Origin of the sequence: Paenibacillus sp. OAE614, from assembly GCF_040546645.1 — a bacterium.
GTDB lineage: Bacteria > Bacillota > Bacilli > Paenibacillales > Paenibacillaceae > Paenibacillus_AQ > Paenibacillus_AQ favisporus.
Genome location: NZ_JBEPOD010000001.1, coordinates 3,472,777 through 3,588,119, shown reverse-complemented (window position 1 = coordinate 3,588,119; position 115,343 = coordinate 3,472,777). Strand labels below are relative to the sequence as shown.

The 115,343-nt window shown below is 47.5% G+C and carries 99 protein-coding genes and 1 pseudogene (1 of these 100 running past the window's edge); 78 read left to right on the top strand and 22 right to left on the bottom strand.

What is annotated here, in order from left to right; genetic code table 11:
• From ABIE48_RS16425 to ABIE48_RS16410, 4 genes are all read left to right on the top strand, one after another.
• Positions 1-230, top strand: the 3' portion of a protein-coding gene (locus tag ABIE48_RS16425; RefSeq protein ID WP_116230210.1) for a carbohydrate ABC transporter permease. It extends 691 nt beyond the left edge of the window; the window shows 230 of its 921 coding nt (coding positions 692-921); its start codon lies beyond the left edge, outside the window; its stop codon occupies positions 228-230.
• 93 nt (positions 231-323) lie between these two features.
• Positions 324-1,982: an extracellular solute-binding protein gene (locus ABIE48_RS16420; RefSeq protein ID WP_145018548.1), complete on the top strand. Its 1,659-nt coding sequence runs from the start codon at positions 324-326 to the stop codon at positions 1,980-1,982.
• Between the two features lie 117 nt (positions 1,983-2,099).
• Entirely contained in the window at positions 2,100-3,083 is a 984-nt protein-coding gene (locus ABIE48_RS16415; RefSeq protein ID WP_192713893.1) for a Gfo/Idh/MocA family protein, read from the top strand.
• A gap of 18 nt (positions 3,084-3,101) precedes the next feature.
• A complete protein-coding gene (locus ABIE48_RS16410) occupies positions 3,102-4,184 on the top strand; it encodes a Gfo/Idh/MocA family protein (RefSeq protein ID WP_192713894.1) in 1,083 nt (360 codons plus the stop codon).
• Between the two features lie 103 nt (positions 4,185-4,287).
• On the opposite strand, the gene ABIE48_RS16405 is transcribed toward ABIE48_RS16410, so the two are convergent.
• On the bottom strand, positions 4,288-5,328 hold the full coding sequence (locus ABIE48_RS16405; RefSeq protein WP_192713895.1) for an NAD(P)-dependent alcohol dehydrogenase: 1,041 nt from the start codon (positions 5,326-5,328) through the stop codon (positions 4,288-4,290).
• A 147-nt stretch (positions 5,329-5,475) separates the two neighbouring features.
• On the opposite strand from ABIE48_RS16405, the gene ABIE48_RS16400 reads away from it, so the two are divergent.
• Positions 5,476-5,898, top strand: coding sequence for a MerR family transcriptional regulator (locus tag ABIE48_RS16400; RefSeq protein WP_192713896.1), 423 nt, complete (start codon positions 5,476-5,478; stop codon positions 5,896-5,898).
• Positions 5,899-5,961: 63 nt separating this feature from the next.
• Here ABIE48_RS16400 and ABIE48_RS16395 read toward each other — a convergent pair whose 3' ends face one another.
• Positions 5,962-6,507 carry a TetR/AcrR family transcriptional regulator gene (locus ABIE48_RS16395; RefSeq protein WP_192713897.1) on the bottom strand — a complete coding sequence of 182 codons (546 nt, stop codon included), beginning with the start codon at positions 6,505-6,507 and terminating at the stop codon, positions 5,962-5,964.
• 208 nt (positions 6,508-6,715) lie between these two features.
• Here ABIE48_RS16395 and ABIE48_RS16390 point away from each other — a divergent pair, with 208 nt between their 5' ends.
• The 4 genes from ABIE48_RS16390 (at position 6,716) to ABIE48_RS16375 (ending at position 9,320) form a co-directional block, all read left to right on the top strand.
• Positions 6,716-7,096 carry a DUF2255 family protein gene (locus tag ABIE48_RS16390; RefSeq protein ID WP_192713898.1) on the top strand — a complete coding sequence of 127 codons (381 nt, stop codon included), beginning with the start codon at positions 6,716-6,718 and terminating at the stop codon, positions 7,094-7,096.
• A 133-nt stretch (positions 7,097-7,229) separates the two neighbouring features.
• The gene (locus ABIE48_RS16385) at positions 7,230-7,982 is read left to right on the top strand and encodes a carboxymuconolactone decarboxylase family protein (protein WP_192713899.1); all 753 of its coding nucleotides are present in this window, start codon (positions 7,230-7,232) and stop codon (positions 7,980-7,982) included.
• Positions 7,983-7,999: 17 nt separating this feature from the next.
• On the top strand, positions 8,000-8,863 hold the full coding sequence (locus ABIE48_RS16380; RefSeq protein ID WP_192713900.1) for an aldo/keto reductase: 864 nt from the start codon (positions 8,000-8,002) through the stop codon (positions 8,861-8,863).
• 49 nt (positions 8,864-8,912) lie between these two features.
• Positions 8,913-9,320 (top strand): cupin domain-containing protein, encoded by a 408-nt coding sequence (locus tag ABIE48_RS16375; protein ID WP_145018575.1) that lies wholly within the window; start codon positions 8,913-8,915, stop codon positions 9,318-9,320.
• An 87-nt stretch (positions 9,321-9,407) separates the two neighbouring features.
• On the opposite strand, the gene ABIE48_RS16370 is transcribed toward ABIE48_RS16375, so the two are convergent.
• Positions 9,408-9,896 carry a DinB family protein gene (locus ABIE48_RS16370; RefSeq protein ID WP_145018578.1) on the bottom strand — a complete coding sequence of 163 codons (489 nt, stop codon included), beginning with the start codon at positions 9,894-9,896 and terminating at the stop codon, positions 9,408-9,410.
• Between the two features lie 284 nt (positions 9,897-10,180).
• Here ABIE48_RS16370 and ABIE48_RS16365 point away from each other — a divergent pair, with 284 nt between their 5' ends.
• Both ABIE48_RS16365 and ABIE48_RS16360 read left to right on the top strand, forming a co-directional pair.
• Positions 10,181-10,939 (top strand): cyclase family protein, encoded by a 759-nt coding sequence (locus ABIE48_RS16365; RefSeq protein WP_145018581.1) that lies wholly within the window; start codon positions 10,181-10,183, stop codon positions 10,937-10,939.
• 274 nt (positions 10,940-11,213) lie between these two features.
• A complete protein-coding gene (locus ABIE48_RS16360) occupies positions 11,214-11,462 on the top strand; it encodes a hypothetical protein (RefSeq protein ID WP_354520652.1) in 249 nt (82 codons plus the stop codon).
• Positions 11,463-11,492: 30 nt separating this feature from the next.
• On the opposite strand, the gene ABIE48_RS16355 is transcribed toward ABIE48_RS16360, so the two are convergent.
• Positions 11,493-11,909 carry a DUF4267 domain-containing protein gene (locus ABIE48_RS16355; RefSeq protein ID WP_192713901.1) on the bottom strand — a complete coding sequence of 139 codons (417 nt, stop codon included), beginning with the start codon at positions 11,907-11,909 and terminating at the stop codon, positions 11,493-11,495.
• 113 nt (positions 11,910-12,022) lie between these two features.
• A complete protein-coding gene (locus ABIE48_RS16350; protein ID WP_192713902.1) occupies positions 12,023-12,382 on the bottom strand; it encodes a DUF6220 domain-containing protein in 360 nt (119 codons plus the stop codon).
• A 233-nt stretch (positions 12,383-12,615) separates the two neighbouring features.
• Here ABIE48_RS16350 and ABIE48_RS16345 point away from each other — a divergent pair, with 233 nt between their 5' ends.
• Positions 12,616-13,707 carry a stalk domain-containing protein gene (locus ABIE48_RS16345; protein ID WP_192713903.1) on the top strand — a complete coding sequence of 364 codons (1,092 nt, stop codon included), beginning with the start codon at positions 12,616-12,618 and terminating at the stop codon, positions 13,705-13,707.
• Between the two features lie 181 nt (positions 13,708-13,888).
• Here ABIE48_RS16345 and ABIE48_RS16340 read toward each other — a convergent pair whose 3' ends face one another.
• Positions 13,889-16,174, bottom strand: a complete 2,286-nt coding sequence (locus tag ABIE48_RS16340) for a glycoside hydrolase family 127 protein (protein WP_354519294.1) — start codon at positions 16,172-16,174, stop codon at positions 13,889-13,891.
• A 223-nt stretch (positions 16,175-16,397) separates the two neighbouring features.
• On the opposite strand from ABIE48_RS16340, the gene ABIE48_RS16335 reads away from it, so the two are divergent.
• Positions 16,398-17,249 (top strand): AraC family transcriptional regulator, encoded by an 852-nt coding sequence (locus tag ABIE48_RS16335; RefSeq protein ID WP_145018597.1) that lies wholly within the window; start codon positions 16,398-16,400, stop codon positions 17,247-17,249.
• A gap of 175 nt (positions 17,250-17,424) precedes the next feature.
• On the opposite strand, the gene ABIE48_RS16330 is transcribed toward ABIE48_RS16335, so the two are convergent.
• On the bottom strand, positions 17,425-18,192 hold the full coding sequence (locus ABIE48_RS16330; RefSeq protein ID WP_192713905.1) for a MerR family transcriptional regulator: 768 nt from the start codon (positions 18,190-18,192) through the stop codon (positions 17,425-17,427).
• Positions 18,167-19,093 carry a DUF2268 domain-containing putative Zn-dependent protease gene (locus ABIE48_RS16325; RefSeq protein WP_192713906.1) on the bottom strand — a complete coding sequence of 309 codons (927 nt, stop codon included), beginning with the start codon at positions 19,091-19,093 and terminating at the stop codon, positions 18,167-18,169. The genes ABIE48_RS16330 and ABIE48_RS16325 overlap by 26 nt, the downstream gene beginning before the upstream one ends.
• Before the next feature lie 272 nt (positions 19,094-19,365).
• Between ABIE48_RS16325 and ABIE48_RS16320 the strand changes: the two genes are divergently transcribed.
• The 6 genes from ABIE48_RS16320 (at position 19,366) to ABIE48_RS16295 (ending at position 26,770) form a co-directional block, all read left to right on the top strand.
• A complete protein-coding gene (locus tag ABIE48_RS16320; protein WP_192713907.1) occupies positions 19,366-20,397 on the top strand; it encodes an aminoglycoside phosphotransferase family protein in 1,032 nt (343 codons plus the stop codon).
• A gap of 117 nt (positions 20,398-20,514) precedes the next feature.
• The gene (locus tag ABIE48_RS16315) at positions 20,515-22,386 is read left to right on the top strand and encodes a stalk domain-containing protein (RefSeq protein WP_354519291.1); all 1,872 of its coding nucleotides are present in this window, start codon (positions 20,515-20,517) and stop codon (positions 22,384-22,386) included.
• Between the two features lie 852 nt (positions 22,387-23,238).
• Entirely contained in the window at positions 23,239-23,682 is a 444-nt protein-coding gene (locus tag ABIE48_RS16310) for a MarR family winged helix-turn-helix transcriptional regulator (protein WP_076164873.1), read from the top strand.
• Positions 23,683-23,685: 3 nt separating this feature from the next.
• Positions 23,686-25,485 (top strand): DHA2 family efflux MFS transporter permease subunit, encoded by a 1,800-nt coding sequence (locus ABIE48_RS16305; RefSeq protein ID WP_145018610.1) that lies wholly within the window; start codon positions 23,686-23,688, stop codon positions 25,483-25,485.
• Between the two features lie 41 nt (positions 25,486-25,526).
• On the top strand, positions 25,527-26,090 hold the full coding sequence (locus tag ABIE48_RS16300) for an NAD(P)H-dependent oxidoreductase (protein ID WP_105442686.1): 564 nt from the start codon (positions 25,527-25,529) through the stop codon (positions 26,088-26,090).
• A 188-nt stretch (positions 26,091-26,278) separates the two neighbouring features.
• A complete protein-coding gene (locus ABIE48_RS16295) occupies positions 26,279-26,770 on the top strand; it encodes an NUDIX hydrolase (RefSeq protein WP_260869128.1) in 492 nt (163 codons plus the stop codon).
• 120 nt (positions 26,771-26,890) lie between these two features.
• On the opposite strand, the gene ABIE48_RS16290 is transcribed toward ABIE48_RS16295, so the two are convergent.
• Entirely contained in the window at positions 26,891-27,013 is a 123-nt protein-coding gene (locus tag ABIE48_RS16290) for a hypothetical protein (RefSeq protein ID WP_354519288.1), read from the bottom strand.
• Between the two features lie 122 nt (positions 27,014-27,135).
• On the opposite strand from ABIE48_RS16290, the gene ABIE48_RS16285 reads away from it, so the two are divergent.
• The 15 genes from ABIE48_RS16285 (at position 27,136) to ABIE48_RS16215 (ending at position 49,115) form a co-directional block, all read left to right on the top strand.
• A complete protein-coding gene (locus ABIE48_RS16285) occupies positions 27,136-29,445 on the top strand; it encodes a helix-turn-helix domain-containing protein (protein WP_192713909.1) in 2,310 nt (769 codons plus the stop codon).
• 156 nt (positions 29,446-29,601) lie between these two features.
• Positions 29,602-30,516: an ABC transporter permease gene (locus ABIE48_RS16280; RefSeq protein ID WP_163875335.1), complete on the top strand. Its 915-nt coding sequence runs from the start codon at positions 29,602-29,604 to the stop codon at positions 30,514-30,516.
• Positions 30,517-30,531: 15 nt separating this feature from the next.
• The gene (locus tag ABIE48_RS16275; RefSeq protein ID WP_192713910.1) at positions 30,532-31,428 is read left to right on the top strand and encodes a carbohydrate ABC transporter permease; all 897 of its coding nucleotides are present in this window, start codon (positions 30,532-30,534) and stop codon (positions 31,426-31,428) included.
• A 25-nt stretch (positions 31,429-31,453) separates the two neighbouring features.
• Positions 31,454-33,124 carry an ABC transporter substrate-binding protein gene (locus ABIE48_RS16270; RefSeq protein ID WP_192713911.1) on the top strand — a complete coding sequence of 557 codons (1,671 nt, stop codon included), beginning with the start codon at positions 31,454-31,456 and terminating at the stop codon, positions 33,122-33,124.
• Positions 33,125-33,389: 265 nt separating this feature from the next.
• Entirely contained in the window at positions 33,390-33,839 is a 450-nt protein-coding gene (locus tag ABIE48_RS16265; protein WP_145018623.1) for a DUF1569 domain-containing protein, read from the top strand.
• A 375-nt stretch (positions 33,840-34,214) separates the two neighbouring features.
• Positions 34,215-36,470 carry a glycosyl hydrolase family 95 catalytic domain-containing protein gene (locus ABIE48_RS16260; RefSeq protein WP_145018626.1) on the top strand — a complete coding sequence of 752 codons (2,256 nt, stop codon included), beginning with the start codon at positions 34,215-34,217 and terminating at the stop codon, positions 36,468-36,470.
• Positions 36,471-36,492: 22 nt separating this feature from the next.
• Positions 36,493-38,820, top strand: a complete 2,328-nt coding sequence (locus ABIE48_RS16255; RefSeq protein ID WP_186325792.1) for a helix-turn-helix domain-containing protein — start codon at positions 36,493-36,495, stop codon at positions 38,818-38,820.
• Between the two features lie 153 nt (positions 38,821-38,973).
• A complete protein-coding gene (locus ABIE48_RS16250; RefSeq protein ID WP_192713912.1) occupies positions 38,974-40,623 on the top strand; it encodes a type 2 periplasmic-binding domain-containing protein in 1,650 nt (549 codons plus the stop codon).
• A 78-nt stretch (positions 40,624-40,701) separates the two neighbouring features.
• Positions 40,702-41,673 carry an ABC transporter permease gene (locus ABIE48_RS16245; RefSeq protein ID WP_145018634.1) on the top strand — a complete coding sequence of 324 codons (972 nt, stop codon included), beginning with the start codon at positions 40,702-40,704 and terminating at the stop codon, positions 41,671-41,673.
• A 13-nt stretch (positions 41,674-41,686) separates the two neighbouring features.
• A complete protein-coding gene (locus tag ABIE48_RS16240) occupies positions 41,687-42,577 on the top strand; it encodes a carbohydrate ABC transporter permease (RefSeq protein WP_145018636.1) in 891 nt (296 codons plus the stop codon).
• Positions 42,578-42,606: 29 nt separating this feature from the next.
• Entirely contained in the window at positions 42,607-43,731 is a 1,125-nt protein-coding gene (locus ABIE48_RS16235) for a glycoside hydrolase family 88 protein (RefSeq protein WP_145018639.1), read from the top strand.
• A gap of 182 nt (positions 43,732-43,913) precedes the next feature.
• A complete protein-coding gene (locus tag ABIE48_RS16230; RefSeq protein ID WP_145018642.1) occupies positions 43,914-46,142 on the top strand; it encodes a chondroitinase-B domain-containing protein in 2,229 nt (742 codons plus the stop codon).
• A gap of 260 nt (positions 46,143-46,402) precedes the next feature.
• Positions 46,403-46,879: a GNAT family N-acetyltransferase gene (locus ABIE48_RS16225; protein ID WP_192713913.1), complete on the top strand. Its 477-nt coding sequence runs from the start codon at positions 46,403-46,405 to the stop codon at positions 46,877-46,879.
• Positions 46,880-47,035: 156 nt separating this feature from the next.
• Positions 47,036-48,295 (top strand): FAD-binding protein, encoded by a 1,260-nt coding sequence (locus ABIE48_RS16220; protein ID WP_192713914.1) that lies wholly within the window; start codon positions 47,036-47,038, stop codon positions 48,293-48,295.
• A 211-nt stretch (positions 48,296-48,506) separates the two neighbouring features.
• The gene (locus ABIE48_RS16215) at positions 48,507-49,115 is read left to right on the top strand and encodes a hypothetical protein (protein ID WP_192713915.1); all 609 of its coding nucleotides are present in this window, start codon (positions 48,507-48,509) and stop codon (positions 49,113-49,115) included.
• A 162-nt stretch (positions 49,116-49,277) separates the two neighbouring features.
• Here ABIE48_RS16215 and ABIE48_RS16210 read toward each other — a convergent pair whose 3' ends face one another.
• Positions 49,278-49,835, bottom strand: a complete 558-nt coding sequence (locus ABIE48_RS16210; protein WP_192713916.1) for a TetR/AcrR family transcriptional regulator — start codon at positions 49,833-49,835, stop codon at positions 49,278-49,280.
• Positions 49,836-49,977: 142 nt separating this feature from the next.
• Here ABIE48_RS16210 and ABIE48_RS16205 point away from each other — a divergent pair, with 142 nt between their 5' ends.
• Together ABIE48_RS16205 and ssuE are read left to right on the top strand one after the other, a co-directional pair.
• The gene (locus ABIE48_RS16205) at positions 49,978-51,246 is read left to right on the top strand and encodes an acyl-CoA dehydrogenase family protein (protein ID WP_192713917.1); all 1,269 of its coding nucleotides are present in this window, start codon (positions 49,978-49,980) and stop codon (positions 51,244-51,246) included.
• Positions 51,243-51,788: an NADPH-dependent FMN reductase gene (gene ssuE / locus ABIE48_RS16200; RefSeq protein ID WP_192713918.1), complete on the top strand. Its 546-nt coding sequence runs from the start codon at positions 51,243-51,245 to the stop codon at positions 51,786-51,788. The genes ABIE48_RS16205 and ssuE overlap by 4 nt, the downstream gene beginning before the upstream one ends.
• Positions 51,789-52,031: 243 nt before the next feature.
• Here ssuE and ABIE48_RS16195 read toward each other — a convergent pair whose 3' ends face one another.
• Positions 52,032-53,471: an ABC transporter substrate-binding protein gene (locus ABIE48_RS16195; protein WP_192713919.1), complete on the bottom strand. Its 1,440-nt coding sequence runs from the start codon at positions 53,469-53,471 to the stop codon at positions 52,032-52,034.
• Between the two features lie 884 nt (positions 53,472-54,355).
• On the opposite strand from ABIE48_RS16195, the gene ABIE48_RS16190 reads away from it, so the two are divergent.
• From ABIE48_RS16190 to ABIE48_RS16100, 19 genes are all read left to right on the top strand, one after another.
• The gene (locus ABIE48_RS16190; RefSeq protein WP_354519281.1) at positions 54,356-58,507 is read left to right on the top strand and encodes a carbohydrate-binding protein; all 4,152 of its coding nucleotides are present in this window, start codon (positions 54,356-54,358) and stop codon (positions 58,505-58,507) included.
• A gap of 654 nt (positions 58,508-59,161) precedes the next feature.
• Entirely contained in the window at positions 59,162-59,881 is a 720-nt protein-coding gene (locus ABIE48_RS16185) for an endonuclease/exonuclease/phosphatase family protein (RefSeq protein ID WP_192713920.1), read from the top strand.
• Positions 59,882-60,301: 420 nt separating this feature from the next.
• Complete coding sequence (locus ABIE48_RS16180; protein ID WP_192713921.1) at positions 60,302-61,789, top strand: Lsa family ABC-F type ribosomal protection protein; 1,488 nt, start codon at positions 60,302-60,304, stop codon at positions 61,787-61,789.
• Positions 61,790-62,145: 356 nt separating this feature from the next.
• On the top strand, positions 62,146-63,087 hold the full coding sequence (locus ABIE48_RS16175) for an aldo/keto reductase (RefSeq protein ID WP_192713922.1): 942 nt from the start codon (positions 62,146-62,148) through the stop codon (positions 63,085-63,087).
• 382 nt (positions 63,088-63,469) lie between these two features.
• Positions 63,470-64,192, top strand: coding sequence for a VOC family protein (locus ABIE48_RS16170; RefSeq protein WP_145018674.1), 723 nt, complete (start codon positions 63,470-63,472; stop codon positions 64,190-64,192).
• Positions 64,193-64,370: 178 nt separating this feature from the next.
• Positions 64,371-64,496: a DUF6220 domain-containing protein gene (locus ABIE48_RS16165; protein WP_354520649.1), complete on the top strand. Its 126-nt coding sequence runs from the start codon at positions 64,371-64,373 to the stop codon at positions 64,494-64,496.
• Positions 64,497-64,733: 237 nt separating this feature from the next.
• Positions 64,734-65,084 (top strand): VOC family protein, encoded by a 351-nt coding sequence (locus ABIE48_RS16160; RefSeq protein ID WP_192713923.1) that lies wholly within the window; start codon positions 64,734-64,736, stop codon positions 65,082-65,084.
• 283 nt (positions 65,085-65,367) lie between these two features.
• On the top strand, positions 65,368-65,580 hold the full coding sequence (locus ABIE48_RS16155) for a hypothetical protein (protein WP_192713924.1): 213 nt from the start codon (positions 65,368-65,370) through the stop codon (positions 65,578-65,580).
• 121 nt (positions 65,581-65,701) lie between these two features.
• Positions 65,702-67,162 (top strand): multicopper oxidase family protein, encoded by a 1,461-nt coding sequence (locus ABIE48_RS16150; protein ID WP_145018684.1) that lies wholly within the window; start codon positions 65,702-65,704, stop codon positions 67,160-67,162.
• A gap of 260 nt (positions 67,163-67,422) precedes the next feature.
• A complete protein-coding gene (locus ABIE48_RS16145) occupies positions 67,423-69,087 on the top strand; it encodes an extracellular solute-binding protein (protein ID WP_192713925.1) in 1,665 nt (554 codons plus the stop codon).
• A gap of 113 nt (positions 69,088-69,200) precedes the next feature.
• Entirely contained in the window at positions 69,201-70,106 is a 906-nt protein-coding gene (locus tag ABIE48_RS16140; RefSeq protein ID WP_192713926.1) for an ABC transporter permease, read from the top strand.
• A gap of 45 nt (positions 70,107-70,151) precedes the next feature.
• Entirely contained in the window at positions 70,152-71,030 is an 879-nt protein-coding gene (locus tag ABIE48_RS16135) for a carbohydrate ABC transporter permease (RefSeq protein ID WP_192713927.1), read from the top strand.
• Between the two features lie 39 nt (positions 71,031-71,069).
• Positions 71,070-72,800: a sensor histidine kinase gene (locus ABIE48_RS16130; protein ID WP_192713928.1), complete on the top strand. Its 1,731-nt coding sequence runs from the start codon at positions 71,070-71,072 to the stop codon at positions 72,798-72,800.
• 12 nt (positions 72,801-72,812) lie between these two features.
• On the top strand, positions 72,813-74,495 hold the full coding sequence (locus ABIE48_RS16125; RefSeq protein WP_192713929.1) for a response regulator: 1,683 nt from the start codon (positions 72,813-72,815) through the stop codon (positions 74,493-74,495).
• A 100-nt stretch (positions 74,496-74,595) separates the two neighbouring features.
• Entirely contained in the window at positions 74,596-75,870 is a 1,275-nt protein-coding gene (locus ABIE48_RS16120) for a Gfo/Idh/MocA family protein (RefSeq protein ID WP_192713930.1), read from the top strand.
• A gap of 284 nt (positions 75,871-76,154) precedes the next feature.
• The gene (locus tag ABIE48_RS16115) at positions 76,155-76,670 is read left to right on the top strand and encodes a discoidin domain-containing protein (RefSeq protein ID WP_354519275.1); all 516 of its coding nucleotides are present in this window, start codon (positions 76,155-76,157) and stop codon (positions 76,668-76,670) included.
• A complete protein-coding gene (locus tag ABIE48_RS16110) occupies positions 76,582-77,175 on the top strand; it encodes a discoidin domain-containing protein (protein WP_354519273.1) in 594 nt (197 codons plus the stop codon). Before ABIE48_RS16115 ends, ABIE48_RS16110 begins: the two co-directional genes overlap by 89 nt.
• A gap of 48 nt (positions 77,176-77,223) precedes the next feature.
• Positions 77,224-79,677 carry a family 20 glycosylhydrolase gene (locus tag ABIE48_RS16105; protein ID WP_354519271.1) on the top strand — a complete coding sequence of 818 codons (2,454 nt, stop codon included), beginning with the start codon at positions 77,224-77,226 and terminating at the stop codon, positions 79,675-79,677.
• 37 nt (positions 79,678-79,714) lie between these two features.
• Positions 79,715-79,999, top strand: coding sequence for a hypothetical protein (locus ABIE48_RS16100; protein WP_192713931.1), 285 nt, complete (start codon positions 79,715-79,717; stop codon positions 79,997-79,999).
• 123 nt (positions 80,000-80,122) lie between these two features.
• Here the strand turns inward: ABIE48_RS16100 and ABIE48_RS16095 are convergent, their stop codons facing one another.
• A complete protein-coding gene (locus ABIE48_RS16095) occupies positions 80,123-80,938 on the bottom strand; it encodes an alpha/beta fold hydrolase (RefSeq protein WP_145018705.1) in 816 nt (271 codons plus the stop codon).
• Positions 80,939-81,159: 221 nt separating this feature from the next.
• Positions 81,160-81,741 (bottom strand): DUF6241 domain-containing protein, encoded by a 582-nt coding sequence (locus ABIE48_RS16090; protein WP_145018708.1) that lies wholly within the window; start codon positions 81,739-81,741, stop codon positions 81,160-81,162.
• A 288-nt stretch (positions 81,742-82,029) separates the two neighbouring features.
• Between ABIE48_RS16090 and ABIE48_RS16085 the strand changes: the two genes are divergently transcribed.
• The 3 genes and pseudogenes from ABIE48_RS16085 to ABIE48_RS16075 all read left to right on the top strand — a co-directional run.
• Positions 82,030-82,509 (top strand): GyrI-like domain-containing protein, encoded by a 480-nt coding sequence (locus ABIE48_RS16085; protein WP_145022889.1) that lies wholly within the window; start codon positions 82,030-82,032, stop codon positions 82,507-82,509.
• A 28-nt stretch (positions 82,510-82,537) separates the two neighbouring features.
• Positions 82,538-82,960 carry a DoxX family protein gene (locus ABIE48_RS16080; RefSeq protein WP_145018712.1) on the top strand — a complete coding sequence of 141 codons (423 nt, stop codon included), beginning with the start codon at positions 82,538-82,540 and terminating at the stop codon, positions 82,958-82,960.
• 135 nt (positions 82,961-83,095) lie between these two features.
• Positions 83,096-83,323 (top strand): annotated as a pseudogene (locus ABIE48_RS16075) (effector binding domain-containing protein); the annotation flags it as partial.
• Positions 83,324-83,457: 134 nt separating this feature from the next.
• Here ABIE48_RS16075 and ABIE48_RS16070 read toward each other — a convergent pair.
• Positions 83,458-85,734 carry a penicillin-binding transpeptidase domain-containing protein gene (locus ABIE48_RS16070; protein WP_192713932.1) on the bottom strand — a complete coding sequence of 759 codons (2,277 nt, stop codon included), beginning with the start codon at positions 85,732-85,734 and terminating at the stop codon, positions 83,458-83,460.
• 421 nt (positions 85,735-86,155) lie between these two features.
• On the opposite strand from ABIE48_RS16070, the gene ABIE48_RS16065 reads away from it, so the two are divergent.
• Both ABIE48_RS16065 and ABIE48_RS16060 read left to right on the top strand, forming a co-directional pair.
• A complete protein-coding gene (locus ABIE48_RS16065) occupies positions 86,156-86,686 on the top strand; it encodes a DUF4362 domain-containing protein (protein WP_192713933.1) in 531 nt (176 codons plus the stop codon).
• A 339-nt stretch (positions 86,687-87,025) separates the two neighbouring features.
• Positions 87,026-88,123 carry a helix-turn-helix transcriptional regulator gene (locus ABIE48_RS16060; protein WP_145018721.1) on the top strand — a complete coding sequence of 366 codons (1,098 nt, stop codon included), beginning with the start codon at positions 87,026-87,028 and terminating at the stop codon, positions 88,121-88,123.
• Positions 88,124-88,430: 307 nt separating this feature from the next.
• On the opposite strand, the gene ABIE48_RS16055 is transcribed toward ABIE48_RS16060, so the two are convergent.
• Complete coding sequence (locus tag ABIE48_RS16055) at positions 88,431-88,754, bottom strand: hypothetical protein (protein ID WP_192713934.1); 324 nt, start codon at positions 88,752-88,754, stop codon at positions 88,431-88,433.
• Between the two features lie 349 nt (positions 88,755-89,103).
• Here ABIE48_RS16055 and ABIE48_RS16050 point away from each other — a divergent pair, with 349 nt between their 5' ends.
• From ABIE48_RS16050 to ABIE48_RS16025, 6 genes are all read left to right on the top strand, one after another.
• Positions 89,104-89,430 carry an ArsR/SmtB family transcription factor gene (locus ABIE48_RS16050; RefSeq protein ID WP_145018727.1) on the top strand — a complete coding sequence of 109 codons (327 nt, stop codon included), beginning with the start codon at positions 89,104-89,106 and terminating at the stop codon, positions 89,428-89,430.
• Positions 89,431-89,518: 88 nt separating this feature from the next.
• On the top strand, positions 89,519-90,520 hold the full coding sequence (locus ABIE48_RS16045) for an NADP-dependent oxidoreductase (RefSeq protein ID WP_145018730.1): 1,002 nt from the start codon (positions 89,519-89,521) through the stop codon (positions 90,518-90,520).
• 219 nt (positions 90,521-90,739) lie between these two features.
• The gene (locus tag ABIE48_RS16040) at positions 90,740-91,069 is read left to right on the top strand and encodes a helix-turn-helix domain-containing protein (protein WP_192713935.1); all 330 of its coding nucleotides are present in this window, start codon (positions 90,740-90,742) and stop codon (positions 91,067-91,069) included.
• Positions 91,070-91,362: 293 nt separating this feature from the next.
• Positions 91,363-91,686, top strand: coding sequence for a hypothetical protein (locus tag ABIE48_RS16035; protein WP_354519266.1), 324 nt, complete (start codon positions 91,363-91,365; stop codon positions 91,684-91,686).
• A gap of 182 nt (positions 91,687-91,868) precedes the next feature.
• A complete protein-coding gene (locus tag ABIE48_RS16030) occupies positions 91,869-92,084 on the top strand; it encodes an XRE family transcriptional regulator (protein ID WP_192713936.1) in 216 nt (71 codons plus the stop codon).
• Between the two features lie 30 nt (positions 92,085-92,114).
• Positions 92,115-92,603 (top strand): AAA family ATPase, encoded by a 489-nt coding sequence (locus ABIE48_RS16025; RefSeq protein ID WP_192713937.1) that lies wholly within the window; start codon positions 92,115-92,117, stop codon positions 92,601-92,603.
• 137 nt (positions 92,604-92,740) lie between these two features.
• On the opposite strand, the gene ABIE48_RS16020 is transcribed toward ABIE48_RS16025, so the two are convergent.
• A complete protein-coding gene (locus tag ABIE48_RS16020; protein ID WP_192713938.1) occupies positions 92,741-93,676 on the bottom strand; it encodes a S66 peptidase family protein in 936 nt (311 codons plus the stop codon).
• Between the two features lie 263 nt (positions 93,677-93,939).
• Between ABIE48_RS16020 and ABIE48_RS16015 the strand changes: the two genes are divergently transcribed.
• Positions 93,940-94,809, top strand: a complete 870-nt coding sequence (locus tag ABIE48_RS16015; RefSeq protein WP_192713939.1) for a chemotaxis protein — start codon at positions 93,940-93,942, stop codon at positions 94,807-94,809.
• 59 nt (positions 94,810-94,868) lie between these two features.
• On the opposite strand, the gene ABIE48_RS16010 is transcribed toward ABIE48_RS16015, so the two are convergent.
• Complete coding sequence (locus ABIE48_RS16010) at positions 94,869-95,261, bottom strand: helix-turn-helix transcriptional regulator (protein WP_354519264.1); 393 nt, start codon at positions 95,259-95,261, stop codon at positions 94,869-94,871.
• A 39-nt stretch (positions 95,262-95,300) separates the two neighbouring features.
• Entirely contained in the window at positions 95,301-95,744 is a 444-nt protein-coding gene (locus ABIE48_RS16005; protein ID WP_192713941.1) for a hypothetical protein, read from the bottom strand.
• A gap of 150 nt (positions 95,745-95,894) precedes the next feature.
• On the opposite strand from ABIE48_RS16005, the gene ABIE48_RS16000 reads away from it, so the two are divergent.
• The 5 genes from ABIE48_RS16000 (at position 95,895) to ABIE48_RS15980 (ending at position 100,183) form a co-directional block, all read left to right on the top strand.
• A complete protein-coding gene (locus ABIE48_RS16000; protein WP_145018755.1) occupies positions 95,895-96,731 on the top strand; it encodes a phytanoyl-CoA dioxygenase family protein in 837 nt (278 codons plus the stop codon).
• Positions 96,732-96,909: 178 nt separating this feature from the next.
• The gene (locus tag ABIE48_RS15995; protein WP_145018758.1) at positions 96,910-97,098 is read left to right on the top strand and encodes a hypothetical protein; all 189 of its coding nucleotides are present in this window, start codon (positions 96,910-96,912) and stop codon (positions 97,096-97,098) included.
• Positions 97,095-98,291 carry a winged helix-turn-helix domain-containing protein gene (locus tag ABIE48_RS15990; protein WP_192713942.1) on the top strand — a complete coding sequence of 399 codons (1,197 nt, stop codon included), beginning with the start codon at positions 97,095-97,097 and terminating at the stop codon, positions 98,289-98,291. The genes ABIE48_RS15995 and ABIE48_RS15990 overlap by 4 nt, the downstream gene beginning before the upstream one ends.
• A 51-nt stretch (positions 98,292-98,342) precedes the next feature.
• Entirely contained in the window at positions 98,343-98,831 is a 489-nt protein-coding gene (locus ABIE48_RS15985; RefSeq protein WP_145163770.1) for a GNAT family N-acetyltransferase, read from the top strand.
• Between the two features lie 254 nt (positions 98,832-99,085).
• Entirely contained in the window at positions 99,086-100,183 is a 1,098-nt protein-coding gene (locus ABIE48_RS15980; RefSeq protein ID WP_192713943.1) for an L-dopachrome tautomerase-related protein, read from the top strand.
• Between the two features lie 273 nt (positions 100,184-100,456).
• Here ABIE48_RS15980 and ABIE48_RS15975 read toward each other — a convergent pair whose 3' ends face one another.
• Together ABIE48_RS15975 and ABIE48_RS15970 are read right to left on the bottom strand one after the other, a co-directional pair.
• Positions 100,457-101,191: a DUF4241 domain-containing protein gene (locus ABIE48_RS15975; protein ID WP_192713944.1), complete on the bottom strand. Its 735-nt coding sequence runs from the start codon at positions 101,189-101,191 to the stop codon at positions 100,457-100,459.
• A 259-nt stretch (positions 101,192-101,450) separates the two neighbouring features.
• A complete protein-coding gene (locus ABIE48_RS15970; RefSeq protein WP_192713945.1) occupies positions 101,451-102,839 on the bottom strand; it encodes an MFS transporter in 1,389 nt (462 codons plus the stop codon).
• A 342-nt stretch (positions 102,840-103,181) separates the two neighbouring features.
• On the opposite strand from ABIE48_RS15970, the gene ABIE48_RS15965 reads away from it, so the two are divergent.
• Entirely contained in the window at positions 103,182-103,781 is a 600-nt protein-coding gene (locus ABIE48_RS15965; protein WP_192713946.1) for a TetR/AcrR family transcriptional regulator, read from the top strand.
• A 240-nt stretch (positions 103,782-104,021) separates the two neighbouring features.
• Here ABIE48_RS15965 and ABIE48_RS15960 read toward each other — a convergent pair whose 3' ends face one another.
• Positions 104,022-104,774 carry an SDR family oxidoreductase gene (locus tag ABIE48_RS15960; protein WP_192715250.1) on the bottom strand — a complete coding sequence of 251 codons (753 nt, stop codon included), beginning with the start codon at positions 104,772-104,774 and terminating at the stop codon, positions 104,022-104,024.
• 164 nt (positions 104,775-104,938) lie between these two features.
• Between ABIE48_RS15960 and ABIE48_RS15955 the strand changes: the two genes are divergently transcribed.
• The 5 genes from ABIE48_RS15955 (at position 104,939) to ABIE48_RS15935 (ending at position 114,838) form a co-directional block, all read left to right on the top strand.
• The gene (locus ABIE48_RS15955) at positions 104,939-105,823 is read left to right on the top strand and encodes an AraC family transcriptional regulator (protein WP_192713947.1); all 885 of its coding nucleotides are present in this window, start codon (positions 104,939-104,941) and stop codon (positions 105,821-105,823) included.
• Between the two features lie 287 nt (positions 105,824-106,110).
• Positions 106,111-108,717 carry a winged helix-turn-helix domain-containing protein gene (locus ABIE48_RS15950; protein WP_192715251.1) on the top strand — a complete coding sequence of 869 codons (2,607 nt, stop codon included), beginning with the start codon at positions 106,111-106,113 and terminating at the stop codon, positions 108,715-108,717.
• Positions 108,718-108,844: 127 nt separating this feature from the next.
• Positions 108,845-113,020: an S-layer homology domain-containing protein gene (locus ABIE48_RS15945; RefSeq protein WP_192713948.1), complete on the top strand. Its 4,176-nt coding sequence runs from the start codon at positions 108,845-108,847 to the stop codon at positions 113,018-113,020.
• A gap of 319 nt (positions 113,021-113,339) precedes the next feature.
• Positions 113,340-113,894, top strand: coding sequence for a DUF4362 domain-containing protein (locus tag ABIE48_RS15940; protein WP_192713949.1), 555 nt, complete (start codon positions 113,340-113,342; stop codon positions 113,892-113,894).
• Positions 113,895-113,953: 59 nt separating this feature from the next.
• Entirely contained in the window at positions 113,954-114,838 is an 885-nt protein-coding gene (locus ABIE48_RS15935; protein WP_354519258.1) for a copper amine oxidase N-terminal domain-containing protein, read from the top strand.
• 110 nt (positions 114,839-114,948) lie between these two features.
• On the opposite strand, the gene ABIE48_RS15930 is transcribed toward ABIE48_RS15935, so the two are convergent.
• Positions 114,949-115,296: a winged helix-turn-helix transcriptional regulator gene (locus ABIE48_RS15930; protein ID WP_192713950.1), complete on the bottom strand. Its 348-nt coding sequence runs from the start codon at positions 115,294-115,296 to the stop codon at positions 114,949-114,951.
• Positions 115,297-115,343: the final 47 nt, after the last annotated feature.

The window sequence follows — 115,343 nt, the reverse complement described above, 5'->3', positions numbered from 1 at the left end:
TGAACAAGATGATCAGCGAAGCGTCTTTCCAATCGATGACGTCGTCGTCGGGAAATAGCGGATCCGCGATTCAAAACATGACCCAGTCTCAGATGGAGCTGCGAGGTGTAACGCCGGAAGCCTTGCGGATGACCTTTGTCATTATTATCACGACCCCGATCATCTGTGTGTATCCATTCCTTCAGAAATATTTCGTCAAAGGCGTATTGGTAGGTTCGCTTAAGGAGTAGTTGGTATAAAAGGCTAAACCTTTTATATATAAACTTCCAATGGAAGGGGATTGTAGGATGAGGAAGAACAGGCGGCGTAGGAGCGTTCTTGCGATGACACTAATCGCTTTACTGCTGTTAGTGACCATGACGGCATGTACGGGAACAGGCAAAGAGGAGGGAGCAGGCACGGTTGACCCGGGTCCGAATAAGTCAGGTTCTGAAGAAATAAAGCCGGTAACCTTGACTTTCCTCAGTGCTTGGAACGGCGGCGGAGCCGGTTTTCCGCAGGACCAGAAAAATAATCCCGTAGCCCAAAAAATCAGGGAAAAAACCGGGGTGACGTTAAACCTCGAATCCATCACAACAAGCGAAGTAGAGAAACTGAATACGATCTTCGCTTCCGGTACGGTCCCGGATATTGTTAACGCACCGTTCTGGTCTACTACCGGAGGAGAAGGTCAAGTTATCAAGAAGGCAGCCATGGAAGGACAGCTTCTGGATTTAACCCCTTATCTAGATAAATACCCGAATATTAAAAGACTGGTGACGACCGGGATTGCGAAGGATTTTGCCGAGTTCGATCTCAATAGTCCCGATTTTGAAGGCAAGACGTATCTCATTCCAACGGAGACCCCTGACGGAACCCCAGAGAGTATTCATAATTGGAATTACGGCCTTTTTGCCAGGGGAGATATCCTGAAAGCTTTAAATGTAAAAGCGGAGGATATTGATACCCAGGATGAACTGTATGATTTATTGGTCAAAATCAGAGATGGCGGTTTCAAAGATATTGGCGGGAAGCCGGTCATCCCGGCCGGAACGATGTGGAATGGATGGGATTATGGACAGTTCCTTGCCGGATGGTCGGATTACTCGATTTCGGACTTCCGTGAAGTGGATGGAAAACTGATCCACTGGACGCAGTCCAAGGATTATGAAGCCAAGTTGTTATACATGAGAAAGCTGCTAAAAGAAGGTTTGTTTGATCTTGAAGCCTTCAGCAATACGAGTACAACAGCGAATGAAAAGCTTACGACGGGCAAGATGGCCGTATTCGGAGCCCAACCGATGTTAGCTGATTTACAAAAAACGCTGTATAAGACGAATCCGGAAATGCAATATGAACTACTCGGACCGATGAAGAATAAGAACGGAGACATTCGTACGCAAGTTGAGAAACCCGGCCGTTCCGGTTTCCCTGTCCTGTTCTTGAGCGCTGACATCAAAGATCCCGATGCGGCATTGCGGTACATTGATTATGTCAACAGCGAGGAAGGCCGACTGCTTGCTTATTTCGGGATCGAAGGAACGCACTACACCATGGAAAACGGGATACCCCAATGGATTCCGGATGTGAAAAAACAATTCGATGAAAACCCGGATCTGAAGAGAGATGCAGGGCTCAATTTCCTGCCAGGAAGGTTCATTGGGGCATTCTCCAATGAAGTCACTTGGCCTACGCCCGAAGATCAAAAAACGCAGTGGCAGAAGTTGGAGGAGAGCTTCTCGGCAAAAATGCCTATCAAAATTATAGACAAAGTAAGCGCCAGCTACCTTGCAAGAGAATGGCCCAAATATCAGGATTTTATCAGTAAAACCAGCAGCTTGAATTTCGATGACGAATTTAAGAAAGCGCTGTTTGCTTCGTCAGATGAAGAAGCTCTAAATCTTCTTCATAGTGTTCAAGAAAAATATAAGGCCGCCGGCGTGGATGAAATGGCGGAGTTCGTAGCTCAAAAAGCTGCGGAAAGAGATGATGTAGGGTTCTAGATCGTTCAATCTATATCGTGAACAATTTTGGGGTGGCGTTACTGCCATCCCAATTCACTTTCTAACGAATGCTCAAACGCATACGACGAACATTAACCGATTACGGAGGGGAAAAGCATGTTGAACGTTGCGATGTTAAGCAAGTGGCATGTGCATGCAGCTGATTACGCAAGAAAGCTGCAAAATCATGGAAACGTTAAGATCACGGCCGTCTGGGACGAACAGCCTGAACGCGGAAGCGAATGGGCTGCTGGGTTGGGAGCGGATTTTGAAGCAGATTTGGACACTCTGCTGAAACGGGAAGACGTCGATGGCGTCGTCGTGGACGCTCCTACAAGCATGCACGCAGACGTCATGGTAGCAGCCGCTGAGGCCGGCAAACACATTTTTACCGAAAAAGCCATGGCTCTTACCACCCAGGAATGTGATCAGATCTCTGCAGCGGTACGCAAAGCAAACGTCAAGTTTTGCATTTCATTTCCTGCTCTTACAAGACCACACCAATTGTTCGCGAAGCAGCTGATTGATGACCATATATTAGGGGACATTACGCTTTTACGCATTCGTAACGGCCACGACGGTGCTTTAAACAATTGGCTGCCGGAATACTGGTATGATGAGAAACAAACAGGGGGCGGAGCCATGATGGATTTGGGCTGTCATCCGATGTACATCGCAAGTATGCTGCTCGGAAAGCCCAAAAGAATCACCTCCATGTTTCATTACTTCACCCATCGTGCAGTGGAAGATAATGCGCAGTGCTCGATTGAGTTCATAAACAATGCGGTCGCACTTGTCGAAACAAGCCTTGTGACGTACAAAACTCCTTCCGCCCTTGAGATTTACGGCACGGAGGGTACCTTGATGATCTCAGATGATTCCGTTAAAGTCATCTCGAAGAAGCTCGAATTGCCTTTCTCCGGATGGATTTCACCGAACCAACTCCCTAAAGAGCAGCCGCTTCCGATCATCCAATGGGCAGATGCATTGCTTCATGACAAGCCGATGCCCTTCGGACTGGACGAGGGGACAAAATTGACGGAGCTATTGGAAGCGGCATACACCGCTCATAAGGAAAACCGGACGGTAGAGTTCAAATAGTGTGGGGAGGGAATTCTAATGAGAACTGTAAAAGTAGGAATCATCGGCTGCGGCATGATCGCGGGCGGTAAGCATATGCCGTGTTTGTCCAAGTTAGATCATGTACAGATGGTGGCCTTCTGCGACTTGAAGCCGGAAAGGGCCGAGGAAGCGGCGCAAAAATACGGCACGCCAGATGCAATGGTGTTTACAAATTACAAAGATCTGCTTGCGATAGAGGATATTGAGGTCGTACATGTATTGACACCGAACAGCTCTCACGCGTCGATATCCATTGATGCTCTCGAATGCGGCAAACATGTCATGTGCGAAAAACCGATGGCAGTCACAGGCGCGGAGGCCAAAGCGATGTACGAAGCCCACTTGCGAACAGGCAAGAAGCTAACCGTCGGGTACCAGAATCGCTCCAACGCCAGAAGTCAGTTGTTAAAAAAGATGATCACCAATGGGGAACTTGGAGATATCTATTTTGCCAAAGCGGTTGCGACCCGGAGGAGAGGCGTACCTACATGGGGCGTGTTCCTGGATAAAGAGAAGCAGGGAGGCGGTCCTATGATTGATATTGGAACCCATTCCCTTGATCTGATCCTGTGGTTGATGGATAACTATGAACCGGTTAGTGTCGTCGGCAGCGTCTTCCATAAACTGAAGTATACCGAAAATGCCGCAAACGAATGGGGATCCTGGGATCCAAACGAATTTGAGGTGGAAGATTCGGCGTTCGGGTATGTGAAATTTAAAAATGGAGCGACGGTCATCATTGAAACCAGCTGGGCCCTTAACATTGCGGAAGGTGGCGGCAACCTGCTGTGCGGAACGAAGGGAGGGGCGGATTTTGCTAAAAATGAGCTGCGGATCAATGGAGAGAGGGACGGGAGCCTGTTCCTGAATAAAATCGATGTGAATCCGAATGCAAGAGAACGATTCAGCGGAGAAGAAATGACCGATTTCGAGTATGAAGCCAAGCAATGGATTGACAGTATCGTGAACGATACCGAACCTTTGGTTAAACCGAGGGAAGCGATGGTTGTATCGCAAATATTAGAGGCGGTGTATATATCCGCAGAAACGGGAAAAACGGTTTATTTTGATGAGGAATAAGGACGTGGAATGAAGATTATAGAATAAAGCGAAGGTGCCCAAAAGCTTGCTTTTGAGGCACCTTCAACATGTAATTACTTATGGAACAAATGTGGTACGCAGCTTACATCGTGCTAATATCAATGACGAATCTGTATTTCACATCCGAGGCTAATACACGTTTGTAGGCTTCGTCAATCTGGTCGGCCGAGATCACTTCGATCTTAGGAACGATGCTGTGTTTTGCGCAGAAGTCCAACATTTCCTGTGTCTCGCGGATGCCGCCAATCATGGAACCTGCAAATGAACGGCGATGTCCGATGAGAGACATGACATTCAGCGACAACGGCTCCCCTGGGGCACCGACGTTTACCAAAGTTCCGTCAAGCGTAAGTAGTGAGAAATAAGCATCCATATTGATGCTGGCACTCACCGTGTTAATAATCAGATCAAAGCGGCCGGCGAGTTTTTCGAAGGTTTCCGGATCGCTAGTGGCGTAGTAGTGGTCTGCACCCAATTGCAAGCCATCTTCTTTTTTACTTAAGGTTTGAGACAATACCGTGACCTCGGCACCCATCGCATGCGCAATTTGAACAGCCATATGCCCGAGGCCGCCCATACCGACTACAGCTACTTTTTTGCCTGGGCCGGCCTTCCAGTGATTAAGCGGGGAATAGGTTGTAATACCCGCGCAAAGCAACGGCGCCGCGGCATCAAGCTCGATGTTGTCGGGGATTCTAACTACGAAATCCTCAGTGACGACAATGTGGGTGGAATAACCACCTTGAGTTGGCTCGCCGTATTTGTCAACACCAGCGTAGGTCGGGACATTTCCTTTGAGGCAGTATTGTTCTTCCCCTTTACGGCAGTTCTCGCATTCGCCACAGGAATCAACCATACAGCCAACCCCTACACGGTCACCGACTTTGTATTTTGTGACATTAGGGCCAACAGCCGTAACAATCCCCGCAATCTCGTGTCCAGGCACAAGCGGATAGTTGACAGGTCCCCATTCGCCGTGAGCCGTATGGATATCGGAATGGCATATTCCCGCAAATTTGATTTCAATTAAAATATCCTGCGAATCCAGATCGCGCCGTTTAATTTCAGCTGCTCGAAACGGTTTGTCCGGACCGTCGACAGCTCTTGCTTTAGCAGTAATCATCTCGAAATCCTCCTATCAATGGTTGTTCAAATGTTGCAAAACTAATTTTATTCCCTAGAGTTAACTCTAGGTCAAGCACTGATTTTATGATAATATCAAAATAGGTATAAACGACAGAGCTATATCGCAAAGAAAGGAAGATCCCTGTTGAAGACATTTTCAATCAGCGAAGCTGCCAAGCAATTGAATCTTACTATATATACGTTGCGTTACTACGACAAAGAGGGACTTTTGCCTTTTGTAGAACGGACAGCCAGCGGAACACGCTTGTTTAAAGAATCCGATATCGAGTCTTTGAAAGTAATCGAATGTTTAAAAACCACGGGGATGCCGATTAAGGAAATTAAAAATTTTATTAGTTGGTGTTCAGAAGGGGATACGACTCTGAAACAAAGATATGATATGTTTCTGGAACGGAAGGCTGCTGTAGAGGCGCAGATGGAAGAACTTAAAAGAACAATGGAAGTCATCGAACATAAATGCTTTTATTACAAGACCGCGCTCGAAGCCGGAACGGAAGATGTTCATAAGCACAACAAAATTGGGAGTAACTTCGCCTCGACTTATTAATAGAAAACCACCTGTAATCCATATATTTCTATATGAATTACAGGTGGTTTTGTTATTCAGAGGTTATAAATTTCGATCCAGCAATATCCCTGTCTGTTCTGCCATGACACGAGGGGGAACAGGCATTCCATTCCTGAACCACCATTCCACGGCCCCCACAACGGCCGCCCCGAAAAATTGCAGGATAACTTCTTGATTTAAGCCCTGATTTTTCCCTTCGGTTACATCGACTTCAACTTTATATTCTTGAACGACTAAATCAAGGAAACGGCTGCGGAAATGAGCCGCGCTTTTGGTGTTTAGCATGGTTGAAAAAAACAAATGATGCTCTGCAAAATATTCGAACCAGACATAATTTCCTTCTTGAAAGCTCATTTCGGATGCAGATCGGCAAAGTTCGCTGAGATTACTGATATGTTCTTCGATAATTTTATCCAGCAGGTCGTATTTATCCAAATAGTGCAGATAAACCGTACCTCGATTCACATTGGCCCTGTCGGAAATATCACGGATGGTAATGTCATCAAAGTTTTTTTCTGCCATCAGTTCAAGAATGGCCTTCTTGATCGCTTCTTGGGATTTGACTACCCTTCGATCCACTTTAGTCATTTTTATAACGTCCTCCATCTTAAGATAATCGGCAATTTTGGATCATTTGTTGAGTAACGCACACATTGTGAGGAAATGACCATTGTAAGCATGGGGGTTCTGTATAAAATTATAAACACGAGTTGATTAAACAATCAATGTTCATTTTTGCTGCTGTAGTTCATTCTATGTGCATGCTTAATATCAAGTTTTAAGGAGGATCCCATTCATGAGTACGTGGTCGAATGAAGAATTGAGCAGGATCGCTGAGTCCGATGATCTTCACATCTCACCTTTCCGGGAAGACGGCGTTACCTATGGTACCCCGACCTGGATTTGGTCTGTTGTGGTTGGCGACTCACTCTATGTACGCGCCTATTACGGGCAGAACTCCCGTTGGTACCAGGCAGCAGTACAGCAGAAGGCGGGGCGCATCACGGTGGCTGGCATGACTAAGGAGGTTGCGTTTGAACCGGTTGAAGGGGAGATCGGCGACCTCATCGACAATGCATATCGTGCGAAATACAAGGGAAGTGCTTATCTAAACTCGATGATCAGTACGCGTGCCCGTTCAGCCACAGTGAAGGTTGTGCCGCTTACCGTAAATTAATCATAACGGCTTGTTTGAATTTGTCCCATGAATCCCATATTAAATAGGAAGAATTATTGAACCATACTTGGAAAATATACATTCTGGCATTCATTAGCTTTTTTTATGAGTACATCAAACAGGAGGCTGCATTATGAATCGAATTGAGAAAAGCCAAGAAACGTACAAGCAGCTATTCGGCGATGGAGTGCCTGCAGCATACGCAACGGATCCCGATTTTCAGGATATTTTGAGCCGGTTTATTTTCGGGGAGGTCTTTCATCAAGGCAGCCTGGATGACAAAATGAGGGAGCTCATTACCTTGGTGGTGCTAACCACAAACCAAACCTTGCCTCAGCTCAAGGCACATGTCCATGCCGCCCTGAACGTCGGACTTACGCCGATCGAAATCAAGGAAGCCGTGTATCAATGCGCTCCTTACGTCGGCTTTCCCAAAACGCTGAATGCCATGACGGAGGTCAACGACGTTTTCAAAGCCAGAAACATCGCATTGCCGCTGGAGAGTCAACAACAGGTTGAAGAAGAGACTCGGTTTGACAAGGGACTTGCCGTGCAGGTGGACATTTTCGGCGACATCATTACCAAAAACCGGGAGAATGCCCCGATCAATCAAAAGCATATTCAGGATTATCTTTCCGCCTTTTGCTTTGGCGACTTCTATACCCGTGGAGGCCTGAATTTGAAAACACGGGAGCTGCTGACGCTCAGCATCATCAGCGCACTCGGGGGTGCCGAACATCAGGTCAAGGCACATGTACAAGGCAATCTAAATGTCGGCAATGACAAGGAAACAATGATTACCGCCATCACGCATTGTCTTCCTTATATGGGATTCCCTAGAACGTTAAATGCTTTGAGCTGCATCAATGAAATCATTCCGGAATAGTAAAGGAGACAAAACCAATGTTTAACGAAACATTCAAATTATCGAATGGTATTGAAATTCCCAAATTAGGATTGGGTACCTGGCTCCTCGACGATGAACAGGCGGCACAGGCCGTGCGAGATGCGGTATCTCTAGGATATCGCCATATTGATACGGCTCAGGCATATATGAATGAGGCTGGAGTAGGCGAAGCAATCCTTACCTGCGGTGTCGCGAGAGAAGAACTTTTCATTACGACAAAGGTTGCTGCAGAAGCAAAAAGCTATGATGGAGTTACGCAGTCCATTCATGAGTCCTTAGCCAAGTTGGGACTGGAATACATTGACCTTCTGATTATTCACAGTCCACAACCCTGGACGGAGTTCCGCGAGGAGAAGCGTTACTTCGAGGAAAACAAAGAAGTATGGAAAGCGATGGAGGATGCTTATAGAACAGGCAAAGTAAAGGCCATCGGTCTGTCTAACTTTCTTCAGGATGATATTGAGAATATACTTGCAGGCTGTGAGATCAAGCCTATGGTCAATCAGATCTTGGCACATGTGAGCAATACGCCTTTGGAGCTCATTGAATTCTGCCAAAAGAATGACATCCTGGTGGAGGCATATTCACCTATTGCACACGGTGCAATCCTTCATAATACTGAGGTTAAGGCAATAGCAGATAAGTATGGGGTATCCGTTGCCCAGCTTTGCCTGCGTTATGATATCCAGCTTGGTCTTGTCGTACTTCCGAAGACGGCAAATCCTGATCACATGAGAAACAATGCAGAGCTTGATTTTGTTATCAGCGATGCAGATATGGAGACATTGAAGAATGCAGAGCAGATCCAAGATTATGGTGAGCACAGCTTCTTTCCGGTATTTGGCGGGAAATTGAAGTAAACAGAGCTAGTGGATACGAATCCTAATATTGTTTAATGGAGGAAGCAGCATGGCAAAACATGAAGAGGTAAAAAACGGCGTAATTTTCCCTGTGGGAGAGAAGAACGAAGGATTTGCCAAATATTTTGTGGGACAAAGTTACCTGCAGACATTGGTTGCCGATCCCAGCGTTCCTGTTGGCGTTGGCAACGTAACCTTTGAACCGGGATGCCGGAATAACTGGCATATCCATCGTGATGGGTATCAGATTCTATTGGTAACCGGCGGCGAAGGCTGGTACCAGGAAGAGGGAAAGGCCGCCCAGTTCCTGAAAGCTGGTGATATTGTTGTTACGCATGATGGTGTAAAACACTGGCATGGTGCAGCAAAAGACAGCTGGTTTGAACATATTGCCATCACTGCAGGTAAGCCGGAATGGCTGGAACCCGTTACGGATGAGCATTACGATAAATTGTAATACAGGTGAAGGCTAGGACCACTTGTTCAGGTATAAAAAACGGGAACGTCCGAATTTGGACGCTCCCGTTTTTATTCATGAAGTTTTTTAAAAGCTGCGTTTACCTGCCAAAGCTCCCTGCATTTTACTTAAGAATACAATTTGCCCAATATGATATGCGTCGTGCATTGCTAAACTCTTTAGTTCGAGGACCAATGATCTTTCTCCGGGGATCGGTCTATACAAATCTTCTTCTTCTGATTTTGCTAGTATTTTTTCAAGTTCGCGATGAACGTAAACGTATTCTTGTTTTGTTTCCTTCCAATTTTGAAGCGTTTCAGCTGGTAATCGAAATGTAGATTTATTATCTTCGGCCTGTGGTTCATTGTCTGTCTCACCAAGAAATCGCATCAGAAGTCTCTTTTCATAGAATAGTAAATGACAAACTAATTCCCAAATGGAATTCATTGAATCAACGGGTTTCCAAATTGCCTGTTCAAACGTAACATCCTCTAGCACTTTTTCAAGTGGTGGAAACCAGTCTTCTTGATCTAAGCAGCTTGTCCATTGCTGCAGCAAAAGCGTTTTTGCATCCATTTTTTTCCTCCAATAAATTTTATGGTCAAAATTCATTTGCGAAGTGTTGCAGGTGGTTATGAAACGAGCCTTTTTACGGAACAATGAACGACACATTATTTTGAAAAACTCTGTTACCCATAGATTATCACAAGTTGTGTTTACCAAGAAATAACAACTATCTAGAGTCATTTTGGTTATCCAAAAAATTAGGGGTAGCACCAAACGTATCGTTGACCTATCGGCTATAGGTACATTTTAGTATAATGTGGATGATTCGAGGTGAGAGGGGAGAAATAATCATCATGAAGCTTATTGACTTGAGCGTGCCGATTAGCCCGCGTATCCGCGAGCCGCTGCCGGCGAAGATCGAATATGCGACCCATGAAGACGGTGCGCTGCAAGCAGCGGAGATACTCGGACTGAAGCAGGAGGATTTTCCAGAGAGCAAGGCTTGGGCAACGGAAATGGTGACGCTGAATACGCATTCGGGTACCCATATCGACGCCCCGTGGCATTACTGGCCGGTCTCGGAAGGGAAGCAAGCAAGGACGATTGACGAACTGCCGCTTGAATGGTTTTATTCCGACGGCGTGGTGCTCGATTTCAGCGCGAAGCCGCCGGGTTATGAGATTACAACGGATGACTTAATCGCTGAGCTGAAACGAATCGAGTATACGCTGAAACCTTTCGATATCGTTCTCATCCGGAGCGATGCGGACAAACGGCTGTATCACGAGCATTATGCATTTCTTCATGCCGGGGTATCGGCGGAAGCTACCCTGTGGCTTCTGGACCAAGGCATCAAGGTTGTCGGCACTGACGGCTGGGGCTGGGATATTCCGCTCAACCTGCAGGCTGAAGCTTATAAAAAGCAGCCGCGGGAAGGCGTGCTGTGGGCAGCGCATTACGTAGGCAAAGACAAGGAATATTGCCAGATTGAAAAGCTGGCTAACTTGGACAAAATACCGAAACCGTATGGCTTCAAAGTGTGCTGCTTTCCGATTAAAGTCGAAAAAGCAAGCGGCGGCTGGGCCCGGCCGGTCGCCATCGTGGAGGAATGAGACAAGAAAAAAAGGAACGTTGTTGTAATGAAAATGGAAAGGACAAAGCCACCCCTGACAAAGGAGTGGTTTTCTTTTGGTGCAAACGCGCCCTTATGTCTTTAAATCAACAGCATTATCAGGAATCGATGAGGTACTTAGCGACTGCCTACTTTCGTGAAAATGATCCGAAGTTTATCTGCGCAATAAAATTTTGCATGGTTTAATCCGGTGCAAGGAATTGGAGCTGAAGGATTTTTTTCAGAAAGCCTATAAGAAGGAACGATATTTGGACATGAGGCTGCTCGCCATCCATGGATTAGCGCATTATGCCACAGAAGAAGAGATCGACAAGGTCATCGATCATTTTCTTAAGATTTTGATGAAGAGGCCGGAGACTGTCGAGAAACAATATGATGCTATGCCGGATGCAATTAAGGGGCATTTTACCTTTGATGAAAATGGAGAGGCAGTTCAGTTGAGACGTCCCCATGAAACGAAACAAATGATTGAACGTTTTTTTACGGCAAAGAACGGTCACTAATCCGAACAAGGAGGCGGCAACTCTTTGCTGCTATGATTTACTTACTATTGTGGCTCGCTGTTCTTCTCGAAACAACATCCAACCAACAACGAGTCCATATAACGCAGTAACCATATGAATCCAAGAAGGTGTTGTATCTGCTGCATTCGTAATTACCAATATCGCATCGATTGTAGGCATCAGAATGGAAGTTAACATCACAACAAGCAATGCTTTTCGCATCCGAAGTATCATCAAGGCAAGTAGGAAGACACCAATAGAAAGGTCCCGATCTGCTTTGATATGAACCAGATAGTTATCCGCGGTGTCGTGAAGTGGTAAACCGAAATCACGTATTGCCGCTTCTGGCTGGACAAAACCTCTTACACCTAAGTACAACATTAACAGCGTAACAACACCCACGAGCCAAAATGTTACTGACTTTGGTCCCCAATAAGATTTACTCATCTATCTGACCTCCATTTAATTTTGATTGACTTTATTGTAAATCGGTAGAAACATGTTGTTAAGAACGCACTTTAAAGTGCCGAGCTTACTTAAATGTAAGGTCCTGCTTCTGTTTATTTTCGCTTCGTTAAAAATGGATAAGAACCTCGAACCAAGGCAAGAGACCCCCAAAACAAGGCGAGCGCCAGAACGGGATGCAGCGCGCCTGCAATATGGAGAGCCGTAATATATTGAAGACTGATCAGGACGAACAGACCAAGACTCCCCCAGATCATTGTCCGCTTGAGTTTCCCGACGATGCCAAGGATGAACAGGATGAGCGTGATATATCCGAACATGGGAACAAACGACCGATGATATTTCCAAAGTTCCGAATCCCCGAACAAAGCCATTCCGGCCAAAAATACTTGCACAATGATACAGATCAAAAATACGAACGCAAGGATGGAATACGCCAATTTGCAATATTTCACTCGGGAAGGCTCCTTTTTTATCGCATCAACGTTCAATGTTCCAGCTCCTTTCAAATCGTGCATCTTATTCTCCAGCTCCCTTAACGTTTTGCACATATGACGATGTAAGGGTCTGATTTGTGACATCCGAAACGAATGAATAACTTTTGCTGCAACCTATTTGAAGCCGCTTCCGTCTGATGGATTGTTAGCAGGTAGACATCATCCATCTCAGGATCGGAAGGAGCTTTTTTATGAACAAGAAACGAACTAAACTAACGGTATTATTCACTTTGGCAGGGGTACTCGGCACAACGGCCGCAGTCGAAGCTGACGCTTTAGTTGAAAAGGTTACAGGTTACCTTCAAAAAGATACAAAGGTTCTTATTAATGGACAAGACAGCATGCTTACGCCTGTTTCTATTGATGGTAAACTGTATATTCCAGTCCGTGATGCTGCGGCCAAGCTTGGATATACATTAAATTACGACGAAGCGAGCAAAGAAATTGAGCTCGGCGAAGCGGTAGACCAGATGCGTGCCTCCGGTGTAATCGTAAACGTGCAGGCGAATGAAGACGGGAAGTACCGGATCGAGCTGCTTGGCAGCACATGGGTTATATTGACGGTAGACAAATCGACGGCTATTAAAAGCCTGGACGGCAAAATGCTAACCCCAGCCGATTTGAAAGCCGGAACACAAATCGATGCAGCGTTCGGACCAGCTATGGCGATGAGCTTCCCGGGCCAAGCGCAAGCTGTGAGTATTCAAGTTCACGCAGATCGCACGGTCAAAGAAGATACCGTCAAAGCCGTGAAACACACGGATGACGGCTGGCAGGTTCAATTAGGCGACAATTTGGTATTGAACGCAGGTAAGGAAACGCGTGTCATGACATCTCAAGGGGAGTCCTTGAATTGGGATGACCTGAAGGTCGGTACGAAAGTAACAGCGTATTACGGCCCACTCATGATGCAAAGCCTTCCTCCACAAAGCCCGCTTTTCCTTCTAGTGGTACAGGCTCAAGCACCAGTTGCAGGCGGAATGAAAATGTCGCCGGAGACAGCGCAGGAATACCGCAACTTGGCATGGGCACAGGTGAGTTCGCAAGTTTCCCATATTACGACAAAGCAAGACGAGGCACCTGTTCAAATTGTCTCCTCTAAAGAGGTTGGTGTATTAGCTGCTACGGCCGAGCAGAAGAAATTGCTTGAAGACGTCCAAGCTGCGAACGGAAGCGTTGTGACGGTGACTTACAACACGGACCAAGACGAGCTGCTTGGGCCGCTGACCGCCGTGTTCGATTTCAACACAAAAACTTTTATCGGATTCAATGCTAGAAGATAACATGATTTCTAAGATGCCATGAAATTCAAGCGCCTTGAGTTTCATGGCTTTTTTATTTACCGGATGAAGTTGTTACATGAGATGATCTTCTTCATATGTTACTGATATGAATGAAAAGCCTCCCAACAGGAAGGCTTTTCAGGTCAATTGATGTTAGGCATTAGCATGTATATTTAGCTTGTCACAGCTTCACAGACCGTAACATGCCATAGATGCCGTTTAAATTCCGGATCGGGGAGAACTTTACTTCAACCGCTGCTTTGCCTGCGGTCATTTCGGTAGGGATTTCAAACATTTTGTCATAAAAAGCCCGTTTTCTTTCCAACGGGACCGATTCTGTAGCAAGCTGTTTTCCGTCCACCCAAATCTCGACACCCCCGGTTCTGGACCCGTGGCTGAAAGTAACAGAGAGACCGTTTTTTACTTCCGGGTCTACTTTTAATTCATAGCTGAACCAACCGCCTGGTTCCGCTCTTCTCCCATTCAGGCCTTCCCAAGTTCCGGCATGGGTCCGTTCACCCTTAACTTGATGCTGCAGCTCATATTGGTCGTTTCCAATCTGGATACCGTCGATCGTGGCTTCCCTGATCAGCTGTTCTTGCTGAGATTTCTCCAAGTGTTCGTGCAGGCTGTTCGAATCGGCTTCAACGAACCTCCAATAGATGCCGTATCTCTCGCTATGCTGCTTGAAGTGTGGGGTAAAGACCAATCGATTGTCTTCATCAGTATTCAGGAGCACAAAGGAAAGCTCGCCGTCTTTTTGGATGAAATGCCGGTCGAAGCCTGCAAACCACTCCTGAACGCTCATGCCTTGCGGGATGACGATATCTTTCATGAGCATTCGCCGGGTAGGGATACTGACGTTAACCCCTGTTTTCGATTCAACCCAATCATCTTTGCCCAATCCGGCACTTAGAACGACCGGACCATAACGAAATCCCACCACATTTGGTGCATCAGGCAAACTGGAGTAATCGGCTTTCATCGGGATGCGGATATATAACGAGTCGCCATCTTTCCATAACCGATCAATGATTGCATAACCATCCCTGACTTCCGGTTGAATGTTCGCTCCGTTCAGGGATATGGTAGATTCGCCTGCGGTCCAATAAGGGATGCGAATACGAACGGACAAGTGTCGTTCCTTCTTGTAGGTATCGGTCAGCTCAAAAGTCAGTTGAACCGTATCGCTAAATGGAAGGTTAGAGTTTTGCGTGATCTTCACCTGCTGCTCCGCCCAATCCAGTGTACTGCTTATAAATTGATTGACATACAACCGGTCACCCGAGTGAAAATAAAGGCTGTCGTTCAATTTGGTGAAGCTCTCCATGCCGGTGCCGGTACAGCACCAGAAATGCTCGAACGGGGAGCTGTACACCTTGAAATAACCAGTCGCCATCGGCTGAAAATACATCGTCATACCTGTGTCCGGGTTTTGGGAGGAAAGGATAGCGTTGATATATGTTGTCTCGTAAAAATCAGCGTATTTCACATCCTGGGTGAGTTTGAATAATTCCCGTGTCAGCTTTAACATATTGTAGCTATTGCAGGTTTCGCAAGTGATATCGGACCGTCTGGCATCGAGCAGATCAGGCTCTCCGAAATGCTCGGATTCGCTGTTGCCTCCTGTTATGTAGCTGTGGTGGTATACGACCATGTCCCAGAATCTTTCGGCAGCCTCTCGATAAAAGACTTCGCTTTCTCCCAGTGTTAAATATCGGTTCAGGGCTCCTATAAATTTGGGGATCATTGTATTGGCGTGCTTGCCCTTCAATATATCTTTGCCTTCCCAAATGGCCTCGAACAGGCTGATTTCGTCAAATTGATGGGCGGCTTCCGCATGTCGGGGATTTCCGGTCAATTGATATAAGTTGTACAGGCAATCGTTCATCCCACCGTATTCCACAGCCAGCACGGTTGTTTGCAATTCTTTGGACCACCGGGAAGTCCGATCCGCTGCCCAATCGCCCAGTTTATTGACGAGGTCATAAGCGGCTTGTATTCGGGTCGATTGATAAACGTCAATGAGTCCGGCGATGATCTTGTGCATGGTGTACCACGGCACCCAAGCCGGTATCCGATTTTCCACGTTATCGAACAGCGTTTCGGGAAATGCTGACAAATACCCGTTATGTAACTGGCAACCGGCCAATTCGGAAACAAGATACTCTAAATTAGCGAGGATCCTGTCGTTCCGGCTCTGGGCATAGGCTTGCGCGCATGCCGACAGATAGTGGCCCATGGTATGGCCGCGAATCTCTGTTTTTTCCCAGCCAGGGTAAGTCTCGGCTGTGGACGGCAGTCCCGCAACTTCCCGGAATCCGGCCAGCAGGCGATTTGGATCGTAGCTTAATAAATAAGCGACTTCTTTTGTAAAGGCATTCACAAGATAATCTCCAGTCAGCACGACCTGATTCAAACCAAAATCGTGTAATCTCATTTCCCCGATCGGTCCTTTCTGTACCAAGTTTCTCCTTCAGTGGAGCGTACATCAAGTGTACCTTTTCCTCACTTTTCGTTAAATAATAGAAGGTCGGTTTTTGTGTCAAAATGTCAGCAGTTTAAGATAACATCTGCTTCAGCATGATTTTTAGATTTACTTGAAAATATCATGGATAAACCTCTCCAAGTTTGGTATCTTATTCATACGTTTAGTGTATAAAGGTTTGATCACAAGGGAGAGACCGACGATGAATTATTTTCGCTTCCGGGTGGATGGCCCGGTGAAAATGGTGATGACCGGGAAATTTATGTCTCCGTCTCCGGAGTGGCAGCATATGAACCGGATCTTAATGGAGTATGAGTTGTTTATCCAGACTCGCGGAACGTTGTACATTTCATGCAATGCGAAGAAATTTGCCTTGAGAGAAGGGGAATTCCTGCTGATGCCGCCTCGATCGCATCAATACGGCTATCAGGCGTCGGACTGCAGTTTTTACTGGCTGCATTTCTCGGCGCGCGGGGAAACGGAAAGCATCTCTGCCGATGAACTTGAGCAAGCCTGTGATCCTGAGGTCATCGCGATTCCAGAGTACGGCACTTTGCGCAGCCCCAACAAACTGACCGTCATGCTCAAGCAATTGCAGGATTCCGTCAGGAGCTACCGAGAACCAAACTTGAACAATTACTTGACAACAGGTGTCTTGTGTGAGATTTACAATCAGATGTTTTTCGTTCAGAATCAACCCGCCAAACCGGAGAAGCAGCAGCTGTACAATGACATTGTGGATTACATCAAGTGGTACAAGGAAGAAAATTTGAAGGTTGAACATCTGGCCAAGCATTTCGGGTATAACGCCAAATACTTGACGGGCTTGTTTTCTTCCATAGCGGGCATTTCCTTGAAGCAGTACATCATGCAGGAAAAGATGGAGGCGGCCAAGTTTCTGCTAACGGATACGAATCGGAAGATTACCGAAATCGCCAACCAATTGGGATTTTCAAACTGCCATTCGTTCATGAAAGCATTCAAGAAAAAAACAGGTCTGACCCCATCGGAATACCGCAATGCTTACGCTACCCGCTTGCTTTATTATAAATAGAAAAAAAACCGCTCCCAGAGCTTTGGTGGCTTACTCTATACCTGTAGCAGAGGCGAATTTTATAAATGAAACCGCAAGATATGACATTGATGTCATGCATCCTGCGGTTTCCGTAGTGGACTTATTTACTTGTCTGTTTCAGCATCCTCTGCGTCAAGGTACCGTCTTTCGAACATTAGGACATTGGAGAGTCGCTCAACCGATTGATATGGTACATGATTGCACGGTAAAGAAAATCTGCTAAATCCTCAGTACTATATTGATTAAAGTAGCTTGTGAATCGTGTATCGAATTTATAAGTATTGGCAATGCAAGCCAGTAACTCCGCATCACAAGGCATGAATTGCATTAAAATTTTTTTCCACTCTTCGATTAATCGCTGCACTTTTTCGGAGGAAGGATCCTGATGGATACAAGTCGCCATTTGTTTGAATATTTCCTCCATGGCTGAAAAACGTTCCTCTTTTTCTTCGGGTGAACATGCTTCCAACGTTTCATTGTACACTTGATACGCCTCTGTCTCACCATACATGAATCTTGCCTCATTTGCATATTGCTCTCTCAATGGCAGAGCGGAAGTACTGTTGAAGATTTCCAAATGGCTAATATCATTTCCCGACACATATTCTTCGAGAGCCGCCATAATGGTTTCCAGTCTTTGCTTTTTCGATAATAAGGTTTGTCCTTGCTTCTTTAATATTTGTTTCTGTTCTTGCTTAGTCAACTTTAAAATGTCGGCAATTTCTTTCAAGGAAAAATCCAATTCCTTTAAGAACAAAATCGTTTGTAGTTTTTCCAAACTGCTTCGATCGTATAGTCGATACCCTTTTTCCGTCAGATGTGTCGGTTTAAATAAATGAATTCTATCGTAATAATGCAGGGTCCGAGCAGTAATGCCTGTAATCTGAACAATATCATTAACCGTTAATAATGGTTTCTTCATCCCAAAATCCTTCTACTTCATCTAGTATTTGAGCAGCGGGCGTTATGGTTGCCTCAAAGATCGTTTTTCCTGTTTTCCTTAAATAATATTGGATTAAATAATATCCGCAAGCGTAACCAGCGCTATAAGGCATATTGACCGGTTTAAAGTTTTGATGTTTTGCGATCTCGTCGCCGTAAAGATACGGAGCGATTTGATCAAACCCTGTTACTTGCCATTGCTCTCTAATCACAGGCTTAATGTGCCTGTTAAGTGTGTCTGCGTTTGTTTTCGTTACCCAAGGGCCGAGCAATTCTTCGCCAAACATGAACGCAGCATAGTTTTCAGCTAATCCTTCACTGACAATGAGCTCGCCTAAATTAACGGTGTGATCCCATTGGATAAATTGATATCGCACATTATGGTTGCATTCGTGCGCCAGCGCAACCTTCATTCGAGGTATGGTGTATTCATTTGGCAAGAGCGTGCCCCAGATAAACCCCGGAATGCCCCCAAAGCCGCTATATCCTTCGTTTATGGTTAGAGCACGGCTTTCCGGATTCCCTAGCTGCAGGGTAAACAAATATTCGGATACAGGGAGGTGAATTCCATGCTCTTCAAATAGATGCAGGCTTTTCTTCACAGCATGCTCACATTCTAACCAAAAGGATTCGGACGAAATCTGCTCGATCTCTGCTGATATCTGAGGGGTAATCTGATCCGGGGATCGATGCATCATGTTATTAAACGTAATAACGTCAAAACCATTCGCCTCTTCCGCTCTAAAAGGGATCTGTTGAATTTGCCATTGTTTCATAAAGGGAGCCATCATTTCATTTCTGAATAATTCGAGTTTGTCCTCGGGCAATGCTTGGGCAACTTTTTGATAAATACGATCTGAGCGCAGCGTTTTTATATTCATTTCTCTCACCTCAGGTAATTTATAGTGAGAATTATGCACTATGACCTTACGTCATAGTCAAGCACCTTGGATCAAAAATAAATGTTCGGCCCATCTGAGCTGCCAGGAAACGAATAAAGTGGTCAGCAGTAATAGTGGTCAGCAGTGTAAGTTACGACCATTCAGGGGAAGTTTTTTTAAAATTACTTTTTCCCTTCATTTGTACAGGATGGCAGCCTAAACTTGAAGTACGACAAAGGGTTACCTTGTTAAAACGATTGGAGGACTTCATGATGAGCGAAATCAAAGCCGAAACGCTGACACAGGTTTTAAGCCAAATGCTCGGTACTGAAACTATCTGCGCCGATATCGAGACCAAACCTTTACGTGGTGGTACAGTAGGTAATGTACAGCTTGTAACGGGGATTGCCAAAACCACAGATGGCAGGGAAATCACCTATAACATCGTTGTAAAAACGCAGAAGAAATGGGAACGCTACAGGGATCCCGATTCATGGCGCAGAGAATATGATTTTTATAGGTCCAATTTTGGCGCCTTGTTTTCTGAATCATTCCGTTTGCCCGAATGTTATCACGTCGAAATGAACGAAGAAGAGAACGAAACACAGATATGGATGGAATATACCGACGGCATATCGGGTTTGGACCTCACCGGCGATATGTATGAACGCGCAGCCGAGGAATTAGGACGGTTCCAGGGCAAGTTATATGCCGAACAGCCAGCTTTTTTACAAAATATGTCCAATCTGAGCAGAGCGGAGTATATGAAGGATATCTATCTTCATTACCGGTCATGGAATCGAGTGTATGATTATATCCGTTCCGACGATTGCGGTATCCCGAAACATCTATGTAAAATGCTCATCGACATAGATGAAAGCGCAAACGAAATATTCAGCCGTATTGAAAAGCTGCCCATCGTGCTGTGCCATAAGGATTTTTGGGTGACAAACATCATTGATTCAGACGGTAACATTATACTCATCGACTGGGATACCACGGGGTGGGGCTATTTAGGTGAAGATATGGCAAGCCTTATCGCGGATGAAGCCGATACTGAACACATGGTTGAATACTACCATAGATGTATCCCGGCGTATTACAAGGGCTTTGCGGAACAAGCAGATATTTCGCACATAACGGATAACTGCGTTTATGAGATGATTCTCGTTTTGTTCGGTTATAGGCTGGTAGAGTGGTATATGAACGCAGGGTCGGGAGACAAACTCCAGGAAACGGATAATGAAAGAACGCTCCAAATTCGTACCCTGCAAAAAATCTTTGAGATCAAAAATGGACGATAGTTTCGCAACAAAGCGGTAGAATGACCGTCTATATGATCAGATACATAATGGGGACAGCGGCGGTTCGGCGCAATCGGCGTAAGGTTCGAATGAATGTGTTTGGAGGCGGGGGTATCGATGATGCGGAAGAAAAGTGTGAAGCGGTGGCTGCAGGCTACTGTAGCTACTGCCATACTGATAGCAGTGACTCAAGCGTATAGCGAAACGTCTGTACTTGCTGAACCAAATGGCTATGCGGAAACCATTCAGGGCTATACGAAAAATCCGGAAGATCATGTTACGCTAGAACCAGGGTTCGGCTACTATAACTATTTTATGAGACCGCTTGCTGAACAATTATACCTGCATAGTACGGTTACCGCGTTTTTACCGACCCGGTTGCCGGATTCGGCTTGGCAGTATTACGGTTACAAGAGCCGGCTCACATCGGACGGCTATGAAATTCTAGGTTATCGGACGCCGGAGCTGCAGGCGGTCAAAGATGCGCTGCCGGTACCTGCAGCGCAAGCTGCTTCTGCGAAAGAGCTGCAAGCTCCTCATGTTCTGTTTCGGCTAAAGGCGGGACAAGCCGGATCGGCCAAGCTGCAAATTCCGTCGACGGCCTCGCTGCTGCTCAATAAGGACGGATGGGATTACTATACGGAGGGAGAGGCTTCTGGTCAAACATCGCAGGGCAGCAGCAATCCGCAGGCCAATCCACTCTATCAAATGTTTAGCGGCCTAGCGAAATCAGGCGCTCCGGTAGCCGGCTCTAAAGGCACGGTACTTATAACGGGACAGGGGACTTCTAACGTCACCTATGCCGCAAGCTGGACCGTGGATGGCTCAACGTTCTACTCCTTTGTATTGACGGGAGCAGCCCAGTCCGATTTTACATCCATGCTGACAAGCTTCCGGCCGGTTATTAATTTGCTGGACTATGCAAGCGTTATTTTGCTTCCGGTGGATAAGCAGCTCAATCTGCAAATCGGACGCGACCACATGTTTATGCCTTATGAAAACCGATTTATCCAGCTAGCTCATAAACCGGTTGTTTACAATGGATCGGTGTTTTTGCCGCTGCGGGATATCGTGCATGTGATCGGTGGCGAAATCCAGTACGTGAGCAATGAAGGTGCCGTCTATTTGTCACAAAACGGTTGGCATAACGAGTTGAAGCTAAATTTGAAGACAGGTGAGGTTGATCGCAGCGGCAAGAAGATCGCCACCCTGCCGATCCGGGTGGAAGCGGGCACGACGCTTGTTCCGCTCCGTTTTATGACCGAGCAGTTCGGCCTGCCGATCGATTACAACGCCGCGCTCAAGCAGATTACGGTTCATGATCGCCACTGGGCTGGGAACTATCGGCTGTTGCAAACGAGCGATCAGGCAGATTATCCGGTCTCCGTGCTCAGCGTCGGAGGGCCTTCCTTTACGTACAGCAACAGCCGCTACAGCCGGGACGGCAGCTGGAATGGCTGGAGTTATGTGCAGCACAAACCGCCGGTTGGCTATAACAGCCTCAAATATAACGTTGCTGATATCAGTATTGCACTGCTTCCCGGCGATAACGAGCTTGTGCTGCAAGATTTGCAGACGAAGCAGGTTATTATGAACGTGCCGATCAAGGCTGATCTTTCGCCGAATCAAATTCCGTTTCGTTATAGCGGTATCCCGTATTATGATGGTTTGAAGACGGAGCTTAAGCTGCAGTCCTCCGACGGTATTGCTTGGCCGGCCGGGTATGCGGAGACGAACGAGTCCGGCTATGTTACCATTCAGGGCAAGCTGAACGGATTATACTTTGATTCGCTTCGCCTCAGCTACCATGTGGATAAAGTCGATAGTAAGACTGTCACCGTTCCTGTAAAGGATGGTGCTTTCTCGTACCGATTCAAGCCGGAGAAGGGACCCGGAACGTACTACATAACGCTCTATAACCCGCCAAATTCATTGCCGAAGACGGACATGGCCGCGATCGTAACATTTGTTATTGTTGTGAAAAGTTAGCTTGATTTTGCTTATAACATGAACATGCATCGGTGCCTTATCCGCCGATTGGTGTTTGTTATAAAAAAATTGGAAGTCTCATTTAGAGCGCAAAAGCAGCCGGCAAATCTTTGGCTGCTTTTTTTGTTGGTATTCCGATTGAACAGCAGGCAAACCAAAGGGGATTTTGGTGCTGCCCAAGAATGCTGCGGGCAAAATGGGCTTAGTTCTTTTTATCCATGGCGACGGGGCGATACCTAGGCTCATTACCCTGGCAGGTTACATGAATCAATTGGAAAATTTCTCAAGAGTCTAAAGTAACTTTTTTGCAAGGATTATTATATTCAAAATTCTCACGGTATATTTAAGCATGCATGCTGTATTATTTGGTAGATTAGAAAAATTAATTCCGTTTAAGGAAATATTAAGGATGAATGGATAGCTGGAAGTGCCTGTATAATAATGTAAGATGACAAGACCATACACGCTGGCTAGCCGCGTAAATGCGGCTTTTTTTATAACCTTGATTGCTAAAAATTATCCAATTACGAAGCTGGAGATGATTGCAAATTTATTTAACAAACTGGCATAAAACAACGGTGATTTAAATGGACTCAAGGAGCTGAGTAACGATGAACGACTTAAATGTGTCATCCTATGGGTACATTACACCTGCTGATAAAGCCCTTGTCGTATCGTTTCTTTCCACGCTGAAGTCTGAAATATCCTATCCCGAAGGTGTAACCTGTACAATGACAGTCATATTTGAACAAATCGTTCGTGACTACATTTACTACTATGAACTTATTGACATATCGATTAAATGGTTAGATAATAGTTCGCATGCGAAATATTTGCGAAGGGAGCTTAACGTTGCAAGAACAACGGATCCTGGAAATATTCCAAAGCTACCGTGAGGTCCATCAGGCGTTCTTCCAGCTGATGACCAAAGCGGCGAGCAAGCATAAACTCACTGCGCTGCAGCTGATCGTGCTGAGGGTGCTGCGGGAGCACCCTGAGATCCGCCTTTCGGACCTTGCCGAAAAGGTGAAACTCGGCAACAGCACGACCAGCGGCATCGTCGATCGGATGGTCAAGGCCGGTCTCGTGGACCGGGAGAGGACTGAAACCGACAGGCGAGCGATGACGCTGACCCTTTCTGAGAAAGGGATGGCGCTCTGGCGCGAGACGGAAGCCACCCGCTTGCACATGATGCGGTCCCTGCTTGAGCTGCCTGAGGAAGACCAGAGGGAGCTTGACCGCATCCAGCAAAAAGTACTGCAACTTTTAAGAAATTATAGAGAGGAAGAAGCTTAAGCCATGACCACTATGGTATCCAATCACTTGCGCAAGGGGCCGATCATGGCCTCCTTGCTCATCGCCGCGTTTGTGGCGCTGTTAAGCCAAACGGTGCTTAACGTCGCGCTACCGAAAATGATGGCGGATCTCAATGTAACGGAAAGCACGATCCAGTGGCTGTCTAACGGTTATATGCTGGTGAACGGCGTACTTGTGCCCGTCAGTGCCTTCCTGATTAACCGGTTTACAACCCGGAAATTGTTTCTGGTGGCCTCATCCATGTTTGCACTGGGCACGGTCATCTGTGCGTTATCCGGCGATTTCAGCTGGCTGCTGGCCGGCCGTCTCGTGCAGGCTTGTGGTGCCGGCATTCTAATGCCGCTTATGACGGTCGTTACGCTGACCATCTTCCCGGTCGAGGAACGCGGTAAAGCAATGGGCCTGATGGGGGTCGCAATGATTTTCGCGCCGGCCATCGGACCAACGCTCTCCGGCTGGATCGTCGAGAATTATGACTGGCACGTGCTGTTCTACATCGTGCTGCCGCTGGCGATCATCGCCGTGATTTTCGGCGCCTTCTCGATGAAGGACGTCATCAAGACGTCCCGTCCGAAGCTCGACGTCCTGAGCGTGATCCTGTCGACACTCGGGTTCGGCGGACTGCTGTACGGCTTCAGTGAAGCCGGTACGAAAGGCTGGGACTCGGAGGAAGTCATCATCTGCCTGGCCGTCGGCGCGGTCGCGCTCATCCTGTTCATTGTGCGCTCGATCATGGTGAAGAATCCGCTGCTCGAAATGCGCGTGTTCAAATATTCCATGTTCTCGCTCACGTCCCTGATTAACGCCATCATCACCATGGCGATGTTTTCCGGCATGATCCTGCTGCCAATCTTCTTACAGAACATCCGCCACTTTTCGCCGCTTGATTCTGGTCTCCTGCTGCTGCCGGGGGCCATTCTGATGGGTATCATGTCTCCGATCACGGGCATGGTGTTCGACAAAATCGGCGCGCGCTGGCTGGCTGTCGCTGGTCTTATCATCACAACCATCACGACGTACGAGTTCAGCCATCTGGAAGCCGATTCATCATACAACCATATGATGCTCATTTATACGGCGCGGATGTTCGGGATGTCCATGCTGATGATGCCGATCCAGACAGCAGGCCTCAACCAGCTGCCGCGCCGCCTGAACGCGCACGGCTCGGCGATGTCCCAGACGCTGCGGAACGTATCAGGCGCGCTCGGAACCGCCTTGCTCGTCACGGTCATGACGAACAGAGCGGCCTCGCACGGGAAAGAGCTCGTCATCGCAGGCCATATCAACCCGAAAGACGCGGTCAAGATGGCCGAGGTCACGCAGCAGGCGACCATTTACGGCATCAACCAGTCCTTCGTCGTGGCCACCTGGCTGACTGTCGCTGCGCTTGTTCTGGCGTTCTTCATCCGCAAGGTGAAGCCTCAAGAGGATACGTTGCAGGCACCGGTTAAAGCGCCCGGGGCGAGTGAGTCGACGGCCCAACCGGCGCCATCTGCAGCTGTAGCCCAACCGGTAGAACAACCGGCACTCGCGGAGGTAGCGGCTCACGCGGACATGCAAAACAAGGATAGCGAATTCCGAAATGCCATTCGAGGGTTTTTAACCCCGTCTCAGCCTGAGAAAGACGAAGGGCAATTCACCGATAAAGAATACCGGAAGGCGCTGCTGAAACTGAAGGATGCCACAAGCCAGGAAGCGGAACCGAATGAAGAAATGTCCCCCGACCAAGCTTACCGGGAAACGCTCAAGAAATTGAACGGGCTCCTAAAGGAAAACAAATAAAGAAGCGCGTTTGAACAGCGATCAAGAGAGGAGATCAATCGATGAAAATCTATATTGTGTATGATAGCGAAGCGGGGCATACAGAACAGCTGGCCCGTTCCATTGCCAAAGGCGCCCAAAGCGTGGAAGGCACGGAGGTGTTCATCAATCACGTGAGTAAGGCAAACGTCAAAGATCTTGCCGATATGGATGCGATTATTTGGGGATGCCCCGGACACTTCGGCACGATTAGCTCCGGCTTAAAGGAGTGGATCGATAAGCTCGGGTATTTGTGGGCAAACGGGACGTTGGTTGATAAAATCGGCGCGGTATTTTGTACCACGGCAACCATTCATGGCGGGATCGAGGCGACCTTGCTAAACCTGGTTACACCGATGCTGCATCAAGGCATGATGGTTGTCGGCTTGCCGGCTAATATTCCGGAGAATGCACTGTACGGCAGTTATTATGGGGTCGGAGTGACATCCCCTGTTGAAGATACCCGCGATGACCTGATCCAATCGCTATTTACGAAGGGTCTCGGACTGGGAGAAGCCCTTGGAAAACGTGTGGCCAATACGGCAAACACCATTGCGGCAGGCAAGAAATTGCTGAGCAACCCTTAAGTGACCTAAAGCAAGTACCCGCTGGGACATCCCCAGCGGGCTAATATCAACGAGAGCGCAGTCCCATTGTTATGGACCGCGCTCTTCTTTTTGATTGAACGAGCAAACATTAATCCTCGACAATGAACATTGTTAGGCCGAAAATAAAATGGTAAGTATAATTACTGTTAGCTTGGGGGAATGGCAGGGTGGATGATATCAATGACAATTTTCATAGGCATCTGGGGGTTTATGGAATTTGTACAGCTGATCACTGTATATTAGTTATTCGAAAGGTCTTAGGTCCCTACACAGGGAAATATGATTTGCCTGGTGGCCGATTAGAGAAGATGGAGTCTTTAGAGCAAGGGATCATAAGAGAACTCCGAGAAGAAACGGGATACACAGTTCGAAAGCTTAAAAATATTGGGGTTTGTGATTTTTCTGTGATGTGGACCTTACAAGATCATACAATAGAACATTTACATCATATTGCCATTCTATATGAAGTTGATGTTGATTCAGAAGAGATCACTAATGCCGTTGAATCGTTTGAAGGACAAGATTCAGAAGGGGCTATTTGGCTGGACTTTGATGAAGTCAATTGTAACAATTCATCGCCTTTGGTATTGCAGGCAATGAAATGGGTACGTACTGGGACCATTGCAGTTGCGGGTGGTTCTTTTGATTATACAATCTAAGTCTAACATGAAGTACATATTTACCGAAATTTCCATTCCTAAGGAACTAGAAGAACCACAGCAGCCGCGGGCAGATTTTATCGGCCGCAGCTGTTACGAATTGGAGTTCTCAGGATCCTTTCAATTAGCGTCAAAAGCCGGCTTTAGAACCGTTTCGGCCCAATGGCGGAACCGGGTGGGCGAGGTGTTTTCCGGCGTACGGTGAAGCGAGTTGAAGATCCCGTCCGCTCCGGCTATGTCCATGTGCAGTGATCACCAATTGACCGATATGGTTAGAAATATTTATAATTTTCATTTTTGGTGACGGCTTACCAGGTTCTTGCTATATTGGAGTTACCGATAACTCTAGGAAGGATGGAACCCATTTGAAAGAAGCATCAGGTAGCCATGCAGTGCTGTTATTCCGCTTATTTGTGCCGTACGCCGTCATTTTATTGGCCTCGCTACTGGTTGGTTGGTTTGCTTATCACAAAACATCCGAGCTGGTTGAGAGTGAATCGCGGGAAAGGAATTCAGCAGTACTGGGCCAGGTCAGGGAATCGCTTGATCGACGGTTTGCCGAAATCGAGACGATCGCTCGGCAAATGTCCAGCGAGTCCAAAGTGCTCTCTTTTCAGTTTGTCAAATCACCCTTTTCCGATACGTATCCCTACAGGCTCTGGGAGCTCGAAAAAAGCCTGTTCGATTACCAGGTCTTCAATCATTTTATCGTGGACTATTATATCGCTTACAAAAACAGCGGTATGGTCGTTTCGCCGGGAAAGGTATACACGAGCAGGCAGCTTTATGATCTTCAGCTTCATTATGAAGGGTTATCTTATGAGGATTGGTATAAGCAATTGTTCAATGAATTTCATTATAAGTCCTACATGCCTGGAACTGAGGTAGAGTATGAAGGCAAAGCCTACTCGGTAGTGAGTTACATGCAGTCTTTCGGGAGCAGGGACAGCCAGGGAATGATTACGGTGTTAATCGATAATAAGCAGATTCAGGAGATGCTGGGCCACATCGATATAGAGCAAGGGGGCTTTGCTTACATTGCGGATCAGAACGGGAGGGTGATCAGTCAAATTGGAGATGTGTATCCGGATTCAAATTTGAAAGCGCTTGCAGGCAGAGAAGGGTTTTCCAGAGGCCAGTGGAAGGGCGAAGATATGCTGATCACTCAAACAACCTCCGGATACAATGGATGGACCTATGTGGCGGCACAGCCCGAGGCAGTCGTACTCAGGAAGGCACATTACATCAAAGAGCTGACGCTAAGTGTGTTCACGGCGTCGCTGGCTTTGGGGCTTGTCGCGGCCTTTGTTCTGGCTTACCGCAGCAGCACTCCCGTCATCAAGCTCCAGCGAATGCTTCCTTCGGCCGACAGAAGGGGGACTAATCGGAACCGCTTGCTCCGGCTAAACGCGATGGAGGATATCCACCATTCGGTATCGGAGCTGATTGACAGCCGTGAAGAGTTAAGACGCAGGCTGGATGAGCAGCTCCCGCTCATGCAAAACGTGTTTTTTGACAGGCTTCTAAAGGGCGGCTTTACCTCTATGGAAGACGTGGAAAATGCTATGGATCATGCCAAGATTTCCATATGCGGCAGCTGCCATACGCTGGCGGTCATCCGGCTGGGGGGATATCAGGCACCTTATAATGAGGGGATGCTCACTGAGCTCGATATTGTAAAGATGGCGGTCTCCGACCGGATTTCTGGGATGGAACCCGAATCGTTAAAAATTCATGATCTTGGAGAAAACCAGCTTGCCTTATTGCTAAGCAGCCATGCAGACACGGAAGAGCAGTGCCGCGAAGAAGTCAAACGCCGGTTGACCCGTATTTTTGATCAAATCCTTAGTCTGCACCAAGCCGGAATCACCATTGCGGTCGGCGGACAGCAGAGCCGGTTGACGGAAATTTACCGTTCTTTTGGGGAGGCCATATTCGTCCAAATTCATGCCCATTGGGGCGGAAGAGAACAGATTACATTTCATGATGACATGAAGTTGGCGGTTCCTGCATACTTTTTCCCTTCCGACGTGGAGCAGAGGCTGATTCACATGGTGAAATCCGGGAATTACCAGGAAACTCAACAGCTGATCCAGATGATTCGGGATAAAAACAATGTAGAGTTGCAGACATCCCTTGCCGTAGAACGCATTCTGTCACAGGAACTCTGTGGAACGCTTTTGAAATGCCGCGAACGGGGGCAGCAGGGACCGGACGGTATGATGCCGGAGATAGATACCATTCTGAAGGCAGCCGACCCCCGCATGGATCCGGCTTCTTTGATAGAAATGGTTCAACGGGCACTGCTTGAGCTGTGCAGACAGAACGAGCAGCGTAAAAAAAGCCATAATGATAAGCTCGCCGTCCAACTCGCCTCCTTTATCCACGAACATTTTCATGATCCGGACCTCAGTCTGGCTATGCTGGCGAGGGAGGCACGTACTTCCGAGGCATACGTATCCTACTTTTTTAAAGAGCATATAGGGCTTAACTTTTCCGACTACTTGGAAAATATCCGTATGAACAGGGCCAAAGCCTTACTCGCCGGAGAAAACAGGCCTATTAGTGAAATCGCCCTCTCCGTCGGCTACCTTTCCCTTAATTCTTTCAGCCGTGCGTTTAAACGGGCCAATGGAGTAAGCGCGACCGAATACAGGCGTTTAAATCAAGCCTAATCCTTTCATCACTTGAGATTTGTATAGTCCATAAATCGGGAATAATGCCTTTTCTAAAATTTCGCATAGTGAAAGAAACGTGCAGATTTACCCGGAATTCCTCCCCGTTCTATACTTCGATCACCGGCTGGTACCACATGGCAAAGTAAGGGGGGGATGAAGCTGAAGACGTTGAAGGAGTTGAGGAAAGGCTGGCAGTTGTACGCACTTTTTTTGCTGCCGCTGCTGTATATCATCATTTTTAAATACGTGCCGATGTATGGTGCCCAAATCGCATTCAAGGAATTTAATGTGACCAAAGGGATTACGGGGAGCCCTTGGGTCGGGTTTGGGCAGTTTGAACGATTCTTCCGGTCCCATGAGTTCTGGAGGCTGCTGAAAAATACGCTTTCCATCAGTTTCTACACATTACTGGCGAGCTTCCCGTTTCCGATAGCCCTTGCACTCGGTCTGAATTACGTCAGGAACCGCCGTTTCAAAAATACGGTTCAGATGGTGACCTATGCTCCTTATTTCATTTCACTGGTTGTACTGGTAGGACTGCTGCTGCAGTTCCTCGATCCGCGGACAGGAATGATTAACACGGTGCTTGGATGGGCAGGGCTTGGACCCTACCATTTTATGGCCAAGGCTTCCTGGTTTCAATCGATCTACGTATGGTCTAACGTATGGCAAAATACGGGTTTTTCCTGCATTATTTACCTGGCTGCGCTATCGGGGATTGATCCCGCGCTGCATGAAGCAGCCGTGATGGACGGGGCTACCAAGGTGCAGCGCATGCGGCATATCGATCTCCCGGGGATTATGCCCATTGCGGTCATCCTGTTGATTCTGAATACAGGTCAGATGATGGAGACAGGCTTTGAGAAAATTTTGCTTATGCAAAACTCACTGAACCTCCGTTCCTCGGAAGTCATTGACACTTATGTGTATAAAGTCGGCCTGGTCTCCCAGGCCATGAACTTCTCCTATGCAACGGCGATCGGACTTTTCAAGTCTGTCATCGGCTTTATTCTGCTGCTAGTCGTGAATCAGACCGCGAAGAAACTGAAGCAAGAAAGCTTATGGTAGAAGGGGATGCAAGTTATGAAACCATCCATAATGAAGGAAGCTAGGGCCGACCGATGGTTCTCCCTAATGAATTATGCCGTGTTATCCATTATTTTGATCGTTGTCCTATACCCACTCATATTTGTGGTCAGTGCGTCATTTAGTTCCAGCACGGCTGTTTTATCCGGCAGGGTATGGCTATGGCCGGTTGAGCCTACTTTAGAAGGCTATCGGGCTGTCTTCAAAAATGCCATGGTCGTTAAAGGCTTTTTGAACACGATGTTTTATACCGTTGCTGGGACCGGGATCAATTTGGTATTCAGTGTGATGGCAGCCTATCCGCTGTCCCGCAAGGATTTTCGAGGAAGAAATGGTTTTATGCTGCTCTTCGTATTCACGATGATGTTTAGCGGGGGACTCATTCCTTCGTATTTGCTTGTCAAAGATCTAGGCATGATCGACACCGTATGGGCGATGCTGCTTCCAGCTGCTCTTTCCGTTTGGAATGTGATCATTATGCGGACTTACTTTCAGACGACGATTCCGGATGAACTCCTCGAAGCTTCTCAACTAGACGGGTGCAGCGATTTACGATTCCTGCTCCGCATCGTTCTCCCTTTGTCCGGACCCATATTAGCGGTTATTTCCTTGTTTTATGCAGTAGGTCACTGGAATCAATATTTTAACGCGATGATTTATTTGAAACGGGCGGAATTGTATCCGCTTCAATTGGTTCTCCGCGACATCCTGGTTCAAAACGAGGTCAATATTGACATGCTCGGAGATGCCAAAACCGCTGCTGCACGGCAGGGATTGCGGGAACTGCTAAAATATTCGCTCATTGTGGTCACATCCTTTCCGCTGCTTGTCGTATACCCGTTTGTACAGAAATTTTTTGTCAAAGGGGTCATGATCGGATCGTTGAAAGGCTAATACCCCAATATGATGGAGGGCTGTTATGAGGAACTTCGTAAAAAAAACCATTGGTATGGCTGCAGTTCTGAGCTTGCTGCTGGCAGGATGCTCTACGGAATCAGGATCCAAGCCAGCTGAACCGGATCGGAAAGCATCCGGAACGGACATTCAACTGACGGCGCCAGGCACCTACCCGCTGGTCCAAGAGAAGACAACGCTAAAGGTCATGGTGCGCGGCAACCCGCTGGTCGAAAATTTCGAAACGAACGAATTCACGAAATGGTATGAAGAAAAAACGAATGTGCACATAGAATGGGAAGTCGTCCCGGAGCAAAGCATGCAGGAAAAACTGAACCTCGTACTGGCGAGTGAAGATTATCCCGATGTGATTATGGGTCTGAACATTTCTCCGTCACAGCAAATGATTTATGGCTCGCAGGGCGCTTTTCTTCCGTTGAATGATCTGATTGAGAAGCAGGGGCTGCAGACGAAAAAAATGTTTCAAGAGAATCACGAAATTAAATCCATGATCACGGCTATAGACGGAAACATTTATGCATTGCCGGAAGTCAATGACTGCTATCATTGTTCCATGAGCCAAAAGATGTGGATCTACGAGCATTGGCTCAAAAAATTGAATCTGAAGATGCCTGAAACGACGGAGGGCCTTTACCAAGTGCTGAAGGCGTTCAAAGAACAGGACCCGAACGGGAACGGCAAAAAAGATGAAATTCCATTGGCTATCACTCAAAAGTCGTGGAGATCCTCGATCGACGCTTTCCTCATGAACTCGTTTATCTATAACCCGATCTATGGATCAGGTTATAAGCATATGTTCGTCAAGGAGGGGAAGGTAGACGTCGGCTACAACAAGCCGGAGTGGCGAGAAGGTCTTCGGTATATTCAAAAGCTGTACCAAGAGGGGCTGATAGCTCAAGAATCTTTTACCCAGGACGAAAACCAGCTGATTCAGCTGGGCGAAAATCAGGATGCCGTCATCATGGGAGCATCCACGGGCGGACACCAAGGGGTGTTTACCCAACTGCTTGGCGACAGCGGCCGATGGCTTGAATATAAAGCTGTCCCTCCATTAAAAGGGCCGGAAGGCAAACGGTTTGCAGCCGTGGATACTACGGCATTGACTCCAGGCGCGTTTGTCATTACGAAAAAAGCGAAGAATCCCGAGCTGGCGATGCGCTGGGCGGATGGGTTGTATGAAAAAGAGCATACCCTCCGCAGCGTTTACGGCCGTCCTGGGCAGGAGTGGCGTGATGCGGAGAAAGGGGAGATTGGCATTAGCGGTAAGCCGGCGGTATGGTCTGAGCTTAAATCGTTCGGTACTGTGCAAAATGTGAACTGGGCACAGACGGGCCCGGCGCTCCGTACCAATGACTTCCGATTGTCTGCGGTTGCAAAAGGTGACGACGATCTGGAGGTTATATTATATCAGGAAACGAAAAATAAATATGAACCCTATAAGCCGACGGATGTGAGTACGCTCCCTCCGCTCTTCCTGACCAATGAGCAGGCAACCGAGGCTGCGGATTTGGCCAAGACGATCAACGATTATGTTGATGAAATGATCGCTCGCTTCGTGATTGGCGATGCAAGTTTGGATCAGGACTGGGATAGCTATGTCAGCCAATTGGATGCCATGAATCTGAAGCGGTATCTCGAAATTTATCAGACAGCATATGATAGCCGCAGTAAATAAAACAGACGAAGAGCATGACCATCGACAAGGGGAAGCACCAAGGGTATATAAAGGTCGGTGAACAATAGCTCATTCATGACACGACGGCAGCCGGCCCAAATCATCGGCTGCCATCGTTACGTTATCAGGCAGTAGACGTTTGCATGCAAAGGTTGCTGCAATGGAATAGCAATCTCGAAGAAATCGAGTATGCGAATAAAGGTATAATAAGCTTTGTAAACGTCTAGCTATTCATTTGTCAGTCAATAAATTGAAGGAGTCTGTGATGAAAAACATCTTTAATCAAACGGACACTGTGGAGATCTTGAGCCGGATAGACAAATTGAGCCCAAATTCACGCGCTCAATGGGGTAAGATGGATGTTGCCCAAATGCTAGCTCATTGCTCATCTTTCCATGACATTGCAATGGGCAATACCTTTCCCCCAAGAGGTTGGTTAGGCATATTCATTGGAACGTTTGTGAAACCAATGTTTTATAATGACAAGCCACCTGCCCGCAACATGTCCACGATTCCTACAATTATGATTGTAGAAGAAAAAGAATTTGAAACAGAAAAAGTAAAATTAAAACAAAAAATTGTAACATTCCAAAGCAATGGCCCGGAAAAATGTACGTCTCATCCACATCCCTTTTTTGGAAAGCTGACTCCTGAGCAATGGGGAAAAGGATTATACAAGCACCTAGACCATCACTTAAATCAATTTGGTGTTTAGTCATTCACAGAAGTATCAAGGACTGCCAAGATAAAACCCTCACTTATCATGTTATGGTAGGTGAGGGTTTTAACGTGTTTAGATGATAGGATCCATGCGGCATATTTCGAGTAAGGCCAGAGCATAAGCTGCGCCATCTTCTTCACAGTACCGTGTCACCATGTGTACCCGTTCCTGCACGTAAGAGACTTTTAGGATCCTGATACAAAAACCAAAACTGACAGTAAACCAGAAGATGTATAATGTATTGGATAAGTAAAACCACCTTGGATGAAGGTCGAGTCTTTTTGGTTGACTGATTATGTAAGCGGATACATACTGTAAGGCAGGTCATAAGGTTATTACAACTACCCGAAAATAGAGGAGGAAAAGCAAATGAGCATGTGCATTCAAACCCACATCGATTGGCCCGCATTCTTGTCCCGTCACGATATGTTATGGCAAACCAAACCTATAAGCTGGGATGAAGGAGTTTTTATAGGCAACGGTCTTCTTGGAGCCATGATATATAGCGAGGAGCATCGGGATCAACGACATGTGCTGAGGTTCGTGCTGGGACGGACCGACGTGACGGCTTCGCGTGAAGGGGAGGCTAAGGCGTTTCCTGTGCGGGTCCCTATTGGTGAGATCGCGTTGGAAATGGAGGGGTGGATCTATCAGCCTTGTGAGATTCGGCTTGATCTTTGGAATGCTGAAATGCGCGCGGTGATCCCTACGACGAAGGGAGAAGTCAGATTAAGGGCATTGATCCATGCCCTATATCCGGTTCTGGCCTTTGAACTTGATAGCGATGAAGGTGAGCAGAGGGCGGAAATGAGATGGTATTCCTATCCTGAGGTCGATCCCATTCTGAAGAATGCCGATGGAATCAACCTGAACCAATACATACCGGAGATCACTGTCGAACGGATGGAAGAGGAAGGGACTGGCATCGGTGTTCAATCCTATGGCAAGGGTGAAGGCTGCACAACGGCTTGGAAGGTGCACAATTACGGAAGAGTGAAGGAAGGTAGCGGAGAATGCGAAAATGATGTGAGGTATCGCCGTTTATGCCTGTTGACAGTGGTCAACGGAATATCAAGTAAAGACAGGGAAATCGCACGCCATGAACTTGAGAATGTGCCCCAGGAAGATTTGACTTCGTGGATAGCCGAACATCGCCGTTGGTGGCATGACTATTATCCGGCAAGCTTTATCTCGATTCCGGATACGCAGCTCGAAAGCTTTTATTGGATCCAAATGTACAAACTGGCCTCTGCAACAAGAAAAGACCTCCTTCCAATAGATAACCAGGGCCCGTGGATGACCTCAACGCCATGGCCGGGATTATGGTTTAATATGAACGTTCAGATGAGCTATTCACCGGTATATACCGCGAACCGTCTTGAGCTCGGACAATCCCTTATTTCTTCGCTGCGGCAGCATCAGGAGCAATTAATTCGTAACGTTGACGAATCTTTCCGCAGCGATTCGGCTGGCCTGGGGCGAAGCAGCAGCTATGATATGAACAGCCCGGTTGAAGATGAGGTCGGAAATTTAACGTGGATCATGCATAATTGCTGGAGGCAGTACCGCTATTCGATGGACGAGACGCTGCTCCGTGATTTTGTTTATCCGCTGTTGCGGCGAAGCATCTGCCTCTATATGCATCTTCTGGAGGAAGGTCCGGACGGTAGACTCCATCTGCCACCCACGGTATCGCCTGAATACGGCTCGTTTAAACAACTCAAGACCCCCGATGCTCATTACGACCTCTCCCTGCTGCGCTGGGGCTGCGAAACACTGCTGTATGCTGCCAAAAGGATGGGGATCGAAGATCCGCTGCAGGCGCGCTGGGCCGATATTCTTGCCAGGCTTACGCCGCTGCCGGTAGACCAAACAGGATACAAAATCGGAAGGGATCTCAGCCTGGAATTCGGCCATCGTCATTTCAGTCATTTGCTGGCTGTATTCCCGCTGCATATTACCGGAAATTCTGAGGAGGAACGGCAGCTCGCCATTCGTTCCCTCAGACATTGGATAGCCAAGGAAGGTGATCTGCGCGGGTTCAGCTTCACCGGAGCCGCTTCTATTGCAGCAGCAATGGGTCTGGGCGATGAAGCACTAGCCTATTTGCGAAGCTTAATGCATTTGATTAAACCAAATACGATGTATAAAGAGGCGGGTCCGGTCATCGAGACGCCTTTAGCCGGGGCGGAAGCGATTCATGACATGCTGCTGCAAAGTTGGGGGAACATCATTCGGGTATTTCCTGCGGTTCCGGAGACGTGGCAGGAGGCTGTTTTTCACAATTTGCGTGCTGAAGGAGGATTCCTTGTAAGCGCTGCCTCGAAGGCGGGACAAACGATTTTTATCCGCATTCAGAGTCTTGCCGGGGAGCCATGCAGATTGCTAACAGATCTTGCATATTCGGAGCAAGGGTTTGTGATCGAAGTTCAAGGTAAGAGGGCCCAATATATATTACATGAGGATAGATCGATCGAAATTGTGCTGAAATCTGGCGATGAGGCCGTGCTGTATATTTCAGACGGTGAGGAGCCACGGGTAATTGCACCTGTGCCGGCTGAGCCGGGCATGCAGCACTTTTTTGGAAGCAGGAAGCCATGGCGATTGTATGGATTTCCGAAATAAGCCCAGGGAGGCATGAATGATCATGTTTAAGCAGCTGCGCAAGTACAACCGAAGCGTGATAGTGACTTGGCTCATTTCCTATATTACCGTGTTAATGGTGCCCATTCTCATCAGTATTGTTCTGTATTTCATTACCTATCAACAGGTCAAGACGGAAACAAACCGTTCGAATGCGTTGTTATTGGAACAGATGGAGATGTCGATTGACAGCAAGCTGAAAGGGCTGGAGCAGCTGAGCCTGGAGATTGCTTTAAACCGGAATATCTCCAGCTTCTCGAGTGTCGATCCCCCGCTCAGCGATGCTCATTATTATGATTTGTTCCAAATTTCCGAAAGCCTGCGCACGTATAAAAATGCGAATGATTACATTGAGCAAATCTATGTCATGTATACAAACAGTGATACGGTGATCTCCACCTACGATCATATGAACCGCCAGGGTTTGTTTCAAAAGCTGCGCCAGCAGGACGATACCTCTTTTGACCAATGGAGTAGCTTATTTGAGCGAAAATATGTAAACGGCTATACGCCGATGACGTTTTGGGATGGAGGGACTTCAACGCCGGTTGTTGTGTTTGCAAGATCCCTTGTTTTTAACACACCGGGGCAGCCGCCAGCAATCGTACTGTTTGTCATGAAGGATTCGAAATTAATCGAAAGCGCCCCGCGGCATCCGGATGCAAGGATGTTCATTCTGGATACGGAGAGCCGGTATATCGCCGCTCGGACAGATCCAGGCCTCCTGCCGCAGCATCTCACCTACGGGGAGCTTCGGGATCAGCAGGGCATCGTGTATAAAGATGTGCAGAAGCAGCAAGCAGCCGTTTCCTATATCACTTCAAGAATAACGGGCTGGAAATACGTTTCCGTATTACCGGCATCCCTCTTTAACGAGAAAATGCAGTATATGCGCAAGCTCATATGGATCAGTATCGGAATGTGCTTCCTGGTTGGAGGCGTAATTTGCTTCCTTTTTCTGCGGAAAAATTATATGCCGATCCAAGTGATGCTCCAAAGTCTTTCGCATAAATTCGGATTGCGTTTTGACGGAGGTTCAAGTGAATATTCCTTCCTACAAGGTGCCATTCAGCATTATTTTACGGAGAAGGAAGATATGCGTGCCCGTTTAGACCAGCACCGTAACACCATTCGGGCCCATCTCATCCGCAGGCTTCTTAAGGGATCCATAGAAAAGGAGGCTCTTCTTCACGAATCCCTTGCTGCCCATCATATTGAGTTCTCATCCGACCGCTTTGTGGTCATTCTCATGTCCGTGGACGGTTTCGGGAAATTCGAACAGTACGGCCAGAACGGCCTGTCGGATCAAAAGGAGCAGATGCTGCATTTTATTCTGACAAATGTCCTGGTGGATGCAGCAGCGGATGATGCCGCTATATACACGACGGAAATGAATGATGTTCTTGCATGTATTGTGAATTTTCATAAAAGCGATTCTGAAGAGCGGGAGCGGCTTACTCTGCATCGCATATCCGCTCAGGTTCGTGAATTTATGCAGGAACAGATGCAGGTTGAGCTGACGATCGCGGTTGGAGAGGTCTATTCAGACATCTATGGGATCGCACAGTCCTATCATGAGGCACTGGATGCCCTGGAGTATCGGATTGTACTTGGAAGCGGACAGTTCATCCGGTATCGGGATACGCAATTGAATCAGGCGCCGCCGCATCATTATTATTTCCCACTCAGCGTCGAACAGCAGCTCATCTATGTAGTGAAGAGCGGAAATTACGCGAAGGCTGAGGCGCTGATCGAAGATATTTTCCAGAAAAACTTCACGGGACACCCGGTATCCGTTCCACTTGCCAAGTGCTTAATGTATAACATGGCCAGTACGATGCTTAATACGGTTGATGAAGTCAGCGTTACCGGCAAACGATCACTGGAGGCGCATCTCTTGGATGTAGAACCGCTCCTTTCATGTGAGCATGTTCCGCAAATGAAGGAACAATTGAAGGATAAGCTGAGTCAGGTCTGCAGCTGGATTCAAGCCGAGAAGCGGGATCACCACCGCTATTTAATTGAAGATGTACAGCGCTACATAGAGAACCATCTGCACGATCCGAATTTGAATATTTCCATGATCGGAGATGTATTCCGGATGACACCGTCCTATATCTCGCGTCTTTATAAAGATCATACGGGAGAAGCGCTGCTGGACACGATTAACCGTTCGCGTCTGGCCGAAGCCAAAAACCTCCTGAAGCATAACAAGCTGACTGTCAATGAAGTCGCTGGCCGTGTCGGTTATGCGGATGTCAGCACGTTTGTACGAACCTTTAAAAAGTTTGAAGGCATGACTCCCGGAGCATTCCAAAAGGCGGCGCAATGACGCAGAGGACAGACAAGATCACGGTTTTTTAAAGAATTGCCTATCATTTTATGTTTTGTCTATGTTCACTTTCGCGGATTTGTTGAACAATGGCTTCGGATACTTTGTTTTGAAAGGGTATTCATCATACTATCCTGAATCGGGGGAATGGCAATGGATCGACGTTTGCGGATAGGCAAAATCTTAATAAGGCGTTTTAAAGCGGGTGTCTCTTCTGTCCTGCTCATGAGTTTGATCTTGGCGGGATGCTCAACAGGAAGCAATGAGGAAGGTGAACCGAAAGATCAAGCGGGCGCATCCTCAGATATCGTTTCGACCTATCCGCTGAAGACGAGCGATGGGTTCACATCATGGGAAGCTTTGAACAATAATGCCGTCACCTTCTATTCCAATCTAGCCGAAACACCGTTTGGAAAGGCGCTTGCGGAGAAAACAGGAGTGAACGTGAAGTATGTCCATCCGAATGATCAGCAGACGAAGGAACAATTTAATCTGATGATCGCTTCTGATGAGCTGCCGGATACGGTCGAATATGACTGGACCGGGCGAAGTGCAGGCTCCTATCCGGGGGGACCGGAGAAGGCGATCAAAGATGGGGTCATTCTGGAACTCAATGATCTCATTGACAAGTATGCGCCAAACCTCAAGAAAAAGCTGGAAGCAGACAAGGAACTCGACAAGATGGTGAAAACGGACAGCGGCAAATATTACGTATTTCCGATGATCCGTAATCCGTCCGGGCTGGTATTCCGGGGACCGATCATTCGAAAAGACTGGCTCGACGACTTGAATTTGCCTGTACCTACCACGATTGCGGAATGGGAAACCACGTTAAAAGCTTTCAAAGATCAGAAAGGGGCGAAAGCTCCGCTTAGCGTCACGTACACGGGAGGAAATTTTGAAATCCGGGATGCTTTTATCGGTGCCTATCATACGTCCAACTCTTTTTATATTGATGACGAGGGCAAGGTGAAGTATGGTCCGGTAGATCCACAGTACAAGGATTTTCTGGCGTTGTTCCGCAAATGGTTTGCCGAAGGCTTGTTCGATAAGGATTTTGCACTTACGGACGGCAAAGCTCTGGATAACAAGATTTTGACCGGCCAGACCGGAGCAACGGTATCGCTGCTGAGCGGCGGCCTTGGAAAGTGGATGGATGCTATGAAGAAACAGGACCCGAAGTTTAAATTGGTGGGTGCCCCTTATCCAACGATTCAGAAAGGTGAGGTTCCGTTTACGGGTCAGCGTGATTTCAAATACAACCCCGGTCCAAGCAAAGCGATTACCACCGCCGCCAAAAATCCGGAATTGGTCGCAAGGTGGCTGGACTATGCATACAGCGATGAAGGTGCCATGCTGTTCAATTTCGGCATTGAAGGCGAGAGCTATTCGATGGACAACGGAACTCCAGTGTATACCGATTTGATCAAAAATAACGAGAAATACAGCCTGCAGCAAATGGTATCCCAATACTCCAAACCGAATGGTCCATATGAAGCGGATGAGCGCCGCAATTGGAGTACGTTCCCTGAGCAGGATGAGGCCGTTAAAATATGGTCTCAAACAGACGCGGAAAAGCACACACTGCCCGCTTTCCTCACCCCAACGGACGAGGAGAGCAAGGAGCTCGGCAAAATCTTGACGGACGTAGGCAACTATAAGGAAGAGATGTTCGTGAAGTTCATCGTTGGGAAGGAACCGATGGAGAATTATGATGCTTACGTCACACAGATTAAGAAGCTCGGGATTGATCGGGCGGTCGAAATCTATCAGAATGCGCTGGATCGGTATAACGAGCGGTAAGTGTTGATCAGCCTGGAGGAGGGCGATAACCGCCCGATTCTTCTGGGCTTTAGATTGATCATGAGGAGTGACAACGGCATGGCGAAACATCCGCCTCAAGAGCAGCATGCGGCTCTATTGACCACTTCCGGAAGCAGGAGCCTGATCCGCTGGGGAATTCTGAAGGATATCCGAAGAAATCCTTGGCTCTATATCATGCTGACACCGGTGCTGCTCTATTTCACTATTTTTCACTATTATCCGATGTACGGCGCCCTGATAGCTTTCAAAGATTTTTCCCCGCGATTAGGAATCATGGGAAGTCCATGGGTAGGCTGGGAACACTTCAAGTCCTTTTTTGAAGGCATTTATTTCTGGCGTGTCATTAAAAATACGTTATTGATCAGCTTCTATGAGCTGCTATTTGGATTTCCCGCTCCCCTGATTCTCGCCCTTCTGCTGAATGAAGTGAGAAAGACGGTATTTAAACGGACCGTCCAGACCTTTACCTATATGCCGCATTTTATATCGCTTGTTGTCGTTTGCGGCATGATCAAAGAATTTACGATGAGTGATGGGATTATTAACGACCTGCTGGCGTTGTTGGGCTGGGAGCGGGTTTCTTTACTGCTTGAATCCCAATATTTCCGTACGATCTTTGTCTCATCAGGAATTTGGCAAAATATCGGATGGGGGACCATTATCTATTTGGCGGCGTTAGCCGGTATCGACCAGGAGCAGTATGAAGCGGCAAAAATGGACGGCGCAAGCCGCTGGAAGCAAATGCTCCATGTGACATTGCCGGGAATTATGCCCACCATCATCATCCTGTTCATTCTGGAAATGGGAAGAGTCATGAATGTGGGAGGGGAGAAGATCATTCTCCTATACAATCCGTCCACCTATGAAACCGCGGATGTGATTAGTTCTTATGTGTATCGTGTAGGACTGCAGGAGTTCGATTACAGCTTCAGTTCGGCCGTAGGACTGTTCAATTCGGCCATCAACTTTATGCTGGTCATCTGCTCCAACTGGTTGAGCCGGAAGATGAACAATACGGGCTTATGGTAGGAGGAACTTGCTCATGAAACGAAGAATCGGCCGACCATCCCTAGGTGAGAGAGCATTCGATGCCTTTAACTATACCTTATTAACGGTTATCACCATCTGTACGGTTTACCCTCTGGTCTATGTTTTATTCGCTTCTCTAAGCGATCCGACGCTGTACATGCAGCATTCCGGGATATTATGGAGACCGTTAAAATTAAGTTTCCATGCTTACGAGCTGGTGTTTGAAAACCCAATGATTGTTAAGGGCTACGTCAATACCTTCATTATTCTTGCCGGCGGACTTGTCCTCAATATCATCTTAACAGCCTTTGGGGCGTATGCGTTATCGCGCAAGGGACTACGTTATCGTAAGCAGCTCATGCTGTTTATCGTATTTACGATGTTTTTTAATGGAGGCCTGATTCCGCTATATTTCACGGTGAAAGGGCTTGGCCTGACGAACTCGCTGTGGTCTCTGATGATCCCCCAGGCGATTTCGGCCTTTAATCTGATTATTATGAGGACGGCGTTCGAGGCTGTGCCTGACAGCCTGGAGGAATCGGCAAAGATCGATGGGGCGAATGAGTTCGTCATTCTCTTCCGGATCATGATCCCGCTCTGTATGCCGGTGATGGCCGTGATGCTGCTTTACTATGGGGTCAGCCACTGGAATTCATGGTTTAACGCAATGATCTATCTGCAGGACCGATCCCTATACCCGCTTCAGTTGGTACTCCGCGAGCTGCTGCTGCTTAATGATGCCAGCTCCATGGCCACCGGAGCCAGCGGTGGAGAGGTTGCCATTATCGGTGAAACGCTCAAGCACGCGACGATTATCGTGGCCACCGTTCCGATTCTGCTGGTCTATCCATTTCTGCAGAAGTATTTTGTCAAAGGGGCCTTGATTGGGGCGATTAAGGGATAAAAAAGTTGAGTAGCCAAGGGAGGTTTACGATGAATATGCTCGGAAGCGTAAATGACAAGCATTTGGAGACATGGTGGAGACAGGCTCAGCAAAAAGTGGAACGTTTGATGCATAAGGAACCTCTGCTTGCGCCGCATGCGGCAAAATCCGGAGAATACGACGGGTTGACATTGGATAACTGGATATCGGGGTTTTGGCCGGGAATGCTGTGGATTTATTACGATATGACAGGAGATCAAAGGTACCTAGATGCAGCTTGGGACTGGGACATCCGAATGGAGCGGCTGACGCTGGAGGAGAACCGTTTTCATCATGATGTCGGATTTCAATATTTGCCGACCTCGATTCTGAAATATAAGCTAACCGGCGACGCCGATGGCAGAAGGAGGGGTTTGGCAGCTGCCAACTTTCTGGCAGGCCGGTTCAACCTGGCTGGCCAGTACCTGCGGGCTTGGAACCGCGATCTCCCTGGATGGGCAATCATCGATTGTCTCATGAATTTGTCCATTCTGTTGTGGGCGGCAGACGAGAGCGGGGATCCGAGATTCTGCCATATAGCCAAAGCGCATGCCGACATGGCTTTACGGTATATGGTCCGGCCAGACGGTTCTACCTGCCATGTGGCCGTGTTTGATCCCGCGAGCGGCGAGCTGCTGGAATATAAAGGCGGGCAGGGCTATGCTCCAGATTCCTGCTGGTCCAGAGGGAATGCTTGGGCATTATACGGCATGGCAAACCTATACCGGTACACGAGGGAACACGAATATCTGCAGGCATCGCAGCGGGTGGCACACCACTTTATCGCTTCATTGCCGGAGGATATGGTTCCGCCTTGGGATTTCCGTGTTCCGAACCAGGAGACCGAGCCTCGGGATACCTCTGCTGCGGCCATTGCCGCTTCAGGTCTGTTGGAGCTTGCGGAATTAACATCTCCCGAAGTGGGAGCTGTGTATCATCATGCAGCCACGCGTATTATCGCTTCTTTATCTGAACGCTATTCTACTTTCGGCGACGATGAGCACGAAGGGATTCTGCATAGCGCGACAGGGCATAAGCCGGAAGGCGTCAATGTCAATGTATCCTTGATCTACGGGGATTATTATTATGTGGAGGCGCTCGCGAAATTACGGGGCTGGTCTCACCGTGTGTTTTAGTGCTTTACACCGTTAATTAAAGAAAGAGGTGGAGCGTGTTGAGTACGTTACTGAAAAAAACGATCAGGCAGAGGCTTACGGGCAGAGTAGGGATAGGACTTTTACTGACGTTGTTATTAGGGTCATTAACGTTACAACCTTCACAGGTGAATGGAGCAGCGAATGAAACGGGAGGCAGCCATATGAAACTAGCAGTAAGCGGTGTGACAGCCAGCTCATACCAGCCGAATACGAATTATGTACCTGAAAAGGTGGTGGATGGGATCTGGGGAGAAGACGCAGACAGCCAGCAAAGCCGCTGGTCTGCATCCGGGCAAGGGGAATGGCTTCAGTTTGACCTGGGGCAGCCGCAAAAGGTAACTTATGCGAACATCGCTTTTTTAAACGCACGGGAACGGCTTTCCAGCTTTGAAATCACTGCATCGGATACGCCTGATTTCGAGACGGGAACCGTCGTTCTTGGCAGGCAGTCCAGCCGTCAGCTCCAGCCGGAGGAGAGCATCCTGCAGACCTATGTGTTTGATCAGCCGGTGAAGGCGAGATACCTCCGTCTTACGGGATATGGAAACAATGCCAGCGGAAGCTCGGGAAATTGGAACAGCATTATGGAAGTGGAGCTGTATGCAGGAAACCCGCCAGAGACAGGGGAACCGGCCCCTCCTCCATCTGACGCGGGAAGTGTTAAGGAAGGGGAGGTCAAACCTCCTGAATTCAATCATATTAAGGTCCGGACGGCCAAGGAGCTGCAGTCGGCCCTTGATGAAGCCGTCAGCGGAACATGGATTGAGCTTCAGCATGGCAGCTATGAACAAAATGGCCCGTTCGTCATTAAAGAAAAGCATGGTACCGCAGCGTATCCGATCCGGGTAACGGCAGCGAAATCCGGCAAAGCGGTGATTACAGGGAACAGCTACATGCACATTGAGAATTCCAGCTACATTGAGGTAACGGGACTCCAATTCCGGAATGGCATCGGAGATGAGACGGGAGATCAAACCCTGGTCGAACGCGGATTAGAAAACCGCTCCTTGGCGGGTGTCCATCCTGGCGTGCAGCTGCAGAGCTCCAGCCATATCTCCATTGTGGGGAACACCTTCGCGCTCGATGAGACCGGTCAGCCGTACCGGTTCAAGGCAGATAAGCGTTCCGTGTGGTGCCTGGTCAACATCAAGGGGAGCTGCCGCTATGGAGAAAACAGCTATGATCCGGGCGGTGAAGTTTATAGCGGGTCGACACCGTATGAAGATGATAAGCTGCTAACCGACAATGGAACCAACCGACATTATATCCGGGTCGAAGGTACGAGCAGCCATAACCGGATCGCTTATAACGACATCGGTCCCAAGAAGGGATTTGGCGCTGTGGTGATCTATGACGGCGAGGGCCACAGCGGGCAGAGCATTTCGCAATACGATGTGATTGAATACAATCATTTTCATGATATCGGCCCCCGGGTCAGCAACGGCCTGGAAGCGATTCGCCTCGGGTTATCCAGCTTGTCATTATCCTCAGGCTATGTGACAATCCAGCATAATCTATTTGACGGGTTAAACGGCGAAGACGAAATTATTTCGGTAAAAAGCAGCGATAACATCATCCGTTACAATACGGTGCGCAATTCGTATGGCGGGATCGTATCCCGTCATGGGAACCGCAACCGCTTCTATGGCAATTTTATTCTCGGCGATGGAAAAACGGCTGGGCTCAGCGGCTTCCGGATCTATGGCAACGACCATCAAATCTTCAACAATTACATGGAGGGGCTAACGGATAAAATTATCCGCCTTGACGGCGGCACGCATGACGGGGGACCGGAAGGCGGAACGAACCCGACCGTCCGCTGGGGCGGAGAGAATGAACAAACCGCTGTGTTAAACAGCCTTCCGGAAGAGGAAAGAACAGAGCTGCTGCGTGGACACTGGCGGCAGTATAACGTCCAAATCTACCATAATACGATTGTGAATGTCGGCAACAACACGCCTGTGTTTACCCTCGGTGGAAGAACGTATCAGCCGGTTGGGACGAAGATCTATAACAATCTGATCTTCAGCCATGCGGGCACCATGTTTACTGAGACGGAAGCTATGATGAAAGCACCGGCTCAGGAACGACCCGAATACAAAGGGAACAAGGTAGAAGGCATTGCGCCTATTTCGAACAATCCCGTTGTTGGCGGGGCAATCCGCAAAGAGGATCTGAGGCTGGTTCGCGGTAATGACGGGTTAATCCGGTTGTCGGTATACAGTCCGGCCATCGATGCGGCCATCAGCCCGCTGCTGGCTCTGGACGACATGGACGGTCAGATGAGATACGCGCCGGATGTGGGCGCAGATGAATATAGCACCGGCAAATCCATAACCAATCGGCCGCTCACGACCATTGATGTTGGACCCCAGGCATTAATGAAATAACGCGCTTCCAATGGTAAGTAAATGAAGTTCCGTAGCAATACAGAATGCAGTTAGTAAATGAAAAGGCCAACTCGGTTAACGAGTTGGCCTTAATTTTTGTAAATACCTTACCACAGCATGTGGTGACGACACCTATTAGGACACATGCATGCCATCCAGACAAAAATGTAACTTGGCCGCTAATCTGCATTATATCTGCAATATACTCGTCAACCCAGGGTAATAAGAAATATCTGCGCCGTGTAAGGGAGGAACTAGATATGCAGTGGAAAATAAGAGAGGCGAAACCGGAGGACTTTGATGCGATCAACGAGCTCGTTGGTCAATTATACAGCATCCATGCAAAAAACCGGCCGGACATCTACAGACCTTGCGATAAACCGCTCGATTACGATTATTATATTTCAATGTTGAACGACGACAACGTAAAGGTCTTCATCGGGGAAGACGGTGACCGAATAATCGCCTACACCATATTACTTTTCATGGATGCACCGAAGAGGGCTGCTTATGTAGAACGAAGATATATCGAATTAGACCATATCTGTGTGTCAGAAGAATACCGAGGGAAGAATATCGGAAGTAAATTTATCGACTATATTAAAGAGCTCGCAAAATCGCAGCAATTTAGCAGTATCGAATTGCATGTAGCGGAATTCAATGAAGATGCGATCGGATTTTATGATGCCAAAGGATTCAAACCAAGAAGCAGGACGCTGGAATTGCCTATCGTATAATAACGCGATAGAACAAGTACATGGTTCGAGCTTAAACATGACTACTACATTTTAAGGTTAATTAAGCCACTGGGCAGGATTGTGGATCGCTATGCCGAATACCTCAATAATCAAGTTGATTCAGACAAAAATTTGCATTTTAAATAGGAGAGTCGTATGGGAGATCAGTTGAACTGGGCCGGGAACTATCGCTACAGCTCATTGGAGCTGCTTGAGCCTAAAAATCTGGAAGAGGTTAAGGATCTGGTAGTTAACCGCAGAAGCATACGCGTGCTTGGGTCGCGGCACTCTTTTAACGGGATTGCCGATACCGGTGGCAGCCATCTCTCGCTTCGAAAGATGGATCGGGTCATCGATCTCGACCGTGAACAGAACATCGTAACTGTCGAGGGTGGCATTCGGTATGGTGATCTTTGCCGCTATTTAAATGATCATGGCTGCGCGTTGCACAATTTAGCGTCGCTTCCGCACATTAGCGTGGCTGGCGCCGTAGCGACAGCTACCCACGGCTCGGGCATCCATAATGCATGCCTGGCGTCTTCTGTCCGTGCTATTGAGCTAATGAAATCGGATGGAGAAGTTACGGTGCTTACGCGAGGGGTTGATCCCGAGTTTGATGGGGCGGTCGTCGGGCTTGGCGGACTGGGAGTCGTCACTAAGCTTACACTGGACTTAGTACCTTCGTTTCAAGTAAGTCAGACCGTATATGAACGTCTTCCTTTTTCTGCACTGGATAGTGACATCGAAGATATTTTATCTGCCGCTTACAGTGTCAGCTTGTTTACGAATTGGGCAGAGCCTATATTCAATCAAGTGTGGGTAAAACGAAAGCTGGGAGCAAACGGGGAGGATGAGGTGCCATCCCATTTCTTCGGGGCTTTACCCGCTCCGGACAAACGGCATATGGTTTCTGGTCAATCTGTCGTAAACTGTAGCGAGCAGTTAGGCGCTCCGGGACCATGGTACGAACGGTTGCCTCATTTCCGCATGGATTTTACCCCCAGCGCGGGCAACGAACTGCAAAGTGAATATTTCATTCCAAGGCGGCATGCACTTGAAGCGATACATGCGCTAGGCAAATTGGGTGATCGAATTGCGCCTCTGCTCTTCATTTCCGAGATACGAACAATTGCTTCGGACACATTCTGGATGAGCCCATGCTACCATCAAGACAGCGTTGGTTTGCATTTTACATGGAAGCCGGAATGGGAGCGGGTGTGCGAGTTACTTCCTCTTATCGAACATGAACTGGAACCATTTGGAGTACGCCCCCATTGGGCGAAGTTGTTTACGATGGAGCCGGAAAGATTACAAGCCCGGTATGAGCGGTTAGCGGATTTCCGTCAGTTGCTGCTTCGATACGATCCAACCGGGAAGTTTCGAAATTCGTTCCTGGATCATTACATTATGAATTAATGTAAAGTATTAATGACCATTCTAGAAAATGTGATTGACCTCCACCTGTTGCAATAAGGGGTGGAGGTTTTTGAGTTTGTAAGTTACGAAAGAATCAATTTGATCAATAAGCTAAAAGGTAGATAAGTGTAACCTTCTATTATTTGGATGCGTTTAATAAATATAACTGCTATAAAGTGAAGAACGAGGAAATGTTTAGGAGTGAACAAATGTGAGAATGTATTTTACAAGCATTAGAATATTGATTGTTGTTGGTTTTATCGTTTTTGTAGTGGGTGGTGTCATGGTATTCCAACGCACGGATGCTAGAAGTACAATAAATCAAAGCCACACAAATTCTCTGAACTATTCTGAAAATGAACGTGGGCAAACATACGGTTCTGCTCAAGAGGACAACTCCGCTGATATGCTCCCCGATTTAATTCATGCAGGAAGTGTGAATGGTATTCAAGGGTATTTGCTGAAAAAGGATTACCTCGGTGAACCTGGCGATGTTCCATTGTATGATGTTGATGGGAAAACGGTAATTGGTACTTTTCATGTTGGCGCCAAGAATATGAACTTTCCTAAAAATAAACACGGACAGACGTACGGTTCTAGCGCAGATGCTGCTTCTCCTGGTATGGAACCTGAATTAATCAGGGCTATTGGTGTGGATGGCACTGCAGGATATGTGCTGAAGAAAGACTTAGACGGTGAGCTACCTCAATCACCCGAGGAAGCCATTGCGATACAGAACAGTAGATCACCAGATGGTCGTGATATTCCGCTGTATGACGTTGATGGTGAATCCGTAATTGGTGTGTTTCATGTTGATTGAATGCAACGTTTATTCCGATATAATTCAAAAGCTTCCGATAAATAAATACATCCTTAACGAAAATGCCAAGCCGTAAAAGGAATGAAGTAGGGACCGATCCAATGTGGATGGGTCCTTTTTTTTTTAGTCAGATTGACCGAACGAAAATTGAACCATTCGAGATTATTCGGCGAAATTACATCCTGAAAAGATATTCATTTTGGTATATATTTCTTCTTCATCAATAGACATGTTGTTCTCAATCCACCAATTTAGGACACCTAAAACGGCTCCGATATAGGCCTCTATTTTAATTTGTATTTCGATGGAATTTACTTCAATGGCGTGCTGCTCGGCCAAGTATTTCTTCATGCCTTTCCCCATATCCCTCCGCAACAAATTCCTTAGGGAATCCCTTTCTTCAAATAGAAGCTGTGAAAATAATGTTTTATGTTTCGCTGCTATAGAAAACAATTCCCGGAAATTATCCGATGGAGAAAGGGATACTTCGGCAAAGTTCCGAAATTCCTCCTCAGCAATTTGCATCACGGCATGTGAAAGTAAATCAAATTTATCCTGAAAATGCGTATAGAACGTGGTTCGGTGCACCATCGCTAAATCACAAATTTGCTTCACTGTTATTTGTTCGAAGGAGTGTTTTTCCATTAGGTCAAACAGAGCATTGTACAGAAGTTTATGGGTTCTTCGGACTCTGAGGTCCTCCGTTGTTTTATTAACCATGACAGATTCCTTTCCGTGTATCGTTTTTCGACATATTCGCGATTTTATCGGTTGATGAGGTACATTATACATCATATCATTTAATCTACAAAAGAAGTTTAAATATACATCTGTCTAATTTAATTTTGTAGGAGTGATAAATATGGCCAACTTAAGCACAGATCATCAACTCACTGCACTTGAACAGCAATTACTAAACAACGCAACAGAATTAGTTCCCTATCTTAAAAAATTCGGAAGGCTTATAGATGAGGAAAGACATATTCCCGAAGAGGTGATTCAAAAAGTTTCGGATGCAGGTTTGTTTAAACTTGGCACACCCAAAGAGTACGGAGGTCATGAAGTTAGTATTCGTGCCATGGTTGAAATTATTTCCGAGGTAGCCAAGGGGAACGGTTCTGTTGGCTGGGTCGTTCAAATCATCAACGGGAACAATTATACCGCTTCATTATCTTTCCCTTCCCAAGTATTAGACTCGCTCTTCAGCCAGGAAGAAGAGGTGCGTTTTTGTTCTGTCTTAGCAGCACGCAAAGCTGTTGTAAAAAAAGTAGACGGCGGTTATTGGGTAGAGGAGGGCTTTTGGGGATTCGGTTCAGGTTCTAAGCATGCAACCCATGCTTTGTTAAATTTGAATGACGCGAAGTCCATGCAGGAAAGCAGAAATTTGGGGATGACGTTGGCCGTAGTACCAATGAGTGAAGTTACCATTGTAGATGATTGGTATACGATGAGTTTAAAAGGATCTGCAAGTAACAGTTTGGAATTAAAAAATGTCTTTATTCCAGATCAATATGTCGTCACCCAGGACACAGAACAGATAAGTTCTTTATCTGCCGAATTAAAAAGGCGTGACAGATATAGACCTTATGTTCAGCTCATAACAAGCATTACAACAGGGATCAGCGCGATCCTTGGACTTGCGAGGGGTGCCGTCGAATATTTTGTTGAAAAAGCGCCTCATAAAGGTATTACGATGACCGTCCATACCTCTCAAGCGGCAGTAGGCCATATTCAGTATAAAGTAGGGCTCGCGGCCATGAAGGTTGAATCCGCGCATCTTCATATTAGCCGGGCGATTGATCATATGGAGCAACATGTACAAAATGCGGAAATATTCAGTCTAAAGGAGCTTGCTCAGCTTCAAACGGATATGACCTATGCAGCGATGTTATGCTGGGAAGCTGTAGACATGCTAATGGCTGAGAGCGGAGGGAGTGTTATTACCGATTCCAATCGCTTGTCCCAAATCTTCCGCGACATTAGAGGCGGCTCCAATCATGCGCTGACTACTGCATCCACGGGACTTGAGTTATACGGAAGAGTACTGTTGGGCTTACCACCACAGCATGGTATGACATTAGCTTACGTATCTTCTCTAAGGACAACTACTGGAGCTGAAGCAAACTCATGAGTAAAATAGCGATCATTTCCGGAAGTCTCAACCATAAATCCCGAGTAAACGGCATGATCAACTATGCCAAGCTGAAATTGGAGCAACAAGGCTGCGAAGTGGCGATCATTGATGTTTCTTCCTTGCCTCCCGCTGATTTGATGCGCGCCAATTTCAATAGCAGACTGATATTAAGTGCACACGCTAAAGTGGAAGAAGCGTCCGGCATCATTATTGCAAGTCCGGTTTATAAAACGACTTATACAGGCGTCCTAAAAGCTTACGTTGATTTATTACCGCAAAACGGCTTTAAAGATAAAATCGTAGCTGCTTTTTTCGTAGGAGGCACCATTTCGAACTTACTTTCAATCGACTATGCGTTAAAACCTCTTTTAGCTTCAATGGGAACGAAGTCTTTTGCGGAAAATGTATTTGCGATCGACAGTCAAATCGAACGGATTGAGGATAGCGAACAAAACACCCGTTTCCAATTGGCTGACGAAATCCAGCAACGAATGGATGCTTCAATGCTGGATCTGGTTTCCTACACCAAATGTATCTGAGGTTAAGCTAACAAGACAGGATTGTTATTAAGCCACTTGGGTAATGGGGATATGAAGAGCATGGCCTTCTCGAGGCGGCCTCCACCGCATCCAGCGACGAGGGAAGAGACCGCAAAGCTGCGTCAAAGCTGCAGCATTTAATGGCTGAATAACAGCCGGAATCTATAAAAAAACCGGCAGACGGGAGTAAGGATCCCAACTGCCGGTTTATTATGAGAAAAAGCGGAGGCGTTTGTGGTAGAGTTACCAATCTTTACCTGCGCTCACCTGAGATTTGATATAGGCGGGAATATCCTCGGTTTCGGTGACGGTCAACGCCGCCTTAACCGTCATTGCGTCTTTCAAAACATGCTGCCGGAACACAGAATACAGCGGAATATCCCAGTACTCGGTGTTCTGGTAGTTCTGTACGACAGCATTGGATCCCCAATAAACACCCGATGTATCGACGTTCGCCAATTCTGGCACGTCTTTACCAAAACTGTCCACAACTGCTGGCGTTTCCAGGACCCCCTTAATGGCATGGCGAGACAGCTCTACCTGTCCCTCCTCAGAAACCAGCCATTTCACGATCTGGAGGGCCTCCTCCTTATGGCGCGCCTGCGGTGGAATGAACGCCGCCATCGTGTTGGGCTGGTACGTCGTCTCTGAATTTTTCTTGAGTACTGGCACCGACGTGACGCCAACATCGACACTCTTCAACCACTCATGGTATTTCGCTTCATCTCCATCCTTGATGAAGAGGTCGTCGCCAACGTATGCCGGCAGCTTCTGCAACGAATCCACCACCATCGCGACATGCCCGGGACGGCTCATGTCACCCTTGAGGAAGTCGGTGACCGTGGTGAACCCGTTACGAGGAAGCCAGAGAAAGCGATCGATGTTCTCTCCCAACTGGTTCCACCCCGGTGACGTAATGTCCACCTTCACGTCCTCAGGTGTGGGCTCCTCGCTTTCAGTCGGCTGGAACGGATACAGCCCGAGCTGGTTATACTGCATGTAGTTATCTGGATGCTGCATAAACCCCTTGTAGGCGTCGAGCCCGTCCTGCCTGGTCAGCTTCTTGGCCAGTTTGAAGATCTCATCGTACGTCATTCCCGGCGTCGGATACTTCTCGCCGAACTTCTCGAAGATCTTCTTGTTGTAGTAGAGCATATAGTCGTCGATAAAGAGCGGAACTCCATAGATCCCGCCATCGGACCGTGACTTTACCATCTCCACAGCGGCCTGGTTGATCGAGTCTAGGTCGATCCCGCTCTCCTTGATCATAGGAGTCATGTCCTGAACCCAGCCAAGTGGTTCGAGGTCACGATCGATCCGGTTGTACGGGTTCTCGATGATGATGTCGGGGACGACTCCGGCCGCATTCAGATCCTCGTAGCGGACCGGATAGTCCCAAGTGCCGTACTTGATCTTAAGTCCCGGGAAGGCTTCCCGAAGCTTGTCGCCGATGATTTCGTTGAATACGATATCGCCGCCGGTATGGTTGCTCTCGTCTGCGCCATATTCGAACGGTTTGTAATTGGCTGCGAAGATAAAGATCTCATCATCATCGACAGAGTAGGGTGTATTGTACCGGTTAGGTATGTTTACACTGCCTGTCCCGTCCGCGGCCATTGCGCTGAGGGGTGCAACCAAAGAGAACGTCAGCATTAGACATAAGGCTTTTTTGAATTTGAACATCTCAATCCTCCTTAGAACATAGATACTATTGTTTTTACTTCTAAATCTTCACCTCCGCTTTTGCAATAAAATCCGCATACGCCGGAGCTGCATACAGTCTGTGAATAAGCCTCAAAATTACCCTTTCAATGACCACAGGTTTTTTCAAAACGACGGATTTTTTTTAACAATTCAGTTACATTTACCATTTTTATCACCCCCTTTCCCGCTTAAAAAGTAAGCGTTATCATTTTGGGTAAAACTTAGAATGTTTGTCGAATGACCAACAATGAAGAGGACACTACGGATTTTATCAATACATAACCTCTCCCAGGAAAGTATTCTTTTGCTATAAATTGGATTATAGAGAAAGGCCACAGCAATAAATATGGGGGTATGGATAGATTACATGGGTCGATACAACCCTATACTCTATTAAATAGATTTACGGTGAAGCGCAGGGAAGAAAAGGTCGGCGCAAGTCTCTCTGTTCCAACCCTGTAGATATAGTTAAGGTGGCGTGCTTACGATGACAGCGGCAATGAGTCATGAATGTCTGCCGTACAGGAATCTTGTTGATGAGGTTGGGTTGATTGACTAACGATCTTGAAGGAGCTGTCGTGGACAGCTCCTTTTGATATTTGCATGGGTGTAATCACCTACCGTTTAACTGCCTATAGTGATCTCGTTTATTACATTAATATTGTATGATAAGCTAAAAAAACAGATATTTCTTTGAATATTACAAGATAATTGAAATAAATCGTTGACTTGGCCTGGATAATGCCGATATACTCACGATGTATTACAAATATATTGGATGAATGGAGGTGATGGAATATCGGGGGCAGGTGAAGATCGATACGATCATTTTACTATGAAAGCGTTTTAATAAAATCAGTGAGGTGATAAGTTTGATATTAAAACGGAGTATTGCGGTCGTGATGTGTGTGCTGCTCTTGTTTGCCCCTCAGGCGGCATTCGCCTATAAGAACCCGGCATCGCTGCCGGACGAATGGGGGCAATATGGACTTGGCGACCCTTACGTGCTGAAGTTTAACGGTACATATTATTTGTATGTGAGCACAAGAGATACCGATGTCGGGGTCAAAGTGTGGAGCTCTCCTGACCTTGTCAACTGGAGCTATGGAGGATTAGCCGCAACCGATCCGGTTACGAAGGGAGCCTACGCTCCTGAAGTCGTTTATTGGAACGGATATTTTTACATGTATACCTCTCCTGCCGGCAATGGTCATTATGTGCTGCGCAGTGAAAGCCCGACGGGTCCGTTCACGGTTCAAACGGGCAATTTGGGACATTCGATTGATGGCAACGTCTTCATTGACGATGATGGCAAGTGGTATTTCTATCATGCGAACGGAGAAGGAATTCTCGCAGCTGAGATGCCTACGCCGATGACGATCGGTAACAGCGTCAATACGGGTGCAAGCATGAACGGTTGGACGGAAGGTTCTACGCTGTTCAAACGCAACGGCAAATACTATATGACGTACACCGGCAACCATGTATTCAGCAAAGGCTATCGAGTCGACTACGCGGTCAGCACAAACCCGCTCAAGGGATTCGTGCGTGATACGGACAACCCGCTTCTGATCAGCACGGAAGGTCCGACCGTCGGTCTCGGCCATAATACGGTCGTCGTTGGCCCGAACCTGGATGCCCGCTATATTATTTACCACAATCTCGAAGGAAAAGGCATTGTCGGACCTCTTCGCCATATGGGGATGGACCGGATCGTGTTCAACGGTGACAAAATGTCCGTGCTCGGACCGACGGCAACCGAACAGCCGGATCCGGAGATGCCGGATTTCGAGGACCGGTTCAAAGGTACGGAACTCAGCACGGCTTGGACGAATGCAGACGGTGTTAACTGGAGCATGGATTCGGGACTTCTGCATCAGCAAGCTGCCGGTACAAGCAGGCTGTTGACCACTGCTGAGGCCGGAAGCAGCTTTACGGCAGAATTTAACCTGCAGCTGGCTGAGTCAAGTAAAGCCGAAGGCCAGCGGCTCGGGGCCGTTTTCTCCTACAAGGGGGATAACAATTTCGGTACAGCGCTGTTAGATCCGGCGAGCAATTCGCTGAAGACGCAGTTCCGGGTGAACGGCGCCGATCTGGGATGGGAGGAGAGCGCGCTTCCGGAAGGATATGATTATACAAAACTGCATAATATCCGGGTTGAGAAAGCAGGGGACGCGTTCAAGATCTACGTCGACGGCATGCTGAAGCAGACGCGCAGCGCCAAGCTTGGCGGCGGCAGTATCGGTTACGTCACGGAGAACGCGAAGGCTAATTTCGGTTATGTTGCTTTCAGCAGCGACGTGAACGGAAGCAGCGATTTTGATGCCGAGAAACCGGTTCCGGGTCAAGTTGAAGCCGTTCATTACCTGCCAGGCGGCGAAGGAGTCGGATATCACGACGAGACGCCGGGTACCATCGGCAAATACCGTGGAGATGGCGTGGATACGGCCACAGCAGATGACAGCACCTCACATGTCACCGCTTTCGAGAAAGGCGAATGGCTGAAATACCGGTTGAACATCGCGGAGACAGGCAAATACGATATAGATCTCTCTTATGCAGATGCAGCTCTGGGAAGCAAAGTACAGCTCACTTTGGATGGTGGACAGCCGCTGGGTGAGTTTGAGTTGACAGGTGACCCTAACGCTGCTGATGCAGGATGGCAAACCGCGCAGCTGAATGGGGTAGATTTGCCGGCAGGTGAGCATATTTTGAAGGTCACTGCCGCCTCGGGCACGACCTCGCTGGACAAGCTTTCGTTCCACCGGCACGTGGACGTTCCGGTTCTCTATGATAACTTCGATGATGGACAAGACGACGGCTGGCAGCGGTATGAAGGCTTCTGGAGCGTGAAGTCCGACATTGGCGAGGAGGAGCACGCTTATGACGCCTATCATCCGATCCCGGGTACGATTGGCACGGTCCACTATATCTCTGGTGGAGAGGGTGTAGGTTATCATGAGAATACACTCCAAAACATCGGCGGCGAGTACCGGGGAGATTCGGTCGACATTCGCTCCAATCCGGCCAGCGGCGGTTACAATGTCGGCTGGAACCAAACGGGAGAATGGCTGAAGTTTAACATTGACGTAGCGGAAGCCGGAACCTATAACGCAGAATTCAAAGTGGCTACTACGATGGATGGAGGTCAGATCCGGCTCTGGCTGGACGACACGACGGATCTTACCGGCATCGTAGACATTCCGAAGACCGGTGACTGGAATATCTGGAATGTGGTGCGCAAATCCGGTGTTATTCTGCCGGCAGGCAAGCATACGTTAAAAGCGGAAACGGTCCGCGGAGAATTCGATTTTGCAAGCATAGCGTTGACAAGGAGTGATCAGCCGATACCTGTGCCCGGCGTCGTCGAGGCTGAGCATTACAAGCCCGGCGGTGAAGGCGTAGGCTATCATGACTTGACGCCTGAGAACATTGGGGGCAAATACCGCAGCGATAGCGTCGACATTCGATCCGCTGCAACCGGCGATCAGATTGTAGGCTGGAATCAAACCGGCGAATGGTTGAAGTACAACATCCGCGTCGCGGAAGAGGGATTGTACGATCTCGACTTGTGGGCAGCTACGACGTTTAAGGATGCACAAGTCCGGCTGTGGCTGGATGACACGACCGATTTGACTGGTATACTGAACGTTCCTGCTTCCGGCGACTGGAATAAGTGGAAGTCGGTGACGAAATCCGGTATCCAGCTGCCGGCCGGTGATCATGAACTGAAGGTCGAAATTGTCAAAGGCGAGTTTGACATGACGAGACTATCGCTCACCCAGTTCGATAAGCCGCACGTGCTGCCCGGATTTATCCAGGCTGCTGATTATAAGGCAGGCGGCGAAGGTACGGGCTACCATGATCTGACTCCCGATAACATCGGCACGGAATACCGGAATGATGCGGTCGACATCCGCCGAAATGCGGGCGGCAGCTACAATGTGGGGTGGAACGCTACCGGCGAATGGCTGGCCTACAACGTAGACGTTGCCAAGGCCGGCGTGTATAACGTCGATTTCGTGACCGCTACATCGATGGATGGGGCGAAAGTCAGGCTGTGGCTCGACGATACAACCGATCTGACCGGTGAAGTCAATATCCCGAATTCCGTCACCTGGGAGAACTGGGCGACAACAACGAAGCAAGGCATTTATCTCCCGGCGGGCACACATACCTTGAAGGTCGAAACTGTGGTAGGTGAATTTGACTTCCAGGGAATACGAATTCATCAGAATCCGATCGAACCGAAAGCTGCTCATACTGGTGAATATCAAGCAGCGGTCGGCAGCTTCGGGAAAACCTTGATCGGAGACGCCAATTGGTCGGATTACAGCGTGGAGTCTGATATCAAGCTGATTAGCGATACAGGCGACGGAGGCATTCTGTTCCGGGCGAGCAACCCGGCTCACGGCAAGGAGCTGAACCAGAACAACGCGGATTTCGTGCAAGGATATGTCGCGTACCTGAACAAACAGGGCGTTCATCTCGGCAAGCTGAATTACGGCTGGACCTATTTGACAGGGGAGCCGCTCGAGGTGAAATCAGGCGAATGGAAACATGTAAAAGTCGTAGCGCAGGGTGCCCGCATTCAAGTATTTGTCGATGATATGAGCAAGCCGGTTATCGATTATACAGACCGCAGCGGCAGACCATTTACACACGGCAAGGTCGGCATGCGGACGTACATGAATGAAACGAGCTATGACAATTTCACGGTTCTCCCCGCTCCCATTAACGCTCCTGCCATCGGCAAGCTGCTGGAGGAGTTTGGCTCAACCGGACAATTAGACGAGAAGATCCGGAAGCAGCTGGATAAGGAGCTTGAGCATGCCGCCGATGCGGTAAGCAAGAAGAAGCCGGACTGGAAGCAGGGGATCAAGCATCTGGAGAATTTGCTGAAGCAGCTGAATAAAGAGCAGAAGCAGGAAGACGTTTCTGATCAAGCAATAACAACGCTCAATCGGAGCGTTAACGCACTCATTGAAATGTGGAGCGCTAATTTGGGCAAGTAGCAGGCAAAGCAATGATCTAATACTGACGTCCCAGTACCGGAGGAGCTTCGGTGCCGGGACGTTTTGCGTTATTTTATCGGAAATTATTAAGGTAATAGTAAGACGACAAGAGCATATATCGTTTGCCGAAAAAGACAAGAATACGTATGCCTAGCCGAAATTAAAAAGATTATCAATGGCGTGGTTGGCGCATAAATGTTACTACAAAATCAGGTGAATGATGTTAACGGATAAGATTGGTTTATACAATGATAGAATATCTAATAGGGGGGCTGATGTCAGGGGCGGAAAATGGAATTCATTTTTATTCGGCATGGTGACGGTGAACATTCTCAATGATTATCCAAACCGTTTGAATACTACGCATCCTAGTCTTACAGATATTGCAAATTTCAAGTAACGCAGCTGCGAAATGAAATTACCATTGATCCTGATGATTTAGTTAGGGGAATATTGAAACAATCAATGCCTCTTATTAAAGTCCGCATGGTTGCAGGCTTTTTTTGTTTTCGCTTTAGGTGTTCATGATACGTTTCCCCTGATATTTACGGAACATGTTATTAAGAATAAAATGGAATCATCTACGATTCTCGCCATTGCTATGTTCAAAATACTCAAACCGTTCATTTCAAAACAGAAAGACAGGGGATTCAATTGCAGATCAAGGTTGTCACTTTCAATATTCATCATGGGAAAGGGACGGATGGAAAAATAAACCTGAACAGAATTGCCGAAGCTATAGAAGAAAGTGAGCCTGACCTTATCGCTCTAAATGAAGTCGACAGGTATTTTTCCAAAAGAAGCCATTACTTGGATCAAGTATCATGGTTAGCTGGACGATTAAAGATGAATGCAGCTTTTGGGGCAGCGATCACCATCAAGAAAAAGAAGGGTAACATGATCAGACAGTATGGAAATGTCCTTTTGTCTCGTCATCCCATTGTATCGGAGAAAAATCATCCTATGAAATCTGGTATGATCGAAGGCCGATCTTTATTGGAAGCTGATGTACTCATAAATGATAAGCCAATCAAAATGTATGTCACCCATCTCAGTTTGAATCCACGCAGACGTAATAAACAAATTGAATTTATTGCAAGCAAAATTAAGGAGGATCGTTCACCTGTTGTCATTGCGGGGGATTGGAATATGAAACGGGGAGGTAAGGCATGGAGCACCATAGCGGGAATTGTTCAGGATTGTTATATGGCGGCAAAAACGCCTAGCAATACGTTTCCATCGTTACGTCCCGTTATGCAGCTTGATTACATTTTCACCAGCCGGAATATAGAGATTGCTTCCGTTGAAGTCATTAACAAGATCCCAGCAGCCTCAGACCATCTACCGTTAATGGCAACATTGAGCCTGAATTGATGGTATATCCTTAACCGCGACAGACATTTTTAATAAAACAGTTGACCTCAACAGGAACGGAATCTTGACCTCGGTGAACGGATATGCTAAGTTGTGTTCATATTCAAGAGACCTTGAGGGGAGGGATAAAGCGATGTCGGAATTAGAGGTTGTAGATGTTCAAGTGAACCTGTCATTTCCGCGTTTTTTTGGCATGGTTCACCGAATAAACAATCAGTTACCGGAGCTTTATCCCCCATTTATACATCTGCCAAGCGACTTTTGAATGGATGTCGCTCGGTTTATTTATTGTATGATCGGGTTCGTGTAAGCGCCGAGAAGCACTGGTTGGACTGGTGTTCTTTCGGCGTTTTTTGTTGGCTTCCGGTAACGGGCGGGAACGGTTTATTTTCCGCTTACACTTAACTGGAGGTCGATTTGATGTCACAGATTTATGTTTCAAACCTGACGTTTGCCTATGAGGGCAGTTATGACAACATTTTTGAGAACGTCCATTTTCAGATCGATACCGATTGGAAATTAGGGTTTACGGGCAGGAATGGAAGAGGGAAAACGACATTCCTCCGTCTGATGCAGGGGCAGCTCGAATACAGCGGGACCATATCCGCGAACGTCGAATTCGATTATTTCCCGTTCGAGGTACAACATAAGGAATACCTTACTATAGACGTAATCAGCGAGGTCTATCCAGACTATCTTCAATGGAAACTGGTTCGAGAGCTGAACTGGTTGAAGGTATCGGAGGATGTGCTGTACCGCCCGTTTAATACGTTGTCGAACGGAGAGCAGACGAAGGTACTGCTGGCAGCCTTATTCATCAAGGACAACCATTTCTTACTAATTGACGAGCCGACAAATCATCTCGACTCACATGCGAGAAAGCTGGTCGCCGATTACCTCAACCGAAAGAGCGGGTTTATTTTGGTCTCCCACGACCGGACTTTTCTGGATCGGTGCGTCGATCATATTTTGTCCATCAACAAAACCAATATCGAAATCCAGAAGGGCAATTTCTCGACCTGGTGGGAGAACAAGCAGAGGCAGGACCAATTCGAGCTGGCTCAGAACGAAAAGCTGAAACGGGACGTGCAACGCTTATCAGATTCTGCCAAGCGGACGAGCGGATGGTCGCATGAAGTAGAAAGTACCAAAAACGGCACGAGAAATTCCGGCTCCAAAGTGGACAAGGGGTATATCGGTCATAAAGCAGCCAAAATGATGAAGCGCTCAAAAGCAATCCAGCAGCGGCAACTCTCTGCCATCGAGGAGAAAAGTAAGCTTCTCAAAAATATCGAGAACACGGAGAGTCTCCAAATTTCTCCGCTTCCATTTTACAAAGAGCGCCTCGCCGAGTTGGATCACATCACGGTTTCATACGGGTCGAACACGGTATGTGAAAACGTGACCTTTGAGATTCAACAAGGGGAGCGGATTGCGCTATCGGGTGCAAACGGCACAGGCAAGTCCAGCATTTTGAAGCTGGTCTGCGGCGAGGATATCCCATACAGCGGAGGGTTCCATAAGGACGCCCAGCTAAAAATATCTTACGTAGCCCAGGATACGTCCCATCTTCGGGGGGATTTGTCCGAATATGCGAAAAGCTGCGGGATTGATGAAAGCCTGTTTAAGTCGATTTTGCGGAAGCTTGACTTCTCAAGACTGCAATTTGAAAAGGACATCTCAACCTACAGCGGCGGGCAAAAGAAGAAAGTGTTGATCGCTAGAAGTCTCAGCGAAAGAGCCCATTTGTATATTTGGGACGAGCCGCTTAATTTCGTTGATGTCATCTCCCGCATGCAAATTGAAGAGCTGCTGCTCGAATACACACCGACGCTTCTGTTTGTAGAGCATGACAGCGAATTTGTAAGCAACATTGCCACCAAGCTCGTTGAACTATCCGGTCGATGATGGATGGATTTATACCGATCCGCCCTGATAGGATTTAGCTGGGGATGATGTAAAGAGACAAGAACAGAATATATTCTCTTCATAGCCGCGTAACTGCGGCTTTTTTTTTGTTAGCCGTAATTGATATGATTATCTACTTGCCCTTATAAAATCATCTTAATTCAGCTAACAGGCAGGATCGCTTAATCGATTCGCGAATATGAAAATGTAAGTTGTACTCGAAGACCCCATGACTTCATGAGAAAGAACGAAAATCACATCCATTTACCGAGGAATATTGAAGGCAGTCATTCGTTTCAAAGCATATCGTTTTTTTGTTCCAGTACATATCGATTCGAGAAAGGAGTAGAAGTCTAATGAAATATGCAAAACTCGGCAGAACAGACATGGAAGTGTCCCGCATTACTTACGGCGCAATGGAACTGGGAGGGGGCAACGCCTTCTCTGGCGGATTGACGCGCTGGGAGCTGAGGCCCGAAGAGGACAACATCCGGCTTCTCCGTCAAGCTTTTGAGCACGGGGTCAATTCATTCGATACCGCTGAGCTCTATGGTGCCGGACGTTCAGAGTTTATTGTAGGAAAAGCCTTGGCCAATGTAAGAAAACAATGCGTAATCGCAACGAAGGTAAGCGCTCATCATCTACTGCCCAAAGATATTCGTACGGCCCTGTGGCAAAGCATGTTCCGGCTGAACACGGACTATATCGACTTGTACTACATCCATACGCCCAGTCACGACATCCCGATCGAGGAATCTATGGGAGAGCTGAGCAAGTTGAAAGAAGAAGGCGTAATTCGTGCAATCGGTGTCTCCAATTTCTCTCTGGCTCAACTGAAAGAAGCCATGCAATATGGACGGGTTGACGCGATACAGCCGGAGTATCATATGCTCCAGCGCAGCATCGAAGATGAATTGCTTGACTATTGTTTGCAAAACGACATCAGCATCATGAGCTACAACTCCCTCGCTAAGGGGATTTTGACCGGAATTTTCCACAAAGGCAAAGAAGTTACCGATTTTCGCAAGGAGAGGCCTTTATTCCAATCAGAAAATCTGCGGAAGACGGAGGACCTCATCCGTCTCTTAGGGGAAATCGCAGCAGCCAAAGGTGCCACTCTCTCGCAAATCGCAATTAGCTGGCTGCTAGGCCGGAAGGGCCTGACCTCGGCCATCGTGGGCACACAGAACGAGAAGCATTTCTTTGAGAACCTGCATTCCACTGACATAAAATTGACCGAAGAGGAAGCGACCAAGCTGGACGACTTAAGTAAACAGACACTACAAAATCTCGACTAAAGGTCGAATCAATTGTTCAACTTAGGCGTACGAAGTTCCATCAAACGGTCAGGCAGGAAATTGCTGCCCCCGGCAGCCTTGATCTTGCCTTCGCGGGTCTTGTATGAAAGCATTAAAGAGATGATGTGAAAAGTCACAGCCATGAATCATGGTTGTGACTTTTTTTTTTTAATAGCTGTCTCGCACGAAAGCTTTATTTCTTCATTGCGCTGTTGTCCCCCAATTTATTATTTAGAAGATTTAATGATATGTACAATTATCCGCCGTTTTTATTTTGTCACATTATCGGCCCTCTTCCCGTCTTGTTTAATGAGAGCATTTGAAGGAGATTCTATGCAGTTGTAAATCCTGACAAACTCAAAAATCTGGAGGAGGTAGTGAGATGAGAATCATTGAATTGGAACTGAGAACCGCCCGGTTAGCTGAACTGAAGGAGTTCTACACTGAAAGACTTGGATTTGCGTTAGCAGATTTAACGGAACATTCAATCACAATCGTTGCCGGTGAAACGCGGTTGACTTTCGTTCGCGAGGAGGGGGAAAGGGTACTGCCATCTTACCATTTTGCTATGAATATCCCCGAGAACCAAATTCACGAAGCGAAAAGCTGGCTTCTTGCCAAGGGCTGTCAGGTGCTTTCCGCTGCTCCCCTTCCGTACGCAGGAATCCAGGCAAACGAAAATATCGCTTATTTCGAAGGAACGGATGCGCATGCCTTCTACTTCGAAGATCCTTCGGGGAATCTGGTGGAGTTCATCGCTCGGCATCGAATGGACAATGCCTTAACAGAGCCTTTCGATCACAAATCCATTTTGAATGTCAGCGAGATCGGCTTTCCGCTTCGCGGCAGTGTATCCGAGGCAATTCAGCGCCTAGATTCTCGATTCGATGTCACGCGTTATGTCGGTGACGGAAAGACGTTTCAGATGCTCGGTGACGAGTACGGAATGTTCATCCTGGGGGATATGGCCATCGGATGGTATCCTTCGATGAAGATTCCAGAAGTTCATCCGATTCGAATGACGATTCTCGATCCTACAGAAGGGGAGTTTCAATTGGATCCGTACCCCTACACCATTCGTGCGGTTTCCGAAAGGCCAATCTAAGGGAGGAATCATTAAACGATGGATGTACAGAAATTGACCGCAACCCGCTCTTCGCTGCCCAGCAGCTCAATACGCGCGGCTGGGTTTAAGCATATTGAACATACTTTTTTCGATCTGTATCGCGTTACAGGTGTTCTTGGCTGGATTCGTGCTGTATGTAGATTCGTCTCAATGGGGGATGCACGGCAATTTTGCCATGTATTTCGCGCCCATCCCCGTTTTGTTGTTTATATTGTCTTTTCCGGCCAGACTGCCCAAGGGCATTAAAATTAAGAGTTTGGTGCTGATCGGCCTAATCCTTTGATCTTTCGCGACGGCTGTCTTCTCGGAAGAAATCGGATTTGCGGCTGCGGTACATCCCGTCATATCGCTAGGCTTGTTCTTGAACGCGTTGTTGATGATGAGGGAAATGGCGAAAGGATAGATGAGCGGAGATATGAGCATGGATAAAATAATTGGGAGAACAGAAGGACCTAAATTGTTCCTCGAACGGGACCATGGTTGAGTAAAAATTTGATATCAAACTTTAGGAGGATGAAAAATGAAGATCAAACGAATTGTTGCAAATGTTGGGACGCAGGATACTTCAAAAGCTTCGTATTTTTACGGGGAGTTACTTGGACTTGATCAACTAATGGATATGGGATTTATTGCAACATACGGTTCGCATGGGAAAATGGGAGCTCAGGTTAGTTTCCTGTCAGAAGGAGGATCCGGAGCACCTGTGCCTGATCTGTCAATTGAGGTTGATGATCTTGATGCCGCGTTAACTCGTATAAAAGAAGCAGGCATTTCCATCGAGTATGGACCTACTGAGGAGCCATGGGGATTTCGGCGCTTTTTTGTCAGAGACCCATTCGGGAAACTTATCAATATTCTGATCCATCATTAAATAATTCATTGAAAATAGTTGCAATTCAAAAGCATCTACAGTGCTTTTATGCGTGCGTTTCATATTATCAGGCTAACCAGAATCTTCTGGTTGGCCTTTTTTGTGATCGTTTTACATTGTCTTTTCGTCATTAACCTGCTTCTAAGATATCATCTTTTTAAAAGTTCACAGGTACCGCAACTCATCGTCATAAGTTCACAATATTCCTCTAATATGATCATTACATAAACGAGTCACATGTAGACTTATTGAGAATAAAAGGGGACATGGGGGAGACATAGGAATGAAGAAGACGGGAATGCTGTTTCTCGCTTTTGTTGCTGGCATGTTAGGAGGGTTTATCCTTTTTGAATTCATCGTGCGGATCGTGTTGCGGCAAATGAACATGTTGCCGGTCACGCTCATCGGGGCTCTTTCTATGATATTACCTTTAGCCGGGGGGATATTCGCCGTCATGCTGGCCAGACGTTTTACAAAAAAAGCTGGGCAAGATTGAGTGTATTCATCGTTATCCATGGCATTTGGGGATTATGCTCAGGATTGATTACGTCAGTAATTAAAAAGATGCTCAAAATTTAATTTGATTTCATCATCAATGAGGAAAGCGAGTAAAGAACATGAAAAAACACCTTCAACTGCTCACGCTACTGCTCATTTTATCCGCATTTTCATTAGCTGGATGTGATGGGGATACGACCACGAACGTCGGTAAGCTCGAATTTAAGAATCCATTGCAAATTCCGCCAATACTTGAGCCAAAGTTGGAGTCAGAGGGGAAGAAACACTTTAGCTTAACCATGCAGTCAGGATCAACTGAGTTTTTGGAAGGAAAGCAGACACCCACTTGGGGAATTAACGGATCTTATTTAGGTCCGACTCTCCGGGTTTCGCGAGGCGACCAAGTTTCTTTCGATGTGATCAATCAATTGAATGAAAGCTCAACCTTGCATTGGCATGGGATGCGATTACCCGCAGTCATGGACGGCGGACCGCATCAGATGATCGAAGCAGGGGCAGCCTGGGAACCTCATTGGACAATCGAGCAGCCAGCCGCGACTACATGGTATCATCCCCACTTGCATGGGAAGACAGCGCAGCACGTTTATCGCGGTCTTGCAGGATTATTTATCGTTGAAGATGAGGAGTCTAAAAAGCTGCCTTCGGAATATGGTGTTAACGATATCCCGATGATCATCCAGGATAAATTATTTAAGGGTGACGGTTCGTTTAACGAAAATATGAGTATGACTCCGTTTGGGTTGTTAGGCAATCAAATCTTAGTCAATGGGACATACGATCCTTACCTGGAGATCACTGCAAGTCAGGTTCGCTTTAGATTACTGAATGGTTCGAATGCGAGAGCTTATAATATCGGCTTTTCGGATAATCGTTCATTTTATCTGGTCGGCAATGATGCGGGACTTTTACCTGAACCGGTTTTATTAGATCGTTTGTTGCTAAGTCCGGGTGAACGTACAGAGATCGTGGTGGAGTTTGAACCTGGCGAAGAAACGATCTTGCACAGCTTTGCAGGAAATGACGGGATCGAGAATGGGGAATTTGATCTCGTCAAGATGATCGCGGATACAAGTTTATCGGCTTCTACGCCACTCCCGAATCACCTGACTGCTGAGCCGCTGATCGATGTTCCCGAAAACGTAATGGTCCGTAAATTTGAGCTCACCACGAAATCTGCAATTAATGGCAGGGAAATGGACATGAATCGTATTGATGAGGTTATTCCGGCTGGCGCACGTGAAATATGGGAGATCACAAATAAGGGTTGGGATCATAACTTCCATATTCATGATGCAGCATTCACCGTAATGGACAAGAATGGAGAATTGCCGCCATTATATGAGCGTGGGAGAAAAGATACGGTTTTTATTCCGAATGGCACGACAGTCAGACTGGCCGTCGACTTTGGAAGCTATCCTGATCCCGATACACCGTACATGTATCACTGTCACTTATTGTATCATGAGGATAGCGGGATGATGGGGCAGTTTGTCATTGTCGAACCAGGCACCGAATCCCAAGTATCGAAAGAGTTAAGCAAGGGAAGTCATAACCATTAATATATAACACGGTTCGTTGTCACACAGGAATAGACCACCATGAATAACCAAATATCTATAAAAAAATCACCGGCACATATGCCGGTGATTTTTTGTCGATACACTTCTTAAATTGATTTTTGCCTGGTGTCAAGAGGTGTATACGAATGTAAAGACTAGTGTATAGAACAGCGGAGAGCTTCTTTCTATACTAAAATTATGAAAGACCGCAGCACAGCTTGCAGCGAAAACTAAAACGAAATATACCGGAGGGGTAAAATGTGAAGAGCAAAAAGGCAATTGCCATCGTCTCCTTGACGCTTGCATTGGCGTTTACAGGCTGCAGCAGCAAAACATCGCCTGAGCCAAGCCAATCATCTGGAAATGCCAAGGTACCGACTGAAACAACAGGCACAGGAAACGGCCATGATATCATTGAAGTCTCAACGGTTTCGCCAAGCGATCCTTACTTGAAATTTGACGAAGGTGAAAGCTTCGACAAAAACTCAGTTTATGATGCTTATGAAAAAGATATCGGTGTCAAAATTACAAACAAATGGGTTACAGATATAAGCCAATTTAAAGAGAGGGTAAAAATAGCCATCGCATCCAACGATCTTCCGGATTTCTTGCCAGTAAACGCTACACAGCTTAAGGAGCTTACGGAAGCGGATATGATCATGGATTTGACCGAAATTTATGATCAGCATGCTACGGAAGAGACGAAAAAGTTTCTGACCATGGACGGCGGCATGCAAATGAAAACAGCGATGATCGACGGGAAAATGATGGGGATTCCGAGCTCATACAACCCATTCAACTATCAATTTTTGTTCGTTCGTACGGACTGGCTGAAGGAGCTGGGCCTGCCTGAACCTAAAACAATGGATGATTTCTTGAAAATTGCCGAAGCGTTCAAAGCGAAGAACCCTGGCGGCACAAAAGAAGCTTTCGGTATTGCGGTCAGCAAAAGCCCTTTTAGTATAGAGACAGGCGTTACCGGTCTGAGAGCCTTCTTGAACGGCTATCATGCTTATGAAAACATTTGGATGGAAGACGGAAACGGCGGTTTAATGAACAGTGATATTCAGCCTGAGATGAAGAAGGCACTTGCAGCGCTGCAAGACATGTTCAAAAAAGGGTTGATCGATCCCGAGTTTTCGGTTAAAGATACGGAAAAAGCTGCTGAGCTCATCTACGACGGCAGCATCGGCATGGTATTTGGCGCTTCCTGGACACCGGCGCAGCTTGCGAAAGGGGCTGTGAAAGACGGCAAGGTTGTTCAAGAATGGGGAGTGTTCCCGATCCCTTCAATTGATAACAAGCCTACATTGAATCAAATTGGTCTTGGCGTTGATGAATACTATGTTATCTCTAAACAAGCCAAGCATCCGGAAGGCGTGATCCGTTTGTTAAACCAATGGATCGTTGCTGACAATCATCCGACAGAAGAGCAGAAAGTATATGGGTATGGTAAAGACCGAGTTGAAAAAGGCAACAACTACTGGCTGCTTAACCCGCTTCGAGTCGGCAAACAGTTTGACAATAACGGCGAAATCTTGCCCAAAGCCATTGAAAACAAAGATGAAAGAATCCTTGTGACAGCAGACCAAAAAACGCGTTATGCACGCGCCATGCAGTACGTTGAAGGAGATACAAACATGTGGTGGGAATATTTAATCTCCGGTCCTCATGGAGCCTTTTCTCATGTGCCAGAAATTCAAAAGAACAAGCAATACCTGCAAAACAAATTCTACGGGGCGCCTACTCCGACGATGGCAGACCGTCAAGAAATTTTAACGAAGAAACGTGATGAAATATTCATCAAAATCATAATGAACCAAGTATCCGTAGACGAGTTTGATAAATTCGTTGCAGAGTGGAAGAAGCTTGGCGGTGATGAAATCACGAAAGAAGTTAACGAGTGGTATAAATCGCTTAAATAGGATCTGCAGCGCAGGGAGGGATTGAATCGATGCAATCCCTCTTTTTTTCTGGAATAACCAGGTTCTTGAGTACGGTATGCACAGCTTGAAAAGTGAATCAGCGAGGTGAAGGTATGTATAGTCTGATGCGAATGTGGAAGAAGGAATGGCCGCTTCATTTGATGCTGCTGCCGGGTTTGGCTTTGATTATTATTTTTAGTTACATTCCTATGACAGGAATCATGATGGCTTTTCAAAAATATGTGCCGAATAAAGGGCTGTTCGGCTCCCCGTTTATCGGATGGAAGAACTTCCAATTGTTAATGGATTATCCGGATATCGGCCGTATTTTCTTTAACACGGTATATATTGCTGTAATGAAAATCGTTGCCGGTTTGTTCGTGCCGATCACCATTGCTATTTTGCTTAATGAATTGCGTAGGGAATGGATGAAAAGAACGTTCCAAACCCTGGTCTATCTGCCCCATTTTTTATCCTGGGTGCTGCTGAGCGGTATTTTGGTCGATATTTTGTCTCCTTCCTCCGGCATATTTAACCAGCTGCTTGGATGGTTCGGCATGAAGCCAATCTTCTTTCTTGGCGACAATAACTGGTTTCCATATGTCATGGTCGTCTCCGATGTTTGGAAGGAATTTGGATTTGGCACCATTGTTTATTTGGCTGCGCTGACCGGAATTAACCCTACGCTTTATGAAGCCGCTGAAATGGATGGCGCAGGACGCTGGAAACAAACCCTTCACGTGACGCTGCCGGGCATGATGCCGATCATCGTTCTAATGCTTACGCTTAACATCGGGAATGTGCTGAACGCCGGATTTGATCAAATATTTAACCTGTACAGCGCGCCGGTTTATGAAAGTGCCGATATCATTGATACTTTCGTCTACCGCATGGGGATTCAGCAAGCCCAGTTCGGATTTGCCACAGCTGTCGGCTTATTGAAATCAGTCGTATCTTTTATTTTCATTTCCGTATCCTACGTACTCGCATACCGACTAGCGAATTACCGCATTTTCTAAGAGAGTGGAAAAGTCGGTGATTCAGAAAGGAGACAGACCGTGGTCATGAAACCGTCATTCGGAAGAAGGGTTTTTCTAGTTAGCAATCTACTCTTTCTTGTGTTTATATCTCTTTTATGCTTAATGCCGATTATTCATATTTTGGCGATTTCCTTTAGCTCGGGTTCGGCGGCAGCAGCCGGCAAGGTTGCGCTGTGGCCTGTAGAATTTACAACGGCAGCTTATGATAATGTGTTCGGTAAGCCTGAATATTTAAGAGCCTTTGGCGTTTCTATAGAGCGGGTTGTAGCAGGGACGGCATTAAGCATGCTGTTAACGATTGTTACAGCTTATCCTTTATCCAAGGACCTCAATGCGTTTCGTCTAAGAACCGTTTATGCCTGGATCTTCGTTTTTACAATTTTGTTCAACGGCGGGCTTATTCCTACTTATTTGACCATTAAAAGCTTGGGACTTATTGATTCTCTCGGGGCGCTGGTGTTACCTGCGGCGATCAATGTGTTCAACGTCATCCTGCTATTGAACTTTTACCGTAACTTGCCCAAGGAGCTTGAGGATGCTTCACGGATTGACGGAGCCGGGCATTTTGCAACACTTTGGAAAATCTATGTTCCGCTATCGTTGCCCGCACTGGCGACTACCGGGCTTTTCACGATGGTAGGGCATTGGAATAGCTGGTTTGATGGCATGCTCTATATGAATCATCCAGAAAATTACCCGCTGCAAACCTTTTTGCAAACCGTTATTATTAAGATGGATTTTCGATTTATTAAATCAGACAATGTGGAACTCATGCTCCAGCTGTCAGACCGTACAAGCAGGGCGGCACAAATCTTCGTTGCGGCTTTCCCGATTCTTATTGTCTATCCATTCTTGCAGCGGTTTTTCATCAAAGGCATTGTAATGGGAAGTGTAAAAGAATAGGCAGGAAGGTCGTAGATCTCGGGCACAGGAGAACAAACGATGAAAAGTATATTCTTTTTACAGGATTCCTCTATATTCAAAAAAATAATGGCCGCCTTTTTGGCGGCCTTGCTGCCGCTTATGGCTATTACCTGGATGATGAATGAGCAAGGGGCCAATCATATCCGCAGTGAAATATCCGATTCGATCTTGAATACGACACGGTTTTATCTAGACTCTCTGGACCAGGAAGCAGACCGGATCAGCCGATATTTACCTAACTACGTCATGGACAGGGATTTAATGGAAGTAGCGGCGACAGGTGAGCAGATGAACTTCTATGAGCGGTCTTATAAAATATTGGATATTCAGCACCGCTTGGATTTAATGAAAAATTCCAGTCCGTTTATTCGCGAGTCGAAGGCGTACATTCCGCAGATCGAGCGCACGGTGCTGAGCAACAGCTATGAAACCAAGCTGAATGCGGAAGAATATGAAGCGATGCAGCCAGACAAGAAGCTGTATACGGGGCCTTTTATTTATTGGCAGGACCGGCTGTTTATTACGATGCAGTACCCTGCAGGCAAAAAAGACCCGCTCTATGTGGTAGGCGTAGAGCTCTCAACCGGCAAAATTAAAGAGACCTTAGCGCAAATCGGCAATAGCAGGGGAGGACAGACCGTATTGTTTAATCTGGAGCGCCATTGGGAAATCAACAGCGGCTCCGACCTTGAATTGCATGATCTGATGAAGCAGCTGGCTTTTGAGAAGCAGGCAGCGAACGTGGAAGAAGGCTATGATACGATCCATTATAAAAGTAAGCGATTTCTAACCGTATTCAAGTATTCCAGCCTCTGGAATTGTTACATGGTAACGAGCATTCCTGAAGAGATGATTCTCGGTTCGCTGCAGGTATATAAAGCTTTATTTTGGTGGGCCTGCGTGCTTGCCGTTATTATTGTATTTTTCTTTACCTATTTTTTAATCCGGTTAATCTACCGTCCGTTGATCAAGCTGGTGCGTTCTTTCCGCCGCATGCAGCAAAACGAGCTGGAGCCGATCCTGATCGACCGCAGGAAGGATGAGTTCGGCTATTTATACCAGGCTTTTAACGATACGGTGAAATCTTTGAAAACACTGATTGAGGAAAATTATGAGCAGCAAATTCGCACGCAGCGTTCGGAGCTGAAAAGATTGCAATCGCAAATTAATCCTCATTTTTTATATAACTGCTTTTTCGTGCTTTGCCGTTTGATTAAATCCGATAGCCAGAAGGAAAAAGCCTACCAGTTTTGTTTATACATCGGGCAATATTTTCAATTCATTACTCGCCATAATGATGACGACATCCTGCTGGAGATGGAGCTTGAGCATTCCCGCACTTATGTGGAGATGCAGTCGATCTGTTACGGGGATCGAATACAAGTACTGTTTGACGTCGAAGCCCAGCCGATTGAAGTGCCCCGATTGATTTTGCAGCCTATTATTGAGAATGCTTATAAGTACGCGCTCGGCAATATGCTGGGCACGGGTGAGCTATGGGTGCACAGCAAGTTGCGAAATGATGCTTTGTACATATATGTAGAAGATAACGGCGAGTTTATTACGGACGAAGAGATCGAAGCGCTAGGCAAGAAGCTGCGTTATTCAACAAACCAGATTGAGGAGACAACCGGCCTGTTTAATGTTCATCGCAGAATTCAGCTTCGTTATGGAGAAGAGTTTGGGATCACCGTATCACGCTCTGAGCTTGGCGGGCTTCAAGCTATTATTAAACTGAGCATGAGCTAAGGAGGAATCGCCATGTACAGGCTTCTAATCGTAGATGATCTGCCGATTATCGTAGATGGTCTTCTGGAGTTGTTCGAGAAGACGGATCATTTGGAGCTTGAAGTCATGAAAGCCTATTCAGGCGATGAGGCATTGGAGGTACTATCTCATCACCGAATGGATATTGTGATTTCGGATATTAAGATGTCTGGCATAGAGGGTATTGAGCTGCTGAAGGAAATAAAATCGCAGTGGCCGAAGTGCAAAGTAATTTTATTGACAGGTTACAATGATTTTCACTATGCGAAGAGCGCCCTGACGTTTGGGGCTTTTGATTATTTGCTGAAAGTGGAGAGCGACGAGAAGATCATTCATACCGTTGAGCGGGCGATAGAGGAAATAGAAGAGGAACAGGATCAGGCGCAAATGATCTTGCGGGCCCAGTCCAAAATGAGAAAAGCGCTGCCCTCCTTGCAGAAGGAATATATTTGGGGCTTATTTCAAGGCAAGATGATGACAGGGCAGCAGCTTCGGGACGCTTTTGCGGAAATGGACATTCCGCTCGACGCATCGCTGCCGGTCTATTTGCTGATTGGCCGGATCGATGCCTGGAAGGAAATATTCACGGCGCCGGACAAGGCTTTGCTCGCTTACGCTCTTCAAAATATCGCCGATGAGTATTTATCCGCCCATTTGCGCTGCTTCTCCGTCGTATTTGACATGAACAAAATGGTATGGATCTTTCAGCCCAAAGCCAGTCCGGAGCTAACGGCGGATACCGGTACGATGGAATGGACCCGGGCATATCGCTATGTGAGCGGCAATTTGGAGGCAATCCAGGCTACCAGCAAAAAGTTGCTGAGTCTCTCCGTATCTTTTCTCATTTGCAGCGAGGCCGTTCCATGGAATCGGCTGTCGGATCGTTTTCATGCGATGAAATACGGTCTTATGCAAGGCCGTGGCTTGTTCCATGAAATCATTATGACCGATCAAGATTTTCAGAAGTCCGAAGAAAAAGAGAGGGCAAAAAGCTATCATGACGGCATGTTCCACGCTCGAGTACAGCTGCTGATGAGCTGTCTGGAAAATAATCACCGGGAGCAGTTCAATAAACTGTTTGTTGAATTGACAGACAGCTGGAAAGATCCGGATACTCCGGATGGTCGAAAGGTTGAGCTGTACCATTCACTATCTGCGGTATTTCTGGCGCATTTGCACAAAAATAAAGAGATGCGAGATTACATAAATACCCAGATGAATTTGGATTTGCTGTTCCGCCAGGAGAAAACCGCTTCATGGACAGAGCTCATTCCTTACTATTGGCAAATTGCGGAGTGCTATTTTGAATGGAATGCGATCAGGGGAACAGAGCTGCCCGCAGAGGTCGTCAATAAAGTGCATCGCTATATAGAGGAGCATATTGCGGATGATATATCCCTTACCGCGCTTGGAGATTATGTCAGTTTGAATCCATCCTATTTATCAAGGCTTTACAAGCAGATCACGGGCATTGGACTGTCTACATACGTAAATGATTACCGCAATGTCATGGCAAAGGACATGCTGCTCAATACATCCATGAAGGTCAATGAAATTGCCGCCAAGCTCGGCTACAATTCAGCGCTTGCCTTTATCCGCTTCTTTAAGAAGCAAAATGATATGACACCTCAGGATTTTCGTACGGCCCGTGCCGAAACGATGCAGCAAGGTCAATAAATGTATATGGGATGTAATCAATGATCTCTTTTGATGCGCGGAGTCACCCCTTACAATGAAATCATGATCGATGCCATTGTATAGGCAAGGGGGAAGAACATTGAAAGCATTAACGGCTGTACTATTAGGCGCAGGCAGCAGAGGAAGATACATCTATGGACCATATGCGGAAAAATTCCCGAATGAGCTGAAGTTTGTTGCAGTTGCCGAGCCGGATGATGAACGCAGACAACATTTTGCCGAGATTCATCAAATCGCTGAAGAGCATGTTTATCATTCATGGGAACAAGCATTCGAGCAGGGAAAAATAGCCGACGTAATGATCATCTGCACGCTTGATCGGATGCATTATATACCGGCATTGAAAGCGCTGGAGCTTGGCTACCATGTCATGCTGGAGAAACCGATGTCACCGAATGTGCGGGAATGCATCGAACTGGAGCAAGCTTCCCTTAAGCATAAGCGTTTGCTGGCGGTCACGCATGTGCTTCGTTATTCCCCGTTCTGGTCGGGCATCAAGAAATGCATCGAGGATGGGGAGCTGGGGGCAATCGGCACCATTCAGCTGACAGAGAACGTAGGCTATCACCATATGATTCATAGCTACGTACGCGGCAACTGGCGCAATTCCGAGGAAACAAGCCCGATGATTTTGGCTAAATCCTGCCATGACCTGGACCTCATTTCCTGGCTGATGGATGAGCCGTGCACAGCGGTCAGCTCCTTTGGCTCATTGCTTCATTTTAAAGCCGAGAACGCGCCGGAGGGTGCAGCCGACCGCTGCATCGATGGCTGCGAAGCAGAGAGGGAATGTGCCTTTTCAGCGATTAAAATGTATTTGGAGCAGCCTGCCGATCATTGGGCGCGCTATATGACGCACGATTTATCACAGGAAGGCATTATCCGGGCCCTTAAAGAAGGACCGTTCGGCCGCTGCGTCTATCGCTGCGATAACAATGTTGTCGATCATCAGGTCGTCAATATGGAATTTGTCAGCGGTGCCAACGCTAGCTTTATTATGTCAGGATTGACCAAGAGTGCTACTCGCCGTGTGCAGATTATGGGCACGCAGGGTGAGATCATTGGCGATATGGATAAGGGCGCATTTACGCTGTACCGCTATACGACGGGAGAAGAGGTTGAAATTAAATGCAGCGTTCAGGGAGACGGTCACGGCGGAGGGGATGAGCGCATGGTGAGTTCCTTCCTCCAAAATGTACATAAGTTTGATCGCAACATGACCCAAGGCCTTACATCGGCTACAGCTTCCCTGCAAAGCCATTTGATGGCCTTCGCTTCCGAACGATCTCGTCTGCAGCAGGGCAGAAGCATCAAAATGACAGAGATGTATCAGAAGGAAGAAGCGGGCGTTTGATTGTTGAAATCTGTGAGACGATGTGGGAAAGCCTAATATTCAACAGAATCACTCGCTGCGAAGTAATCATGGCGGATATCCGCGGCGTCCGGGCTTGGGAAGTGTGTGCCCCGGATGCTGCGTAAGTTCGCGAGTAAAGAAGGAAGTGGGAACGAGAATTTTGTTTTTTTTGAAAGCGGTTACAATATAAGGCATGTTCCAAATTCCGTGAAAGGAGGGATCCATTCGTTTGACGAGATAATATAAGGCTTTTCCATCAAACCAAATCATGCATGGAGGGACCAATGATGAAAACAAAAATGAAAGCCTTTTCTGTACTGCTAGCCGCTGCTGTCATGCTGACGCCTGCCGTTCAACCGACAGCCGCGCTCGCGAAGCCCGTAACTCAGGACATCATGCATGCTTCAGCTGTCGGGCCAAATGATCTGCCGCCTCAACTGCAAGAAGAAAATGGCGATAAGCCCCCAAATGTCACCGATGCCGTTTACGGCGAGGATCCCGGTACGCCCCCACAGGTGCCCCAAGAGGATGAAGCCGCTAGTCTGATGGCTGCATCCTCCACGTTCAGCGGAACCAATTTGGCTCTGAATAAACCGGTTTTCGCTTCCGGCAACGAAGTTGACTATTTGAATCCGGAGCTTGCCGTGGACGGGAAAGGAAACACCAGATGGTCTTCCGCAATAGAAGATGACCAGTGGTTTTACGTTGATCTTGGGCGAACCGCAGAATATCGACCGCGTCGTGATTCGCTGGCAAACCCCTGCCGACACTTACAAAATCCTTGTGTCGGCCGACGGTGAGAACTGGGAGAACGTCAGGGATAATGACGGCATTATACAATGCAAAGGTGGTGTCGAAACGATCGACTTCTCTGTGCGAGAGGTAAGGTACGTAAAATTCCAGGGTGTCAAACGGGCGCCTGTCGAAGGCACGCTGTACGGATACTCTTTTTATGAGTTCGAAGTGTACCAATTACATGATTTGCAAACGATTATCGATAATGTCTCTGCGTCATTGAAGGTCCAGCCTGGACAAACGAAACTCGATTGGTCGGATGTGGACGTGCCTGAGGGTTATCAAATCAGCCTGTATGGAAGCGACCGCCAGCCTGTTATCGACCAGGACGGCCAAATCCGTACACCGCTGGTGGATGCAAAAGTCAATCTCATCGTACAAGTGGAAGATGAGGAAGACCCGAACCGGAAGCTGATTTCAGGGAACATTCCCGTCGTGGTGCCGGGACTGCATAAGCAAACTCTGGACCGGAACGCCGAACCGGACGTCATTCCTTCCCTGCAGGAATGATACGGGGATACGGGCGAGTTTAGGCTAAAAAACTCTTCGCGCATCGTCGTGAATTCGCAAGACGAATCCGCTTTGCGGAATGCGGCCGAGCTGACCCGCCGGGATTTGCTGGATTTGACCGGATATGATCTCAAGATTGTAAGCGGCAAACCGAAGGTCGGCGATTTGTATTTGTCCATCGATCCATCCCTGACAAGGCTCGGCGAAGAAGGCAACCGGTTCAAGGTCGGCGATTACGTTTCGATCGCTTCCGTGTCCGCCAAAGGAGCGTTTTACGGTACGAGAACCGCGCTGCAAATCATCAAGCAGCATCCGGACCGGACGATTCCGAGAGGCGAAGCCATGGATTATCCGAAATACGCCCAGCGCGGATTGATGATCGACGTCGCACGCAAGTTTTATACGATCGATTTTCTCCGAAATTACGTGAAATTGTTGTCCTGGTACAAAATGAACACATTCCAAATCCATTTGAACGATGACGTCGGCACACCGTTTGCGGACGGCACGACGGCCGCATTCCGGCTCGAAAGCACCACCTATCCAGGGCTGGCGAGTCCGAACGGCCATTATACGAAGCAGGAATTCAAGGATCTGCAGCTGCTGGGCATGGAATACGGCATAAACATCATTCCGGAGATCGATACGCCGGGGCATTCCCGAGCATTCACTTCCTACAATCCGGCGCTTGGAAATGAACGGGGCCTCGATATTACCAAACCGGAAACCGTTCAGTTCGTTAAGTCTTTGTGGGATGAATATGTGGACGGGAATGATCCGACATTCATCGGTCCGGACGTCAACATCGGCACAGACGAATACGGCGGGAATTCCGAAGTGTTCCGCGGATACATCGATACGATGATCAAACATATCAACAGCAAAGGCAAACATCCGCATTTGTGGGGCGAACTTACACAACATAACGGCACGACGCCGATCAGCACCGACGCTACCATGAACATATGGCATGAACCTTATGGTTCTCCGCAGCAGGCAGTGGATCTCGGCTATGACATCATCAACGCCCAAAACGTATACATGTATATCGTCCCTACTCTATACGGCGACTATTTGAATTCCCAATTCATCTACAATGAGTGGGAGCCGGTGAAGTGGGAAACGACGACACTTCCTTACGGCCATCCGCGCGTCAAAGGCGGTATGTTCTGCTTATGGAATGACGTGTCTGAAGCCAACGGCCTGTCGATGGACGATTCGCATGAACGTCTGCTTCCGGGGATTCAAGCGGTCTCGGAAAAAATGTGGACCGGAACGAGGGATGACCGATCCTACGAGAAATTCGAGCAGCGGGCGAAGGCAATCGCCGATGCGCCAAACGCTGACATGTCCCACAAAATCACCGTAAGCAACAATGATAACAAAGTCATTTCGTATCTTTTTGAGAACAAATTCAAGGACGAATCCGGAAACCGCTTTGACGGCAAGGGCGTGAACGTCAATATGACGGAAGGAAAATACGGCAATGGTGTTCGACTGAATGGCGGGAAGAGCTATATTCAAACGCCGATCGATGCCTTAGGTTTCGGCTGGACGGTTTCGATGTGGATCAAACCTGACAAAAACAACCCCGATAACGCTGTATTGATGGAATCTCCGGCCGGAACGCTAAAATTGAAACAAGGCAGCAGCGGCAAGCTTGGTTTCTCAAAGGAGCATTACGACAGTACGTTTAACTACTCGGTTCCGGAAGGCAAGTGGACGCATATTACGCTGAAGGGCGACAAAAAAGGCGTGACACTGTTCGTTAATCTGGACGAATACGTGGAAAGGCTGGAGGAACAATATCCGAAATTAAATACGCTTGTGCTGCCGACGCTGCGGATCGGAAGCGAAACGAATGCGTATCAGGGCGTATTGGATAACGTCTTGATCTACAATAAACCGATCGAGCTGCTGAGCGGCGATAATTTGGCGCTCCATCAGGCCGCGGAGTCGTCCGAACTCGAATTCCCGTATTACTCTTCTGACAAGGCGGTTGACGGGGATATGTCTCCACTGTCCAGATGGTCGAGCGCTTACGTGGATGACGCGTGGTTTATCGTCGATCTGGGCAAGCCAAAAGACGTCGGCAAGGTCATCATCAAATGGCAAGGAGCCTACGCCGAAAAATACCAGCTGCTCGTATCTACGGACAAAACGAATTGGACGAATGTGTCCGGCGGTGACGGAGTGATCACCTCTAAGGGCAATCTTCTGGATATCATTACGTTCGATCCGCAGCAGGCGCGTTACGTCAAATTCCAGGGTGTGAAACGTGCCACCGTATTCGGAAACTCCTTCTTTGAATTCGAGGTGTACGGACCCGATCATATTCAGGAGTATAAGCAGCTGATTGTGCAAGTGGAAGATCTTCTGAAGAAAACGGACAACGGAACGCTGCGTAAACTGCTGCTGCAGGTGCTGAATCGTTATCCGTACGACGCGACGGCCGACCTGGGGCCGCTGCGAGATTTGGTGAACGGCATGCATTCCAAATGATTTATTGGTAGATCATTTGGAAGTGAAGTTGTCAGCAATGAACAAAAAAGCTTGGTCATTTGACCAAGCTTTTATTTATCTGGTATTTGGAGACTTTTTTTCTTCTTTTTGTGTATCTGTTAAAACTCCATCTTTGAATCGGACTGTCCATAGATGTGATTTATCATTGAACTTTATAGCTGTTGGAACAAATATTTTAATCTCTGCGGCTTCCTTGCTATTGATAGCTTCACGTAGGACCTGCTCTTCAGACTATTTAGCCTTGTCTGGTTTTATGCTCGGCAATATAGATACCTTCTTAGCTCCCGACAGACCAGAATAAGATGTTGCCATTTCTCCTTTAAAGAGAATCTTAACTTTTTGACCAACTTGTGCATCATCAGGGAAGCGAAAAAACGACAACCAGCATAAAGGCTGTCGTTTTTTCAATTTGCCTATCGTGCTGCTATTGCGGTACCCGCAGCGGGGCGTGCCGTGCATTCCCGACGAACTCCTGCATGAGCTCATTAAACTTGTCGCGTTCGTCGTAGAATGAACCGTGGCCGCTATACATGAACGGCACGAGCTGCGAATGAGGGATTAACCGCTGCATCTCCTCCGCCTGGCTGAATGGAATGACCTGGTCGTGAATGCCATGCACGATCAGCGTTGGAACCTGGATGTGTGACAGGTCGGCAGTTAAATCAAAGTCCCGCAGCATGACGATGATCGCGGCCGTCGACCACCCGGCAGCCTGCATGCCCATCTGAACAAACCAGTCCGCGAATGGCTTGCTGATGTACCGGAAGAAGAAAATGTCGGTTACGCCGAGCATCATGTTTGCCCGGTCGTTCAACGACTGCTTCAGCAGCTGCGCTGCCGTCTCTTTGGTGAAACCGCGCGGCGCCGCCGCGTCAATGAGTACGAGTTTGGATACGCCGCCGCCATTGTACCGCACGATGTATTTGATCGCGATCGCTCCACCGGTCGAATGCCCGGCGAGCACGAAGTCTTTCAGCTGCAGCGCATCAACGACGGCGCGAATATCGTCCGCAAGTCGTTCTAAATGATATCCACCGTAGGGTCGGTCCGACTTGCCGAAGCCACGCCAGTCGATGCCGATGCAGCGGTAACCCATGCCCGGCAGCACGTTGAACTGATATTCGAACTGGTCATGATTAAGCGGCCAACCATGAAGAAACACGATCGTTTTGCTTCCTGCCGGGTTGATGTCCTCCACATAGAGTTGTACCCCCGGCTCAACTGTCACATAGTATCCCACTGTCAATGCCTCCGTAAATCAAAATCCTTTCCCGATAGGATACGCGCCCAGCGCCCAAACGTGAATGCCCTGTCGCGGCATATCAGCGTGTCGGAAGCATGGCAGAAGCGTGGGGTGGTATTTACGCTCCACTAATGGTGGATAGATCAATAGCGAGAAGGGGCTGCCTTGCAGGAGACGGCCTTTTTTTATGGGCAAAAAAAGAAGCCGCTGAGGGCTCCTTATTGTTTATGAAATGTATTCTTGATGAATTCCTGTTCCTCTTTCTCCGTAAGAACGCCTTTCGCTTTCCCGATCGATCCATTTTCGACCATCCAAAAAAAGTTGTGATCCTCATCGACGGTAGAAAAGTCGCCGGCCTCCCATTTCTTCGCGATATCGAGCATCCTTGCGTAATTAATCCAACTCGTCCCCTTGACTTGAATGATCTGTTCCAGCAGCTGCACCCGTTCCGGCGTCATTTCGATTGAGATCCACTTTTCCTTGGCCTTTACCTTTTGGTGGGTCATATGGTGCATGATATTGACGGCGTCACTCTCTGCAACAACGATCTCAGGCTTTAAAGCATCTTTCAGCACTAGATCAACTTGGTCATTGTCATCCGTGCGAAGGTTCCCAAGGTCGGTTCGGGTTTGCCCAGGTTTCGGAGAAGGTGCAGGAGTTAGATTCTCGGCTTGTTTACGATCCTCCGGGTCAGTCACTAAAGCATCTATGAAGTGTTTGACAAAAAGGCCAGTTCCAACAACGACGGCAATGGCTGCCACGACAACAACCGTGATAACCCATCTCTTTTTAGTGGACATTTAGAGATTCTCCCGTTAAGTTTGTGTACTTCGTACATAAATACACTATAGATATTGGACTGTATCCCGTCAACAGTCTGGGAACTTAGAAAAGAACCTGATGATGTAGCTCTTAAAGTCAATGGAGAGCGCTGCAAGAAAGCAGATTTCTTTGGTCAGGCAGGTCAGAATTGTGGTTGTCGTATCGGACTCTCTAAACAGTATCATATTTTGACATGATTCATCGTTATGATTAACCCATCAAGAAAAACAAATGATTTGATCAAATCAAAAAAAGGAGCTGGGATGATGGCAGCATTTAACCTTGAGGAGAAAGACAGCTTCATCGTTGTAGGGGTTGGAACGGAACTGAAGAGCGAGTACACGGACTATGCGGGCATGAACCAGGAGAAGGAAAACTTCTGGCGAACCGTGGAGCAGGATGGAAGGCTTGACACTTTAAAGGCTGTCTCTGCGAACGACTACATCTTCGCCGTAAACGAACTGGTAAACGGCAAGAGGATGTATTATGTCGGCGTCATGACAGAAGCATCATTATCGGAAGAACACAGAGAGATCCAATTCCCTAAAGGACCATACCTCGTCATTAAAGGTGAAGGGAAGACGGCAGATAATTTAAGTCGTACGCTTACCGGCATTGCCTTTGGTCAAATTTTACCCGAAGCCGAAAACTTCGCCTATGTCGGCGGGCCCAATGCAACGGTCGAGATGGGGCACCGTGATAACCTTGTATATGGGGAAATGTGGATCCCGGTTGTGAAGAAGTAAATAAAACAAAACCTTAGGAGGAATGGAAATGAATACGATGACCAGTAATGAAAAAATAACGAAGGTTGAATCCCGTCGGATCGGAAAGACGGCCGCTTATTGGACTGTCACCATCATTCTCGCATTCTCTATTGCATTAAGCGGGATCGGGCAATTGATGCGATTGGGTGGCAATGTCGATTTAGTGACTAATATTGGTTTCCCGTTATATATTACTTATATTCTCGGGACTTGGAAATTGCTTGGAATCCTTGCGATCGTCATCCCAGGTTTCCCCCGTCTTAAGGAATGGGCTTATAGCGGTATCTTTTTTCTAATGACGGGCGCAGCCTTATCTCATGTGTTCGCTCACGATTACGGGGTTGGTGGATTCAATGTCATTCTTCCGCTTTTCTATGCCGCGCTTGGCATGGCCTCCTGGGCGCTGCGTCCGAAAAGCCGCAGACTCTAATTAAGGCGTGACATGACGCCACCTCATTCGTGATCCGATAGACTTCCTCTGCCTAATATTAGGTAGGGGAGCTGCGGGAGAGGACAATTGGTTGCCCTCTAAACAGTATCATGTTTTGAAATGATTTATGGTTATGATAAGTCAAGAGTGATCCAATTCCCAAAGGGACAATACCTCGTCGTTAAAGGCGAAGGGAAGTCGGCTGATGAGTTGAGTAATACGCTTACCGGGATTGCCTTTGGTCAAGTCCTGCCAGCAGCCGAACATTACGCTTATGTTGGCGGACCCAATGCAACGGTTGAGATGGGGCAGCGAGACTGTTTTGTATATTGGGAAATGTGGATTCCGGTTGTCGAGAAGTAAACGAGATTAGCAAGAAGCATGAGGAGCTTTCTTATACGCTAAAAAACCCCGTTTCTAAGTAAAGAAGCGGGGTTAATTTATTTTTCACTTCTATTAATAATCGCACTAAAAGGTCGAGTAATCTGTGCCGCAATTCAGTTATCGCCAGCTTCTTTACCGGACTTGCCGTCGGCCAAATCGTCCGCTGACGTATCCTCCGAAATGGAACCACCCTCCGTGGAGGAGGATGAAGCATCCTCCGATGTCTCGTCATCTTTGACCGGCTTCAGCGTCAGCTGGACGGAACGCTTGCCGTTCTTGTCCGTGACCAGCTGCTCGCTGACGTATCCTTCCCCTTGGACGGTAACCGAGCATTTCAGCAAGGTCAAAATATCCAGCGCATCGCGCAGCGATTCGCCTTTTAGGTCCGGCACCGTCATTTTATCGGTCTCCTCCGTGAGCAGATAGATGCGCTGACCCGGACTCATCGGCGTTCCCGCTGCCGGGAACTGCCGGATGACCGAGGCACCCTTGCCAATGGTCTCAAAATCGACACCGGCGTTCAGCAGCTTTTGTTTGGCGTCCTTCACCGCCAGCTTCGTTAGCGTCGGAGCCTCAGGACGTTCCACCGTCGTTTTGCCATTGGACGTTTTTTTGGTGTTTGACTTCGGCACACCCATGTAAGGCAGGGCCTGGGACACGATTTTCTTAAAGATCGGCGCCGCCACCATGCCCCCGCCGACATCCGGATCATTCGGCTGGTCCACAATGACAATAAGGGCAATCTTCGGATCGTTCACCGGCGCAAAGCCGATAAAGGAAACGACGGATTTCGAATAATCCGGTTTTAAGTCCGGGCCGTATTTGACCGCAGTACCTGTTTTACCAGCAACGCGGTAACCTTCGATATATGCGTGTTTTCCGGTACCGATCGCCCGGTCTGCCACAACCTGCTCCAGATAGCTGCTCGTTTCCTTGGCGGCTTCCGGGGAAATAACCTGCCGGACGACGTCGGTATTGGTAGATTTGATAACTTTACCATTATCCGGATCTGTGATTTCTTTTATAATATGAGGTTTTAAAAGCTTTCCCCCGTTTGCCACCGCGCTGATCGCCGCCAATTGCTGAATCGGCGTCACGGACACGCCATGGCCGTAAGAAGCAGTTGCCACTTCGACCGGACCCGGAAGGTTGATCGTCTTGGATATTTCGCCGGGAAGCTCAATGCCTGTCTTCTGGCCAAAACCGAAGTCGTTGATATATTTCAGCAGCCGGTCTTTCCCGAGCATTTCCGAGCCCAGCTTGACAAACGCAACGTTGCTGGAGCGTTTCACGCCTTCCAGGTACGTGATCTGCCCCCATCCCGAGCGGACAATGTCATGGAGGGGCGTATGAGTCCCTTTGACGTAGATTTGTCCGGACTGGTAGAAGGCGTTCGGGTTAAACAGTCTCTCCTGCACCGCACCGGCGAGCGTCACGATCTTGAACGTGGAGCCCGGCTCGTACGTAGCCTTCACGGCATAGTTGAAAAAGTCCTTCTGATCCGTCGCGGGATCCCAATACGTATTCGGGTTGAACGTCGGCAGGTTCGCCATCCCGAGAATTTCCATTGTCTTCGGATTGGCCGCAATGACCGTCATGCTGATCGGCTTGTACTGCTCATACGTCTCTTTCATCGCGTCTTCGATATAATACTGGATCGTATCGTCGATCGTAAGCTTTACATTTTTACCATTAAAAGCCGGCTTGTACACCATATTTGCTTGGGGAAGCTGGTCTCCTTGCCGGTCGCTCTCGTATTTCATTTCTCCGGGGGTACCTTTAAGGTAATCATCTATGTATGCCTCAAGACCGGCGACAGCCTCACCGTTCCGGTCGGTATAACCCAAAATATGAGCCGCAAGTGTTCCGTTCGGATAATACCGCTTCTGCTCCTTAAGCAAGCCCAGCCCGGTTTCCATTCCTTTTTTTTCTTTCTCAAGCTGGTCCATTAACTCTTTGTTGAAATCATCGATCTGAGCCTTTTTCGTTTCGTCAACTTTCCAGCCTTCATTCCGAACCTCCCGGCCAGGGCGGTATTTCCCATCCTTTTTAGCATTTACAAGTTCCTTAAGCTCGCTTTCATCCTTGCCCAAAATGTTGTGCAGTCCTTCGATAATTTCGTTCTCCAATCCGTTCTCGTGGATGACGGCCGGATTGACGATAACGGTATAGGCCGGAATGTCGGAAGCCAGCACATCGCCGTTCCGATCCGTGATCATGCCGCGGGATGCCGGAATCGTGACATTTCTCGTCCACTGAAATACTGCCCGCTCGTGCCAGTCTTGTCCTTTGACAACCTGCAGCGTAAATACCCGAATCAATAGAACAACAAAAAGAAGGGTTATAAACCCACCTATGAGCAGCGCGCGAAGCTTTATTCTTTTAATCATACTCAGCCCTCACAAGTTCTGTACCCTCAAAGTAAATGTTAAATTTCTCTCCGTCTTTCTTACGAATATTCTTTTGTACCTTGCAGATCTGGCTTTTGAAGTTGCTTTCAGTACGGTTTAATTTCGCCATAATATCACCCCAGGACAATTTTAATAGAAAAATCCCTAATTGGCTATACTTGGAAATCGAGTTTCATCAAAGGTGGACGGAGATCCAAAGTAAAACTGGCTCCAGGCATGAAGCTATGTAATAGCGTGTATGTGTAAGAACATCAAGGTGTTGGGAATCCTTACTAAATACATGGAGGTCATAGTATACGGAACATTTTAATTCAACAAATAGAAGAATACTCTAGTGCTCGCGTATGCGATTGAAACATTCATACTCGCTATAGCGTTGTTAAATGTGAGGTGATGATTCATGATCAAATGGGTGTTAATATTAGGAGCTGGATTGGTTTTGCTATCGGGCTGCAGTGAGAAGTCGGGCAGATCTATCGGCAATACGACCAATCCTTCCACTGCTCCTGCACTAGGGGAGACGACTTCACTGCCATCGAAGCCGAAAGCGTTCCCCGCTGTGTCTGACCCTTATGATGCTGACAAAGCAGCCGCGAATGGTGATATCGTGAACGTTCATGGGAAGATATACAATCTCGAGAAGTGGAAGCTGTTTCTTGGGAATCTCGACATGGGTGTGCCGAATCAGGTGCGCATTACGCAGTACACGGATGAAGGCGACCCAATCTTCTATGAACTGGTCTATGATGGGGCCGAGGCAATTGTGTATACGTATGACAATTCGAGGGACGGGTTTGGCAGCGATGCAGGTCGTCCAAGCACGGTGTGCCGTGGTATTGAACTCGAGAAGAATAAAGAGTACGGGTCTCATTACAAGCTAACCGGGTGCGATAATGAAACCAGCGATACGTTCTGGTTCACGGATGTATAGGAGGAAGCTGAGCAGGGCAGCCAATAAACACATAAAATACATAACTAAGCCGGGGGTTCAGAATTAACTGATCAGTAATAGGGGCGTTTTTTCATTAGTCGGCAGGAGGTCGGCTGCCTTAACTTGCTGAATTATATGTTGGCCAAATGAAATTATTTTCCGCCAAATGATATTGCCTTTTAGAGTATAACAATTTACCTTATAAAGCATTCTACCTGCAGTTGAATAAAGCGGATGTGCCCATTCAACCAACGCTTGATAGGATAACGTTTTTGGAAATGTTATGCTGTTATCGACAGTGCGCACTGTACATTTTGCTTAATCGGAGGTAGGTATACGATGCTCGACTTACGTAAAATTGGTGCTTATATTTCGAAGCTTCGCAAAGACCGGGATCTGACACAATTGGAACTTGCCGATCAACTGAATGTAAGCCATCAAGCGGTATCGAAATGGGAACGGGGCGACTCGCTACCGGATATCGGAACGCTTCCGCAGTTGGCTAGATTATTCGGCAAAACGGTAGACGACATTTTAAATGCAGGAGATCACACAGAAGTTCGGGAGCACCAGCACCTAGGAACGATCATGGAGGAGATCGCAGAGAACAAGCCGGAACAAGTTGCAGAGAGAGTTAATGCCGGTGAGGTGGAACTGGAAGAGCTTGTAGAAGTAGCGCCTTTTGTAAAAGCAAGCGCTTTGCATAAGGTGACTGAACGATTAGACAGCAGCGTCCTTAAGTTAGACGTGATCTTGAGTCTGGCGCCGTTCCTCGGAACAGATACATTAGATGAACTGGTTCGTCAAGTAGAAGGAAGCGAATTTCTGTGGGACGCCATTACCGGACTTGCTCCATTCGTTAGTAGTGACACATTAAACCGACTGGTTGATAAATCGATTGACGGCTCCTTAGAAGTGCATCGTCTTGTTGAAATTGCTCCGTTTCTTGGAAGAGAACAAGTAGATCGGTTGGTACAACATGTCGAAGAGGGTGGCTTGAGCTGGCATTTGGTCCAAGAGCTGGCACCTTTCATCAGCAAAGAGACATTAAATCGTTTGGTAGACCGGGTTGTAGACGGCACCATTGATGCGAACCGGATTGTAAGCCTCGCCCCTTTTCTGGGTAGGGAGCAGGTGGATCGGCTGATACTGGAAGCTGAAGAAGGCAGCGTGAGCTGGAATGTCGTGAATGAACTCGCACCCTTCATCAGCAGAGAGACATTAGGTCGTTTGGCAGATCGGGTTGTAGACGGCACCATCGATGCAAACCGGATCATTAGCCTCGCACCTTTTCTGGGGAGGGAAAATCTCGAAAAGTTGATTGCTGGAGTTGAAGTTGAACATCTTAGCCCGGATCTGCTGGCGAGTCTTGCTCCTTTTATCGATCAAGGAACATTGAGCAGAATGGTAACAAACTTATTAAATAAAGTAAAATAGCCGCGGAGGTCGGAGCTTGGTGATCCAGAGACCGTCGGCGATCCCTAGAAGTACCCGCTTGAAATCCGGTTTTTCATCAATTTTCGGACCATTGAACCAGCAAGGTGCTGGTCAATAGGTAACGACGTCAAGTTAACGGGGAGCAATACGACGGCATCCGGCCAAAATCATCGGCTGCCGTCGCAATGTTAATAGGCAGGATCGTACAACTTTCGGTTGACGAAGGTGTCCTGCGCTGAATATAACAACTGGTGCTACACCCACATAAACCAAGGCAGATCCTGCGTCCTAACAGATCCTGAATCGTTTAACTTTGCCTACTGTCGGCGGATGTAACTACTTGAATTCGGTACTTTATTTCCTTGATCGAATCTGGGTTTATCGCGGGTTCCATTGCACTACGCAAACCATTTTGAATGGCATGATCCCATTCCACTTCATTCTCCTGTAAGTATTCATATACCTCATTCGGGAGATCTACAACTAACTGGACCTGTTTGGGATCTCGGGCGGGGTTGATTTTGGCCAACCACTCAAGCTCGTTTTCAGATGCATTGATATGCACTGGTTTTTTGCGGAATTTGGGCCGGGGTGAGACCGTTTTTGATCGGCCCTTATTTTTCTTGTTCATCAAAAGCCTTTTCCTCCTTACTCACATTGGATAAATCAGTCTATGCATCCGATGGGATTTTGGGCCGGGCGAGAGGGCTCTTATTGTAACCATGGCATGGACGGGGCATGAGGATTTTGCGGATGCAGTCCCACATCCACCGAAAGATAATGACATAAAGGCCTCCCCTTCAAGACATATGAAGAGGAGGCCATCAAATTAACTGAAATCGGATAGGTAACTCATTCAGAAGAACCTTATCACGAAGGCACAAATTATAGGTGTGGTTTTGCCTAAGCTTGATTTTGTTATTAAAAGCTCTATAATTATGTTTAATAGATTAAACCAATGAACCTAAGAGGTGAATGGCATGAGCCAGCAAACGGAGGATATTCTGCAACAATTTAAAGATTGCATCCCTCTATTGGAAGTGCTGACCGATGTAAACCGTCAAGCTATTATTATGCTGTTAGCACAGAACAAATCGGGACTTAATGTGAATACAATAGCAGGACATATCAATTTGTCCAGACCGGCTGTATCCCATCATTTAAAGGTATTGAAACAGTCTTGTTTTATTAAATCGGAAAAAAAAGGTGTAGAAAACTACTATGTTTTGACTGTCCGTAAACCACTTGAACAACTCAAGTCATTAATTACTGCCGTTGAAGACGAATGCGATGGTCTCAGTGATTAACCAAAAGAGTTAAGTTCTAGTGAGTTCTTATATCAACATTTGGTTTAACTGTTTAAACCAATAATCATATTATTAGGAGTGATTTGAAATGAAAGCTATGATCATTAGCAAGTACGGAAAAAATGTTCCATTAGTCATGACAGAACATCCAATGCCGGATATCGGAGAACATGATGTGCTAGTAGAAATACATGCAGCCAGCTTAAATCCTATTGACTATAAAATTAAGGAAGGGAAAATGAAATTATTATTGAATTACAAGTTTCCTCTAATTTTGGGGAATGATTTCTCAGGAGTTGTAGTCAAGGTTGGCAGCCGGGTCAATACATTTAAACCAGGAGATGAAGTTTACGGAAGACCACGCAAGAACCGGATCGGAACTTTAGCTGAGTTTATTGCTGTTCATGAGGAAGATATTTGTCTGAAGCCGGAAAATCTCACTTTTGAAGAGGCGGCATCGATACCACTGATTGGACTTACGACTTACCAAGCATTTGTTGATATTTTAAATCTTCAAAAAGGCCAAAAAATCTTGATTCACGCAGGTTCGGGAGGCGTAGGAACCTTCGCTATCCAACTGGCCAAGCTGATGGGTGCATTTGTTGCTACAACTGCAAGTGAAAAAGGCTATGAGTTGGTCAAATCGTTGGGGGCTGATCTAATTATTAATTATAAAAAAGAGAATTTTGAAGAAATCCTTACCGGATATGACGCTGTTTTTGATACTTTAGGTGGAGAAGCTTTGGACAAGTCATTCCGCATACTGAAACCAGGTGGACAAATTGTATCCATTTCCGGCATGCCGAACGCCAGATTTGGAAGAGAGGCGAAATTGGGTTGGGTGAAAACAACCATTTTGTCGATTGCGAGCCGTAAGATCAAAGCCCAAGAGAAAAAGAGCCAATCGACGTATCACTTCCTATTTATGAAACCGAGCGGAGAACAATTAAAGGTTATAAAGGGGTATATTGAAGGCGGACTCATTAAGCCGATTATTGATAAGGTGTATCTTTTGAAAGATGCCGAGCAAGCATTTCATTACCTGGAAAGCGGAAGGGCCAAGGGGAAAGTAGTTATTAGTTTAAAGTAATGTAAGATGACAAGAACTAAGTTGGCTCATTTCAGTTTGTTATGAAAACACTTAAGGTACACAATGCCCATTTTGATGTAAGTAAAAAGTTAATAGCTTAAATCAACGTTTTTAGCGGAACAATTTTAACGGAGCCCGCCATGGGACTTTTTCGATTTTCGTGCGTTCTATCTTTAGACGATACAGTCTATAGAATTTCTATGGAGGAGTGGCCGATGCATGGCAAAGACACAATTGGAGGATATCGCCGTACGTTTACGCAACGCCCGTATTAACCGTAAACTAACGCAAATGGAAGTATTTCGTTTGACGCAGATCAACAATAAAACCTTGAGCGCGTATGAAACAGCAAAGACCGAACCGGATCTGGTATCGCTGTCCAGGCTGGCCGACCTGTACAAGGTGTCCACCGATTGGATTATTACCGGATTTGAGTTCAAAGGAACAGGCAGGTCAGAAGATGCAGAGGCCGAAATTGGCCTTCTCAAGGACAAGCTTAAGGCACGGGAGCAGATCATCCGGGGAATCCGGGAACTCGTCTCGGAGTGAAAATGAAGAATTGGTTAGCCTTTATTGATATGAAATACCAATACAAGGTGGGCGCTTAAAACGTTGAGAGGGAGTTAGTTTAGTTAATGAAGATGCGGAGTATTCTCACAGCTGTTTTGTTTTCAAAAGGCTTAATCGCACTTGACGTTCCCATTACCGTTGAATAACTAAGCACAGAGGTGAGGATAAATCTGCTGCGGACTTTACATCTATTCATAATATTGGTTCTGATTTCGTCCGTCACCATTATTGCAGGCTGCCAAGGGGAAAGAAATAAGGATACTTTTCCTGAAGTGAGACAAAGTTTGACCGAAAGTATGAAACAAATTGATAAACAACCTGGCATACTTTTATCGGGGTTCGCTGCCGACCCCAAAGTGAAACTATATAAAGTTGGAATTGAATATGATCCGGGTCAAATAAGCAATGAACAATTAAAACAGATTGTTACTGATTATCTCAGCCATGCGGCTTCAAATTTGTCGCCTCCCAACAATTGGGAAGAGATGCTTAAACCATATCAATTGCGCATTGAAAAGTTAGGTGATGCTCAAAAAACACCCGTAATAGCTGAAAAAGGTATCGGCTCGACAGAAATAAAATGGTTTTTTGAATAAAATAGCACTGCTTTGCAGATTTAACTAACGGACGATAGCCCGGCGATGGAACTCGCCCTTCCAATTGGGAGACGCATGTGGAATCTTATCGTTAAGGCCCTCATTATAAAGTATACTCTTGCTGGCAATGGACAACGCTTAAGGTTAAATAACTATTTTCTTACGCGGGAGGTCATCGCTAATTGAAATTTGAACTTGGACGTTGCTTGCTGAATGAACGATTGATGGAATCCGGAAAGTCAGCGGAATGGCTGGCAAAAGACTTGCTTTTTAAACCGGAACGGGTTTATGACTTTATGGAAAACAAAAGAGTGATGCCACTCAAAATTGCCATATCGATCGCAGATTCTATCGGCTGTAATGTTCGTGACTTGTATGAATTAATTCCGAACGAATAAGAAGTAAAAGGAGATTGGGAGGGTCTAGCCATGGGCATTAGGAATTATCTAATTGAAGGCGTCTCTGGCACCGGCAAAACTTCGGTCTGCAAAGAATTGCAGCGGCGCGGCTACCATGCCATTCACGGTGACCGTGAATTGGCTTATCAAGGCGATCCGGAAACGGGGATACGGACGGATGGTATCACGCATGAGCACCACATTTGGCATGTCGATAAGGTAAAAGCTCTGGTCGCCAATCAGGATGAAGCGGTAACATTTTTCTGCGGTGGTTCTAGGAACTTTTCGAAATTCATAGATCTATTTGACGGCGTGTTTGTCCTTGATGTCGACCTTGACACATTGAACCGGCGGCTTGACGAGCGACCGGAGAATGAGTGGGGTGGAAAGCCATCAGAACGGAAACTCATTACGCGATTGCACCAAACGAAAGAAGACATTCCGAAAAACGGAATTATAATTGACGCCACCGCGCCGATCGAGCACGTCGTTGACGAGATCATCCGTCAAATCAAATAAAATAATCGCCGACGAGAGTAAATTACTGACACTTACGGATTGCCTTAGCCCAATACACCGTCGCACCTGGATACGAATTGTCCCATCCACTGAGGTTACGGAGAATATTAGCAACATAAAGACGAGCTGTTAGCTGGTCATAACGATTGCATAACACTGATGGTAGGTTCAACTACAGTAATTCTATTATTGACTGAATCGAGATTAACGGTTGCGCCAATTGGCAAAGCGGCTTTATAAAAGCCATGACCTGTGGCAAGGTTCGTTATCATCGGCTTACCGAGAGGTACAACAAATTCTTTGATTATATCCTCATAAGATTTACCATAAGCTGCCTGGCAGCCTGAGCACTCTCCCATAATAATGCCGATGCAGTCACGGAATTTTCCGGCAAGCTTCAAATGATTCAAGTACCTGTATACGGTATTGGTAGGCTCATGAGTTTCTTCAAGAACAATAATTTTACCCCTTGTATCGATTTCAAAAGGCGTGCCCAACGTATCGACAAAGGAGGTCAGATTACCGCCCACAAGCTGCCCAGTTACATTGCCCGGAACACGGCTGATCAGCGGCATCCCCGGCGGATTGAAGATGGTCCGGGTTGATGAATATACGGATGTTGCGGAGAAAAACTGATCGAAATTGTAAGCGGGCGTATCGGGTTTGAAGTCAATGAGCAGCAGACTATGGAATGTTATTAAATCTACATATTGATGCATTACGTTTAATAGTACCGTTATATCGCTGTAACCTGTCACAATTTTGGGGTTATTGCGGATCACCGTATAATCAAGGTAAGGAAGAATTCCCGCCACTCCTGTACCGCCTCTGGTGGGTAGGATCATTTTAACCCGCTCGTCTTGAAACATCATCATCAAATCAGAAGCACGCTGCTCGTCTGTGCCGGCAAGAAACCCGTTTTGTGCATATACATATTGACCCAATACAACATTGAATCCCATTGCTCTCAAAATTTCGATCCGTGCATTAATTACGTCTGCAGCGAGCGGACTCCCCAAAGTAACGACTCCAACGGTATCGCCCCTCTGCAACATTGGCGGACTTATCGGCATGTGCTGATCTTCCTTCCTGAAAATAGAAGAAGCCATTGTCATATCATATCTTTAGAGTATATTGGCAAAATCCCAAGCACAGTACTAAAAAAGGAACTTGAATGAACGAGAAACCCTCTTTCATCATTTCCGCCCATGCTCCTCGAGCACACAGCCTTTATCCAGAGGCGGCACCTGTTCTTTATTGGATCGGCCCCCATGCTCTCCCTTATAATTAGAATGATATGGATAGTTGAATTGCGATGAAGGTGGTGGGGAATTCGATGAAAATCGCGGTAGGGTTTGTCCACGGCATTGGTAAGCAAAAAGAATATTTTCATGAGGCGATGGCAGGGCTCATTAGCAAGCGGTTAGGTGAAATATGTCCAGCGGTGGAGCTGGTCAGCAAGGGGATTTATTGGGCGGACATCACGGACCGGCTGGAAGATGAGCTCAAGGAAAAGCTTTCTCCTGACCATCTGCACTGGAACAAGTGGATCGATGCTCGGGGGTACGCCATCAGCTTTCTAGGTGACGCGATTGCCTATCAACCGCTGCCCCACAAAGCAGGTGACGATGATAGGAACTACATCTACACCGCAATTCACGAACGATTTTATGAAAAGCTGCAGGAGCTCGCACAGTGCACAGGACCCAGCGCCCCGCTGTGCATCATAAGCCACAGTCTTGGCACGATCATCGCGAGTAACTTCATATACGACCTGCAAAACGGCAGGCTGCCAAGCGGCAAGCTTGCATCAATAAGTGAGAATCCTTCTGCACTCGTTCGTGGTGATACGCTAACACATTTTTACACCATGGGCAGCCCGATCGCGATCTGGACGATGCGGTATAACGACTTTGGGAAGCCGATATCGTTTCCTTCGCCTGCTCTTTTGGCCGAGGGGCTACCATACGGCGAATGGGTTAATTTCTACGATAAAGATGATGTGATCGCCTATCCGCTCAAGCGTTTAAGCGCGGAGTATGATGCGGCCGTGACAGAAGATGTGGAGGTCAGAAACCCGGGTTTTCTGGCCAGCACCCCCCTTAATTCACACGGCGGGTATTACCGCTCGAAGACCGTCATCGAGCGGATTGCAAATTCGCTTGCAGACCTTTACGACCAAACAACCCGACAATCGATTCGTTAAGCCGCGCCGGCAGCCGGTAATGATGAAAGGCTAAGCTATTCCAACGATGGCCAAAGGCGCTATCCATCTTCGCCGAACCGGCCGTTCATTCGGAATTCCGTCGGCGTGAGACCTGTCTCCTGCTTGAATTGATAACTGAAATAGTGAAGGCTCTTAAAACCGAATCTTTCCGCGATCAATTCCAGCTTCTCGCCCTGCAGAAGCGCGAGCTTCGCCCGTTTGATCCTTTCTCTGATAATAAAATGCTTCGGTGTCACCCCCATTTCATGTTTGAACAGCTTAGTGAAATGTACCGGATGATAGCCGCACAAGCTCGCAAGTGCGGCAACCGACCAGTTTATGCCGGGCTCATCCTGCATCGCTTGAATGGCCGGTTCGATCTTGTTCCTCGAACCCTGTACGTGGTCGTTCCCCAGCAGCTGTCGACAGATCAGCGTAATCGCCTGCATCATAAGCGAACGCAGTGTCAGCGTATATCCTGGGAGCTCGGATTAGTATTCATTAACCATTTTAGACAGGATCGGTTCAAGTCCGGCAATGGTTAGCAGGGTTGGAACCTTCACTTCTCCGTAAGACGGTATATGAAAAACGGACAGTTGCGGGGCACTGAACGAACCCGGATCGCCATATTTGATTTGGAGTCCGGGATGGACGGGCAAAGGAGAAGAGGCGTGCCAATGGAAATGAACGCTGATATAATCAGTCGTTCGAATAGCCGTCAGCTTCGTTTGGCATTCCGGACCGTAACAAACGCATTCTCCCGGCAGAATGGCTACTTTTTGTCCTCCAATCTCGAGCTCTGCGCAGCCAGACACGACATAGAAAAGCTGATTGTCGGGGATCTTCCGATACCCCCAGTCCGTTCCCGCCTCTGCCGTTGCCCTGGCAGAAAAATTGACCGTTGGCGTAATCATGTCTAATGTTCCGGTAAACATGACCAATCTCCTCCGTCTGAAGCTTAAACTTGCAAATACCCAAAAAGATGATGGATTTCGGAAAATACAATAATGAGCATACCATCTATGATAAATCTATAGAAGGCGTTTACATCCATCATTATAAAACGGGCGGGAGCGTGAGGTAAGTTGCTGAATGCAAATCAATTGGCCGAATTCGAGAAAAACGGTTTTGTGAAGGGCGGTATTGTCTTAAACGACGAGGAAGTGGAGCGACTGCGCGAAGAGCTTGATTTAGTCATGGAAGGGAAGTCGGTGAATAAACCGGTACTGAACCGAAACATGCTGGCGGAAAGCAGCGATTCCCTTCATGAGGGGATGAAAATGACGGTCAGTGAGAAAGTGGTGCAAATCGTCAACATTTGGATGGCCAGCGACGCTTTCTTTCAGCACGCCGCTCACCCGGTCATTTGTGAAGAGATCGCCCAGCTGTGCGGCACCGATACGCTGCGGATATGGCATGATCAAATCCAATACAAACCGCCCGTCTCCGGCGGTCCGACAAACTGGCACCAGGACCACCCGCTTTGGCCGATCATTCAGCCCGCGGATTTAGTCAGCGCTTGGGTCGCGCTCGACGATGCGGTCATCGAGAACGGCTGCATGTGGATGGTGCCCGGCAGCCATAAGTGGGGGAATCATCAAACCTATTTGGCGAACACGCCCGATTTCATGCCTTACCATCGTCAGCCGGAGCTGCTGCCGAAGGAAGCAAAAGTGGAAGCGGTACCGTTTGAAATCAAGAAGGGGCAGGTTGGCTACCACCATTGCCTCACTTGGCACGGAAGCCCCCACAACCGTTCGGAGCGCAAACGGCGGGCAATCGCCGTTCACTACATGCCGGGACATACCCGTTACGAACCGGACGGCAGCCATCCGATGCTGTCATATGTCACGATTAACAAAGGGGACATTCTGATGGGCGATCATTTCCCGGTCGTCTATTCATCAGCCGCCACCAGATGATGAAGGCTTGGTGATAGAGGTTGAAGGGGCACTCGAAATCGGGTGCCCCTTTTCCTTGGAAGATCCGATCTGGCGAGGGTTATTTTTCAATCCTTCTTGTTTTTATTCTCTAAATAATGGTAAAATGTATGGGAACGTTTGTTTGTTTTTGTGTTTTCCACAGATAGGGGGAATAGGCGTGGTTGAAATCGTTGAAAAAGAGCCATTTTCGGTATTAGGAAACAGGATTGCAGACGAAGTTCCCGAATGGATTCTGCCATTATGGCAAGAAGTAAATAATGACTATATTGAGATAAGCAACCTCGCCATCCGTCATCTTGTGCAATCGGCTCCCGAATGTTTCGTTAAGGAGTCGATGCGTTCATGATCGAATTGACAAACCGCCAGGCAAGACAATTTCTGTTATTGAAGCACGGGCTCCTAGGCGAATATCAATTTGCTGGAAAGAAGGGAGTATTGGATTTTGTGCGGCAGGTCGGCTGTATTCAATACGATCCCATCGATGTTTGCGGAAAAAACGCCGAATTGGTGCTGCAGTCGCGAATCAAAGGATTTACCAAGAACATGCTCGACGAGCTGCTGTATAAAGATAGATTCCTGATCGATTATCCTGACAAGAATCTGGCTATTATACCTCTCGAGGACTGGCCGTATTTTGAGCGGTACAGGCAGGCCGCCCGACAACATGCCAAGCGCTACCCCGGAATGGAAGAGTTGACTGAGCAAGTGCGGGTTCACATCCACAATTATGGTGCGCTAAGCTCGGATGATCTACAATTGGATGGGAATTTCTCGTGGCAATCGGCCATCCACTGGAGCAGCGGAAACAATACTTCCCGGTCGGTGCTGGAACAGATGTACTCGACAGGCGAGTTGATTATCCATCACAAAAAAGGAACACGTAAATATTACGATATCGCCGAGAAATACATACCGCCAAATCTGCTGAATGCGCCGGAGCCGCTGATGGCCGAGCTTGATCATCACAAGTGGCGGGTGCTGCGCCGGATCGGTGCTGTTGGCCTGTTATGGAATCGGGCATCCGATGCTTGGCTGAACATATGGGGATTGAAAGCGGTGCAGCGTAACGAGGTTTTCCGGCAGTTGTTGGATGAAGCTCGCATTGTTGCTATTGCCGTAGAGCAATTGAAGGATACGCTGTACTGCCGCGCAGAGGACTTGCCGCTAATTGAAGCCGTCCTGCAAAATCCGGAACCGAAATTTCGCTGCGAGCTGATTGCCCCGCTGGACAATTTGATTTGGGACAGAAAGCTGATCAGCGAATTGTTTGGCTTCGATTACACCTGGGAGATTTACACACCCGCAATCAAACGGAAATTCGGTTATTATGTACTGCCTCTATTATACGGAGAAAGCCTAATCGGACGAGCCGAAATCATCGCGGAACGAAAAACCGGTACACTCGTTGTTAAAAATATATGGTACGAGAACGGCATACAGCCAACAAAGCAGTTGCGAACAGCAATAAACCATTGTTTTCAACATTTCGCATTATTCAACGGATGCGGGACGATTTCGACAGAGTCTGTGGACGACTGATATTTTCATTTTGGTCAGGATTCGGAAAACATCACTTAGTGAGGTGGAAATATGAATAACGAAGTGATATTGCGAGACGTGAATAAAGATGACTTGCCGATCTTTTTTGAGCAGCAATTGGACAAGACTGCCAACCATATGGCTGCCTTTACTGCCAAAGATCCAACGGACAAGATCGCCTTTATGTCTCACTGGCACAAGATATTAGACGACGATCGGATTATAAAAAAGACCGTGCTTTTTAACGATCAAGTTGCGGGGCATGTATCGAGTTTTGAACAGTTCGGTGAACCAGAAGTCAGCTACTGGATCGGACGAGAGTACTGGGGAAGAGGTATTGCAACTAGATCACTTTCTCAACTTCTTGACTATGTAAACATTCGTCCCTTATTTGCTCGTGCAGCAAAAGATAATACAGCTTCTATTCGGGTATTGGAAAAATGCGGATTTAAGATTTGTGGTGAAGACAAGGGGTTTTCCAATGCACGTGCTGAGGAAGTCGAAGAATATGTTTTTAAGCTGCCTTCTAATGCAGAGTAGCGTTAGCTCAATAAACATTGAAGGCAGCCGCCCCAAGCAGGCTGTCTTTTTCCTAACTTACAGAAAGGTAAAACACGTCTTTTGCCATTAAAAATAACAGCCTTTGCAACAGTTGAAAATAGTGGCTGAGGTTGAACAAAACAAGCAAACCCATAGTATCCATCACGATAGATAAATTTAACAAGAACCAGGCACTACATCAAATTTTCATCATATATAGGTGATATCCGTTTAGATTTGATGAGGAGGATATCATGCAGCCTAAGTTACCTATGGAAAAGTATTTTGGGCAGTTTGAGCTAGTGCATGCTTTTTATGGGGCTATGCCTACTGGTGTCAGCGTTTCGGAAACCGGTCGTATTTTTGTATGCTTTCCGAAATGGGGAGACGACGTCCAATTTACTGTGGCGGAAATTGTAGAGGGTGAGTTGCAGCCTTATCCCAATTTAGAAACCAATTTGGTTAATACTGCGAATATTACGATGTCTTTCGTCAGTGTCCAAAGTATCGTCGCTGATGGAAGAGGAACACTTTGGGTATTGGATACAGGGGCACCAAATTTTTCTGAACCTATTCAAGGGGGAGCAAAATTAGTTGCTGTTGATTTAAGCACGAACACAATAAGGAGAGTATATACCTTTACTGAAGATATTGTTTTGCCAACAACTTATCTGAATGACGTCCGTTTGGATTTTCGGGTAGGTAGAGCAGGCTATGCATATATAACGGATTCTTCTTCCAGAGGGCCAGGGGCTATTATCGTCGTGGATTTAGAAAATGGGAACGCGTTTAGACGGTTAAATGGGGCAGTATCAACTTCACCTGATTCTTATTTTTTACCAAAAGTAGAAGGTAGAATTTTGATGAATCGAAACCCGGACGGCTCAACTTCCCCTTTTAGAATGGCTTCCGATAGTTTAGCAATTTCTGTTGATGGTAAGGTTTTATTTTATGCTCCGCTAACCAGCCGTCAACTGTTCTCGATCTCAACAGAAGCCCTAAGAGACAGGAGGATACAGGACATGAATTTATCTCAATATGTGCAGTATTGGGGAGAAAAAGGTGCGTCTGATGGAATGATCACCGGCTCAAAAGGAACCGTTTATGCAGGAGACTATGAAAATAATAGCATCCGGAAAATATTGCCGAATGGCGCAATGGAAACCATCGCACATGATCCGAGAATTTTATGGCCGGATACTTTTTCGATTGGCCCCGATCAATACTTATATGTCATTGTGAATCAATTACATCGGCAGGCGAGATTTCATTATGGGAGAGACCTGCGGGAAAAACCATATAGTTTACTTCGGTTGAGAATTGATGAATTCCCTGCTCCTACCTTTTCATAGTCATCGTAAACGAGCAAAAGACTGGCTTTACTCACAGCATATCCTCATTGTAAAGTCATACATGTGTTTGTGAGGAGTAAGGAGGGGTGGTACATATGTAACAAGCAGGGGTAATCCTCTGTATTCACTGATGTGATGAATATATCGAAGCTCGTCACCCGGAATTTTTGGTGGCGTGGCCTCAGCGAAGCTTACGTACAGCAGGTAGCAAGAGGAAGATTCAGTGTGACGAGGAGGAGAACGCCTATGACGGTCGTTCTCCTTTGAGCTGACTTACGTATATGCCAATTGAATGTCAATAAACTGAACGACGATTTGGCAAATTTCACCTGCTTGATCGTATCCCCAATAAACCGGATAAGCGCCATCGCCAAAACCGGATTGAAACATGGGGACATGGTACTCGGTATCAGGAATTTTCCAGTTTAGCCAATCGCCACCACTGCGTTGATACTGTGGATTTTCGCGATAACTCTTGGCAAACAGGGCTGCAAAATAATCATCGTAAAGATTGCCATCAGGATGTTCTTGATGCCACCGACTAGCAAAGTCGCAAAAAGCTTGATGCGCCTGCTTATCGCAAATACATGCCAGACCGGCATCTACATTGAAGCCAAAAAACTCTCCTTCCCCCATCCCTAAAATATCTTCATGTCCAATCAGAGCTTCCTCGAACCGGACGGCAGGAACATCGGAAAATCGCAGACGAACGGCGGCATAGCGGGCACAGTCACCATCCTCGTCCGGCTTCACCACACAGGCTTCGGCTGAGTAGGTTCCAACGGACGCCGTTTGGAAATAAGGCTGCTCCTCTATACTCCCCAAATAACATAGCGGGTCGCGGACAAGAATTTGGCCGGTAGGAATGGAGGTAGGACCAAAATCTATAACTGCCAGCTGCTTGCCTGCCATTTCAGGCAAAATAAAATAATCATTCAAATCTACAGGGCATTTCAATTTGTCACGCTGCTGCTCCCACTGGGACAGCCATTCACTTGTTGGGATCATGGGCATTTACCTCCTGATATAGGCTTGTAAAAGTAGTGCGTTTTGAGGGTATTGAAGTTACAGGCATTAACACCAAAGTGGCATCCTCCCTATGTTAGAACAGCAACTCGACTTGAATCAACTGCCTAATGAAATAAGTTTTGAACATTCTCATGCTGAAGATCGAAGGTTAACCGCTTAAAAGCTGCGTTGCTGCGGCTTTATATGGTTAACCGTATTTGATATATACTATCAATTAATGTATACCATATTAACTTTGCTAAGATGACGATGACGATGTGGCTTTTGGGGCTATTCGTCTTAGGTACAGAAAGGCACACAAATTGGATATAGCCGCCACCACGGCTAGCCCCCAGAATAGGTTGGCATACGTCTGGCTAGGCGGAAGATGCTTTTGCCATTCCATTGCACTGGACATCACCGCAATGCTGAACGCGCCGCCGATAAACTGCATCAGTTGGTACAATCCCGTTCCTGAACCCATCTGAGAAGAGGGGAGTGTGCACGAAATTTCGTTAGAAACACTGCTGCTAATGATAGCAAAGCCTAAATTCATCAGCATGTACACAAAAACATTGGCTACCCAAAAGTGGGTGCCCAGTCCTGCGAATAATACGGCCGCCAATAATACGAGCATAGGAGTCGTACGCAGCATTCTGCTGCTTCCCCGCTCGTCGATCATCGCCCCGACCCTTCTTGATAGCAATGTAGACAAAATAGCACCTGGAAAAATAACAAATCCGGCATGACTTGCACTCAAACCAAAATGTTTCAATAGCATTTGCGGTAGCAAAAAAAGCGTTGCAAAGTTGCATAAATAGGCTAAGACCCCGATTAAAGCAATCATAAGATAGGTTCTGTTAGCTAATAATGACGGCAGCACAAATGGATGTTTCGCTCGGCGGATATGCAGAGTAAAGACGATTATCCCTGAAATTCCGATCAACAAGGCAACGGGATGATAGTTGGTGAAAAATAGCAGCAGACCTGCTGTACCTGCACTCAGTGTCACTGCTCCCATTACATCGAAAGACCGTTTGGACATCGACTCTTTTGGGATAAAACACATAAGCAGCGGGGCAATGCACAACAGAGAGGATGTAATGGCAAAAAGATATTTCCATCCGAGATACTGCACCACAAAGCCGCCAATGACCGGGCCAAGTCCAAAACCCAGTGACACGGAGGACATGATGAACGTCATCGATTTCCCCCTGCGTACCTGAGGTATGTAACGGGCTAGGAGCACTATGGACAGGGAGAGTGCCGCCCCGGCCCCGGCAGCTTGCACGATGCGGGCAGTTAGCAGCACCCAGAAATGGTTACTCAGCATCGCTCCAACCGAGGCGCCTCCCGTCAAAACCAGACTAATGCCGAACAATCGGTTGAGCGGAACCAAATCAGACAACCGGCTGTAGGTGATCGAGGAGATGGCGAACATGATAGAATAGCCGGTGACGGTCAACGAAACGATAGATGAAGGCAGGTTGTAATCATGGCTTAAATCGCTTAATGCCAAATTAAACATGGCCGTATTCATTGTGACCAACACAACAGTAAGGCAAAGCAACGTAATAATGAAGCCTTCACGCGGAAGCAAGAGAACTTCATTTTTCTCGGTCTTCGTATTGTGGAGAGCATCCTCCATGAGATTTCCTTCTTTCCTTCTTATATTGTGAGAGGTTACATATCTAGCGATCTAATGCCTACTTCTACTCATTGAAAAATCCTCCTAAAAGGTTTATTTATTCCAAACAGGCAAAAGCCTGTCATGAAATCAATTGGAGTCCACTTTTTTCTCGATCATTGTACGTAAATCCCCTTGATGAATGGCCAGCCCAACGCTATTTCATTTTGGAATGGCTTGCTGTACAATAAAAGAGACCGAATGGTATCTTTTATATTATCAGGATTCTAGTAAATGACAAGGCCAATATTGTATAATTTATTTAAATCTATTGGAATAAAAGAGGTTCATACGGAGGAGCTCATGAAAAAAGGGGATCGAACACGGGAATTTATCATTATGAAATCGGCTGAAATTTTTAACCAGAGAGGATATGCCGGCACATCGCTAAACGATATCATTGCCGACACAGGAATTAAGAAGGGGGGCATCTATCGACATTTTGCCAGTAAAGACGAGATCGCGCTGGAAGCTTACAATTACGCTGCCGGCATGGTCAACAGAAAATTTTCTGAGGCGGTCGACCAAGAGCAGTCTGCTTCAGGAAAGTTAATGGCTTTTTTTCGTGTCTATGAGGATGTTGTAAACAATCCACCATTTATCGGCGGATGTCCTATGCAGAATACAGCTGTAGAAAGTGACGATACGCATTCAGAGCTTAGTGGTCGGGCAAGACAAGGTTTGCATACTTTCTTGGATATGATGAAAAGTATCATTCATGACGGCATTCAAGCTGGGGAGTTTAGAGAGGATCTGGATGTGGATGCGCTAGCATCATTTGCATTTTCCTTGTTGGAGGGAGGGATTTTGCTCAGCAAGCTGGATGGGGATAACAAGCACATGTTAATAAATATAACAATCTTCTCGTCCTATTTGCAGCAGTGCTGCTTAAAGACACGTTAATCTGGTGTTCTGGCGCATCGCATTGGAACCGACTGCTGTTTTGGGAAAGAAGAATTGTTAAATAAGCTGTTATAAAGAAGGGCGTACCGAAACCGCAACGAAGTGCAGGGGTACGTCCTTTTACTAGTAGCTGAAAACCTGGCTCAAGTATGTGCTCTAAAACTACTCCTTACTTTTGAGCAATTTTAAGGTAACGATAAATGGTGGCTTTTGATGTTTTTAGTCAGCATGATCCGTCTCCTATCCTTGCGCTGTGGGGCGGACCACGATTTCACTGACATCCACGTCATGGGGCTGCTCAATTGCGAACGCAATAGCTTTGGCGATAGAGTAGGGGGATAACCCGATATTCTGATAAGCTTCGAGTTTGGCTTTCATCTCTGGGTCCCTTATAGCGTCCAGAGCATCCGATTGCATGGATCCAGGTGTGTTTGTGAATCCGGGTGAAACAATCGTTACGCGAAGCTTATCGCCGGCCTCTTGACGCAGACCTTCTGAGATCGCACGAACGGCAAGCTTTGTCCCTGCATAAACCGACATATTAGGCAAAATCCGATAGGCTGCCGTGGAAGCAATGTTAATAAAATGTCCTGAGCCCTGATTCCGAAAAGTGGGTAATGCCGCTGCTATCCCATATAGAACTCCTTTAATATTAATGTCGATCATGTCTTCCCATTCCTCGACCCGCAGATCGTCAAAGGGAGACATGGGCATGAAACCCGCATTATTAATAAGAACATCAAGCTTGCCGAATTTCTCGCTTGCCAATTGGACAAGGTTTGTAAGGTCTTCGGACCGCTTCACGTCAGTAACGAGATAAGCTGCCTTACCGCCAGACTTCTCAATCCGGTTGGCTATAGCTTCAAGCTGATCCGATCGCCGCGCGCCAAGTACAACTTGGGCTCCTCTCTCGGCAAGCAGCATTGCAGTTGCTTCACCGATCCCGCCACTTGCGCCTGTTATTACAATGACTTTATCTTGTATTCCGGACACACTCACCACTTCTTTCTTCTATAATATATGTCTCTTACATATTTCATTTTAAGAAAAGCGGGCGTTCAACCGGTAGACCATTCATGCCCGTTCCTTGCCTAATCCCGCCAGAGAGGTATAATGGGTTTAACTGATTTTTGAATAAAAGAGGTTGGTGCATAAACTTGAAAGAGCTCATTTCCGAGTTAGTCCGGTACATTGATCATCATACACCGATGGATGGCGTGCACAGCATGGCAATTCCTGAGCTTTATTTCAGACGTCAATCTCAGCAGTCACGGCCAGTTTACAGCAACAGCCATCCTTCCCTTTACATCGTTGTTCAAGGTTCTAAAACGGTGGACTTAGCCGAGGAAAGATATGATGTGGACCCAGGGAGCTATTTGGTCTCTCCGATACATCTGCCTGTGATCGGACAAATTACTCAAGCATCGCCAAGCCATCCATACCTAAGTCTACAACTGACCTTCGATCCGGATCTTCTTCTCGATATATCGACAACATCCAGTCCTTCGAAGAAGATGACGACTGAACGAGGAATCCTGCTCAATCCGTCAACCTCGGACTTGCTCAAAGCGGTTTTACGCCTTGTACAACTTCTGGAGACCCCCTCTGATATTGAGGTGCTGGCTCCCTTGATCGTTAAGGAAATATTTTACAGGGTACTTCAAGCTGAGAAGGGAGAGCTGCTGAAGCAATTTGCCGTGATCGGAAGCTATTCTCAATGTATATCCGAAGCCATACAATGGATCAGAAATCATTATTGTGAGCCTCTAATCATTGAAGAGCTGGCAAAGACGGTCAAGATGAGTCCGCGGAGCTTGCATAGACATTTCAAGAAAGTAACGGCCATGAGTCCGCTTCAATATCAAAAGATCATTCGCTTGCAAACAGCAAGACGACTACTGCTTACGGAAAACCTGGATGCAGCTAACGCAGGATTCCGTGTTGGATATGAAAGTCCTTCACAATTTAATCGAGAGTACGCCCGGTTATTTGGACGTCCCCCGATAAGGGATATTCATGATTTGCATGAATTTTCCTTGTAGAGGATATCTGCACCTAATCATGGGTATGGAAGATTAGTAATTAAAACTAATGCACGACGACAAGAACATACACACTTAACAGCCGCATTGATGCGGCTTTTTTTTATGCGGCTCGGCGTTGTAGATACCATAGTCGGCTACGCTTCTGGAACAAATCCGTAATTAAGGGTTCATCGTATACTAGAGATCCCGTGAAGCCGCGATTATTCGTCTTTCTCCCGGTTCGACATGTTAAAATAGAAAGCACGAATACGAAACGAATCCTTCACTTGGGAAAGGACCAGACGATGACGAGCGATTGGAATAACAACAACCCTGAGATTCTCTTATCAAAATTACGGATTCCCCACCTTCCTGTCCAGTACGTGTCACGCCCACATTTGATCGAGCGATTGAATGAAGGCATGGCTGGGAAGGCGACATTTCTGACCGCTCCGGCGGGGTACGGCAAAACGACCTTGGTCAGTGAATGGGCAGGTCAATCGGACGTTCCCGTCGGCTGGCTGTCGCTGGACGAAAAGGATAACGATCTGGTCCGGTTTTGGCGTTATGTCACGACTTCTATCGAGCGGACGATCGGAGAGCTGCCGAGCTCGGTCCATGCTGCGGCTGATGCGCTGAATCCCGGACAGGCTGAACCGTTTCTCGTGAATTTACTGAACGAATTGAACCGCCTGCAGAATCCGCTTGCGTTGATCTGGGATGATTGGCACCTGATCGTGGAACCGGAGATCGTCGAATCCGTTTCATTCTTCCTGGAATATTTACCTCCTTCCGTATATCTTCTATTCGCAAGCCGTGCCTCAGCCAGTATTGTTAAGGCGAGATGGCGGAGCCGTGGCTGGATCCATGAAATCGATGCCGATCCGATGCGATTCGATTTGCGGGAAACGATGGATTTCTTCCGGATCTATTCCGGGCGGGAGCTGCGAAGGGAGCAGATCGAGCGTTATCTCGCCGAGACGGAGGGCTGGGTGACCGGCTTGAAGTTAATCTCGTTATCTTGGCGTTACGGAGGCCGATCAGATGCCGGCAAGAGGCGCCATCCTCCGGAAGGAGGGAGCTTGGAACAGTATTTGCTGGAGGAAGTGTTCGAAGCTTTGGACGAACGGACCCAGCGTTTCTTGCTGGATGTGTCGGTTCTGGAGCGCATGAACGGTCCTCTGTGCGAAAAGGTTGGCGGAGGTAACGGATCGGTGAAGCTCGCGGAGTCGGTAGACGTCGGCCTGTTTTTGGTCCCGTTGGATGACCGTAGGGAGTGGTACCGGTTCCACCACTTGTTCGGAGAGTTTTTGCGGAATCGGCTAGAGCTCCAAGATCCCGTCAGAACGAACGCCTTGTTCCAAGCCGCCGCCGAATGGTGCGAGGGACAGGAGATGCTTGAGGAAGCGGTCGGATATTATTTGGCCGGGCAGCGGTATGAGGAAGCCATGCGCTTGCTGGAAAGGATGCGCAGCGTCATGATCCGCCGGGAGTTCCACGCAATCCGGTCCTGGTTGCAAGCGATTCCCGAGCAGATGTTGATCCAGCGACCCTACCTGTTCTTTTCGTATATTTTCTCGCTGTTATGGTCCCACGATGTTGAAAAGGCAAACCGGTATTTGCTGCTGGCCGAGCAGTATTATGAGGAAACTTCGACCATGTGGGGAGAAGAGGAAAAGAACCGTTATCTGGGTTACCTGTATTACGTTCGCAATTTCAAGGCGACCCAGTATGACATGGACATGATCCGAGCGCTGGAGTATATCCGTTTGTCGCTCCGACATAGTCCCGAAGGGACGGATTTAATTTTCGCGTCTCCCTATATGCCGCTGGCTCCATCGGTTTTCCGCTCGTATAACGGCAAACGGGGCAAGCATCTGCCCAGGGGCCTGTCGGACGACTTTTTCGTGAGTATGATCGAATTCATGGGACGGATAGGCTTGCAGGACTTGACGGTGATTTGCTATGGGGAACTGCTGTACGAACGGAACGAGTTGGAGCAGGCGGAGAACTATTTGAAGCAAGGACTCGCGGGCAGCAGCCATAAAGCCTATCAGCCGGAAAAAGCGTATGTCCCCGCAAGCCTATTCCTGTCGCGGATCGGAAGAGCGAAGCAAGACGTCGCCCTGGCGGAGAAGTGGCTGGAGGAGGCTTGCGCGAGAGCGCAAAAGGAGGAAGCCGATGCAGCGCCGATTCTCCTCGAAGCGGAGATGGCCGCTCTGCGGCTCGAACAGGGGGACATTACGGAGGCCGTCCGGTGGAAGGAACGGTACAAGCTCTCCGCGGACGATCCGGTGTCCGTATATCAGCTGTTCGTTTACGTCTTCCTCGTCCGGGTGTTGATGGAGACGGGTGAGCGGCAAGAGGCGTGGGAGTTGTCGGAAAAGCTTTTTTCCATCGCGGTCAAGGGCCATCGTCCGATGGATGCACTTGATCTGCAGATTCTGCAAGCGATGATGCTCCAGCGCGGGGACAAGACGGAGGAGGCTCTGCTCAAGCTGGAAGAGGCGTTAGGGTACGCTGAGCCGGACGACTACGTCCGCGTGTTTGTCGACAAGGGCAAGCCTGTCGCGGAGCTGCTCGCGGAATACGTGCGGCAGCGCCAAAAAGGGAACATCCGAGACCGCAATGCGCCCTCTCTCACTTACGTCCGCAAAATTTTGGCCTGTTACGGCGGAACGGCCGATCCGCTGAATATCCCGCCAGCCGCTCTGGAGACGCTTCTGACGCCTAAGGAGTATGCGATTTTCCGCCACATGGAAGTGGGCATGGACAATGCGGCGATCGCAGCAACGCTCGAAATCAGCATGGGCACCCTCAAAGCGCATATTAACCGCATTTATAGTAAGCTGCAGGCGAAAAATCGCTTGGAGGCGATAAAGCGCGGACGAGAGCTGTGGGGTGACCGCTGATTCTTCCAAATTTGATCTAATCTTCTATAACCGAGGCTATAACCGCGGTTAGATTCAATAGCCAAAAGGATCTTTTATAATTTCTTTTGAAAGACTATTGATTGAGAGAAAGAAAGGATCGGATGGTATGAAGCGCGTTTTCTTATGCTTAATGGTTCTGCTGCTGGCATTTGATATTCTTCCAATGCCCATCTACGCGGAGTCGGAGGGAACCGACATGGCCGGTAGCGGGTCTGCGGAGGATCCCTTTATTATCACGGGGCTGGATCAACTCAACGCCATGCGCAACAACTTGTCGGCACACTATCGGCTTGCCGCGGATATCGATGCGTCGGATACGGCGAATTGGGACGGCGGAGCGGGCTGGAAGCCGATCGGAGAGCGGGGTAACGGTGACAAATCCGAGCAGTTCACGGGGGAGTTCGATGGAGCGGGATACGTTATTCGAAATTTGACGATCAATCGCCCCTCCGAGCAGGGTGTCGGCCTGTTCGGGATGATCGGCACGGGAGGGGTGGTCCGGAATCTCGGTATTGAAGGCGGCTCCGTCATCGGCAGCAATTTTACCGGCGCGCTGGCGGGGAACAATAATGGGACGGTCGAGCGAGCTCATTCAAGCGTCGATGTCACGGGATATGGAGTGGTTGGAGGGCTGGTCGGTTATGATTACGGCCATATCATCTCTTCCTACGCCACAGGCAATGTAAGCGGAAATAGTGCCGTTGGGGGATTGGCGGGTCGCAGCGACAGAACGATAACGGAGTCGTACGCGACTGGCAACGTAGTGGGGGATAATGACGTAGGCGGACTTGTCGGACTGCTGTTTGGAGGAAACTTGACTCGGTCCTATTTCTCCGGCAAAGTTATGGCCCGTGGCTATTACATAGGAGGGCTCGTTGGAAATCTGGACGGTGGAGACGTAAGTCAATCGTACAACATCGGTTCCGTCAGCGGAGACCGTGTCGCCGGCGGACTTGTTGGCATCTCGGTTTACGGACATATCGGTAAGACGTATACCTCCGGAACCGTTACCACTGCGTCAGGCGATGTCGGCGGAGTACTCGGTGCCAATAACGGCGCCATGATGGAAAATAACTACTGGGATTCGGAGACTTCTGGCCAGAGCAGCGGTTGCAGCTATAACAACGATGATTACGGAGTCGAATGCGTGGTGACCAAGCTCACTACCGCACAAGCCCTCGGCCAAGCGAGCTATACAGGGTTCGACTTCGATGCGGACTGGTTCATGGTTGACGGTTCGACCCGGCCGTTCCTCCGCTCGGAATGGTCGCAGACGATCAGCAACGTTCACCAGCTTCAGTTGATGGCGATGGATCCGACGGCGAACTATACGCTTGCGGATAACATCGATTTCGGCAATCTCTTCAAGGACGATAACCGGGCGGATATGTGGGGGACGAGCGACGATCAGGGAGCCGGATTCGCGCCGGTCGGCGATTCGGTGCTCCGGGCCTTCACCGGCCGGTTGGACGGCCAGGGGTATGCGGTCCGGGGCTTGATCATTAACCGCCCTGATACAGGACAGGTAGGTTTGATAGGTTACCTCGGCGATGGTGGGCTCGTCCGCAGCATAGGGGTAGATGGCGGCAGTGTTCGCGGAGGATATTCCAGCGGCGGATTAGTCGGGGACATTGGCGGAGGTACAGTCGAATTGTCCTATTCATCGGCGGATGTAAGCGGCATTGACAATGTCGGAGGGCTGGTCGGCAAGATGCTTCCCGGTGTCGTCAAGCAGTCCTACGCGACAGGCGCCGTCACTGGCACGTATGCTGTCGGTGGACTGGTGGGCCGCGCCGACCTAGGGAGCTTGGTCGAGGATACATACGCAACCGGCTCCGTCGAGGGAAAAGCGGAAGTCGGAGGGCTGGTCGGACGGCATGTTGGCACGATCAACCGAGCCTATGCCGCTGGACGCGTATCGGGCTCCGGTTCGGAGGTCGGAGGGTTAGTTGGGAGGGATTTCAGCCCGACTTCCATCGTAACCTCGGGATACTACGATGCCGCAGCGACAGGACATGGAGGCGGTCAGACGACGGCGTCCTTGAAGCGGAAGTCGACCTTCGAGAGCTGGGATTTCAGTGGGTACTGGACGATTGAAGAAGGGAAAACGTATCCTTTCTTACAAGGAATTAAGGCGAATATAGGCCGGGACGCAGCTCCTCCGGCGGTCGTGAATATACGGATCGAACAGCCGGATAGCATCCTGCTGACGTTCGATGAAGAGGTGAACTTGCTGTCTGCAGGAGGCTTCTCCGTTCTGGCGGACGGGGTTGATGTCACAGTGGTCGATACCATAAAGGCCGGGGCAAAGACCATGAAGCTGACGGTAGGAGAACCATTGCGCAGCGGCCAGGATATCAGGCTGTCGTACGATTCGCAAGCGGGAAGTATCGTCGATCTGGCGAATAATCCATTGCCCAGCGTGTCGGACCAACCCTGGCCGCCGAATATCGAGGTCACAATGACAACGGCTGACGGCAGCGATTACCAAGACGGAACGTGGACGAACCAACCGGTGTCGGTGAGCGCATCTGTTTATGAGGGAACAGCCGAAGTTAACGAGTTTGCCTACTCGTTGGATGGCGGCGAGACTTGGTCGCCCTATACGACTAGCATTGAATTGCAGGACGATGGTGTCCATGTCCTCGATTTCAAGGCGGCAGATGCGGCGGGAATGGAAACAGCGGAACGGCGCACGGTTAAAATCGGTTCAAGCGGGTTGGCATTGACCCCGACGATGGTAAAATCGGATGGAGGCACTTATGCGGAAGGGGAATGGACGAACCAGAGCGTGACCGTCAGCGTGTACGCTGAGGGGGGAACCGGCGGGATTGCCTCGTTCACCTATACGTTGGACGGCGGATCTCCGCAAGCCTATACGAACAGTTCCCCGATCGAGATCACCGAGGATGGCGACCACGCGATCGTCTTCCAAGCGGAGGATGAGGCCGGCCATCAGTTGTCTGACGTGCTGAAGGTGAAGATCGATCGAACGCCTCCTGCCATCGCGTTCTCCCCGAACGGCAGGGAATCCGTGGCCTCATCGGCTACATCCCGGACGACGGCGATGGATACCGGAAGCGGAATCGATCATTCAACACTTCAGTATGCATGGACGACGGATCTCTCCGCGCCAGCGGAAGGTTGGGCGCCGTTTGCCAGCGGTACCGACCTGACGAAGAGCGGGACGACCGGCGATTGGTACCTGCATGTAAGAGCGTCTGATCGGGTGGGCAACTCGACGGAAGCCGTATCGAATCGGTTCCGCTTGGGCCAGGAAAGCAGCAGTTCGGCGCCATTGCCGGCAAACACGAACCTGGACGGATTGAATTGCGGTGCGGCAAGCGTGGTCGGATTGAAAGGCGGTGTGGTTAAGTTCGAAGGCGGCGAGATCTCGTTTCCCGCCTGTGCATTGGACCGCCCTTTCCAAGTGACGGTTAACAAAATAACCGGTACGGATACTCTCCCGTTGTCCGATCATGAGCATCTAACCAGCCGAGTATTCGAAATGAAGAAAGACGTGCCGGGGAATTTCCTTGTTAATGTGACCGTCAAGCTGCGCCTGAACGCTGATGTGACCCGGCAGGATGGCGATCAAATTCTGCTCTGCTGGCTAAACGAGGATACCAGGCAATGGGTGCCGTTGGGGGATCCGCAAATCGATTTCGAGAACGGCATGGTCAGCGGGACAATCAACCACCTCGGCAAGTTCGCGGCCATCGCCCGAACGGTTGTTAACAACGAATCTGCAGCTGTATTTACTGATATCCGGGGCCATTGGGCTGAAGAAACGATCCAGCATCTGGCGGGGAGCGGGATTGTAAAAGGGTATCCGGACGGCACATTCCGGCCGAACCGTCCGATTACACGGGCAGAGTTTGTTTCGATTCTGACCGCGGTCCTGCAATGGAAACCGAAGGCGGATAAAGTATTCATCGATACAGAGAACCATTGGGCCCGGGCTGCGATCTCCACGGCTTATGCCAATGGAATGATCCGGGGTTACGACAGTAATACCTTCGTGCCGGATCAGCCCATCACGAGGGAGCAGATGGCGGTGATGGCGGCGAATGCCTTACATTTGGAGAACACGAAGAGTACTCCGTCCTTCACCGACGGGGATCGGATCTCGCAATGGGCGAAAAATGCAGTTGCGTCCGCGGTAGAACGAGGGATCCTCACGGGATACCCTGATCGCACAGTGAAGCCCCAAGTCCAAGCGACCCGGGCGGAAGCGGTCACGGTGATCAAGAAAATCATTAGTATTATAGAAGACAAATAGAGGCGAATCAGAATAGGCCGTTCCTACAGATCAAAAAGACCTGAGGCACGGCCTGTATTTTATTGCAATGTGGTCCATATTCATATATATCAATATTTTTAAAAAAATTCTGATAATACATAAATAATATAAAGGGAAACGATAGTTCAATGAAGACAAATGAAGGCAGCCAACCCCAAAACCGGCTGCCTTTTTTCTCAACTTACGGTGCAGTATTGTGTAAAAAACTAATTTAATTAGTCATGGAGCTAATGAACTCGCGTCTGCGATTGAAACATTCATACTCGCTATAGCGTTGTTAAATATGAGGTGATCATTCATGATCAAACGGGTGTTAATATTAGTGGCTACATTAGTTTTGCTATCGGGCTGCAATGAGAAGTCGGACAGACCTAGCGATAATACGACCAGTCCTTTCACTGCTCCTGTACCGGGGGAGACGGTTTCACCGCCAGCAAAGCCGAAAGAGTTCCCCGCTGTGTCTGACCCTTATGGTGCTGACCAAGCAGCCGCGAATGGAGATATCGTGAACGTTCACGGGAAGATATACAATCTCGACAAGTGGAAGCTGTTTTTGGAGAATCTCGACAAGGGTGTGCCGAATCAGGTGCGTATAACGCAATATACAATTGAAGGTGACCCGATCTTCTATGAGCTGGTCTATGATGGGGCTGAGGCGATTACGTATACGTATGACAACTCTATGGACGGGTTTGGTAGCGATGCAGGTCGTCCGAGCACGGTGTGTCGGGGGATTGAGCTCGAGAAGAACAAAGAGTTAGACTCCTATTACAAGCTAACTGGATGCGATAATGAAACCAGTAATACGTTCTGGTTCACGAACATAGAGGCTGAAGCCGAGGTGGGCAGCTAATAAGCACATAACTACACTGGGTCGCCACAACGTGATTAAGAACTTAGGAGGAAGAAAATTTGAGAAAACTTGTCATCATGCTTGCTCTAGTTAGTTTTAGTTTTATGGGCAACACCCAGTCTCATGCAGCGGCAGAATATAATAAAAGGCCTGTGGAAATAAACGTGAATGGGAAATTTATTTCAATGGATGTACACCCGACTATGGATAATAATCGCTTGTTTATTCCGATCCGCTCATTAGCGTCTTTAGGGATACATTACAGCTGGAATCCTTCTTCAAAGGTAGTGACTTTACAGAATAAAAACGGAGAATACTTAAAGATTACTGTAGGCAGTAGGGTCGCATATAAGGGAAGTCAAAAGATACAAATGGATCAGACCGCAAAAAATCAGGATGGACGCGTGCTTGTCCCTATTCGATTTGTGAGTGAAGCCTTAGGCTACCATGTAGACTATGAAACCCTTCGCAAAATGGTTTTTGTGAACTCCGACAGTTATAAATTTGATATGCAGCAGATGACTCAAGAGAATTTGCAAGCTGCACGTAAAGCCGCAATTTCTTTGCCTATAAAGTTTGATTTTAAACCGCTTGATTTCTCTGGGGTCTACCATGAGTATTCTTTCCCTGTAGGAAGAGCAGATGTATACATGCTACTGGACGGTCGCAATACGACTCTTGTTGAAATTAAGGATGGGATAGCCAAAGCTATTGGTCAATTTGCGGATGATGATCGATCCAAAACATCTGGGAATATTCCCCCTCATTTTATTTTTGATACTGATCCACTTTTTGAGGCCTACCATATTAGTAACGTCCTGTTTATGGAAAATAGATACGGAGGATCAGCAATAGCTATATACAACGATGAGAACGGCAGAAGGGTGGAGTTAAATACAAAAGTCAAAGTTTATTCCGATATCATTCAAAAGCTTCCTAAATAAAATAAGGAAGGGAAATGCATACCCTAGACAATATAGAGATTATTAAGGATCCTCCAGCAAATCATCTCAAAGTGAAATTTTATAGCGATCAAATTAAGCTGGGATTCATCCTAACTGCCGAATTCCTTACCGAAGTCCTCCATTTTTTCAAGGATCGGCAGTAATTTATTTCCCTTATCGGTTAACGAATACTCTACTCGTGGTGGGACTTCCGGGTAAACAACACGTCTAATAACCCCATCGGTTTCCAGCTCTTTTAGCTGCTTTGTAAGAGAACCTTGTGATAACCCCCCAACAAATTTTTTTATATCCGTATAACGACGTGTATCCCCTTTTAAATACCATAATATAAAGTATTTCCACCGTCCTGAAAGAATATTTTGTGTAAAGGCAATCGCGTACATATCCCTATTTTCATCCATAAACTCTTTATCAAATCCTTCATTACAGACTCTCATTGATATCACTCCCAGTCCAATGGTACAAAAAGATGTACTACGTTCAT

Excerpts from the sequence above, each read along its gene's own strand:
- ABIE48_RS16420 (WP_145018548.1), top strand. The coding sequence starts at position 324 with ATGACACTAATCGCTTTACTGCTGTTAGTGACCATGACGGCATGTACG.
- ABIE48_RS16415 (WP_192713893.1), top strand. The coding sequence starts at position 2,100 with ATGTTGAACGTTGCGATGTTAAGCAAGTGGCATGTGCATGCAGCTGAT.
- ABIE48_RS16410 (WP_192713894.1), top strand. The coding sequence starts at position 3,102 with ATGAGAACTGTAAAAGTAGGAATCATCGGCTGCGGCATGATCGCGGGC.
- ABIE48_RS16405 (WP_192713895.1), bottom strand. The coding sequence starts at position 5,328 with ATGATTACTGCTAAAGCAAGAGCTGTCGACGGTCCGGACAAACCGTTT.
- ABIE48_RS16395 (WP_192713897.1), bottom strand. The coding sequence starts at position 6,507 with ATGACTAAAGTGGATCGAAGGGTAGTCAAATCCCAAGAAGCGATCAAG.
- ABIE48_RS16390 (WP_192713898.1), top strand. The coding sequence starts at position 6,716 with ATGAGTACGTGGTCGAATGAAGAATTGAGCAGGATCGCTGAGTCCGAT.
- ABIE48_RS16385 (WP_192713899.1), top strand. The coding sequence starts at position 7,230 with ATGAATCGAATTGAGAAAAGCCAAGAAACGTACAAGCAGCTATTCGGC.
- ABIE48_RS16380 (WP_192713900.1), top strand. The coding sequence starts at position 8,000 with ATGTTTAACGAAACATTCAAATTATCGAATGGTATTGAAATTCCCAAA.
- ABIE48_RS16375 (WP_145018575.1), top strand. The coding sequence starts at position 8,913 with ATGGCAAAACATGAAGAGGTAAAAAACGGCGTAATTTTCCCTGTGGGA.
- ABIE48_RS16370 (WP_145018578.1), bottom strand. The coding sequence starts at position 9,896 with ATGGATGCAAAAACGCTTTTGCTGCAGCAATGGACAAGCTGCTTAGAT.
- ABIE48_RS16365 (WP_145018581.1), top strand. The coding sequence starts at position 10,181 with ATGAAGCTTATTGACTTGAGCGTGCCGATTAGCCCGCGTATCCGCGAG.
- ABIE48_RS16360 (WP_354520652.1), top strand. The coding sequence starts at position 11,214 with ATGAGGCTGCTCGCCATCCATGGATTAGCGCATTATGCCACAGAAGAA.
- ABIE48_RS16355 (WP_192713901.1), bottom strand. The coding sequence starts at position 11,909 with ATGAGTAAATCTTATTGGGGACCAAAGTCAGTAACATTTTGGCTCGTG.
- ABIE48_RS16345 (WP_192713903.1), top strand. The coding sequence starts at position 12,616 with ATGAACAAGAAACGAACTAAACTAACGGTATTATTCACTTTGGCAGGG.
- ABIE48_RS16335 (WP_145018597.1), top strand. The coding sequence starts at position 16,398 with ATGAATTATTTTCGCTTCCGGGTGGATGGCCCGGTGAAAATGGTGATG.
- ABIE48_RS16330 (WP_192713905.1), bottom strand. The coding sequence starts at position 18,192 with ATGAAGAAACCATTATTAACGGTTAATGATATTGTTCAGATTACAGGC.
- ABIE48_RS16325 (WP_192713906.1), bottom strand. The coding sequence starts at position 19,093 with ATGAATATAAAAACGCTGCGCTCAGATCGTATTTATCAAAAAGTTGCC.
- ABIE48_RS16320 (WP_192713907.1), top strand. The coding sequence starts at position 19,366 with ATGAGCGAAATCAAAGCCGAAACGCTGACACAGGTTTTAAGCCAAATG.
- ABIE48_RS16315 (WP_354519291.1), top strand. The coding sequence starts at position 20,515 with ATGATGCGGAAGAAAAGTGTGAAGCGGTGGCTGCAGGCTACTGTAGCT.
- ABIE48_RS16305 (WP_145018610.1), top strand. The coding sequence starts at position 23,686 with ATGACCACTATGGTATCCAATCACTTGCGCAAGGGGCCGATCATGGCC.
- ABIE48_RS16300 (WP_105442686.1), top strand. The coding sequence starts at position 25,527 with ATGAAAATCTATATTGTGTATGATAGCGAAGCGGGGCATACAGAACAG.
- ABIE48_RS16290 (WP_354519288.1), bottom strand. The coding sequence starts at position 27,013 with ATGGACATAGCCGGAGCGGACGGGATCTTCAACTCGCTTCACCGTACG.
- ABIE48_RS16280 (WP_163875335.1), top strand. The coding sequence starts at position 29,602 with ATGAAGCTGAAGACGTTGAAGGAGTTGAGGAAAGGCTGGCAGTTGTAC.
- ABIE48_RS16275 (WP_192713910.1), top strand. The coding sequence starts at position 30,532 with ATGAAACCATCCATAATGAAGGAAGCTAGGGCCGACCGATGGTTCTCC.
- ABIE48_RS16270 (WP_192713911.1), top strand. The coding sequence starts at position 31,454 with ATGAGGAACTTCGTAAAAAAAACCATTGGTATGGCTGCAGTTCTGAGC.
- ABIE48_RS16265 (WP_145018623.1), top strand. The coding sequence starts at position 33,390 with ATGAAAAACATCTTTAATCAAACGGACACTGTGGAGATCTTGAGCCGG.
- ABIE48_RS16260 (WP_145018626.1), top strand. The coding sequence starts at position 34,215 with ATGAGCATGTGCATTCAAACCCACATCGATTGGCCCGCATTCTTGTCC.
- ABIE48_RS16255 (WP_186325792.1), top strand. The coding sequence starts at position 36,493 with ATGTTTAAGCAGCTGCGCAAGTACAACCGAAGCGTGATAGTGACTTGG.
- ABIE48_RS16250 (WP_192713912.1), top strand. The coding sequence starts at position 38,974 with ATGGATCGACGTTTGCGGATAGGCAAAATCTTAATAAGGCGTTTTAAA.
- ABIE48_RS16245 (WP_145018634.1), top strand. The coding sequence starts at position 40,702 with ATGGCGAAACATCCGCCTCAAGAGCAGCATGCGGCTCTATTGACCACT.
- ABIE48_RS16240 (WP_145018636.1), top strand. The coding sequence starts at position 41,687 with ATGAAACGAAGAATCGGCCGACCATCCCTAGGTGAGAGAGCATTCGAT.
- ABIE48_RS16235 (WP_145018639.1), top strand. The coding sequence starts at position 42,607 with ATGAATATGCTCGGAAGCGTAAATGACAAGCATTTGGAGACATGGTGG.
- ABIE48_RS16230 (WP_145018642.1), top strand. The coding sequence starts at position 43,914 with ATGAAACTAGCAGTAAGCGGTGTGACAGCCAGCTCATACCAGCCGAAT.
- ABIE48_RS16225 (WP_192713913.1), top strand. The coding sequence starts at position 46,403 with ATGCAGTGGAAAATAAGAGAGGCGAAACCGGAGGACTTTGATGCGATC.
- ABIE48_RS16220 (WP_192713914.1), top strand. The coding sequence starts at position 47,036 with ATGGGAGATCAGTTGAACTGGGCCGGGAACTATCGCTACAGCTCATTG.
- ABIE48_RS16210 (WP_192713916.1), bottom strand. The coding sequence starts at position 49,835 with ATGGTTAATAAAACAACGGAGGACCTCAGAGTCCGAAGAACCCATAAA.
- ABIE48_RS16205 (WP_192713917.1), top strand. The coding sequence starts at position 49,978 with ATGGCCAACTTAAGCACAGATCATCAACTCACTGCACTTGAACAGCAA.
- ssuE (WP_192713918.1), top strand. The coding sequence starts at position 51,243 with ATGAGTAAAATAGCGATCATTTCCGGAAGTCTCAACCATAAATCCCGA.
- ABIE48_RS16195 (WP_192713919.1), bottom strand. The coding sequence starts at position 53,471 with ATGTTCAAATTCAAAAAAGCCTTATGTCTAATGCTGACGTTCTCTTTG.
- ABIE48_RS16180 (WP_192713921.1), top strand. The coding sequence starts at position 60,302 with ATGTCACAGATTTATGTTTCAAACCTGACGTTTGCCTATGAGGGCAGT.
- ABIE48_RS16175 (WP_192713922.1), top strand. The coding sequence starts at position 62,146 with ATGAAATATGCAAAACTCGGCAGAACAGACATGGAAGTGTCCCGCATT.
- ABIE48_RS16170 (WP_145018674.1), top strand. The coding sequence starts at position 63,470 with ATGAGAATCATTGAATTGGAACTGAGAACCGCCCGGTTAGCTGAACTG.
- ABIE48_RS16165 (WP_354520649.1), top strand. The coding sequence starts at position 64,371 with ATGCACGGCAATTTTGCCATGTATTTCGCGCCCATCCCCGTTTTGTTG.
- ABIE48_RS16160 (WP_192713923.1), top strand. The coding sequence starts at position 64,734 with ATGAAGATCAAACGAATTGTTGCAAATGTTGGGACGCAGGATACTTCA.
- ABIE48_RS16155 (WP_192713924.1), top strand. The coding sequence starts at position 65,368 with ATGAAGAAGACGGGAATGCTGTTTCTCGCTTTTGTTGCTGGCATGTTA.
- ABIE48_RS16150 (WP_145018684.1), top strand. The coding sequence starts at position 65,702 with ATGAAAAAACACCTTCAACTGCTCACGCTACTGCTCATTTTATCCGCA.
- ABIE48_RS16140 (WP_192713926.1), top strand. The coding sequence starts at position 69,201 with ATGTATAGTCTGATGCGAATGTGGAAGAAGGAATGGCCGCTTCATTTG.
- ABIE48_RS16135 (WP_192713927.1), top strand. The coding sequence starts at position 70,152 with ATGAAACCGTCATTCGGAAGAAGGGTTTTTCTAGTTAGCAATCTACTC.
- ABIE48_RS16130 (WP_192713928.1), top strand. The coding sequence starts at position 71,070 with ATGAAAAGTATATTCTTTTTACAGGATTCCTCTATATTCAAAAAAATA.
- ABIE48_RS16125 (WP_192713929.1), top strand. The coding sequence starts at position 72,813 with ATGTACAGGCTTCTAATCGTAGATGATCTGCCGATTATCGTAGATGGT.
- ABIE48_RS16115 (WP_354519275.1), top strand. The coding sequence starts at position 76,155 with ATGATGAAAACAAAAATGAAAGCCTTTTCTGTACTGCTAGCCGCTGCT.
- ABIE48_RS16100 (WP_192713931.1), top strand. The coding sequence starts at position 79,715 with ATGAACAAAAAAGCTTGGTCATTTGACCAAGCTTTTATTTATCTGGTA.
- ABIE48_RS16090 (WP_145018708.1), bottom strand. The coding sequence starts at position 81,741 with ATGTCCACTAAAAAGAGATGGGTTATCACGGTTGTTGTCGTGGCAGCC.
- ABIE48_RS16085 (WP_145022889.1), top strand. The coding sequence starts at position 82,030 with ATGGCAGCATTTAACCTTGAGGAGAAAGACAGCTTCATCGTTGTAGGG.
- ABIE48_RS16080 (WP_145018712.1), top strand. The coding sequence starts at position 82,538 with ATGAATACGATGACCAGTAATGAAAAAATAACGAAGGTTGAATCCCGT.
- ABIE48_RS16070 (WP_192713932.1), bottom strand. The coding sequence starts at position 85,734 with ATGATTAAAAGAATAAAGCTTCGCGCGCTGCTCATAGGTGGGTTTATA.
- ABIE48_RS16065 (WP_192713933.1), top strand. The coding sequence starts at position 86,156 with ATGATCAAATGGGTGTTAATATTAGGAGCTGGATTGGTTTTGCTATCG.
- ABIE48_RS16060 (WP_145018721.1), top strand. The coding sequence starts at position 87,026 with ATGCTCGACTTACGTAAAATTGGTGCTTATATTTCGAAGCTTCGCAAA.
- ABIE48_RS16055 (WP_192713934.1), bottom strand. The coding sequence starts at position 88,754 with ATGAACAAGAAAAATAAGGGCCGATCAAAAACGGTCTCACCCCGGCCC.
- ABIE48_RS16050 (WP_145018727.1), top strand. The coding sequence starts at position 89,104 with ATGAGCCAGCAAACGGAGGATATTCTGCAACAATTTAAAGATTGCATC.
- ABIE48_RS16045 (WP_145018730.1), top strand. The coding sequence starts at position 89,519 with ATGAAAGCTATGATCATTAGCAAGTACGGAAAAAATGTTCCATTAGTC.
- ABIE48_RS16040 (WP_192713935.1), top strand. The coding sequence starts at position 90,740 with ATGGCAAAGACACAATTGGAGGATATCGCCGTACGTTTACGCAACGCC.
- ABIE48_RS16025 (WP_192713937.1), top strand. The coding sequence starts at position 92,115 with ATGGGCATTAGGAATTATCTAATTGAAGGCGTCTCTGGCACCGGCAAA.
- ABIE48_RS16020 (WP_192713938.1), bottom strand. The coding sequence starts at position 93,676 with ATGCCGATAAGTCCGCCAATGTTGCAGAGGGGCGATACCGTTGGAGTC.
- ABIE48_RS16015 (WP_192713939.1), top strand. The coding sequence starts at position 93,940 with ATGAAAATCGCGGTAGGGTTTGTCCACGGCATTGGTAAGCAAAAAGAA.
- ABIE48_RS16010 (WP_354519264.1), bottom strand. The coding sequence starts at position 95,261 with ATGATGCAGGCGATTACGCTGATCTGTCGACAGCTGCTGGGGAACGAC.
- ABIE48_RS16005 (WP_192713941.1), bottom strand. The coding sequence starts at position 95,744 with ATGTTTACCGGAACATTAGACATGATTACGCCAACGGTCAATTTTTCT.
- ABIE48_RS15990 (WP_192713942.1), top strand. The coding sequence starts at position 97,095 with ATGATCGAATTGACAAACCGCCAGGCAAGACAATTTCTGTTATTGAAG.
- ABIE48_RS15985 (WP_145163770.1), top strand. The coding sequence starts at position 98,343 with ATGAATAACGAAGTGATATTGCGAGACGTGAATAAAGATGACTTGCCG.
- ABIE48_RS15980 (WP_192713943.1), top strand. The coding sequence starts at position 99,086 with ATGCAGCCTAAGTTACCTATGGAAAAGTATTTTGGGCAGTTTGAGCTA.
- ABIE48_RS15975 (WP_192713944.1), bottom strand. The coding sequence starts at position 101,191 with ATGATCCCAACAAGTGAATGGCTGTCCCAGTGGGAGCAGCAGCGTGAC.
- ABIE48_RS15970 (WP_192713945.1), bottom strand. The coding sequence starts at position 102,839 with ATGGAGGATGCTCTCCACAATACGAAGACCGAGAAAAATGAAGTTCTC.
- ABIE48_RS15965 (WP_192713946.1), top strand. The coding sequence starts at position 103,182 with ATGAAAAAAGGGGATCGAACACGGGAATTTATCATTATGAAATCGGCT.
- ABIE48_RS15950 (WP_192715251.1), top strand. The coding sequence starts at position 106,111 with ATGACGAGCGATTGGAATAACAACAACCCTGAGATTCTCTTATCAAAA.
- ABIE48_RS15945 (WP_192713948.1), top strand. The coding sequence starts at position 108,845 with ATGAAGCGCGTTTTCTTATGCTTAATGGTTCTGCTGCTGGCATTTGAT.
- ABIE48_RS15940 (WP_192713949.1), top strand. The coding sequence starts at position 113,340 with ATGATCAAACGGGTGTTAATATTAGTGGCTACATTAGTTTTGCTATCG.
- ABIE48_RS15930 (WP_192713950.1), bottom strand. The coding sequence starts at position 115,296 with ATGAGAGTCTGTAATGAAGGATTTGATAAAGAGTTTATGGATGAAAAT.